A 115343-nucleotide genomic window follows, 5' to 3' on the forward strand; every position below is an offset into this window, starting at 1 on the left:
CGAAGAATTGATTAAGCGGATCAAAATTTTGCAGTACGCAAAAATTAAAACGTTAGTCGTCAAACCCAAAATTGAAAAACGTTGAAATAAAGACGCAATTTTTTCGCGAGCCGGCACTTCAATTGAAACCATTAGCGTTGACAATGCCCGCCAAATTATGGAAAAGTGAACTCCAGCCTTCCGAGCTGTTGCGATTGATGAAGCACAGTTTTTTGACGCTGAAATTGTTAAAGTAGTGGTTAAACTGGCTGACCAAGGCGTGCGAGTGGTAATTTCAGGGTTAGATAAAAACTACTTGGCGCAGCCTTTTGGCGTGATGCCCACCCTGTTAGCAATTAGCGATAAAGTTGATAAATTAATCGCAGTCTGCGTGATTTGCGGAGCCGCTGCAACGTTAACATTTCGTCTCAAAGGCGGCAAGGAATTAATCCAAATTGGCGACAAAGAATACGAAGCGCGTTGCCGACACTGTTACCGACTTGGGATGGAAGACAAAAACGAGAACTGCTAAATTAATTAAAAAAAATGGGGCGTACGACGGGAATTGAACCCGCGAATGTCGGAACCACAATCCGATGTGTTAACCACTTCACCACGTACGCCACTTAGAAACTTAACTCCCACATTTTAACTGATTTCGCGGGCGAAAAATTCGATCTGCTTGGTTAAATGCTGCTTCAAAACCAAGCTGGCGCTCGTGCTGACAAAGTTACATCACATGTGACTAAAAACCAAAATAGCAAACTGGTAAAGTTTTAAAAGTTTCTGATCTAGGCCGGCTAAGCGCACTAGTTTGGCCTGATCTACCTCGGGCAAAAGCGCCAGCGAAGCAAAATCAAAGTAGGCATCATCAAGTCTGGCCCACTCCCAATCTAGTAGAAGCATTTGACCGCGCGTGTTTACCAAAATGTTGTGTTTGTTTAAATCGTGGTGAGTCAAAACTAACTTTTGAAGAGCAGTAATTTTTCGCACCACATTTTGGTAAAGTTCAGTGATCGGGCCGGGCAAGTCGTTAACGTTTAGGTACGCCAACCAATTTTGTTTTAAAACCGGGAAATCAACTTTTGTCTGGTGAACTTTTTTGAGCACAACGAGCAACTTTTTTAAATTGCTTTCTGAGCCTAAATCGGGGTGTTTGCCGCTAATTCACGGTCTAATGACAATCCCATCGGTCGTGGAAAAATAAAGTCCTGCTCCGATGCCAAAAAGCTCATAAAGCTTTTTTTCCTGCTCAAAATCGTTTTGACGTCGGGGAATTCTCAAGATGTATTTTTGCCCGCTATTGAGTTTAAAAAGATAATTGTCGTTAGTGTAACCCGCGTGGATCAGTTTGTAATCTAAAATTTGCTCACTCTTAATTTGGCTTAGTCGGGTAAATAATTTTTTAATACGAAGCATAAATTTGTTTCCGGTTTTGGTTCAAATTATTTTTGTTAATTGTTCTAAGGCAAAGCGGCAAACTTGCACCGGAACTAATTAATAAGACGGCACTACGAAAACTGTTGGCTACTAGGGAATAAGTTCAAGCTGAGTAACCTTCCCAGGCGTACGACGCCCATAAAACTACCCCGGAAACAACGTGGGAGCAGTAAAGCCCGCCGACCATCAGAAAAGTCCAACCTAGGTTGAATCAGACGGACGTTTTTTTCCAAGTTCAGGAGCCGCTCAAAGCCAAAAATAGGTAGGGCAGCCAATAATCAAGTGTTAACACGCCCAGTCCGGCTCAGGCATTTTTAGCTCAAAAGATGCCGCTGATTAAAATTGCCGGAGCAGCCCAAACCAGCGCTCCATAAAAAATTAAACCTGTCAATAGCGTTTTTTTTCAGCCGAAGAAAAAGGAGAAGCCGACCGTTAAAAGTTCGGGCAAAACAAAAACTGACCCGAGTCCGCTCGGCAAGTCGGGCATCAACCATGCCAAAGTGTGAGCGAGCAATAAAAGCGTGAGCATCAAGGCGCAAAGTGTGATAGTACGAATTTTCTGGTGCATAGTTTTGGTAGCAAAGTAATTTTATGCTCTTTGACTTTTAACTTTGAAAACGAGAGTAAATTCGCCCTTGATTTTTTGGGGATCTAGAGCGGACTTAATTTGCATAGGATTGCCGCGTCAGTGAGTTTCAAATTGTTTAGTCAATTCTTTGCCCACGAAAACTTCAACTTGATTTTGAAAAACGCTCGCCAAATCTTCTAGAGTAGCAAGAAGTTGGTGGGGAGGAACATAAACGACAAAAGTTCCGCTCGGTAGTTTTTTGAGTTGGTTTTGACGCTTAATTTTACGGGCTGGTAAAAAACCTAAAAAAGTAAAAAACTGGTCCAAATTAGCTCAAACAACTGCCGTAGTTAAAGCGGAAACGCCGGGAATGATTTCTACCGCTAAGTTTTTTTCAAGCGCAGCACGCATAAGTAAAAAGCCTGGATCGGCAATGCCGGGCATCCCGGCATCGCTAACCAAGGCGACATCAAAACCTTGCTCAACTAACTTAATGATGCCCGGTGTGCTTTGGCGTTCGGTGTGAGCATGGTGAACAAGTAGTTTTTTACCTTTAATCGCATAAATTGCTAAAAGTTTGCGAATTCGGCGCGTGTCTTCACAAGCGATGTAAGCGACTTGCTCTAGTGTGCTCTTGGCGCGAAAAGTTAAATCTTGGCTGTTGCCAATTGGCGTAGCCACAAAGTAAAGTTTAGCCATAACACTTTTCTCAATTTAAAACTAAGGAGTTCCAATTGAGCGATTGGTTAACGTTGTGTTTGACCATCGTTAAGAAACTTTCGACAGCCGCAAAAGCTCGCTGGGTGTCAAAGTTTGCCGCGAGCGACCAATTAACGATGTCTTGGTGGTCGGGATTAATTAACTGGTAGCCGTGCTGAGCGCGAGCAATGTCTTCCACGATGACAAGTAAAATCAAAACTAAAAGCACTTGATTGCTAGAGTTAAACAATTTTTTGAGTCGAATGCTTTGAGCTGGTTCACGGCAAGTCTTAGTTAAAATTTGGCAAACGCTGGGGTAAAGTTCGCTAAATTGCAGGCGGTTAATTCAATCTTCAGCCCGCTCGGGACTGCGCGTTAAAAAAGCTAAGACGCGGGCGTACTGCTGCGACAAATTGTGTTTACGCAAAATCTCGATGGTCTTAACAAAAGAAATTGGACGGAGACGAATTTCTAGCGAACGCGATCTAATCGTAGTTAACACGCGGTGAACTTGGCTAGCGGTCATAATGATGTAAGTCGCCGGAGGCGGACTTTCCATGATTTTAAGCAGCATGTTTAGGGCGTACTTATTGCTGTTTTCAACTTTTTTAATTAGCAAAATTTTGACGCCTTTGTCGTCTAAAGCCGTTAGTTGTAATTTCTCTCTGACGGCGCTAATTTGCTCCTTAGTAATTAATTTACTTTGTCCGTCCACTACGAGCAAGTCCGGGTAAGTTTTAGTGAGACGACCTGGTTGACCGGCAAAAATGTCGTTATCACTAATTAGCGCTTGAATGAGTATTTCCGGCGCTTGTTCTAAATCGGTGTCAATCCCGCCGTTAAAAAGGTAGGTGTGAGCAACTTTTTTGTTGCGAAAAGAATTCCGAATGATGCGGTAGGCTGTCGGATTTGTTTCGCGAAATAGTTCAAGATTTGCCATAAATTAACCTAGTCTAATTTTAAAACTTTCTTTAAAGCGTCCTTAACTTCTTGCAAAACACTCGCCCGGTCACAGGAAGCATCAATTGTTTTAAACCGCTCGTGAAAATTTTGGATTACCTGGCGGTAGCCCTCGTAAATAAGATTTCGAAACTGGTGATCCTCCGATTCAAAGCGGTCCAACTTTGCGCGACTTTGCGTACGAATTTTAGCTTCCTTAGGTCGTAAATCAAAGAAAAAAGTTAAGTTAGGGATCGTATTTTGGGTAATGAATTTTTGCATTTCCCAAACTTTATCGATTCCTAACCCACCTGCGTAACCTTGGTAGACTAACGAAGAATCTAAGTAGCGGTCGCAAAGTACGACTTTGTTAGATTTAAGGGCGGGTCAAATGTGCCGCTCTAAATTTATTCTCCGGTCTAGCGAATAAAGAAGTAGCTGGCTCATAGCGCTAATCGGCGTCTTTTCGTCAAGCACCAAAGAACGGATTTGACTAGTGATCGGGTTGGATGAGCCCGGCTCACGAGTTATCACGTTAGCAATTTTTAAACTATCCAGTCATTTTTGAATTTCTTTGATAACGGTCGTTTTTCCCGATCCGTCTAATCCTTCAAAAGTAACTAAAAGTCCTTGTTTGTTTTTTTGAACCATAACGGCCCGAACTAAATTGCGCTACAAGGGCAAATTAGTGTTTTTGGGTTGAATCGCCTCCTCGGCTTGGTCAATCAATTCGTTAGCTTCGTTCACAGCTAGCATGAAAAGGTCCTCCACTATCTCTTTGTCGTCCGGATCAATTAGAGCCGGGTCAATGTCAACTTTATCTAGCCGCCGGTTACCCAACATGACAATCGAAAGTCCTTGTTTATTAACTTCAAATTTACGTTTGTGCAGTTCTTTCTCGGCTTTTTCTAGTTCGGCTTGCATTTTACGAGCCTGTTTCATCATCGCGTTAATGTTCATTCCGGTTCCTTTCTAGTCAAAACTGTTATTTTCCAAATAAATCGCCGAAGATGTCGCGACCAATTTCTTCGTGCGGATCAACTTTAACTTCTAATTGTGGTGGTGAAATCGCTTCGCCAGCTCGTAGTTGGCCCTCGGCCTTCATCACACTCCAAGATTTTTTGACTTCCTCAAATTGCTCTCTAGTGATCGCATAAATTCACCGAGCAGAGCCAAAAACCTCTTGGGTTAATTGGTGCACAATCGGGTTTTGTCGGTAAAGATTCAAAGTTTGCACTAACTGATCTTCTTCGCTTGAAACTAAAACAAAGTGTTCGCCCGCACTAATTACTTTGCTTTTCATCAGCAAAGCAGCAGGTTGGCCATACTTTTCTTGACCAGCGTAAGCAGTTAGGAGCGGCCATTTCCCTTTCACAAATTGCAACTGATCTCGCTTAGAAATGATTAGTAAGTTGATTAGTTCCTCGAGCGTGTAACTGTTTGGTTTATCAAGAGTTATTTTTTCGGTTTCGTTAGACTGGTCAAGTCCGAAAAGTTCGGTAATGTCAAGATCATCTTCAACAGTCTTATCTTTTTCGGCGCTGATTAACTTTTTGCCACCAATTTCGTCTTGACTGAGCGGAATCACCAAAGAATCTTCCCAATCAGGTCTGGACTTAACTGGACTAGCAGCGGGCAAGGTTGGCTGAGGGTCATCCGGAGCGGTCTCGCTAAAATTTTCAAAGTTTAAATCGTGGAGCTGAGAATCTGCGGCAACTGTTTGGGTGCTTAATTGGTCGCCAGTCGCTGATGTCTCTTCCTCGGCTGTCAACTTATTTTCTAACTGGACTGGAACTGGTTCAGGCACAGATACGCCCGCCGGTTCTGTTTTCAAAAGAGCAAGCATTTTTAACTCAAAAAGTTGGTTTGGTAACTGGGTAAACTTAATTTGGTTAGCTAACTCGATGAGCGTGTCAACCATCTGGTAAGCAAAACTCAAATCAACCACTAACTGGTTCACGTCTTCCAACGTTAAATACTCAATTAAGTTAAAATCGGATGTTTTCCGATAGACGATCAGATCGCGCAAAATTTCAATCAAGGAAAACGTTAGCCTTTCTAAATCGACTCCGTTTTCAATAAAACCGGTTAAAGCGAGGAGAAAGACTTTGCTCTCGCCGCGGTAAATTGAGTTAATCAGTTCAATTTGTTTACCGATTGATACCAAACCAAAAACTTGCGAAATAGCTTCAAAAGTAATTGAGTTGTTACCAAAGGCAGCCGCCTGATCAGAGATGGAAAGCGCGTCGCGCAAACCGCCGTTAGCTAACTTAGCGATAAATTTAAGCGCCTCGGGTTCGCAGTCAATTTTCTCTTGTTCAAAAACTTGGGAAAGTTGTTTTTCAATTACCGCCGGTTCAATCCGTTTGAAATTAAAACGCTGAGTTCGGGAAAGAATTGTGGCCGGAATTTTGTGGGGTTCGGTCGTGGCCAATATGAAAACAATGTGGCGCGGCGGTTCTTCCAAAGTTTTTAAAAGCGCGTTTCAAGCGCCTTTGCTGAGCATGTGGACTTCATCAATGATGTAAACTTTGTACTTGCCTTGCACGGGAGCAAAGCGAGCGTTTTCAATGATTGAACGCATTTCGGCGACTCCGTTGTTGGAAGCAGCGTCAATTTCAATGATGTCAAGCGTTAAATCTTGGTCAACTTGACGAGCGTTTTGGTTGATTGCTCGGGCAAAAATGTGAGCCACCGAAGTTTTACCTGTCCCCCGGGGACCCGCAAAAAGGTAAGCATGGGAAACTTTGCCTTGGCGCACCACGTTTTCTAAAGTAGTTACAATGTGATTTTGACCAACCACTTGGTTAAATTCTTCGGGTCGATAAGTGCGGTAAAGTGCTTTATAAGACATTTCTTAGTTAATTATACACGGCGGTTTGCTGGGCTAGCAAGCCGATTTGAAATAAGGCAAATTAACTCTTCAACTCTTAAAAAATAGGTCAGCATCCACCCCTGTTTGACGTAATTGGTTTTTTTATAAAAAAAACCAATTACGTCGCATTGGGATGGCCTTTTAGAGTTTGCAGTTAATTCGGGCTTTGTCAAAAAACCAAAATTTGACGTCCAATTAAAGGCAAACTGCTAACCCCTTTGTTGACAAACCAAGGTCTAACCTCGTTATCATCAAACTTACTTAAATCAAAGTCGCGACGGTACTCAAGCGGACTAGAATTGTTGGTGTAATCAGAGCCAAAAGTGGGCGATAAAATGCTTCACCATGAGTTTGATTCTTCGTCATAGTCGGCAAATACGCCGTTAACGCTGTTAACAAATAGTCCGTATTTAGCGTGGGGGTCGCGAAAACCAAACCGAGGTTGGTTGACAATTTTTTGTTCAACTTCAAACTCGTTAATTCAAAGCAGTAAATCGGAGAACATTTTTTGACCGCTCTGGATTTGGTAAATCTGGTCCATTTCTTGCTTTCCATCAAGCGTTTTTGAAACAATTCGAACCTCGTTTTCAACCCCAAAATAGGCAGTTTCTAACTTCTTAATCTTTTGTTTGAGCTCTTTGATTTGTTCCAAAAGATGGGTGTTGTTTTGCTCAAGCTCTTTGATTTTTTCCCGATAGCCTACCCGATCTTGCTGGGCATCGTCTATCTTTTTCTCTAACTGAACTAACCGCTCAACTAAAGCATCACGCTGGGTCTTAGTGTCTTCTTTGGAAAGTGTCTGCTTGGCACCGCAACTAACCGCCAAAGTGGTGATTAGTCCTAAACTTGGCAAAATTACCATTTTTTTTAACATTTTTGCTCCTTCTACCAAAAATCGTTACTGTCAACTCGAAAAACATTTTCAAAAAGAAATTTACTAGTTTCAAACAAAATGGTGGCCGCGATAAAATTGCTAATTGCTCCGAGCAAATTGGGAATAACCGCGGTGGCAAAGCGCGCAACCGCAAAGGAAGGACCAAACAAAAGCAAGTCGTAAGGGTAATATCAAAACATAATTGAAAACCCTCAAAAACCGCACCATAGTGCAAAGAAAAGTTGGTTTTTATTAAGAAGACGTTTAAACACGAAAGAGAAAAGTCCTTCCAAAGGAAATATGAAAAAATAAACTAGCCACCAAGTGCCAAAACCATAAATTATTCCCGTGATCATAACAAACGCAAAAATAATCGTTTGCGAAAGTCTAAACGGCAAAAATACGCTGTACAAAATACACAAAAAGGTAACGACTTCCACGCCGACAATAAATCCCAGCGCGTACTTTGCCGCTACGACTAGCGAAGTCAAAATTGCGCTCACCGTGATTTTGCGAGTGGTCATGTCTAAAACTCAATCCCTTGGCGAGCTTTTAGCCCGCGGTTGAAGTAGTGTTTCTGAGGTTCAAAATGCGTTATTAAGTCGGCTAAATCAAAAACATGTTTCAGTTTAACGTGGCCGGAAATAAGAACTTCGCGCTTTTTAATCCCAAGTTTTTTAAAAAAATTAGCCAGATATTGCTCGGAAACTAATTGGACGCTGGAAGCAACTAAATCTAAAATTTCATCAATAATAATCACGTCAAACTGGTCTTTGGTTTTTTTAATTTGCTCAAGTCCTTCGTAAACAATCTTCCGAGTTTTTTCTTTTTCGTTTTGATCCATTTCAATCACGAACTTGCCCGTGTAGTGAAAGTGAACCGGCGGAACGCCGACTAATTTTAAAATCTCATTTTCGCTGCTCGGTCGACCTTTGAGAAAGCGGTAGTAAGCCACCCGCATTCCAGCGCCTTTGGCACGGATCGCTGAACCGTTAAGCGCCGAAGTTTTACCTTTGCCAAATCCTCAGTAAATGTGCAACATAATTTAGTAGTTAAACTACCAGCATCTCCTTAATCGCAAAAATTCCGCTGAAAACACTTTTTCCTTCGCTGACATTATCGAGTTGGTAGAAAAACGAATCCCCAGAGGCAAACTTAGTTAGTTTAAAGTGTTTGCCATCAGGAATTAGTTGGTAAAGATCAACGACTCATTCGTTAGGTTTGGGACCTGGTGTTGGCGGCTTGATATGGTAACTTGATCCGTCTAGATCGTCCAAGCGAAAACCTTGAAACTTAGGGTTCTTGTCAAATTCTTTGCCCAGCCAAGTAACGTGTTTTCTTTGGCGATAAATGTAGGACTCACCAATTTTGTGAATTCGTTCGTTGCCGTGGAAAGCAGTTTTAACCGCGCGGAAATCGTAAGAACCGGGCAAAGCTTGCAAATACTCTTTGTGCCATTGGCTACCACCAACGATTGCTGAGTAAATTTTCGCATCTTGCGCGCTAATTTGGTGCTCTGAAGTGAGCGCGTTGTCGCGCGTCAAAATGAAACGAGCGTCGATGTATGGTTTATTAGGTGTTTTGTTAAAGGTAACTTTAACCGCGTTTTGATGGGTAATTTCGTAAGAAAAATAGTTCTCGTCGCCGACCAGCGGATACCAATTTTGGTGTGCTCCGGGATTGCCAGGATTTTTGTGATCAAAACGACCTGCCTCGTTGGGGCTCGTTTTAACATTTCAAAAATTAGAAGCGACTGCGATCGCGTCCCGGTTAGTTTCCTTAGCTAAAAACTCGGCAAAATATTTATCCCAATCTTTGTGAAGAATGCGTTTAGACTGCTCACAGTAGTAACGCGGTGTGCGGCCTTGCAATTGAGTGGTTTTATAAAATGGTATGCCGATTGAATAATCGTCTTGGTTACGAAAAATTTTAGCCGCGTTAAAATGACCCCGGTTAACTTTCAAAGAAGCTTCGTTAGTAATTAAATTGGTGTCATCTAAGTAAAAACTTTCTAGAAAGTGGGCGATTGAGTGACCATCATTATCGTCGTCGTTGTAAAGAACGTAAAAAGAATCGCCGTCAGCAAAAAGAGATAGTCCAGATCCAAAGGGCATGTCGGTGTGAAGTGGCACAACTTGAGCATCGACCTGGGTGCCGTGGGTTTTATCACCCCATCAAAAAACGCCTTGGTAATCTTTTTTGACTAAGTATAGTCCGTCGTTAATTACGTTGTAGGGCTGACCATCAACTTCAAAACGGGGTAATTTTTTAACTACTTCCATGTCAAGGCGTTTGTTTTCAGGAGGTATTTTTTCTTTTTCGTTAGGCTTATCGTCTTTGGCCGGCGGTTTTTCTTGGTCAGATGTTTGGGTACTGCAAGCCAAAACAGTTAGAGTCGGGCTAATTAAAGCCAAGGTGAAAAATGGGTAGAGAATTTTTTGCATTGTTTGTTTGTTCCTCGCATTAATAAGTTTGCTTAAACTAGTCAATCTGGTCAGTTTTTTTAACTACTAAACTGCTGGAGATGGCAAAACCAAAACCGCTAGACTAGTGAAAGTCGGTTTAACACTAAGTAACTACTCTTTTAACTATTTCAACAAGATTAAAATTTTGAACAGGCTGGTAAGTCTGGTCAACCTTGAGCATCAGCTGGTATTTTTTGCCATCGGTGCTAACTAATCGGTAGCGCTTTTCTTCGGGCCAAGAAACATGCAAATCGAAAACCACTTGGTAGTGCGAAGAAGGTAGTTCGGAGCGGTGAACTAAGTAATTTTTACCGTCTACTCCGTTAAGTCGAAAAGCGTTAAAGTGCAAATTGTTCGCCAATTTTTGACCCAACCAACTCGCATCCTTGGCATGGAAAGTTAAGTACTCGTCGCCCAGCTTGTGAAGGCGCGAATTACCAACGGGTCTTTCTTTAAGCGCGCGGTACTGATAAACTTGATTTTGATGATTTAAGTAATCGTTGTGGCGGTCTTTTCCGCCCACAATTACCGAGTAAATTTTGACATCCTGAGCACTGATTTCGCGGTTAGCAAAATCTAAAGAACCGTCTTTGGCAAGTCCAAATTGAGCGTCTATGTAAGGTTTGTTAGCAGTTTGGTTGAAAGTAATTTTCACGGCGTTTCGATGGGTGATCTGGTAAGAAAAATAATTTTCCTGGCCGGTAATCGGGAACCACAGTTTGCTAGCACCCGAAGCAGAAGGGTCTTGCGGATCAAAACTACCACTCTTGTTTGGGGTGGTTTTGACGTTTCAAAAGTTAGCTGCTAAATTAACCGCGGCTGAGCTAGTTTCTTTTTGCAAAAAATCTGCAAAACTTGCGTCCCAACTTTGGCCAGTAGGTAGTTTAGACTGCTCGCCGTAATAACGAGGTGTTTGACCAGTTAAATCGGTTTTTTGTACGAACGGGATGCCGGTGTAATGGCCTCAGCGGTGACCGAGTTTAACAGCTTGCGCAGACTCGCGATTGAGCTCAAAAGACTCTTGGTTGGTAATTAAGTTGGTGTCGTGTAAATAAAAACTGTCCAAAAAGTTGGCGATGGAATATCCGTCTTGGTCGTTATCGTTGTAAAGAACGTAAAAAGAGTCGCCTCCACTTAAAAGCGAAACTCCGACGTGGTAGGGCTTGGCAGCTTTTAGCGGCACTACTTTGGCATCGACCTGGGTTCCGTTTGTTTGGTCTCCCGATCAAAAAATACCTTGGTAAGCATCTTTGACTAGGTAAAGTCCGTCGTCCTTAACTGGATAATCTTGGCCGTCCACTTGAAAGGTCGGCAGTTTGGAAATGCGTTCTATGTTAAGTTTAGAGTTTGATTTAATGGCTGGATTTTTGTCTCCAACCCAGTCGTCAAGCGGTCTGTCTAATTGACTTAAGTTGGCCGAGCAAGCCAAGGCCGAAGCGGCAGGCAAAGCTAAACCAAACAAAGTAAAAATGATTTTTTTCATCTCAGTAAAACTCCTTTAATTGCTCATGTCTCATTTAGCAGTTTGAACAAATATAACGATCGTATCAGCTACAAGCGGTATGCCAGAAATGCCGAAGTTGGTAGTCCAGTTTTGACGAGACTGTTCACCAAAAGACTGGTAAGCAAAGTCGCGGGAATAGTCAAGCGGTGTTTCGCTGTTAGTGATTGGCTTGGACGCGGTAGGTGAGAGAATTTTCCACCAACTTTCCGACTCATCATTGTAGTCAGCAAAAACTCCGTTGACACGGTTAACAAATAAACCGTAAAGACTGTGGTGGTCGCGAAAACCAAAACGTTCCTGGTCGGTGATTTTTTGTTCTACTTCAAACTTGTTAATTCACAAGATCAAATCTTCGAGCGTTTTATGATCGCTTTTTGTCACGTAAATCTGGTCCATCTCTTGCTTTCCATCAAACGTTTTTGACATTAAACGAACTTCTTTACCACCGTAATGACTGCCTTTTTCTAAGTTAGCATCTAGTTGTTGGTACTTTTGAAAGTAAACGCTGAAAAGACTGGCAAAAACGATTAAGAGCAAAGAAACGATCGATAAGACTGCGTAAAATTGACTTTTCTTCATAACACAAATCGCAACCCAACTGGAGAGATGGGTTGCTCAAACAAACGAACATGATTAGTTTAAAGCGCCCGCTTTCATCCTTAGTGATCAGTGCTAAACAAAGACCCGACTATAACGGTTGCTAGGACAGTTTGGTATTTTCAACCAATTCCATGTTTTAACACTTGGCGTTAAATTGAGTTGCAACGCCATTATACTACCAAAGACGGAATTGCAAATTAATCCAAATTGCCTATAATTGGGGTTAATTAATCATGCAATTAGACAAAATCATTGATTTACAAAAAAAACTTGACCAAGCAATCGAAACTCAACACCAAGTTAAAAACGCCGATTTAACTAAGCACCGCGTCTTAGCATTAATTGTTGAAATCGCCGAACTTTCCAACGAAATCGCTTCTTTTAAATACTGAAAAAAACAGCGCCATTACCAGCGCGAAAAAATTCTGGAAGAGTATGCTGACGGACTTCATTTCTTTGCTTCGCTTTTGATAAGAGCTAAGTTTAAAAAGTACCGTTTTGAATCAAAATTAGTCAACCGTCACGACATTAACACTCAACTGCTCAGTCTTTTTCAAGCGGTAAGCAGTTTGGAAAACAAAATTAGTCGCAAAAAAATTGGGCGAGCTTTTCGCCTCTACTTAGGTCTGGGAGAACTGCTCAATCTTTCCCAAAGTGAAATTGAACACCACTACATTAAAAAGAACTTAATTAACCACGAGCGCATGCAGCAAAACTACTAGACTTCGCACTTTAACTGAACGCCGCAGTTAGCACAAGAGTTGCATCCGCCAAATTTTTCAATCGTACCTTCTTTGCAAACTGGGCAGAGATTGCCAATTTGAACTCCGATGTCTTTGCCGTACTTTAGCCCGGGAATGTCAGACACCTTTTCTTTGATGTGCTCAACTTGCTCGCGGGTAAATTCGGAAACCGAAATCGTTTGGGTGTCAAGTTGGTTGTCTTCTTTATCAATTGATAGAACTTGCGAATCTCGCGAACCATCCACGTAAACGGTTCCTCCCTTAGCGTTATTGTCGTAAAGTCGCATGTAAATTTTTTCTACTTGTTTAACAGTGTATCCGCGGGGCGCGTTAACTGTTTTTGAAATTGAAGAATCAATTCAGCGCTGAATTGTCACTTGCACGTCAGCGTGCTCTTCCGGGGTAAGATCCATCGCCGAAACAAAGAAAGATGGCAATTCATTGCCGTTAAACCAGTTGCGGTGTTTTTTTCAATCAGCGACAATTTTTTGATCAACCTCAATGAATTTACCAAGTCGACCAGAACGGAAATATTTAAAAGCGAAGTAGGGCTCTAGTCCAGTTGAAACGCCAACCATCGTCCCAGTTGTTCCCGTTGGAGCGATCGTCAAAAGATGAGAGTTTCTAAGTCCGCCGTTTGCCCGAATGGCTTGGTGAACTTGCGGCGGTAAAGTTTGAATAAAGCCGGTTGAGCAAAGTTTTTCAACCTCTCCTTTTAAAAATGGGAAAGGGCCTTTTTCACGAGCTAGTTCAGCCGAAGTTAAGTAAGCTGTGGTGGCAATTTTTTCAAAAACTTTGTCAATCAATTCCAGCGATTCTTTTGAACCATAACGCACACCTTTCCAAATGAGAAAGTCGTGCAGTCCCATCACGCCCATCCCCACTCTTCTTTCTCCCAACGCTTGTTGACGATTTTCGGTTAGGAAATAGGGGGTTTCATCAATGATGTTGTCTTGGAGACGAACGCAAACGCTAACGGTTTTAGCTAGTTTATCCCAAAGAATTTCTCCGCTCTGATGCTCAATCATGTTAGCTAAGTTAATCGCGCTTAAATTGCAAACTGAGTAAGGAGCTAGCGGTTGCTCTCCGCAAGGATTGGTGCAGACGACTTTTTGATCATAAGCTTGGGCGTTTGTCATCTGGTTAGCGCGGTCAATGAAGAAAACGCCTGGCTCGGCCGAGTAAGTTGCGCAAAAGTTAATCAAATCCCACAACTCGCGGGCTTTAATAGTTTTGTAAACTTTAACTGGATAACCCAGTTCTTCTCACCTGCGCACGTCGCCAATTTCATGCCAGTGTTCGTCGTAAAACTTTTTTTGTTCCGGGGTTAATTTTTCAATGTCGGGAAAACGCAACGACCAAAGCGCGTCTTTTTTAACCGCTTCCATGAACGGATCGGAAATACCAACCGAAATGTTAGTGCCAGTCAAAAACTCTGGCTCGACCACTTCGTAAGATCCTCCTTGCTCTAGTCTAGTAGTGGCGCTTTCCTTTAGTTCACGCGGAGCTTGACTGCTAATCACTTGCTCTAAAACTTTGCGCTCAAAATCTGATAAAGGTTTTAACTTTAATTTGTCATTTGCTTCACGAACAATGTCAGCGTCAGGAAAATGGTCAGCGATTCATTTCAAAATTGGCGCTTTTTGCATTTTTGAAATGATGAACTCAACAATGTCGGGGTGTCAGTCGGCCAAAATAATCATTTGGGCTCCCCGACGCGAACCGCCTTGCTGGACTAAGTGGGTTAGCATCGCGATGTCATTCAGTCACGATACTGCCCCCGAAGATTTACCTCCAACAGTCAGGGCAACCGTGTCTTTAGGTCGTAAAGTGGAGCCGTTAGTACCGACACCGCCGCCGCGAGACATGATTTCCATCACGTTTTTACGGTGCTCGGAAATTCCTTCCCGGGAATCGCGCGGCATGGGCATCACAAAGCAGTTAAAGTAAGTAACGTTGGTGCCAGAGCCAGCCCCATACAAAACCCGACCAGCCGGAACAATGTTGTTAGAAGCAATTTGCTGGTAAAACTCATCTTTTCAAGTTTGACTTTCGCTCGCTCCGAGCGCGTTAGCCACCCGACGAGCAATTTGTTCAAAATAAACTTCCAGCGGTTTACTTAGAGTAGATTTATGAACTTGAATCACCCCGTCTTCGGTTGGGTGATAGTTGGGATCAATTTGGTTAATGTACTCGTTTTCAACTTGAATCGTAACTAACTCGTCCTTAATCTCTAACACGTAGGCCGTTCCTAAGGTCGGAAATTTGACGTCATACTTAATTTTGGCCACGACCAAATCACCCTCTGACAAAGTTTTCAGTTTGAGATCTTTTTGAGAATAGCGGTCAAGCATCACTAGCCGACTAATTCCTTCGTAAGTTTTTTGCATTTCTGAACTAACGGGTGTTAGGTGAGGAAAATGCTCTAGGATCGCTTGGTTAAGTTGATCAATGTATTTTCGAGGGTAACTAACTGATGGCGTTTCAAGTGAAGTGGTACTAGCGGACATAGGCGTTGACCTCCTTAGAGTTAGAAAATTTTTTCAAACTGAATAGTGCATTGAACATTATCTACCAACATCTACAACAAATCAAAAATTTTTGTAAAACACACTCCGAACTGGTTTTTGGTCTAATCGGGCGGCGAACCAGTTCTGGATCTGCTCTGAGCGGCAATGGACATTTTATCAAGGTTAATTTTGCGTTCCTTAGGAAGCAGAAAATTAGCGCTTATTCCGGCAAAAATCGCGACTGAAGTGGGCGAAAATACGATCGCCACCTGGTTTAAATTCCAGCCTAAAATTGCCCGACCAAGACCAACAACTAACATAATTGAAACCACAAAAATGTTGCGTGCTTGGTGCAAATCAACTTTCTCATCTAAAAGCACTTTTAAACCGTTGGTGCCGATAAAACCAAAAAGAATTAGCTCTAAACCGCCTAAAACATGGGTTGGAATGAGGTGCAAAACAGTTGAAATCACCGAAACAAACGACATCCCAACCGCCATCACAGCTGCTAGAGCGGTCACGTAAACCGAAGCAACTCGCGAAAGACCAACCACGGTCGTGTTTTCGCCGTAAGATGTGTTAGCGGGGCCGCCCAGCGCGCCACCAACCATAGTTGCTAACCCGTCTCCTAACAAAGTTTTGTGTAGACCGGGCTGGTCGCCCAAATAATCGCGACCGGTAATTTTTCCTAGCACCGTGTGGTCGCCTATGTGCTCGGCAATCGTTGCCAGCGCCATCGGCATCATAATTAGAAGCGGCATCGGAGAATAACTTTGATTTTTACCGATCACTTGACCATTTAAAAGAGCGTTGGAAAAATCAGGTAACCCTACGTAAGTGCTAATGTTAGTTCAATTTACTTGGTAGTATTTGGTGAACTCAGGCGTTTTGTGTCACGTCGAGACGACTAAAGAAACAACTAAACCAATTAGCATTGCGCTTGCAATTGGCACGAGTTTCAGTTTGCCGCGGCAAAGTAAAACGATTAGCATCGCGCTGGCGATCGTAATCAAAGCGACGCCAACACCTCATCAATCTATGTTTCAGTTGCCGTTTTCAAAAATGTTACCTTGCTTTGAATCAAGCAAAAAAATGTGGTTAATTGCAATCGGAGCCAGACTAAGACCAATGACAATAATCATTGGTCCCACTACAACCGGAGGCAGCATTTTTTTAATTCACCCCGTGCCAAAAAGGTAAACCAAAATCGCCACCAAGCAGTAGACAAGCCCTATCCCGAGCAGACCGAGAAACATGCTGTTTCCGTAAAGCGGGTAGAGCGCGCCCATCGTCCCGATGTACGCGACTGACGAGCCAAGGTAAATCGGCACTTTAGCTCTAGTAATTGCAATGTAAACAAGAGTACCAACGCCCGAAGCAAAAAGGGCGACATCAACACCAATCACTTTAGTTTGTCCTGTCGGGTCAGCGGTTAAATTAATTAATAGGGGTGTTAAAACAGTCGCCCCGAACATAGCAAAAACGTGCTGGAAAGATAAAATGATCCAAAACTTTAACGACGGTCGCTCGCGCACATCCAATACCATTTTTCTTGGCGGCGCGCTGGGAATAGTGATTTTTAGCGTTTTGGTTTCGGGCAAGTTTTTTCTTCCTAATTTTTTTCATGGTATCTCAATTTTGGAGTCAAAATTGTTAGATTTTTTTAACCATCAAACTTTTTACGGTAGAGAAAAACCTCAAAACCGTCGCCACGGAAAAACAAATCTTTCCGGTGCTTAGATAAATCAATTTTTAAAAAGACGTCGCCTTGCGCTTTTGTGTCCACTTGGGAAACGTATATTTCCTGGGCGTAAGGGTAAAACTGCTCGTAAACCGATTTACCGCCACTAATGAAAATGTCTTTTTGATCCTGGTCAAACTTTTTAAAAAGTTTGACCACCTGATCGGTCGAGTTTAAAATGTGGTCAGCGTTTTTTAAGGGTCGATCACTCAACACATAGTGGGTTCGGTCAGTTAGCCGGCCGGGTAAATTGGCAAAAGTGTTTTGACCTCAAAGCAAACTTTGCCCCAAAGTCATCCGACGGAAAAAAGCTAGTTCAACCGGGTTTTTTCAAGCCAATTTGTTTCCCTTGCCAATTAGTCAGTTGGGGCCAACGGCTACGATCATTTTGACCATTAAACCGCCACTTTCGCCTTGATGCTCGGATGACTTTGGTAATTAGCCAAAACAATGTCTTCAAACTTAAAGTCAAAAATGGATTTAACGGCTGGGTTAAGAATTAACCGGGGAAGTTTTAATGGTTTACGCGCTAACTGTTCGCGCGATTGGTCAAGATGGTTTAAGTAAAGATGGGTGTCGCCGGTAGTGTGAATAAACTCGCCCGGCTTGAGTCCGCAAACTTGAGCCACCATCATCGTGAAAAGCGCGTAAGAAGCAATGTTAAAAGGCACGCCTAAAAAAAGATCGGCCGAGCGTTGGTAAAGGTGACAAGATAAGTGTCCGTCTAAAACGTAAAATTGGATCAAAAGGTGGCAAGGCGGCAAAATCATCGATTTTAACTCGGGGGGATTCCAAGCGCTTAAAATTAAACGTCTTGAGTCGGGGTTATTTTTGATTTGATCAATCAAATGACTGACTTGATCAACGCCGCCAAAATTACGCCATTGCCGACCGTAAACCGGTCCGAGGTTGCCTCATTTTTGCGCAAAGGCAGAGTCGGTTTTAATTTGGTTAATAAACCACTCTAAGTTGTGTTCGGGCTGATAAAACTGACTTTGCTGATAACGCTGGTAAGGTCACTCGTTTCAAATCCGCACATCGTTATCAACTAAGTATTTAATGTTGGTGTCTCCGCTGATAAACCAAAGAAGCTCGTGAACGATGCTGCGAAAATGCATTTTTTTAGTGGTTAAAAGCGGGAACCCGCTCTTTAAATCGTACCTTTGTTGCGTGCCAAACACGCTTAGAACATCCACGCCAGTCCGACTTTTTTTGCGTTGGCCCGTTTTTAAAACGTGCGAAAGTATCTCTAAATATTTAACCATGGCGAGTTTATTATCGCAAAGATAGCGGCTATAATGCCTAGATGATATTAAACTGAGACCAGTACTTTCTAGCTTTAGCACTTGTTTCCGGTTGGCGTTCGAAAGATCCGAACACCCAAGTCGGAGCGGTTTTAGTCAACGAGCATAACCGGGTAATTGGGCTAGGCTACAACGGGATGCCCAAAGGAATGGATGGGGCTTTCCCTTGGCAAAAAGACGGAGAAAATGCCCACACCAAATACCCCTACGTAGTTCACGCGGAAATGAATGCCATTTTAAACTCAATCAAAGACACGCGTAACACCCGACTTTTTACTTCGCTCTTCCCTTGTTCCAACTGCGCTAAGTTTGTCGCACAGGCTGGTATCAAAGAAATAGTTTACCTGGATGACAAATACGATGGAACCGAAGACAACTTAATCGCTAAGAAAATCTTCCGTCAAACCAAGGTGGCATTTCGAGCCGGACCCCGGCTTAATCTAAAAATTGAGACCGATGAGATATGCGATAATTTAGTTGTCAAAACAAATGAAAGTGAGACAAACGATTAATGTACCAATACCGTGCTCGATTAAAAAGTTCGCAAGAAATTATCGCCGAAAGTCACACGCTGGAAAACATTGAACACCAAATCACCGCTTTCCGACGTGCTCAACTCCAAGGCAAGCACACTAAAATGAATGAACCAGTCGAAGTAATTCACATTTTCCGCAACAAAAAGCAAGGGACTGGCAAAGAAGTGTTAGTCAAAATCGTTTAATTAACTACTTACCTAAGCAAAAAGAAGCAAACATTTTGTCAAGTAACTGATAGTGATCGGCTTGTCCGTTCACATTGGCTAAGTTTTGGTAAGCCTGGTGCAAGTCAACAATTACCACGTCAAAAGTTTGTCCTGCCTCCAAAGCAGTTAGTCCGTCGCTCAGTGCCTGACGAGCTTTAGCAACTAAACTTACCTGGTGGGCACTAGTTAAAATGTGTAAATCTGATAAATCGGTTTTTTGACATTTATCTTTAATTGCTTCCACCAGCGACTCGGTTTGCTTTAGTTGAGCGCTCACCAAGATTTTGTCTTTCTCATGACTTTGCTCAGTTAGTAAATCTGATTTATTAAAAACTTTTAAATAAATCTGATCCGCCAAAACGCGCTCTTCAATTAACTTATCAAAGTCGCTTTCACCAACCTTGGCATCAATCACATGCAAAACTAAGTCAGCTTGGCTTAGCGTTTGGTAACTTTTGCTAACGCCTGTTTTTTCCAACTCGTCGTCAGTCGCGCGAATGCCGGCTGTGTCGCTTAGTTTAATTAGTATGTCGCCCACCACTATTTGGCCCTCCACGACATCGCGGGTCGTGCCTGGTAAGTTTGAAACAATCGCTTTATCTTGGTCGATTAAAGCGTTTAGCAAAGAAGACTTGCCGCTGTTAGGAAGTCCAACGATGGCAACTTGAATCCCTTGGTAGATGCTTTGGGCTTGTCGAGACTCGTTTTCGATGCGAGTTAATTTTTCCAGCAACTGACTAACGATCGGAATTAATTTTTGGTCGCTAATTTGCTGAATATCATCGTGTTCGGGGTAGTCGATGTTAACTTCGCAAACCGCAATTAAGTCGCTGATTTCTTGAAGCATATTTTCAATTAGTTGACTAGTTTGACCAGTTAACTTCTGAGCAGAAATTTGGGCTTGTTTAAGCGTCTTGGCAAAAATCAAATCGTGAATTGCTTGAGCCTGAATTAAGTCAATTTTACCGTTTAAAAAAGCGCGGTGAGAAAACTCGCCGCGGTTAGCTAGGCGAGCGCCTTTTTTAATCGTTAACTCTAAAACTCTCTTGGCGTTGACCACACCGCCGTGAACATAAATTTCGGCCATGTCTTCCCCGGTAAAAGAGCTGGGAGCTTGAAAAAAGGCAACTAAAACTTGGTCAATAACCTCATCGCCATCGCTGATTAAGCCCGGTTTAATGCTTTGGTGAGCGCCGATCTTGCCGCGAAAAATCTGCCTGACGACGCTAAAGGTGTCAGGTCCAGATAAACGGATAATCGCGATCGGTTGGTTAACCGGCGCAGTACTTAAAGCGCTAATCGTGTCAAACATTTGGTAATTATAAACTCAAGGTTAACTAAGCACGACGGTACGGTCTTTTTTGCGTTTAGAGGATTTTTTGCGGTGGTTAACAATTTTGTGAGTTATGTAAACTTCAAATATCCGTCAAAGACCTCCGATGATTCAGTAAATTTGAATGCCGGCGCTGAAAATCACCGCTAAAAACACCATGATGAACATACTAATGTTTTGCATTTTGTTATTTTTCTTCATGGCAGCTTTTTGGTAAACGTTAATGCGCAATTTGTCGCGCCGACGCGTCAGTAAGCGCGGAAACAGTTGGGCAAAAAGTTGCGTACCGGCCGCGAGCATAATTAACGGTAAATATTGAAATTGCCCGGCCAAAAGTTCTCTTCACGAAGTGGCTGAAAAATTAATTCCGAGTCAAACCGTTGATTTAATTTGTTGAACGCCGCCAATAACTCTCCAAATCGCCAAGAAAATCGGCATCATCAAAAATAAGTTGGCAAAAGCGCCGAGAGGGTTAATGTTCATCTTACGGTAAAGCTCAGCTTGTTCTTGCTTTTTACGGCTTTCCATCTGTTTGTTACCTTCGTAAGGTGCATACTTAGCATCAATGATTGCCTTCTTAGCTTGCATATCTTGCATCTTAGTTTGTTGCATGGTTGATTTAAAAGACAAAGCAAAAATGACAATCCGAGAAATCACCACGATAGTGACGATTGCAATTAGTGTCTCCCAACCCGAGAGCAAAGGAATCGCCGAAACAGTCATGGCGAAAATTTTACCGATCGGAAAAACAAATAAGCCGTAAAAAGGGCCGAGCGACCAAGCTTGACCTCAACTAACAACTGGTCGGTAATCAGTTTTTTCGTAGCCAATCAAAGGCATGTAGTTGTGTTTGAGAATTAGTTTGTCTTGCTCGGGATCTAGATTGCCGCCTGATTTGTAACTTTGAAAATCACTGCTAACTCCGACATAACCCAGAATGTTGGCCAAAGCATTTTTTTGCAAAATGTAAAATCGTTCGATTTCGGAAGGCGCTTTTTCGTCGTCAATGTTTTTAACAATGGTGCGGGGGTCTTTGCTAATGAAGTCAAGGTAAAAAGGGTTTTGACCGAAAAAATGGTTTATAAAAGCGATGTTAAATTGATTGCGTGGCAAAAGGGCGTCTTCTGAACTATCGGTCGTAATGGCGTTTCAGTTATCACCCGTCTTTTGGTAAAGTCCAATCCCGACTTGCCGATAATCAGTTTTGGTTTTACCTTGAACCCAAAACTTAATTTTCTCAAGCGAACTAACGTTTGTCTGACCACCTAAGTTATAAACTTCGGCAAGCGAAGAAAGTAGAGCGTAATTATCGCTGTCAGAAAATTTGTGAATTTGACCGCTTGACTTTAATTCTTCAACGTTAGAGTTAACGACAAAAGATTCGTTAAGACCTTGTCAAGCGTCAGACAAGCGTAAGTCTTGCTGCTTGTTTTGCATTTGAATCGTTTGGTGAGCTTTTTCCAAGATTAATTCTCCGTCTTGGTCGCGCTGGTCTTCCCGGAAAAAAATGTTGCTGCTGGCATCGGCCTTAGCAAAATAGACCTCGCTAGTTTGATCGTCAATTTTGATTTCTCTTTTGTTGATGGAAAAGCTAGTTACGTGCGGAGAAATACTTTTTTCACTTGTATAAATTTCAAATCCGCGACTCACGTTATCGTCAACTTTAATGAAGAAAGATTGAACGCAGCCGTACATGGAAAAGAAAAAAAGGCAGAAGTAAATAAAAATTCGCAAAAACTTGCCAAACGTTTTAAATTTCTCGCCGGCTGTTTTTTTGTTTCCGTCGTTACTTTGTTTGAATCAATCGTAATTTTTTGATCTTTGGCCGTAACTCACACTATAACCTTTCAAAAATTTGTTTAACAGCTTGGGCTTTGCTTTGGAAATCTAACGGCATAAATGGTTTTCGAATAATTAAAACCACATCGTAATTTAAATTAAAAACTTCTGGCGTTTGGTCAAGGATTTGTCGCACTTGACGACGGTAGTAATTACGCCGAATCGCGTTAGCGACTTTTTTTGAAATAGATATGCCAACTTTAAGATTGGATTGGTTAGGTCGGTAGTAAAGAACTAAGTACTTACTGACAAACTGTTTTTTACTCGCAATCACATCTTTAAACTGTCAGTTTTTTCGAAGAACAAACTTTTTATCCATTACTCGCTTGAGACAGTTAACTTTTTGCGTTTCTTTGCTCTTCGGGCCGCCAACACTCTTTGGCCGTCGCTAGTTGACATACGCGCTCGAAAACCGTGGGTCTTAGCGCGTTTGCGTTTGTTTGGTTGATAAGTTCGTTCCATGCTTGACTCTGTTCCACGCGGTGAGCGTTAACTTAACGTAGTTATATAAATAATCACTATACCAAAAAGTTGTTGAAATGTCCAATAATAATTATAGAGATTAACTGGGATAGAGTAAATTGAAAACTGTTTTATCACCCAAAATTCTTTCAACAACTTAAAATGTGGAAAAACCCATTTAGTCCCGTTAATCTGAGTTAAATTATGTGGATAAGTTGGTTGAAAAGCCGTTTTTTCCCGGTGGTTAAGTTTAACTTTAAAGTCGGTGAATTTTTATGACTATATGATGATTTTAGATTTAAAATGACTTTTCTATGCAACGACTAGTTTACAAACCTGATCAAATTGATAATAAAACTAATTCAGCTTCGCTGGTTAACTATTTAGAAGGTGTGATTGGCGACGAAATAATTCTTAACTCTTTCATTCGAGACTTAAAAATAGTCACCACTACTCCAACCTACGTTTTAATTGAGGTAAATTCACGCCAAGCGATCGAATTGATTAATTCTGAGTACAAAGAAGTTTTTCAACACGCGATTGAAATTGTTTTCAATAAAGTTTTGGACTACAAATTAAGGTGGAAGGGTCAACAAATTTCTCCAGTTGAAAATGTTTCGCCGGCGGTTTCTAAAAATATCAATCCGCGGTTTAATTTTGCAAACTACGTTGTTTCAAAATTTAACCATGAAGTGGTGAAAATAGCTCAGAAAATAATTACTAACGTAGGTCGTTTTTCGCCCTTTTATGTCAGTTCAAAATCAGGTTTAGGTAAAACCCATTTACTCCACGCAATTGCTAACCAAGCAATTTTGAATGGAAACTCGGTAATTTACATCGAACCAAACAAATTTACCCGGGATGTGACACAAATCGTCCGTAAAAATCAAGATATCGTTAGTTTCACCGAGAATTTTTTAAAGTACGATTTTTTACTTTTTGATGATATTCAAAATTTGGGAGATCGCAACGTAACCTTAGGAATTCTTTTTAACATCATCAACCGACACATTGAGGAACAAAAACAAATCGTAATTTGTTCGGATAAATTACCTAATGAATTAAGTGGTTTTGAAGAGAGATTTATCACCCGTTTTTCCTCGGGAATTTCTTCAATTATCCAAGAACCGGAAATTGACGATTTAATTAAAGTTTTGGAATTTAAAATTAAGCAGGAAAACCTTAATCCTGAGCAATGGGAAAAAGATGCTATTCGGTTTATTGCTCAAAATAACGCTTACTCTATCCGCTCTCTAGAGGGCGCAGTTAAAAGAGTTTTGTTTTTTGCCGAAAGCAATTCTAAAATCAAGTACACCTACACAGTAATTAGTAATATCTTCAAAGATCTAGGTGGTGATTTAATCGAAATGACACCACTCAGAGTACTTAACGTCATTTGTGATTACTACAAAATTAACCGAAAAGATCTGGTTGGTAAATCACGCAAAAAAAACTTTGTCGCAGCTCGTCACATGGCAATTTGATTAATTCGAAAAATTAACAAACTCTCTTTTAACGAGATTGGCAAAATTTTCGGAGGAAGAGATCATTCAACAATTATTTTTTCAGTTAAAAACATCGATCACCTCATGTCTATTAACAAAACCATCAAAATAGCAGCTCGCAACATTGAAAATAGAATTAAAAATAACGTTTAGTTTTCAACAATTTTTCCCCAATTTTTTCCACACTAAAAACGCCCATTTTAAGGGTTTTAACTCTTTTATCCCCTAAACTAACAGTACTAATACTAATAATTAACTAATTAACATTAACTTAACTAACTAATTTTTCGGTTTGAGTTAATTTAACTAGTAAAATTAAGTTAATTTTTATGGTAATTAAATTAGATAAACGCAAATTTGAAAAGCACTTGAATAACGTTTTGAAGGCGTTAGACAGCAATGCTCATTTAATTGCGCTCAAAGGCATTTTAATTAAGGCTCTAGACAATCAGCTTGAACTTTTAGTTTCAAACGGTAACTTATCGATTAAAGAAACAATTCCAACTGATCAATCGTTTGAAGTAATTCAAACCGGCAAAATTTTAGTCCCAGGTAAGTTGTTTGTTCAACTAATTAAAAAACACAGTTCTCCACTTGAAATGAGTGTTGAAAAAGATCAACTTGTTTTAAAATCGCAAAACTTTTTTTCAAAAAATAATTTGTTAGACGTTTCCGAGTACCCGCAAATTAGTTTTGACGTTAGTGGTCAGGAAATTGATGTGGATGCTCAAGCGCTCCGTGAAACGATTAAAAACGTTGCCTTCGTAGCTTCTAACCGCGACTCTAACATAATTTTGAACGGCGTAAATTTATCTGCCAAAGATGATCAATTAATAGTTAGTGCTACCGACACCTACCGCATCGCTCGCGAAACTATTCCAGTTCAAACTAAGCAAGATTTTAACATTACAATTCTTTCGCGTCACGTCAGAGATTTTGTGCCAGAGCACGCCCAAGGTTTAATCAGACTTTGTTTAAAAGAAAATAAAGTTTTAACTTCTTACCAAAGTACCCAAGTTTTACTCAAATTAATTGACGGTATTTATCCTAACGTTGGCAAAGTTATTCCGAATCAATTTACTTACCGTCTAGAGATTGAGACTAGCGAACTAATTAATTTAGTTGAAAAAGCGCTAGTTGTTTACAAAGAGAGTTCTAGTTTAAATTCACTTTCGTTAGTTTTAAAACCACAAGAGTTAGAAATTTTAGGCCGCGAAAATGAAATTGGTCACACCGAAGTTAAAAGTAAAAACATTACTTGAAACGGGCCTGATTTTAAAATTACTTTCAACGGAAATTATCTTAAAGAAGCTGCAAGTCGTTTTAAAGGCAAGGTGGCGCTCCACTTTCTTGAAATTGAAAAACCTTTTGTTTTAAAAGGAGAATCTAACCCCAACTTAGTTCAATTGATTCTTCCTCAACGTCAGTAAGTTGGAAAGAGCCGCGTTTTGACAATTAAAAAACTTTTAGACCAAAAAAAACCACCCTCTAAATTAGTTTTACGAGGATGGGTAGTTTCCAACCGGGGAAACAATAAAATCCGATTCTTAATCGTTAACGATGGATCAACAGTTAAAAATCTTCAGGTGGTTGCCAAAAAACAAGTTTCTGAATTAGAAGATATTAAAGCCGGTCAAGCAATTGAGATAAGCGGAAAAATTAATTTAACTCCCGACAAACCTCAACCAATCGAATTAGAACTTGAAAAATTTCAAATTTTAACCGCGGTTGATGATGATTTTCCAATCCAAAAACAACACATTAACCGCGAAACTTTGCGAAAATTACCCCACTTACGTCATCGGACCAACTTGTTTCGCGTAGTTATGTTAATTCGTTCTAAACTAGCCCAGGAAATTCACCACTTTTTTGAAAAAAACGACTTTCTCTACTTACAAAGTCCAATTATCACCAGCAACGACGGAGAAGGAGCTGGGGAAACTTTCCTGGTGGAAAGTCCGGCTCACAAAAAATTTTTTAATCGCAAAGCTAACTTGTCAGTTACGGGTCAACTTCACGCCGAAGCTTACGCGGCTGGATTTCAAAAAGTTTATACCTTCGCTCCAACTTTTCGAGCCGAACTATCACACACAACCCGACACATCGCTGAATTTTGGATGGTTGAACCCGAAGCAGCCTTTTACGATTTGGAACAAATCATTAATTTAGGAACCCAAATGTTAAAACAAGTGGTTAGCAACACTAAGCAAGCACTAAAAGATGAATTTGATTGGCTAGGCCAAAACATTTCCGCTCAGCATGTTCAAAACTTAGACCAATTAATTACCAAAGAAATTCCCACGGTTGAATATCGCGAAGCGCTGGAAAAACTTAACCACTCAAGCGATAAGTTTGGTTTGAAAAAAATTTCCTTCGGCGAAGATTTGAGCATTGAACACGAAAAAGTTCTTTGTGAACAAATTTACCATTCACCAGTTACGGTCGTTAATTACCCTAGTCAAATCAAAGCTTTTTACATGCAACTAAACAAAGACCAAAAAACGGTGGCTAATTTTGATTTGCTTGTTCCAGGGGTTGGAGAACTAATTGGCGGATCGGTTCGGGAAGCAAATTACCAAAAATTACTTAAACGTATCAAAGAACTCAAAATCGACTCCCAAGAACTAGATTGATACCTTGATTTAAGACGTTTTGGCGGCGGCAGATCAGCTGGATTTGGGCTGGGATTCGAACGTTTAGTTATGTATGTTTGCGGTCTTGATAACATTCGTGATACGATTCCTTTTCCGCGAACTCCCGGAAATTTAAGAATGTAAAAGAGCCAAGTTTTTTATCTTATAATGTTGTGGCACTTGATTATTGGAGAAGTAGCTCAACTTGGTAGAGCACTTGGTTTGGGACCAAAAGGTTGCAGGTTCAAATCCTGTCTTCTTCACCATATGGGGGGTTAGCTCAATTGGCTAGAGCACCTGATTTGCACTCAGGAGGTTGTGGGTTCAAGTCCCATACCCTCCACCATGGCTCTGTAGCTCAATTGGTTAGAGCGCACGGTTCATACCCGTGAGGTTGTGAGTTCGATTCTCACCTGAGCCACCAAATGGTCACCATTTTTCGGACCTATAGCTCAATTGGTTAGAGCAACCGACTCATAATCGGTTGGTCACAGGTTCGAATCCTGTTGGGTCCACCAGGGCAGATGGCCGAGCGGTTGAAGGCGCCTGTCTTGAAAACAGATGTACAGAAATGTACCCAGGGTTCGAATCCCTGTCTGCCCGCCATACCACGACCAACGTGCCCGAAATAGCCTGTCTACCGCCGGGCATTTTTGCTTTTAAAATGAAAAAAGAAGCCATTCGTCAGCAAGTTTTTCAAAAAATTAAGCGACTTAATTCCGACGTTAAAATCGCTAACGAAAGAAAAATTTTTCAGCAAGTTATTGACCATCCTTGGGTTAAAAACGCCCGTGTGATCGGTCTTTATTTTCCGGTTGAATTTGAGGTTAACACTAAAGCGCTTATTTACAAACTTATGCAAACAGGCAAAGAAGTTTGTTTGCCGCGAGTTGATCGTAATTTGGGGATGTCAATGCGACTAATTAATTCGATTCACTTTCCGTTTGAAAAGTACCGTCAAACTCGCCAACCAAAGTCGGATTCGACGATTGTTTTGGCTAAAGATATTGACGTCATTATTTTGCCCGGACTGGCTTTTGACCGTTTTTTAACTCGGCTTGGTTTTGGGGGCGGACACTACGACCGCTACCTTAGTCAAAACCAGGACCTAAAAAAAATCATGCTTGCTTTTGAGGCGCAGCGATTTGACGCGCTTCCCTGCGAAAATCACGATGTTAAAGTTGACGTGGTAATTACCGAAAAACAAAGCTATTTGTCTCCGGTATAATCTCAACCATGAAAGGCGTTTTTTTCTCTGACATTGACAACACAATTTACGATTTTCGTCAGGAAATTCACCCCCAAACTGTTTGTGATGTGAATTGAGCTGCCAAGCAAGGTGTTATGTTGGTGTTAGCAACTGGCAACGGTTTAACTAACAACGTGAAGATTTTGGTCAAAAAGTTTAAAACACCCTACTCAATTTTGCTCAACGGATCTTTAATTTACGATTGGAAAAACAAGCGGACCATTTACAAAAAAACAATTCCTGATGAGATCGCTAGTTCGGTAATAAATTTGGCGGTCGCTCACCAAGTGAGCGTGCAGTGATGGGAAGAAAATTCGTTTTATTTTTCACAAGGATCCGACCCGCTCCGAGTTGCTAAAACACGTCGGTTTCTTCAAAATTCACCGATTAACTTCGCCAACCAGCCAAATGGCGCAGTTTTAAAAATTGAGTTAATTGCCGATCCAGCTAAGATAGACCAGGTTTACAAGTTGATTGCGGAGTGACCGGTTAAGTTAGTTAGAATGTTGCCGCGACGAGTGGAAATTGTTGCTCAAAACGTGACAAAAGCGAGCGCGATTAAGTGGTTTTGTCAAAATTTTAATGTTTCACTCGGTAAAATAGGTGTGATTGGCGATTCACCGAACGACTTAGAAATGCTGAGCCTAAGCCAAAAATCCTACGCCGTGGCTAATGCTCAGCCTGAAATCCAAAAAATCGCCAGTCTGATCGTAGCCGACTCTTTGAGTAACGGGGTCGGTCAAGCCTTAAGACATTTTGTTGAAAAAACTGTTTCTGCACCCGAGCCGTCTTAGCTCAATCGGTAGAGCACTTCCATGGTAAGGAAGGGGTAGCTGGTTCGATTCCAGTAGTCGGCACCATATCTTTAAAAAGATCAAACCACCTCCAAGGGGTGGTTAGTTTATAAACGATGTTATGATTTTGATATTAGTCGGATAGTTACTCAAGTGGTTAAGAGGCAGCATTGGAAATGCTGTAGGAGTTTAAAACTCGCGAGGGTTCGAATCCCTCACTATCCGCCATTTCGCACTGAGCGACTAACCGAGGTTTCATGCAAATAACTACTAAATCTCACAGTTCCATTAATGAGTTAGAGCAAGTTCGTCTAGACAAATGCGCTAAACTTAGGCAACTGGGAATTAACCCTTACCACAAAAGCTTACCCGTTAAAGACAACCACAAAAGTTTGCTTAAAAAATACCAACACTTAAGTCAAGAGGAGTTAAAAAGTCGTGCCATTTTAACGAGCGTGGCCGGACGTATTACCTCTATGCGTGGGCCTTTTTTTAACTTAAACGAAAAAAATCAGGCTGTCCAAATTTACTTAGCTAAAGATTTAGAGGGCGTTCAAAACGTGGCTAAACTGCTGGATTTGGGCGACATTATTTGGGTTAAGGGAACAGTTATGAAAACCGGGATTGGACAAATCGCCATTCGCGTGTTGGAAATAAAAGTTTTGACTAAAACGCTAAGACCGATGCCCGAAAAATGAAAAGGCTTAACTAACGTAGAAGAGCGTTACCGACACCGCTACTTAGACTTGATGAGTAACCAAGAAGTCAAAAACATTTTTTGAACCCGCAGCCGTCTGATTTCTTGGCTCAGAAACTACCTTGACAAACAAGACTATCTAGAAGTTGAAACACCAATTTTACAATCGGTTTTAGGTGGAGCTGCTGCGCGACCTTTTTCCACCTACCACAACACTCTTCACCAATCTTTTTACTTGCGGATCGCCACAGAGTTGCCACTTAAAAAACTTTTGGTCGGCGGTTTTGAAAGAGTTTACGAAATTGGGCGACTTTTCCGCAACGAAGGAATTGACACTAGCCATAACCCTGAATTTACTTCGGTTGAGTTTTACCAGGCTTACTCCGACTTAGAGGGGATGATGAGTCAAACCGAAAAGTTGTTCAAGTTTTTGGCGTCCCAACTTAAACGCGATAAATTCCGTTTCCGTGAGCACTTAATTGATTTGAACAAGCCGTTTAAGCGTTTAAAAATGGTTGACGCGGTTAGCAAGGCAACGGGCGTTAATTTTGACGGGATCAGTTTTGAAAAAGCACGTCAGGTCGCCCAAAACCACAAACTTAAAATTTTGCCTTACTTTAAAACGGGCCACATTATTAATGAGTTATTTGAACTTTTAGTTGAACCGACTTTGATTCAGCCGACCTTCGTGACTAATTACCCGGTTGAGATTTCGCCGCTCGCTGCTGATTGTAAGCAAGAGCCGGGTTTTGTGGAAAGAGCCGAACTTTTCATCGCCAGCAAAGAATTCGCTAACATGTTCACGGAATTAAACGATCCTACCGAGCAGTTAGCTCGGTTTGAAAAGCAGTTGGAAGAGCGTCAGGCGGGCAACGAAGAAGCTAATGAAATCGATTTTGATTTTATTAACGCACTTAAACACGGCATGCCTCCGGCGGGAGGTTGCGGAATTGGCATCGATCGCTTGGTAATGCTTTTCACCGAACAAGATTCGATTCGGCAAGTTTTACTATTTCCTCACCTGAGAATTAAGGGTCAGCAAGATGCGTAAATACTTTGTTTTTGACATTGACGGCACGCTTTTAAACAGTCAGCGTGAAATTAACGTTTCAACCGTTAAAGCGCTTGTCAAAGCCCGGGAAAAAGGCCACAAAATCGTTTTTTGTTCGGGTCGTCCTTACGCTAACTTAAGAAACCTTTTTTCTCAGCGAAAATTAGTTGATTATTTAGTTTGCAATAACGGTAGTTACATTTACGACGTTGATCAACAAAAGTTTTACTTCAAAAAAAGTTTACCTGCCCAAGTCGTCCGAGAGGCTTTGGAAATAGCTGGTCCGCGTTGTCCGCTCGTAACGTTGCACACTAACAAAGCGCCGTACCGCGGGATTGTTTGCGCACAGCCACTTAGACCCCCTTGGTTTGAACGAGTTTTCCAAGTTGAAAAGGCTGTTTTTCAAAGTAATTACGAACTTAACCAAAACGACCTTTTAACCAAAGCCGAGCAGGAAAAAGTCATGCAAGTCGCTTTTCGGCTAGACGAGCATAACGCCGAAAAATTAGCCAAAGAGTTAGGAGCCCATTTAAGTCAGCAAGCTAGCATTGCGATCGCTAACCAAACTTACGTTGATCTTAACCCTCCGGGCGTCAATAAAAAAACCGGTTTAGATGATTTGTGCGCTTTAGTTGGTTGTCAAGTGGAAAAAATGATCGCTTTTGGTGATTCAGATAACGACTTAGAAATGCTCCAAGCAGTTAATAATTCTTTTGCTATGTCAAACGGCACTACGCGCGCCAAAGCGATTGCTAAAACAATCATCGGTGACAACGATTCAGATGCAATTGCCACCAAAATCCTAGAAATTATTGGATAATAAGTTCTAAGAAAGGAAGTCAAATGACGCTGTTTGAAAAAATTATTCGTAAAGAAGTTAAGGCCAAAATAATTTATGAGGATAATCATGTGATGGCTTTTAAGGACATTCGACCAGCTCGTCCCGGACACTTTTTAGTTGTACCCAAAAAATTCTCAACCAACTTAATTGACATCGGCTCCAAAGATTACCAGTATTTAATGGATAAAGCTCGTCAACTGGCTCTTGAGACCATTAAAAGTATGCGGGTTTCAGGTTTTAATTTGATTGTTAATAACGGACAGCCAGCCGGACAAGAAATTATGTACACTCACGTGCACATAATTCCATCTTTAATTTAACTCACCCAACGCAACTAAGACATTTTAAAGTTTTGCTATCATTTTTTTGCCACCGGAATTTGTGGGCTCAGAACCTGGTCAGGACGGAAACGTAGCAGCCATAATGAGCAGCAAGTGTTCGGTGGTGTTTTATTAATCCTTGTCGTCTTGGATGTAACTCAGACCTCTATCAATTAGGCGTTTTCTTAAAAATTCGTTGTTAACGACAATTTTGATATTTCGACCGCCCTTTTCTTCCTTGTCAGAAAAGTATCGTAAAGCTTCGGTGTAGAGAGTGTCGTCTTGCGAATATAGCATTCAAGCGGCTTGGTCTTCTAGTCCTTGGAAAATCGATCCTTTGAGAGTAATTTTCTCTTCTCTTCAAATTGGCATGATGCCCAGCATCTGGGTTAGTTGGAAGGAAGTTTCCTTTTTAGACAAAAACTCAATGTCTTTCGTCACTAGGTCGCTCTCTTGCAAAAAACCGTACCAGTAATCGGAACTAGTTGCTTTCTTAAACCAACTCAAGCTACCAAACCGCAATTTTCCCCGTCCAGAATCTTGCTTAGAAATACCTTTGTAAGCGAAGAAGTTGTTCAGGTTAAGGTTAATTTTTTCCTTCGGAACTTCATCGTCTTCGGCTCGGTATTTAAGCAAACGAGCAGCAAAACTTTCCAAATCAGAACCGCTGTCATTCTCGTCTGGCTGGTCAACTGGATTGTCTTCTTCAGTTGGTTCCCTATCTTCAACAACAGGCTCTGGCTCTTTATCTTCAACGACAGGTTCTGGTTCTTTGTTTCCGTTATCACCTGGCTCTTGCTCGGGTTTTTCAACTTCAGCCACGAAACTCGTCAAGTTGAAAATTTGAGTTGGTAATTTTTTATTTCTTTCGCTTCAAGACATTAATTTTTGGAGAGCTTCGTCGCCTTCTGCACCCGGAATAAATTCTTTAACAGCGTCACTTAAATAGGGGTATTTATTTTCACCGAGTTTGTCCTGGATGTAAAAATTGGACTTTTCGGAGTCAAGTTTAATTTCCCATTTGAAAAACAGTTGTTTGTTTAGTAAGTTTTTAGTTAGGAGAAAGTTCACGCCCGGATCAATTTCTTTCTCAATTGCGCGGAATTTGTACTCTTTTTCGCTGGTGTCTTCATCGTCTTCGTGTTGCTTGCGGTAAAGAGTTTCAAACTCTTGACGTGTTAGTTTTTGGTATTCTGACACGATTAAATGTTTGTAAATTGTGTTAGCAAAACCAATTGCCAACTCTGACATCAAAATTTGACTAATTCTTTCAATTCGAGTTTGGTCAGAGCCTTCTAGGTAAGTTTGCTCAAAAAAGTCGTTTTCGTAACCATTCAAATACTGGCGTAAAAAACCGATCTTGGTCAAGTTATTGATGTTATCCTCGGTCGTGTTATAAACGGCTTGACCCTCTTGGTCAGTTATTTTGAGAAGTTGCGATCCTAACGAATTTAAGTAGTCGGCGTTATTTGTTAACTGCTGGGACAAATAGAACTTAATCAAACGTTTGATAGTGGCATTTTGTCAAGGCGATTCATGGTTAATTTGCAAACCTTGGATGTCGGTGACTTTTTGGAACCAAAGTTTTTCTAAGTAATTAAGACCCTCTTTGGAGGTGAATTTTCTGAGCAGCTCGGAATCCTCGTCGCTCAACTCAGCTGCGCAAGCTAGCAAAGAGCCAAGCGGCATTACCGGCACTATGCTGCCAAGCGCCAATTTTCAAAGTTTTCGGTTTTTAAGCATCATTTTCCTCTCGAGTCGGTAAGATAGTTTCTTTGATGAGAACATTATAAACTTCCTCAGGACGCAAGGTAGGGTCGATCGTTCTAAGTTCTTTGTCGATCGAATCGATGTAAAACTCTTTCACTTTTTTGCCTAGGGCGTTATTAGCTGATTCCCAAGAGTTTGCGTTTTTCATTGATCCGACTAGTCTAACGATGTCGTTTCAGTTAATTTCTTTGTCTTGCTCAAGCACAAAGTTTTTAAGAGCATCACCTTGGTTATACTCGCGGATGATAAAGTCAATCCGAAAATGCTGGGTGAAGTGATTGTTGAAAAGGTTAGACCAGTTTGTTTCCGCTTTGTTAACTTCTTGATCTTGAGCAACTTGGGTTAGATCACGTTCAATCTCAGCTTTTATTTTAGCCGGCTCGTCAAAACTAGTCACTTTAACAGCGTGAACACCGTTTTTAGAGATTACTACGTGGGAACCTTCACCAGCGGGGTAATAAAGTTCCAGTCCATCTTTTTCTGGGTCAAAAGTATCTCGAAAACTTTTCCCAAAAATTCGTTGGGTGTCGGCATCCCCTAAGTTGTTCAGCGCTTCAACCAAATCTTTTTGGTTAGTTGGCTGGTCATCTTTCCAAGCTTCTTGGGCACCTTTTTCGATGTTTTCAACTAAATCTTGGAGGTAGTTTTTGCCATTGCGCGGGTCATCACTTGGTAGTTCGGGCGAATTAAGAATCGCCAAAATTCCGAAAGAAAAACCAGGCACCATTTCTTTTACATAGTCGGTAACAGTTCTTATGCCCAGCGATCCGTACTTGGTTTTTCCTGAGTCGTCGTTTGAGAAAAAGTCAATAAAGATGGCGGTGTCTTTTTCAACTTCTTCCTGGTTAGATTCTTCTGACTCTCCAGAACCAGTTGCAAAAAGGTTCGGAACCAACTCTAGAACGCGACGTTCACCGCGGTCAAAAAATGAAAGCAAGTTTTTGACGACATTTTTATCTTTTTCAAAAGTCCAAGGTAGCGATGAACCAGAATTGTTTTGTTTGGCCGCGATAAGAGCGTGGTTAACTTTGATTAAATTTTGACTAAGAACTTCTCGGATAAGAGCGTCTTCTGACTGCTGCCCTTCGGATGAGAAGTTAATTGCTAAACGACTAGGGATACGTGAGTTTGTGCCGGTAAAGTAGACTTTTTCCTTTTTACGTGTGTCCTCAACTTCTTCCAAAGGAGGAGCCTCTGTCTCATCGTATTTTTTCTCAACGGCATCTTTGAGGAAACTGAAAATTGGTTGTCCGTCAACTTGGGCTCTTTTTTGTTCGTAAGTGTAATCGCTGTTGATTTTAAATTTGAATTGTGCGAAAGAGTTCTCGCTGATTTCTTTGTGAGTTAAATAGTCAACTGCTTCTTTGTCGGTGGCGGCGTTATTGTACAGCCTTCTTCTTTCATCTGGTCAAGCGTTAAGTCCCTCTTGGCGAGTTGAGAATTTGCTGACGTAATTTTCTTTGCTGTCGTTATAAACCGTCTCTCTTTTTTGACGAACTTTTTCCAGCGGTAGAAGTACTTTAGGATACTCGCTCGCAAAACGATCACGTTCGTAATCCAATCCTTCAGCAGCACCAATTTCTCTGTTTAAAGCACTTAGTTTGTCCTCAATTTTGCGAATGTCATCTTGGTAACCTCGGATCCGCTCTTCAATCACACTTTGCTTTTCCTCAACTTTTTCTTTTTCGGCCTCAATTTTAAGTTTTAGTTCGTAGATGTCCCAGTTAAAGTGTTGTTTTTGAAGTTCAAGCGAACCTTTTTGCTCAAAGTCGTAAAGGTAAAAAGCAACTTGGTAATCAAATTTATCCAGTTGAATTTTCTCTTGTTGACCTTGCTTGTTAAGCGTCTGCTCAACTGTCTCTCCCAGCACGTCATCGTAAAGTTTATCTTTTGATTGGTAATTAAACTCAGGCTGGCTATAAATTGAAACAAGCGGTACAGCAATTGACGCAACCACGCCGGCCACGATGATGGTGGACGAGCCGATGATGATAGCTTTTTTAGTCCTTTTTTTCATATGTTTAATCTTCCTTTACTGGTGGGCTATCTTAGGTTGCTTAATTATAACAAGGACCGCTCATAATCGTGAGTTGCTGCGGCCAACATTTTTAACCTAATTTACTGCCCAGACATTATAATTTTATCGTTTCAAATGCGCAAAACAACCCAAGCACAAATTGACTTGATCAAACATTTTGCTAATCTTTGTCAGAAGAACCAAGTTTGGTACGTTTTAGACGGCGCAAGTTTGCTCAGCGCCCATCGCCACGGCGGTTTTTCTCTCTTAAGCTCGCACTTAGAGGTTCTAATGAGCGTGGAAAGTTACCGCCAATTGGCAAAAATTGCTCCGCAGCAGGTGGTTGACTCCTTTATAGACCCGCGTTACAAACAGCTCGGAGCTAGTTATGTTTGGGATCGGAAAAATTGACTTAAGCAAAGTCAGCACATAAAAATTAGAATTTTGGTGCCCAGCACAACCGAAAAAGTTAAACGGTTTCGTTCTTGAAAAAACTTTTGACTGAAAAAAAGGTTTTCCTACGCCGATAACTTATGAAGTGCGATTGAAGAGTTACACGACCACCAACCCAGCGGTTTTTACTTGCTTGGCCAACGAGGAGAGTCAGTTAAGCGTTCGTGAATAGTGCACTTTGACCCGCAGACGGTTGAAGTCAGTTTTCACCAAATGAAACTTCCTTGCGCTAGAAATTATCCTTACTTACTTGAGCGCTTTTTTGGATCAGATTGGCAAACTAACCAGAAATTTAAAAACGGGTACCACTACCTAACGCCGCTCAAGAGGAAAAGAATTAAAGAAGATATATGAAACAAACAACCGAAACAGAAATTAGAGCCCACAGTATCGTAACCGGGAAAGTCACTAGTTTGTGGAAGACTTACCTAGAAGTGGAGTTAACCGACGGATGCCGGGGACTGCTGCACATTTCGCAAGTTTCTGACTACTACGTTTACCGCTTAGACAAGATGTTTAAGGTCGGTAATGAATACGATTTTTACGTTTTAGGAGTTGACCCCAAGAGTCAAAAACTGGCTTTGTCATGAAAAAAAATTGTGCCCGTCTTTTTGCGCAATCCATTTGAGTTCAAAATAGCTCCCACGCGCCACGGTTTTAGCAATTTAAAAAAGTTTGTCCGAGGTCTAATCAATGATTAAGTTAGATTTATCCCAGAGCGGCGTTTTAGACGCTTTGCCTAGTTACCACAAAAAAGTGGCTGTTTTAGCTCAGAGGATGGAGACCCACCAAGTTAAGGGCGACGAATTTTTGGGTTGGAAAGACTTGCCCAATAAGTTTAAAAAAACCGAGTTTCAAACGATTAAAAATATCGTCAAGAGTCTCAAGAATGAGGGCGTTAATGTTTTAGTGCTTGTCGGGATTGGCGGCTCTTTTGCCGGCGCCAAGGCCGGTTTAGAAATGATGCTGGGAACCATGTCGCTAACAGCCGATATGGAAGTTATTTTTATCGGCGAATCGCTCAGCTCTACCGATTTAGCCCAAAAGTTAGCTTATCTTGAAGATAAGAATTTTGCCATTAACGTCATTTCTAAGTCGGGTCAAACGCTTGAACCGGCTGTCGCATTTAAAATCGTGCGTAAATTGCTCGAAAGCAAAGTTGGCCACTTTAACGCCCACAAGTACATTATCGCCACCACTGATGCCAACCGCGGTCACTTAATTGAAATGGCGCGCGAAAACTCTTGGCAAACGCTAGTAATTCCCGACCAAATCGGAGGTCGATTCTCGGTTTTAACCGCGGTCGGACTTTTCCCGCTAGCTTGCGCGGGAATTGACATTGATCTAATCGCCAAAGGTGCTCGAAAAGGTTACAAACTTTACCGTTCAACTAGTCTGGAGCAAAACGATGCTTACAAATACGCCGTGGCGCGCCACATTTTGGCTAAGAAATACCCGGTTGAACTGATGGTTCAATACGAACCACAAATGCGAGCTTTTTCAGAGTGGTGAAAGCAGCTAGCTGGCGAATCAGAGGGCAAAAACGGTAAAGGCGTTTTCCCTGCTTCGGCAGTTTTCTCGACCGACTTACATTCGCTTGGTCAGTTTATCCAAAGCGGCTCACGAGTGTTATTTGAGACGATGCTAGTCGTGGAAAACCCTCTGCTTGATTTAAAAATGTTTAACGATCCGCGTAATGCCGACCGTCTTAATTACGTGGCTAATTTAACGCTCAACCAAATTAATCAAGTCGTTTACCGAGCCACTTCGGAAGCCCATTTTAACGTCGGTAAAGTGCCAATTATCACGATTAAAATTAAGTCTTTCCAGCCGGAAGTTTTTGGTCAGTTAGTTTACTTTTTTCAAAGAGCGATCGCTATGAGCGCTTATTTAAACGACGTTAATCCTTTTGACCAACCGGGCGTAGAAATTTACAAGCAAAACATTCGCAAACTGCTTCAGAAAATCGACCAATAGATTGTTTAAACTCATTTTGGTTATAATTACTTAACTTTATTGACCGTCTATAAAAGTTAACCTTCGCCGCTCAATTAAGTTCTAAGGAGTAAGCATCGATGGCTCATCACCAACCTGGTCAACCAACTTCGGGCAATCCCAAGAAATTTAACTGGTCGTCTTTCATCGTTTCGACGCTTTTGATTGTCGGACTAGTCGTTTTAGCTTGGTGGTTATTTTTTGGGTTTGGCAGTCGCAAAAACGCCAAAGACGTGACTACCTTTAGCCAGAGGGTGACCATAAACGCCGAGAATACTAGTGACAAAAATTACTTTGAGCGAGTAGAGTTTAATCGCTATAACCACCAAATTTACGTAATTGAAGTGGTTGATAACAAGAAGGAAGACTATGTTGTTTCGGCCGACCCGATTTTAATGAACGACTACCTTAAAGAAGGTATTCTTTCAGAATTGTTGGGAGACGCGGTCAAAGGGTCTCCTAACGAAGTCAAAATCATTAGTGCGGGTCCGCCAACCGAAAATAGATTTGTCAGCGCCCTATTTACCTTGCTGCCCGCTTTACTTCTGATCGGATTTTTTGTTTGAATGATGCGCAAAAGCGGAGGCATTACCGATTCAATTATGTCGCCCGGCAAAAGTCAAGCTAAAAAGATTATTAGTAAAAAGCGTTTTAGCGACGTAGCTGGTCAAGAGGAGGCCAAGGAAGAAATTGTTGAAGTGGTTGATTTTCTCAAGCATCCTCAGAAGTACCGCGCAGCAGGAGCGCGCGTCCCAAAAGGTATTCTTTTTGGAGGTCCGCCTGGAACCGGTAAAACCTTGCTAGCCAAAGCAACTGCCGGTGAAGCCGGCGTACCGTTTTTCTTCATTTCCGGTTCTAACTTCGTGGAAATGTTTGCTGGTCTAGGCGCTAAGCGCGTGCGTGAAATGTTCAAAGAGTCGCGCAAAGCTGCCCCAGCGATACTTTTCATTGACGAGTTAGATGCGATTGGTCGTAAGCGAGGCTCATCCCTAAGTGGTAACGACGAGCGCGAGCAAACACTGAACCAAATTTTGGTTGAGATGGACGGAATGGAAGAAAACGCTGGTCTTTTAATTATCGCCGCTACTAATCGTCCCGACGTGTTAGATCCGGCTCTTCTTCGACCTGGTCGGTTTGACCGCACAATTACCGTCAACAACCCAGATGTGAAAGAACGGGAAGCGATTTTAAGTCTCCACGCCAAAGGTAAACGAATCGCTAGCAACGTTAGTTTTAAAAGCATCGCCAAACGTACGCCAGGTTACTCGGGTGCTCAACTGGAAAACATCATTAACGAAGCGGCGTTACTATCGGTTCGCGAGAACACCAACATTATTACGCTTGAACAAATTGATGAGGCGATTGACAGGGTGGCAGCCGGGCCAGCCAAAAAGCACCGCGTGATTACTCCCAAAGAATTGCGCATGATTGCTTACCACGAAGCGGGTCACGCCGTGATTGGTTTGAAAGTTGCTTCGGCCGAAAAAGTTCAAAAGATTACCATTATTCCCCGTGGTCACGCCGGCGGTTACACTTTGATGACACCGCGGGAAGAAAAGTACAACTACTCTAAATCAGAACTTGAAGCTAAAATCATATCTTTCATGGGTGGTCGTGCCGCGGAACAAATCATGTATGGGATGGGCGAAGTTTCCACCGGCGCTTCTAACGACATTGAAAAGGCAACTGGCATCGCCCGTGCGATGGTTACCCAGTACGGTATGTCTGATTTGGGACCAATTGCTTACGAACGAGATTACGGTCCGCAGTACCTAGGGCAAGATTACCGCGCTCGCGAATATTCAGACGCTTTGGCTGAACGGATTGATGAAGCGGTTCGTAAATTAATTATGCTAGCCGAGCAGAAAGCTATCGCGACTTTAAAAGTTAACCGCGATTTACTAGACTTGATTGCTGAGGAACTTTTGGAAAAAGAAACGATTGTTTCGGAAGAAATTGAGTACATTCACAAGTTTAAGAAGCGACCACCCCACAAAATCAAGCCGGCTAAAATTTTAGAGTCGGACAAAAGCCTTGAGGAAATCATTAAGGAAATTGACGCGAAAGTCGCTAGCAAGAAAGAGCCAAAGACCACTAAGATCGCTAAAACCACCCAAAAGAAAAAAGAACCATCTTCTAAAAAAGACAAGCGTTTTGCCAAAAAATCCTCTAAAAAGTAAGAAAAATGATCCATAGATGAGCCATCCAATCACTTCCATTCATTTCAAACGACTAATTTCTTCCCAACCTTACTTAGTTTGAAACCCGCTTCCCCAGACAGAAGTTTTACCAAGCGAAGAATTTAATTTTGACGAAGACTCTTTCCTTGATAACGATTTAAGTTTTGGCGAAGCGGTTTTTGCTCGTGCACACCAAATTTTAATGAGCAAATTTTTGGCGCATTTAATCGAAAATTACCCTGGATTTCAAGTGGTAAGTGCTGGCGAAAGTCAAAAAAAAATTAACCAAACTAACAAATACTACCAAGATCCCGAGGTTGAGTTTATTTACAACCCGGTTTGAAGTTTTGACTACCAAAACTACCAAGTTTTGGCTAACCCAATTTTTTATGACAAAAAAACTGCCACCGTCGCTTTTATCAAATTGTCAACTTCAACCAAGCGCAGCGACTTGTACAAAATTTATTTTGATGTCCAAGTTATGCTCAAACTAAATATTCCGATCAAGGACGTTGTGCTTTACATCGTGGCCAGCAAAAACTACCGCCGTGGCGAAGTAGATTTTTTTAAAACAACCACAATCAACCTCAACAAAAGTTCGCCCAAAGCTAGCATCGCCTCGGAAACAGATTTTTTTAATTTACAGCGTGCTAAAGTTAGTCGCGCTAAGGGGCCAAACCCAACTTTGTACGAGTTTTTAATCGAAAACAGACCGGCGGAATTTGAATTTGCTAGTTTCAACTTTTATTTGGATCAAATTATAAGCGCCGCCGCGCAGAAAACTTTGTTGCCCTTCCGACCGTGTTACTTTGGCAAACAGCTTTGCTACTGCACGCACTGGAAAGAAGTGGTTCAGCTAACTGCTAACCCTGTTTTTCACAATTGAAACAACCGCATAATTGTCAAGAAGTTTTTTCATGAACACTTATCGCTCGGCGATATCGCTCACGAGAGTTTGGTTGTTCGCAAAATTCTTAAAGCTAACGGACCGCTATTTTTTGAGAACGTTTTAACAACTCAAATAGTTAACAAAATCCGCCTAGTCAAAGAGAGAAAAGTCGTTTGGTACGACTTTGAAGCTTACACTTTGCCCGTTGCCCCGCTTGATCACTACTTACCCTTCACCCAAGTGGTTTACCAGATTTCATTGATTAAAACCGATCAAGAAAGAGAGGTTGAGCGCCACAATCACGTTTTTGATCCGCGCTACCTTACAATTGAGGACTTTGTCAAAATCATCCAAGCTATTTACGATCCCTCGGCCGACGTTTACGTAGTTTATAACGCTTCCTACGAACACTCTCGTTTGAACGAAATGTTGCTGAGGTTAAAAATTAAAAACCACCCCAGTTACCACTCGGTTAGTCAGATGGTTAAACAAATTCAAGAAAAATGCCTTGATTTAGCTAAATTTTTCCAAGTTAACAGTTACCGGTATTTGCCGCCGATTTTAATTCCTGAACTAAGAGGCAAATCTTCAATCAAAACTTTAGAGCATTACATTCACGCTCACCACCCTGATCTTCCCTACCGAATTGTTAATTACCAAAGTTTAAACATTAAAAACGGAATGCAAGCTATGGACGTGGCTTGCCAGCGCGCACTCGGGATAATCGGTGACCGCGAGTGAGACCAAAAAGTTGAGGATCTTAAAAACTATTGCCAAAACGATGTTCAAGCCATGATTCTAGTTTATTACTTAATCAAAAAACTACTGCCCAAACGAATTTTAGAAAACCAAGCCCATGAGTTCCAAAAAATTTAAGAATAAATTTCCCCGCCGTTTTTGCCCAGTTCAGTTTTTAACTTGCCAAGGCTTAACTCGCGAAGGACTAGGGATTGTCAAGTGAAACGGCAAGATTTTTTGGATTGAGCAACTTTTGCCCGGCGAAAAAGCGCGGGTAGTCATTTTTTACCAGTTTAAAAAACACGGTTATGGGCGTGCGGTCAAACTTTTAAATTGCTCGCTTGACCGAGCTTTGCCACTTGATCATCCGAAGACTAAACTGGGTGTATACCACTTAGCGCATTTAAATTCGCAGGCTCAAGATCGTTTTAAACAAAGTCAACTTGAAAGCGTTTTCGGCACTAAGTTAGCACCCATTATCGTTGGCAAGAGAACTTACTACCGCAACAAAGTTGTTTTGTCGCACGGTGGTTTTAAAGCGCCCGGACGGTACCGTCGACAAATTTTTAAACCCGACCAAACCAGTTTTGATTTGATGGCGATTGATTTCGGTGCTTACCCAGAGCATTATCCAAAGTACATCATTAGAAGACTTGAAGAGGAAATTGCCGGTCCGCCTGGCACCAAACTCGCTACTTACGACGCTTTCTTAGGCAAAAAATTCCGGGTAACGCTTGATTCTTTTTACCAAGTAAACAAAGAGATGGCGACCAAGGCCTACGAGATGATGCAAAGTTTTGTTTCGGCTGAGGCGGTAGTTTTTGATCTTTACAGCGGACTAGCTACAATCGCGATTTGTTTGTCAGACCGCGTGCGATCGGTTTACGCGGTTGAAGTTAACAAAGTGTGTTGTCAAGACGCAAAAGCAAACTTAGCAATTAACCAAGTTAAAAACGTGACCTTAATTTGCCAGGATGTCACTCAGTGGATCACCCACACTAAAATAAAGCCCGATGTGATCGTAGTTGATCCGCCCCGGGCCGGACTAACTCCGGCGGTTTGCCGGGCTATCAACGCCAGCAAGGCGCGACGAATAATTTACTTATCTTGTCAAATTGAAACACAAAAAAGGGACATTGACCTTTTGACTAATTACCAAGTAGTTTTTAATCAAGCCTTTGATTTTTTTCCGCAAACTTACCACATTGAAAATTTGGTTGTTTTAGACATCTGTTAGGGGCCTAAACGCCGCATTTATAAATGGTAGAATTAAATTGGTAGGTGAAGCCTCTTTTTCCCATGCAATTATCAATTTTGGTCCCGGTCTACAAGCAAGCCAAAGTCCTGCGCAAATTCTTAAACGCTATGCAGCACCAAGATGCGCAGGACTTTGAAATCGTGATCGTTTTGGATTCCAACATTGAAAACAACTTGGCTGTATTAGACTCTTTTCGGCTTTTTTTCAAAAACAGAATCGCCTTGGTATACAACACCCGTCGAATCGGGCGAACTAAAGCTCTCCAAGAAGCGATTGAAAAAGCAAGTAGCGAATACGTTTTGATTACCTCTTCTTCCAATTTCTTTGCTCGCGACGCAGTTAGTCAATTGCTCAAATTAATCAAAAATAAACCGGCTGACATCATCGAGTTTCGCGCTCCAATGCGTAGTCCAATTAGTTTTAAAGGCAAGATTAGGCAAAACCAACCTCAACAAGTCAATCTTGTTGACCGGCCAGAAGTTGTAGCCTACTCTTACCCGTTTGATTTCAACAAAATTTACCGCCGCGAGATTTTGTCAAACTCAAGTTTAGAAGCCGAAATTCGTCAAACGGTTAATTCGCGGTTCGCGATTAATTTTTTCCTAAGCGCGTGGGGAAAGGCTCGGACATACGTCAATTCCGACCTTAAAATTGTTCGTCTTCGCAACGATTTGTTTAGCGAGGTAACTCCGCTTTCAATCGCTAAACAGTGAGTTGAGTGAAGGAAAGCATTTGAAAAAAACGGACCTGCTAAGTACGCCGCTGAGTTAGATTACCTCAGTTTTTACCACTTAAGTGTGATTTTGGCGGGCTTTGTTACGGCAACTGACAACGCTCGCTTAAAAGAGAAGTACCGCCAATTTTTACAAAACCAGTGAACCAACTACTACCAACCTCGTTTTAAAACCAATCCCTACTTTCGCCGGGAAAATTCGGAAACTCAAGCGTTTCGCAAGGCGATTAGTCGGGATGAATATTTTAAGTTGTATAGGACACTTTAAACTAAGCCATGCTAAACCAAAATAGAGAACTGAAAACAAGCCATTTTTGACGCCGATTAATCGCCTTGGCGTTTGACTATGGACTGCTTTTTCTTTTGTCGGGTGTTTGAACGTGAGTTTTTTTGCGCAAGGACAACGGAACTTGACGTTTTGCCGATCCTTACCTTTTTTACTTGTACGCCTTTCTAATCGTATTAAGCGTGCTGGTTTTGTTTTTGGTCTGTCCGATTATTTTAGGTGGCGCTACTTTAGGTAAGTATTTACTAAGAATCAAGGTGGTCGCCCAGAGCGGTCCGCTTTGAAAAGCGCTTTTACGTCACGAGTCGTTTTGGTCAATTAGTTGAATCTTCCTGCTTGTCTCAGGAACAATTTTGATTAACCACAGTTTAATCATTAAATTCGCCACCAATTCACAAAACAAAGCAGTTTTTGACAATTTTGAATCTTTTCGAATTGGCGTTTTGATGACCTTTAGCTCGGTCGTAATTTTTGGTCAAATGTTTTTGTTTATCTCATCGCTTTTCCACCCCGATCGGCTTGCTCTTCACGATCGCTGGGCCAAAGTGCGGGTAGTTTACATGCGTCGCTGAGTAATTAAAAGTCAGCCCCAACCAACCCAAGAAGATCCGCTTGCACCCAAAAAAGTGGCTGAGCCAGTCGTCAACTTTATCGAAAAGGAAAAAGAGTAATCATGAGCAAAAAACCTTACTTAACGCAGTTAAACACCCAGCAACAAGCGGCCGTTTTACACGTCCAAGGACCTTTGGCTGTCATCGCGGGAGCCGGCTCAGGTAAAACCCGCATGCTCACTTCCAAAATCGCTTACTTAATCGTTGACATTGGAATTAGTCCCGAGCGCGTTTTGGCCGTTACCTTTACTAACAAGGCGACTAACGAAATGCGCGAACGCGTGGTGGAAATGATTGGTAGTCAAGCCGAAAAAGCGCAAATTTCAACTTACCACTCGCTTTGCGCCAAAATTTTGCGCAGCGAAATTGGACACTTTGGCTATCCAACTCATTTCAACATTATTGATGGGGCTGACCAGAAACAAATTTTAGACACGATTTACAAGATGCACGGAGCTAGCGCCAAACAGTTTACCCACAGTTCCATGCTAGATTACATTTCGCGCAACAAAGTTTTAAACATTAGCCCAAGTCAAAAAATGTCTGAAGCGCGTAAAGATTACGAAAAACTTGAGGCGGCAGTTTACCGCGACTACCAACAAGAATTAGAGCGGGTTAAAGCTTTGGATTTTGACGATTTAATCATTTTTGTCCACAAACTTTTCAAAGAAAATCCTAACGCACGCGCCAGATGGTCGCAAAAATTTGACTACGTTTTAGTTGATGAATTTCAAGACACCTCTTATACGCAGTACGAAATTTTGGAAACGCTTGCCTCTCGGGGCAACATTACTATCGTGGGCGACCCAGACCAAACTATTTACACTTGGCGCTGAGCCGATGTTGATCTGATTAACAACTTTCAAAAGTATTTTAAAGGCGCAAAGATTATTAAGTTGGAGCAAAACTACCGCTCAACCCAACTGATTCTGAACCACGCTAACAAACTAATTAAGCACAACCGGATGAGAATTGATAAAAATCTTTACACTAACAACGACCAAGGCGAAGGGATTGAATTTTTTTCAGCTTTTTCTGACGAAGCCGAGGCACGTTGAATAGTTCAAAAAATTTACGAACTCAAAAAAAACAAGACCCAACTCAAAGACATCGCCATCATCTACCGGGCTAATTACATCTCCCAATCGATCGAAAGAGCGCTTATCCGCGGCAACGTTAACTACGTTGTTTTTGGCGGCACTCGTTTTTACCAGCGTAAAGAGATTAAAGACGCCATCTCCTACTTAAAAATCATTAGTAACGGCGACGAAGTTTCGGTTTTGCGGATGATTAACGTGCCGCCGCGTTCGCTCGGAGGCACCACCGTGGCCAAATTAGTTGAGTATGCTAAAAAGGTTGGTAAACCACTTTTGAGCGCTTTAACCGATCATTTTCAAGATTTACCACTTCAAATTAAACAGCGCAACGAACTGGCCACTTTTATAAATTTAATTAACAAGTACCGCGTTGCACTCAAGACTAACCCGATTGCCAAAGTTTTGCGCAGTTTTTTAATTGAAATTAACTACCTTGATCTTTGAAAAGCACCGGAAGACAAATCCCGCCTAGAAAACATTAACGAGTTAATTCGGTCAATTGACGTTTGACAAAAGGAACACCAGGACAAACAATTAGCCGATTACCTAGAGGAAATCGTGCTTTACATTGATTACGAAAACATTAGTCGAACTAACGACTTTGTGTCTTTGATGACAGCTCACGCGGCCAAAGGTTTAGAGTTTAAAAATGTTTTTATCGCTGGTTTTTCAGAGAGCGTCTTTCCTTCGGCACGAGCGATTGATGAGGGCGGAGAAGCAGCTTTAGAAGAAGAGAGGCGACTAGCTTACGTGGCATTGACGCGCGCAATGAAGAAAGTTTTCATTTCCAGTTCAAGAGGTTATTCTATTGACTACAAATCGCAAAAAAGACCTTCGCGATTCTTGAAGGAAATGGGCATTAACACTAGTCGCTTTACCAAAAGTTTTATCGCTGAAAACCTTGATTCAGAGGCAATTAACTTAGCCAACGAAAACATCGTTGCTGGTGACCGGGTTTCCCACATAATTTTCGGGGAAGGAACTGTCATTAACGTGAACAACGAATTAATTGACATTAACTTTCGCAAACCCTACGGAGTGAAAACGTTGATGAAAAACCATAAATCAATCGAGAGGATTGGATCTTAGTGGTCATTTTGTCTTACTTTTTAGTGGTTGGTTTTTTGTTAGGCGGCTTGCTTTTAGCTCTAATCGTTTTGATGTTAACTAATTTTTGGCAGAAAAACATCAACGTGCAAGAACACCGCGGCGTTTTTGTTTACAAACTAGATCCCATGACTAGAAAAGTCACCCCTTACCGAGTTGACCACTTATCTAGTGACAATTTTCAAACCCAAGAGTTTGCTTTAGACGAAACGATTAAGGAGAATAAATTGCGGCGCCAATTGAGTCGTCAGTTTGTGGTGCACGTGATTACTCAACACCCAGAAAACTCCAAACTTTACCGGGAAGCTCTCCAACAAATTGATAACGGCAAAACCGAAATTTCCTACGATTTTAAGTTTAATGGTGCGCGTCACTTTGGTAAACGCGTTCCGCTTTTGTTTAACGTGAGATTAAGCAAACTAGACAAAGTTTCTGACTACCTGATCGTTGTTAATTGAAAAATTGACCTTGAAGTTCCCGATGATGTGACTAATGCGCTAACTACTCCCGAAGAAGTAGCCAACCGAGACGCTAAATTTAAAGGGTTTTTGGTTTTCAACTTAAATAACCATCTAACTAACGTCAGAGAAAACTTCATTTGCGAGATTTTAAAATTGCCACTGCGCTTTAAGTACGACATTTATGAATGACGTGAATTGGTGCTGTTAACTTGTTACGCGGCAAATTATAAAAAAGTCAAGCGCAAAGTTAATCACCTAGTTGAACTAGTTAAATTTAAAGTTGATCACGCAGGTTGAGGCACTTTTATCCGGGGATCAGGTAGCGCTCGTTTTCAAGATGTTAATTACCGGAAAGTTTTTAACCGCGCATTGTCCACTCTTGACTTCATAGTCAACTTATCGATTCGTTGGAAACAAAACTTTCTTGACATTAAGCAAGTCCAGGAGTACCAGGGTGAATTTACCCACTACAGCGAACAAATCAAAATTTTTCGCGACGCGGTTAGATCGCACAAATTTGAAACCAAGTTAGTTCCGGTCAAAAGAATAAAAGACGATAAAACAGTTGTCAACTACTCCTTTCCTGCACTTCCAGCTCTTGACAAGCAGCAGTTAAGCAACATTTTAGTCAACGCCTACAATTTGAACGGCCTAATCGACGCTCACGCCGAAAAAATTACCAGTAAAAAGTTAAGCTCCCAAGTTTTGTTAGATGTTAACAGCGAATGATTAAAAAACAACTTATCTCGTTTGGAGCCAACTGGTATCGCTTACGTGATTAGATTTGACAATTACGAACAACTTAACCAAATTAAACCAACTTTAAAACTGCTGTTGGAAAAAGGTTTTGCCATTGGTTTCCGCTTCAGGCGCTTCTCGCAGTACACGGTCACGGTTTTGCAGCAAATTAAGCCTTCCTTCATTGTTTTTAACTACAACTTGGTGGTGCAAGATTCGCAACTCCAAATCGAAAACTACTTGTATTTAATATCGCTCAGAAAAATTTTCCAAGACTACAACACCACTATCATTTGGGAAAACTTTAGCGAAAAAAATAACCGCAATTTACCAATTTCAACCGAAAAAGACCTTTACTTCTTAAATTAAAAAAGTTGCATTTTGCCCCAGAAAAACCCCTAAAAAACATCTTTTAGTATAATGGTACGGTGAAACAACTAGTTAAAATCACGCCAATGGAAAAAGATTTTTCCCAGTGATACGTTGATGTAGTGATTAATGGCGGTCTGGCTTTATATGGCCCAAGCAAAGGCTTGCTGATTTTTAAACCGCTTGCTTACGGGATTTGGGACAACATTCGGCTTGGTTTTGAGCAAATTCTGAAAAAAATCGGCTCACAAAATGTTTACTTACCGCTGTTAATTCCGACTGATCTAATCGAGAAAGAGAAAGACCACGTCAAAGGTTTTGCGCCCGAACTTTACACAGTAACCCAAGTAGGCGAAAAAAAACTAGCTTATCCGCTCGCGATTCGTCCCACTTCGGAAGTGCTTTTTAGTCAACTTTTTGGCCACGAAATTCACTCTTACCACGACTTGCCGCTAATTTACAACCAGTGAGTCAATGTCTTGCGGGGTGAAAAGAAAACTAACCCCTTTTTAAGAACATCCGAGTTTTTGTGGCAAGAAGGGCACAGCGCTCACCAAAACGCCCAGGAAGCACGCAAATTAACTCGAAAAATGATTCGCAACTACGCTCGTTTTTTAGCTAAGTTTTTAGCAATTCCCACTTTAGTTGGCAAAAAGACACCGCGGGAAAAATTCGCCGGCGCGGTCACGACTTATTCGTTAGAAGCGATGATGAAAGACGGCAAAGCGCTTCAAAGCGCAACTTCTCATTATCTTGGTCAAAATTTTGCTAAAACTTACGCCATCAAGTTTAAAAACCAAAATCAGGAGTTTGTTCATCCCTACCAAACTTCCTGGGGAATGTCCACGCGCTTAATTGGCGCGGTGATTATGGCTCACGGGGATAACAGGGGAATTATTATGCCGCCCCAAGTGGCAACTTACCAAATCGATTTAATCACTCTTTTTGCCGATAAAGACCCCCAAGTTTTGCTAACTGCTCGGAAACTTTTACAAAAGTTATCTAAACGCTGACGAGTTCGGTTAGACGCGAGCCCTAAAAGTCCTGGGTTTAAAGCTGCCGAGTCGGAAATTCAAGGAGTGCCGCTCAGAATTGAAATTGGTCCGCGGGAAATTAGCGCTGGTCAAGTCGTGATAGTCAGGCGAGATACATTGGATAAAACAAATTGCTCCCTTGAAAACTTGCCCGCTACCATCAAAGATTTACTCGCTTTAATTCAACAAAACCTTTTTGAAAAAGCCGAGCAAAGACTGCGCCAAAACACGGTGCGAGTTGATACTTACGAGAGTCTTAAAAAGGGTGTTCAAGATAACCGTTTTGTTTTGGTGCCCTTTGCCGGAACAGACCAAGATGAGCAACTTATTCAAGATGAGACTGGCGCTACCGCGCGGTGCATACCTTTTGATTACAAACTAACCAAAAGTCTTAAGTGCATCATAACGGGTCGGTTAACGCGCCGCTTAGTTTTGTTCGCCAAGGCTTATTAAGTCTGGCGTATAATGATTTTCAAAGATTAGAAAGCAGGTTAAGGATGCCATTAGAAATTATTAACGGTCGAGAAATTCAAGCTAAGTTAACAAGCGGAACGACAATAGTCAACTTTTTTGCTGAATGATGTGGTCCTTGCCGAATGATGGCACCAGTTTTGGAACAACTTGCCGAGCAAAATCCGCAAATCACTGTTTTAAAAGTTAACCTTGATACTAACCGCGAAGTAGCGGCCGAAATGGGCGTGCAAAGCGTGCCAACTACTTTCATTTACCACAACCAAAAACTCAAAAGTACTCAGGCTGGTTTTATGCCGATGGAAGTGCTTAAGCAACAAATCGCTGCCTAAAGAATGGTTTTCTTTCAGAAAGTAAAAGATCTTGTCAAAGACCCGGTCAGATTTCAGGCGTTAGAGCGCTATGTCAAATTAATTCAGGAATTTGGTCAAAAGTTTAATTTAACGGCTTGAAGCGAAAGTCAAATTTGAGAGCAAGGGGTTTACCAGTCGTTAGTCACTTTTAAAGACTGGGTCAGTGCGATGGAGACTAAGTCCGTTTTGGACATAGGCGCGGGCGCCGGGTTTCCCAGTTTACCGCTTAAAATCGTTCACCGGAAAATTCAACTGACGATTTACGAGGCAAACTCTAAAAAAGTTAGTTTCCTAAACGTCGTTAAACGCGAGTTAAACTTAGATTTTAAAGTTTTGCACGTCAGAGCAGAAGAGAGTCAAGATCGGGACAGTTTTGCCTTTGTTTTAGCTCGAGCCGTGAGCGATTTAAAACATTTAATTCAAATGAGTTACCACCTTGGCGCGCCCGGATCACGATTTTTGTTCGTTAAAGGTCCTGCTTACCACCAGGAGATAAAAGCGTGTGGGCGCCTGATTAAAACTTTAAAGTTGGAAATTAAAGCTTACCAAGTGGAAGGTCAAGTTCCGACTTACCTAGTTAGCTTTAGCAAAGTTTGCCCCACACCGACCAATTTTCCGCCGCCTTGGTCCAAAATGGATCAGGCATAATTACCCCTTATTTTTAATCGCCCTTATAATTGTTTAGTCCCTTAACTACAGGAACAACCAATGCCCAAGACAACCAAAGCCAAAAAACTAAAAAAACTTAACCGTCATCCCAAAGGCAACAAAAATTTAAAAAACAGCGAAGGCAACATTATTGATGTTCGAAAACTGAACAAGTATTACGTCAGCGGGCATAACGCAGTTCGCATTTTAAAAGATGTCTCCTTATCAATTCCCAAGGGTAAATTGATCGTTATTTACGGACCTTCGGGAAGCGGCAAATCAACTTTTTTGAACGTAATTTCTGGCCTTGACCGCGCCACCACCGGAGACGTGATTGTGAACGACGTTAATTTATCGGCGCTAAAAGACCCGGAAATGACCCAGTTTCGTCGCGATAACGTGGGCTTTGTTTTTCAAAGTTACAACCTTTTGCCCGACTTAAACGCACGCGACAACGTTAAGATTGGTCAAGTATTACAAAAAGATCCGCAAAAAGCACTTAATGTGGAAGACCTGTTTAACGACCTTGGGATTAAAGACGTGCTTGACCAAGACATCCGTAATTTATCGGGCGGTCAGCAGCAACGAGTTTCGGTGGCTCGGGCTCTTTCTAAAAATCCGACGATCATTTTTGCAGATGAGCCGACGGGGTCGCTGGATCAAAAAACCACTTTGAAAGTTATTCGTCTTTTAGCCGGCATTAATAAAAAGTACGGCACGACCATTATCATTGTCACTCACGACCAGCAGTGAAAAGAAGTAGCCGACCAAGTGCTTTACGTGGACGACGGGAGAGTTAGCGACCATGAGACTGCTAGTTAAACAAGCTTTTAAATTAGTGTTTTCAAGACGCATTTTTTCACTAATCATGGTGGCGATTATTTTCGTTTCTTCGTTAACTTACACGCTTTTACAGTCTTCAGCTTTTGCATTCAAAAGGTCATACGATCAAATTAGCCAAAAGGGTAATTTACATGACAGCGTGGTTAAGCAACTTTTTAAAAACGAGGGCGATTTTAGTTTGCGCGTGGAAGATAGTCAGTTGGCCGGACAGAAAAAAATCGTCGTTGACCAGGCAAGTGGTGATTACCAAAGTTATTTTGCGGCGCATCCGTTTGAGTATCCAGTTCAAACGGGTGGTCTTGACGCCGAACAAGAAAAAATTCTTTTGGATCGGAAAATTTCCGAAGCAAAAGAATGGATTCAAGAAGTTGTTAATAACCAAAAACCGCAACGTTTCCAAAGAGCTATTAACCAGATTTACGAAGGTAAACTTGAAATGCGCCACACCGCGTCAATTGCCATTTTTGCCGAGGACAGAGCTTTTAAGTTAGTGCACGTTCCCGAGCAAGATGTCAATGTCAACAAACTCATCATTTATGACGGAACAAAAAATTTCACTAAAATGTTGACCGACGAGCAATTTCAAAACGAAATAGACTTTCGTGCTCAAAACAAATTTGGCAGCAAAACGCCCTACAGCGTCAACAGTTTAAAAGGTTACCGCTGAGTAGCTCAAAGCTCAATCGGTTCGACCGTTACCCTCACTGACCCTTCAGCTTACCAAGCGATTGTCTCGCCATCTTACGCTAATTTAAATGGCAAGTACTCTCTCCACCCTAGCGAAGTGCTCAACCTTTACAGCGAGTACGATTTGGAGCAACTTCACGAAAACGATTACTTAAAAAACCGTTACCGCAACAACATAGTTTGGGTTGATCAAATGCCCTACTTTATTACCGGCATTGGAGTGACTCCCGACTTTGCCTTTCCAATTATTGACCATTCGCGTCCGATTCCAACGCCCGAGCGCGAAGCGATTGTTTATACCAATTTGCGGGGTTATCAACGCGCCGTTGACAGCTTCCGTTCTAATCCCGAGGAAAATTATTTTTCAATTAAGTATGCCGATCAGACATTGCCCGAAGAACGTAGCAAAATTGACGACCAAGTTGATTTGATTGCGCGTTGGGGCAGCGCGATTTTACCTTCTCTTGGCATTTCTTACTCGGGGGATATCCCAACCATGGGTTGACCCAAAAATGTCGCCATTGTTACTAAGTACAACCAATCTAACGATCCGATTGTTTTAACCCAAGAAAGAGTCATTTTCTTAGAGCAACTTAAAAAAACCATTTCAACGCTGACGATTGTGACGACCACCTTTTTGGTTATTTTTGTAGCGACTTTGTTTTTACTAGTTTTTAAATCCCTGCTAACTTTGCAAAGGAAAAAATACGCCACTCTTTTAGCTTTGGGATACCGGAAAGGCAAAATAGCTTTCGCGCTCAGTTGCGTTACCTTTTTGCTCGTGACTTTGCCTTCAATTTTAGGTTACGTGGTCGGCTACATTCTTCAGTTTCCCTTTATCAATATATTTGCCAACTACTGAACAATTCCGACTTACGGCACGATGTTTAACTTAGTCTCGCTCATCGTGACTGTCATCGTGCCGGTCGTCACGATTTTTTTAATGGTTTGGATTTTATGCTACGTTGATCTACATGGAAACATGGTTGACATGATTGCTCAGCGCGACAAACACAAATTTTCGATTGCGAGAGTTTTTTTAAAACCTTTTAGATGGGTGAACGTCAAAGTTAAGTACATTATGTCTTTGACCTTATCTAATTTTGGTCGACTGATGCTTTCAACTTTGGCGGGAATAATTTCGGTGGCTACAATCATCATCGGACTTTCTTCGCTAGGCAAAGCTCAGTACGCCTATGATCAAACTGTCAGCACTAACAACTACAGTTTTCAAGTTAATTTTTACAGCCCAACGATTGAGGGCGGCAATTACCGGGCTATCCCTTACTCGGATGCTATTTTAGCTAAGTATGAACCGGCCCAGTCCACGGCGCGTCTTTATCCAAGCGATCCCAATTCACCAGAGTGACACATTCCGAGCGTGCGTGACGTGGATAACGGCGCTAACGTGGATTTGATTAACTTGGATGATGTCGAGCAAATGCGCCGAGTGCGCCGATTTTTAGAGAACAAACTCCAATTTAAGCCGCTTCTGGATGTCACGATTAGTAGTGTCAACTCCTGGGACATCGCTCGCAAACTAATGCCTGACAACCAACGTAACCGGGCCGAAGCTAACGAAAGCGATTTTTACCAACGAGCAACTCAAGTCGGAATTAACCAACGTTATCGCAGTAAGCCTTGGTGGCCGACCGCGGCTAACGATTGAAAAGTTTTGAGTGAAAACAAAATGATTGATCAAGAAAACATTGACCCCGATTTTGTTGATTTTGTTTTCAACGCTTTAAGAAGAATGTTTGACACCTCATCGTCTTTCCGGCCTTACGTGATTACTTACAACAATTTGTTGGTTGAAAGTTGGGACGAGCCTTACACTTATGTATCTTTCAATTACGAAAGTCGCGGCCAAGAAATCCCCTACACGATGATCGGGCTTGAACGCGAGAGTCACTTTTTTAAGCTTTCGCCTTCAAACTGACAAAAACTAACTAACTACCCAAAAAATGACGCTAGCCCAGTCATCATTAACCGCTTCATATCAGAAAAACTTGGTTTAGGTCCAGGCAGTCGTTTTAACGCTCCCATTAGCAACCACGTTAACCGTAACTCAGAAAATTTTGCCACCCCATCGACTACTTTTGAAGTTGTTGATGTAATTGAAACTTACGATGACAACCGCTTTTTGACGCTTAAATCATTTGCCAACAAGTTAATCGGTTGGGACGAGCAATCTAAAAACTTTAACGGCGTTTTAACTAACGAATCTGACCCAATTGTCCTAAGTACGTTAAGTTTGTACTCTCCGTCTTATTTTTACTTGGCGACGGACACAATCCATGGTCAGTGAGCCAATGTCGTAGAACGCATGTTAACTAACTCAGACTTAAGGTATCCAACCGACTTAGCCAAAACGCTCAGCGATTTTTACACTCTTTACTCACGCACTCCCTACGTTGCCATTAATAAGGACGTGGTTTGGCAAGACATTAGCAACACTTCATTCCGCAACATTTCTCGTCTTTCATCGGACATCATTTGAATCATTCAAATGATTTCGGTTACTTTGTCCATCTTGTTTGCTGCGATTGTTTCTGGGCTCTTAATTAGCGCCAACCGCCAAAGAATTGCCGCGCTTTGAACGCTCGGTTATAAACGAGGCGAAATAATGCGAATGTTCGCGCTAATTTACGCTTTGCCAGTTTTTGCCTCAATTGTGGTTGGCGTTCCAGTTGCGTTTGGAATTTTGACCTCTCTCAAGATTTTCGTAATTAATTTTGGCTCGATTTTAATTCCTTTTAGCATTTCCTGGTGAGCCGTCTTAATCGCTTTTGCTGCGATTGGCGTGATATTTGTTTTCTCGACGGTCGTCAGCATCATGACGATGAAACAGCAACAAGCCCGTGAGGCAATCGGAGTGTAAATGAAAAAACTATCGCTTTTTTGACCTTTGATATTCTCCGCTTTGTTGCCAATTCTTAGCGTTGGATGTTCAACCACTTGGTCTAAATGAAAACCTTTAGACGGTGATAACGAAACTACGTATGAATTTAAACACGATGTTGCTTTGCCAAGTCAATACCAAGTTCGACCGTGAACACAACTTTCCCAAGCTTACGACCCCAAGAGTGACACGATTGATTTAGCGCTAGTTAACAACCATTATGAACTGATTGATATTCTCGGTACGATTAGCGCTTTGCGCACTACCAGAGCGTTTGATGCCGCTTGAGCAACTGCCGATTGAGGCTACTACGCTAATGTCAGCGATCAAGGCGGTTATTTTTACGCTCTGAGCGAAGTTACGAACGTGAAATTACGTTTTGAAAACACAACTACCCGCCTTTTTGAGTTAACAATTGGATCAGAAATTGAGCAAATAATTAGTGGTTTTGCCAATTATTCGGGTCCCCAAGACAAAAAGTATGATGTTGAAAAAAATGGTTTGAGTGACAACGGCACTCCCAAAGATTTTATTCAAGTTGCTCAAGCGGGTCAATCACTGACAACCATTAATTTAGTGTCCTCGCTGTTGGCCTATAAACCTGGTTTTGCGCTTCAACTTTCTAAGTTAGTTAATTTGCCAGCCAACAGTTTTGAGAATTTTGCTCAAATGATTGGAAAAATAGACATTTGAATTGAAACGATGTTTTTTCAATCAGTTTTTAAAAATTGATTAACTAAGCAAAATGTTGATTTAACCGTGGAAGAAAACGGATCTTACTACTTAGATGCCGGGGTTAGTCTTCAGTCACTTTGAAAAGGTAAGTTCCTTTATTACCTACTTTCGGGCCTAGCTGATTAAGGTGATTAAGCGATTTAAAACCGACCATTTAGTACTCTATTTTTATCATGACACAAAAATGAAAAAAAGTGTATAATAATTTCTGTTCACAATTATCAAAAGCAGTTTAATTGCTGACAAAGGAGCTTTAATGCGAAAAATTTTCATCTACTCTCTCGCGCCAACTCTTCTCACGAGTTTGCCGGTTTTATCGGCAGTCGCTTGTGCGAACAAACTTGACGAAAAAGATAAACGCGATGACTGGGAAATCATCCACCAGCAAGCAACCGAAATTAATTTGAATAGGCTTAACGGTATAGAAGATTTTTTTAAGAGTTTTAACTCTGTTTACCAAATTTTTATGCCTGAGTTAGCAACTAAACTACTGGCTAAGCCAACTCCGGCCACACTTGTCAAAAACCTTGAGAAACAGAAGGGTATTGCCCGAGATTCTTACGAAAAATTTATTAAATGGGCCCACAACATCAAGACTCAAGCCGTGGATTTAAAAATTTCCTACACCGACGGAGACCAAACTTGAGAGCAAAATTTTGATATGAGCGAATTCCGTGCGTCTGTTTTAGCGTTTAAGAAAGACTTGAAAAGCGAAAATTACCACCTTGTCACCGATTTAAAAACTGGCCTACAAGACATTGTGAAAACTTTTTGGAATGGCGACGAGCGCATACCTGCTCCTAACATGATAGCGATTGCTGCTCAAGCACTTGGAATAAGTTTTGCTATTAATTTTAGTGGTTTCACCACTTTACCAGGCGAAACTAGACACCATTTTTTTCGAATTCTAGATTCTTTGCACGCATTTTCCAAACAAGTTACCGATTCAACCGTTTGAAAAAAATGATCCGCCGGAAAAAAATACCAATTAATTCTATCCAAAAACACATTTTCTAATCAGTTTGCTGATTTTCACGAAGCGATTGGAAAAAAACTAAAAACCAATCCCGAAGATTTAAACGCCTTTTTAACTAAGCAAGCGCTGTCGCCAGGCGAGAAACCAGAGCAGTGGGCAGACAAAATTCACCAAGCTATCAACGAATTTTTAAAACCAGAAGTTGAGCGATTTGGAAAAACCGGCTTAAAAGCTGATTTTCAAGTTCAAGTTAAATGGTACGCTTCAGAGTTGTCAAAAGTTGATAAAAATCAAGAAGAGCGAAAGCATAAATTTAATGTTTGAGTTAAGACTACTGACCCTTACAAAGAAGAAAGATTGCCAAAAATTGCTTACAAACAGATGCTGACACTAGACCAGAATTTTAAGTTACTGGAAGTTGATCCATTGCCTTCTGACCAAGATCAAAGTTACACGTCTAAGGTTGACCAATTCAAAGGACTCAGTCTTTATGAGGTAGTCGGCGACGGCGCTTATGGTCAAGACCAAAAAACTTTAGAATTGATGTTTGAGAAAGCCTTGGCCGTTCCCAAAGACTTAACAGGTCTTAATAATTTTGAAGCACAACTAATGTTTAACATCGTCAACATTTACTCAGAAGCCGATTAGGTTGCTAGCCCTTTGGAACTAGGTGTATAATTTTTGGTATACACCCAAACAAAGGACTTATTTATGAAAAAAACCCGCTCTTTTAGACTGTTTTGACCGACCTTAATTGTGACTTCCCTCCCCGCTTTTTCGCTTTTAGCATGCGGAGGGAAAAAAGTTGAAAACGGAAAAGATCCAATCGAGCAAAACGCGGTGCTAATTGATTTAAATTCTGCTAGTTCTGTCCAAGCGGTGTTTGGTCAAATGGACCAAAGTTTCAAAATTTTCATGCCCAAAAGAGGCGATCAAATGATGACGCCGGTAACTGACGGCAAAGACGATCAAAAGTATGTGAGCGAGGCAGATTTTGAGGTTCTCAAAGGTTACATTAATAAAATTGACTTTAGCAAACCAAAATTAGTTTTAAAAAGTTCGGGTCAGCAGCAAGAATTTGACTTGAGCAAAATTTCTGGCGCGCTTGCCAAAGTTAAGCAAGAACTTGCTTTAGGTTACCAAGCAGTTAAGACGACAAAAGAAGTTAATGACATCGTTGCTGATACGATAAACAAACCCGCCAACAACTTAACGGCGATTACAAATCATGCGATTGGAACGCTTTTAGCGACTAAGTTAGTTTCCTTTGCGGCCATCCCTGGCAATGGATTTACTTACTATAACGACATGTTGCAGGAGTACCATGTTTTGTCTTACGCAGTTTCTCAATCAAATGTTTGAAAAAATTGGATGACTGGTAAGAAGTACGCTTTAGTTAAAGCGCCCCAGGATATGAGCGCAGAACCAGAAGCTATTAGTGTTTCGCCGGGCGATTTGTACGATCAAGGCGACAAAATAGAGTTTTCCTTGCCCAAACCAACTAACCAGAACGAAATGAATAACTGGGAGGCCCAGTTAGTGCTTAGCATTATTAAGTTTGTTGCCTAAGTTAGCACTTTAATAGAATTAGGACCATAACATCAAACGCCATTTTTACAACGGACAAGAGTATCAGCTCGATGAAGTTAACAAACGAGTTGAAATTTTGCCAACTTTTTTGGACAAACTCCGCCAGAAGAAGTTGTGGGGCAAGTTCGGTTTTAAAAAAATTGGCGGCTCTTTAATTGGCAATGTTTTAAACCTAAGTCGCTTTGGTTCGCCCTTTGCGGCTTTTTGCCGCATATTTTGGATTGACCATCCGCCCTTAGATCGTAAATACTTAAACGCTGGTCAAAAAATTGAGCCGATCGTGATTGATTTCTTGCGGGAAAAAATTGCTCACCCGATCGAAACTTTTGACGCTGTTAAGTATAACTACGACTACTTTGCCGACCGTCACCCGGTCGTGGGCGGACTGCCCGATGCTTACGTCAAGGAAACTAACATGATCATTGAAGTCAAAACTACCGCCGAAAAAAATTGGGATTTTTGACTTATGAATAAACCACCTAGTCATTACATTCGCCAAGCTCAAATTTACGCCCACTTAATCGGCGCCGATCGTTTTACGATTGTAGCCACTTTCTTAAAGGAAAATGATTACGAAGATCCGGCCAATTACGACATTAAAGATCGTAAAGTCAAGAATTGGAATTTTAAAGTCAACCTTCCCCAAGTCAAAGATGACTTAGAAAAGGCGGAAAATTGGTATCGGCAAGTTACGGTCTCAGGCAAGTCACCAACTTATAATTTGGACATTGATGCCGACTTAGTCGCTTGACTGAGGTGCCGTAATTTAGACGAGTGGCTTGACTTAAAAAAGAATTGAATCGAAAGCGGTAAACTGATTTTGCCAACTCAAGAGAGCAATTCTTAAGCATGAAAAATTTAGTCGCGAACATCAAGGTTTTTTTTCTGGATTTAGATGGAACGCTAGTTGATGAGAAAAACGACCAAATATCACAAGCTAACGCGCTAGCAATTAGTAAGTTACCGGCGGGAGTTCAGGCCATTATTTCAACCGGTCGGCAAGGACCCAAGGCGACTAAGTTTATTGACCAGTTAAACGTTAAATTCGCTGTTTGCGCCAACGGGGCTTTAATTGTTAACCGAAGCGGAGCGATAGTTTTTGCTCGCACCATGAATTCGCGTCAAATATCAACCGTTCTTGGTTTTATTCGCCGCAACAAACTTTCCTTTAAATGCGATGACCAAATGATCGCTTACGGCGTTCGGGGTCTTATTAGTCGCTTTTTCGTGCGCAAACTTGGTTACCGCGTGACCCGCAGTTACGCGGTTAGTCCCAAAAATTACTACAAAATAATGGTTTGAGGAAAACGAAGGGGCAAAATCAAACGTTTAACCGAGCAGTTGAGAATGCTTGTACCTTCGGCTTCGGTGGTTAATTCAACCCGCGGATGAACAATTGAAGTCACCGATCAAAAGGCAACCAAAGGTTTGGCCAACCGTTACGTTTGGGAAAAATTGCTTCGCATCAAAAAAATTGAGCAAACCGCCCACGTTGGTGATTCGCTCAACGATTCAACTGTCGTGGGGCACGTAGGTCATTTAATCGCGCTTAAAAACGCCGATCCAGCGCTTAAAAAAATGGCTTCCATCCTAGGTCCGGACTTCCGTAATGGAGGTGTTGCCAAAGTCTTAGCTGGCAAAAACTTAAAAGCGGTTAAACTTCGATAGTTTTGTACATTCAGTTTCGCAACTTAATTAAGCCGATCAGAATTAACGGCACAAAAGTCACGCTTCTTAAGTACGTGAAGTTGTTTTCTAATCCCACTAAAGACAAGGTCGGGTAAATGAGTGGATTAAAGGCGGTAGCAAAAATTAAACTGACTAGCACTACTCCAGTTCGCCAGTGGATAATTTTGGTTCGCAAAATCGATCAGAAAATTAAAACCGTCACTAACGCTAAGATCGCTAAAGCATAAATAACGGCTTGGACAATTTTTAAAATTCCTACCGCCTCTTGACTAACTACAAAAGTTTGGTAATCAAAAACAAGGTGCTCTTCCCAGGCTATGTCGGTAATACTGCGCTGAGAAAAAGCGAGTACTAGGGTGGCAATTAGCAAAATTGTGACCAAAAATACGACCGGTATAACCCGGTTATTTCTTTGCAGAAAGTAGTTAATTTTGGCGATTAAATCGGTGGTTTTGCTAACGGTAATGATAATGTAAACGACTGCCAACACCACTAGCAGAAGGTAAACGATTCAAAAGTTTAACCAACTGACTACAATCACTAAAATTGGAATCATCAGTTGCGAGAAAAAAAGCGATGGCATCGGTTTTTTAAGAAAAATGTAAATTAAAGAAACAGATATGGATAAGGCGCTTAAAGTGATAAAAAGTCGGTGTTCAATAATTCAAGCCACCAAAAAACCAATTACGAATACAAAACTGTACCTTTTGCGGGAAAATTGAATTATGTTGAGTGCTATTAATAGCAAAAAAGGCACTAAATAAACGCCCAGCAAACTTTCAATTTGTCCGTTAAAGTTGAAAAATATCACCATTAAAAAGGCTAAAACCCAACTAATTAGGTAGTCTCAGAAATTTCTTTGCCGGGAAAAGCGCATCACAAGTGCACTGACTGCGCTAACTACCACACTTAAAGCCAAAAATCCGACGATTCATTGTTTAACAAAATCCAGATTCAAAGCGCTAACGCTGCTTAAAACGTTTTGAGTTCACTGCCAAAGGTAACTAAAAAAATTAAAGCGGTTACTTTCTGATTCCGGGACGATTTCTCTTTGGACGACAAAGTTGTAAAAAAGCAAAATTGTTAAAGCAGCTAACAAAATAAAAAGCACCGTTTGGTAGTCAACGCTAGCTAGACGTAGGCGGACTTTCCCGACGAAAATGTACGAGAAAATTAAAAAATCCTTAGCAACAAAAATTATGATCAAATAAACGATGTTGGGCGTGATTCAAGCGAAGGGCAAAAAAGCTAAGAAGGTGCAACCTAGGTACGTTGCAACTCCCAAAGACCAAACCGCGCTTTCATTGTTAATAAATAAGTTGTTGGTCAATGAAATTTTTTTGCCTAAAACATAAACCTCAAAAGCGATAAAAAGAGCAATGATTACAGCAATCGAAATTTGGTGCACCATGGTAGTATCATTATATAGACAGACCATGTATAATTTAGGTCTGACAGGGCACCATAGCCAAATGGCCAAGGCTGAGGTTTGCAAAACCTTGAATGCCGGTTCGAGTCCGGTTGGTGCCTCCAAACTGCGCCCGTAGCTCAATTGGATAGAGTGCTTGGTTACGGCCCAAGAGGTTGAGGGTTCAAGTCCTTCTGGGCGCGCCATATGTCTTCTGACGCCCAAAAATTTAGGAAGTAAATGCACAAAATAGCAAATTGTTTAGTTGTCGGTGGCCCAATCGCCGTTGGCAAAACTGCTTTGCTTGAGGCCTTACCTTTTCAAGTTGTGCCAGAGTTAGTCAAAAACGACGAGTTGCAAGAAATTTTGTTAGCCGGACTTTACCGCGGAGACAAATTGGCTGCCGAGGTTTTTCAGTTTGACATGCTTTTTAAACGTTTTGAAAAATACCAAGAACTGGCTAACCAAACAAGCACCCACGCTTTTGACCGATCTATTCTAGAAGATTTGTTGTTTGCCAAAACTTTGTTAAAATCGCCGTCTGATCTTCAGTATTACCAAGCTTTGTGAACTAATTGTTGAGACGTCATAGCGATGAAAGTCGGATTGCCCAAACTTTATATTTTGCTGACTTGTTCCTGACGGACTTTTAAGAAGCGTCTTTTCGCTCGCGATCGCTACGTGGAAGTAAGCAACTACCGCTCTAACCGCCGGTACTTTAAAAAATTGCACAAAAATTACCGTTCCCACATGTTAAGCAGTTTTGCTGATTACGGCATTAGTTACGTGGAGATTAAAACCGATCGATTAAGCGTCAAGCAGATATCCGATTTGGTGCTGGAAGAGCTCACTAAACGAGGGATAAAATGAAACTAGCTAATTTCATCGTGATCGGTGGTCCGATCGCAGCGGGCAAAACCACACTGACTGAATCATTGCCGTTTGATTTTGTCAGCGAAATTGACGAAGATGATCCAATTCTTAAAATTTTGCTAGAGGCTAGTTATTCCAAAAAAAATGTCCATCCCGAGGTCATCGAATTTTACTTTTTAAAGCTGCGCAAAATGAAGTATGAAAACCACGCTCGTTCCCGCAAAATGCACGTTTTAGATCGCTCAATTTTGGAAGCTCCTATTTTCGCTCGCAACACTTTGCCCAAGGCTAGTTTTGCTTACTGGTACGATTTGTGATGCGCCGAAGTTCAGGAGCTAGTTCGCAAGTTCGGGGTTCCAAAACTTTACATTTTGTTAACTTTAAATTTCCGCACTTTTGAAAAGCGAGTTTTAAGTAGAGGTCGCTCGGCAGAGTTAAAACATTTCCAGAGCAACCAAGGTTTTTTCCGGAAGGTCTTAGATCAGTACGACGAATTTATGCAGGACATTTTTTTGAAGTTAAAAATTAATTACCACCGAATTAACACTAACCAGAAGAGCTTGGAAGAGGTTCGAAAAGAAGCACTAGAACTAGTGGAAAAGTGGACCTAAATTTTTGACTAAACCATTCCTAACTATATAATGGGTAAGCCCTATGGATTTGCGTCAACAAAAACGTCGAGCCACCTTCATCCTGATAACTTTCTGGGTGATAGTCGGATTGACTTCGGCTTTGCTTTACGACTTAGAGTGGTTTATTCAAAAAGTCATTTTGTTTAACGGTCGACTCGTTCAAGATTTAGCCAGCGAGAAAATTAGTTTCACGTCTTTAGACGGTCAAGAGATAACGATAGCATTTAAGGATTACGGAGTCACTTCAACCAAGACCTTTTACGAGCAACTTGACACTTTAATTAGTTCTGATCAAGGCAGCAATTTAATCAAGTATTATGACGCCCGGATTAACTGAGCGTTTAAATTGGAAGGACTAATTTTTTCCGGCGGCGGTCTTTTTGCGGCCTTTGTTTCAGGCCCGCTCGTCATTTTAGCTGTTAACAAACGAAAAAATTACCGCTTAATCGTCTTGCCGCTAATCATTGTTTTTGCGATTGCTTTAGCTACGCTTGCGCCATTAGTTTCGTCGCTTTTACTTTTAATCGTTGTTTTCACGCCGATTTTTGCTTTTGGTTACGGCTACCGCACGGCTCTTGACCCTTGGGCAACTTCGGTGGCTCGGAAAAGTAACGTTAAAATATCGTTTGTGCGCGGTTTTTACGAAGTAGGAGCCGGGGTCGGCTCACTTTTCATTACGCAAATTTATTTTCACTTTAATTTTCACGCCAAAAACATATCTTATGCGAGCGGAACTCCTTACTACATTGTGGGCATGGCGCTAGTTATTTTGGCGCTCTTCTTAGCTTTTTTAATGCCTAACAACGTTTTCAGCGAATCGCACGTTAGCCACCAACTGAGCGAGCGCAAAATTAAAGAAGTTGAAAAGTCAAACTTAATTAACAAAACGTTAGTGTGGAAAGACATCGTTTTCAAAAAATCTTTTTTGATTGGTTTAGTCGCTTTTACCTTGATGATCGGCACTATTCAAGCTTTCAACTCGATTTGAGTTAACACGGTTGAAAACTTAACTAAGACCGCTCAAGCAGTCAAGAACGTTCAACACATTGGTTACCAAAAGATTTTTTCAACTTTACCACGGGTTTTGTTCGCTTTTATAATGCTAAAAGTGATCGGTCGTTTTCCACTCAAAAAAATGCTGATTTTAATCGCGGCTTTTTCTTCGCTAAGTTGGTTGATGATCGGCACAATCGTTTACTTAGTCAAAGGACTAGATCCGCTTTTGATTGATCTTTTGGGCGGAGTGGCCGAAGCTTGCGTAGCAACCATGACGATACTTTTAGGTTATGAATTTGTTTCGCGACTTTCAACGCTTAACACTCGACCGACGGTTTTTGTGATTTTTAACTCGGTCACTTACGGAATTGGCGGAATAATTTTTGTCCAAATTAACGCTTTTTTATCTAAGACGGTAGTTTTTGGTGCCGAAGGATTTTTAGTTTGGTTAGTGATGTCAATTGCCGTAGCCGTTTCTCTAGTGATTGTGGCTATCTTCTTCAGGGAGCAAGACTACTTAACCCGCGAAACTGACGAACACCTTTTTGATAAGCAAACCATTAAGCAGAGGAGAGGGTAGCTATGATCACTCTTTACGTATGAATTCGCGTCCGATGCTTGGCCTACCGAAAAGTTACGCATCGCTCGGTTTTAAACTGGGAAAAAACTAAGTTAATTGAGCGCGGTTTAAAGCTACCAAATCTTGCCAGTTTTGAAAGCCCTTTTCGAACAATTAAAACTCGCTTTGGTAACCTAAAACTTTACCGGCACGGAAAAAGTTCCCAAGTGGTAGTTTTTGTCAACGGACTAGTTAGTAACCACTGCAGCGCTTTACGATTAGTTGACTACTGGAATTCGCGTCAGTACAGCGTGATTGCTTACGACAACTATGGATGGAGCGATTCGCGACAATTTGGCAAAACAACGCTGGGTAAAAAAGAAGCGCTTTTACTCAAAGATGTTTTAGATTTTGTCAAGGAACATCTTCGCCCTTCTAAACTAATCGTTTACGGCGAATCAATGGGCGGAGCCACGCTTTACCGTTTCATTGATAAGTTTGGTGCGCGCCAAGCCGATAAGTTTATCGTGGATGCTGGTTATTTCTCATTTTTTAAAAATGTGATTTGACTCGGCTACCGTCAAATTTGAATTTTTATTTGGTTAGCTTATTTTCCTCTCTTATTAGTTTTTTACTTACAAGGTTGACCAATTAAATCTTTTATTAGTTCGGAAAAATTGTCGACCCTGAAAAACGTTTACCACCTTCAATCCAAGGGAGATTCTTTGGTCGCTTACCGACACACTAAAAAATGGTTGCCTTACGTCAAGCACCACGTTTACACAAACGAAAATGTTCGGCATGTTCTAGGGTGGTACGACGCTTTAGCTGAGCATTACGAAACTCTGGACGAGTGGATTGGTTACCGAGCAAATTAATGACCTATTTAATCGCTCACCGCGGATTTCGCTCCGGAGACAAAGAAAATCGGGCCGTTGATTTTCAAAATGCGTTGCAATTTACCCGCGCGGTTGAGTTTGATGTGCGCCTCACCCGGGACAAACAAGTTTTGATTTTTCACGACGAGGATTTTTATCGCATCGCTCGTGATTCGCGTCGAGTCAAAAGTTTGGATTTTGCCCAAATTAAGCAGATCAATTTTTTCCTTAACAAGCCCGATTTTACACCGCTTTTGTTTGATGATTTTATGGAAAAGTTTGGCGATGATTACCAGTTAATCAACGTGGAAATTAAACCTGACCATTACACCTTAGAGGAAGAGAAAATTATTTTCAATAAAATTCAAAGTTGAAAACATTTAAAAGCCCAAATCATCGTTTCCAGTTTTGATTTTGATTTACAAAAAAAGATTATCAAGTTACCCTCTCGTTTTAAGAAAGGTTTTCTTTTCAACCGTTTCAGCGATTTAAACAAAATGTCTTGGAGTGATTTTGACTACTTACACGTGCCATTTAAATTGCTCAACTCTCCGCGCTACATCAAAACATTTAAAGAAATTAACCGACCTTTAATCGGTTGAACCTACCAAAACCAAAGCCAAGCTAACCGATCTAAACAAATTTATCAGCAGCAAATGTACGGCTACATTAGCGACAACCCCGAACTTAAACTTTAGTTTTTTTAGTAAAGTCTTCGTAAATTTGAGCAAGCTTACTTTCGTACAAGTTAGAGCGGTCAATTTGGAAAAACTCTTTGTTCACTAATTCTCGGGGTAGGTAGTTTTGTGCGATGAAATGACGAGGGAAATTATGCGGGTATAAATAACCTTTGCCGTGCCCCAGTTTACCAGCCGACTTGTAACTTGCATCTCTGAGATGAGTTGGCACCGAATGAGCCTGACCATCCTTAGTTACGAACTCGTAAGTTTTTTTGATCGCTAAGTAGCCGCTGTTTGATTTTTCGCTCAGAGCCATCTCAATTGTCACTAGGCCAAGCGGAATCATCCCCTCGGGCAAACCAATTTGGCGAAAACAGTCCACAGCGGTTTTAACTTTAACAGCGATAATCGGGTTGGCCAGCCCAACATCTTCGTAAGCTGTCACCAACATTCTCCGCATCAAAGCTTGGTGGTCGCCGTTCGCTAAAAGACGGGATAAATAGTACAAACTGGCGTTTACGTCGCTGCCCCGAACAGATTTTTGGTAAGCCGACAAAAGATCGTAGTGTTGGTCGCCGTAATGCGCTCCGGTCAGATGGGTGGAATTGAAAATTCCCGCGATTTTTTGTGCATCAATCAAACGTTTTTCGGGGAAAAGACGGGCGGCCAATTCAATGGTTTTCAGAGCATAACGCAAGTCGCCGTTACTAGAGTTAGCGATCAGTTCAAGCGCCTCGCTAGCAAAATTAGTTTTTTGAGCAACTAAAATTTTTTGAGCAACTGTTTTTAAAATATTCAAAATTTGTTCCGAGCTAAGCGGATGAACTTCAATGATTTGGACGCGACTTCTTAAAGCGGGATTAACGACGAAAAAAGGGTTTTCAGTCGTGGTAGCAAAGAGCAGCAATTTTTCTTGGTCAAGCGCTTGAAGAATGATGTCTTGGCGGTCGCGGTTAATGCGGTGAATTTCTTCAACAATCAAAATTGACATTGACTTTTCGCGCGAACTTTGGATAATCCTCTCTAATTCATTTTTTTTGTCAAGAGCCGAGTTGAAAACGTGAAACGTGAGTTTTAACTCGCGCGCCAAAGTTAATGCCAAGGTGGTTTTACCCGAACCTGGCGGTCCATAAAATAATAGCGAAGGCGTAAATTTCTTTTTAACTATTTGCTTAATGAGCAAATAACGCGAACCAAGCATACTTTCTAAACTTCCCATTTCCAAGAGTGATTTGGGAGTTAATAAATTGCTCAAATTAATTTTGCTTTTAGCCATATCCCAATCATACTACGCGCTTTGAGAGATATTTTTAACCCGTTAGTCAAAATTAGTTCGGCTACCATCACTCGGTATAATGAGTTTATGCTCTGCTTAAAAATGATTACCCAAAACTTTGATTTAGTCAAAAATAAACTAGCTAGTCGAGGTTTTGACACCAAAGTTTTGACTCAAATCGTTGATTTATCGCGCGAGCGTTCCAAGATGTTAACTAGTCTCCAAAAAAAAGAGGCTGATCGGAATGTTTTAAGTAAACGTTTTGGGTCGCTCAGCCAAGATGATAAAAGTCAAAAAAACCAAATTATTACCAAAGTCAGTCAGCTCAAAAAGACGATTGAAACGGCCAAAGAAAAAGTTGCTCAAGTTGAACTCGCTCTTAACAATTTGCTTGCAACTGTCCCTAATTTACCCGAGGATGATGTGCCAGTTGGGTTGGACGAATCAAGCAACAAAGTAATCAAAAGTTGAGCTCCCGAGCAGTTTGATTTCTCTCGTTCAGTCGTTGCCCACTACGAACTAGGGGCTGAGAAAAAACTTTTTGACTTTGTTAGTTCGGCTCAAATGGTTGGGGCTCGTTTTTGAACTTACTTAGATTGGGGCGCACGACTAGTTAGGGCGTGCAGCAATTTAATGCTTGATTTTCACTTGTCAAGCGGATTTCGCGAGTTAAATTTACCTTTGATTGTTAACGAAAAAACTATGTATGGAAGTGGTCAATTACCCAAGTTTGCCAACGATCTTTTCCGAATTTCTGGTCGCAACTGGTACCTGATTCCTACGAGCGAAGTTTCGCTGGTTGGTTTTTACAGCCAGCAAATTTTAGATTTATCAAGACCAATTAAGTTAACTGCTTATTCGCCGTGTTTTCGCGCTGAAGCTGGTTCTGGCGGGCGCGATACGCGCGGACTAATTCGCGGTCACCAGTTTCATAAAGTAGAGTTAGTGACAATTAGTTCTCCTGCCGATGGACCATCGCTTTTTGAGTCGGTGGTTAACCAAGTGGCTCAACTCTTAGAAAAATTGCACTTACCTTACCGGCAAGTGCTGCTTTGCACGGGCGATTTAGGTTTTGCCGCTAGCAAGACGATTGACTTTGAAGTTTGATTACCTTCTGAAAACACTTACCGCGAAATTTCTTCGGTCTCGCTGTGCCGTGATTTTCAAGCTCGTCGAAGTTTAATCCGAGGCAAAAATGCTGACGGGGAAAAATACTACGCCTGAACAATTAACGGTTCAGGCTTAGCGCTTGACCGCACCGTGGCAGCTTTAATTGAAAACCACCAATCGGAGGGCAAAATCAAATTACCTGCGGCTCTTAGCGCTTACCTAGGCGCTAAGGAAATTAAACTTTCTTCAAAAACTTAATCGCGTCTTTGAGCGGTTTGACTTGGTTAGTTTTTTCCCAACTTAAGTCTAAATCAAGTCGTCCAAAGTGACCGTAAGTGGCCAATTGTTGGTAAATCGGTTTTCTTAGGTTGAGTTTTTCAATTATTCCCGACGGCGAAAGATCAAAAACTTTTTTAACAGCTTTTAAAATCACTTCGGGATCTTCTTTGTGGGTTCCAAATGTTTCTAAACTGATTGAAATTGGTTTGTTAACACCGATGGCATAGGAAATTTGGGTTTCTACCTCGTCAGCCAGACCAGCCGCGACAATATTTTTGGCGATTCAACGGGCCGCGTAAGCGCCCGAACGATCCATTTTAGTGTAGTCCTTGCCAGAAAACGATCCGCCGCCATGACGTCCTTTACCGCCGTAAGTGTCCACGATAATTTTGCGGCCAGTTAAACCGGTATCGGCAAAAGTCCCGCCGATGGTAAATTTTCCGGCTGGATTAATCAAAATTTTGCAGTCGGTGTTGAGCCCGTATTTTTTGGCAACTGGCTCAATAATTTTTTTCTTAATAAAACTTTGGAACTTTTTTAAATCGCAATCGTGTTCGTGCTGAATTGAGATAACTACCGTATCCAGTCTGAAAGGTTTTTGACCGTAATCAATGCTTACTTGCGATTTCATGTCTGATTTAGCGTGGGGAAATTTCTTTTTGCGGCGTAGTTTTTCGGCTAACTTGAGCAACTCGTGAGCTAAAACGATTGATAAAGGCATCATTTCCGGAGTTTCGCGCGTGGCATAGCCAAACTTAATGCCTTGGTCGCCCGCTCCAATCTCACCGTTTTTTTTATCAACGCTCGCTTGGATGTCGACTGATTGACGGTTAATGCTGACGATAATGGTGAAATCGTCTTGGTTGTAGCCAAGCGGCTGAATAACTTGCTCAACTATTTGGCGGAAGTTAAGCACGGCGTTAGTTTTTGCTTCTCCGCAAACGAAAATAGTTCGTTTAAAAGCAACGACCTCAATCGCAGTTCGACAGTTAGGGTCTTTTGCAAGGTAGGCGTCTAAAATTGCGTCAGCAATTTGGTCGCACATTTTATCAGGGTGACCGGCTCCGACCGATTCGGAAGTAAATAAACACTGGTAAATTTTTTGCTTTGCCACGTTTTGCTCCTGATCTTAAATTTAAAAAACATCCGTCTGCCAATTACTCGAAAGTTAAAACAGCCAGGATGTTTTAATTCAAAAGAAATCTTACAACAATTTTAAAAGTTTTTGGATTTCCCTACCGACACCGCTGTGGTTATTGTCATAGTTGCTGACGCTGGTCGCGTAGGAAACTACTTCCGGAGTAGAACCGAGCATGGCATAACTTAAATCAGCTTTTTTAAAGAGCGGAATGTCGTTCCGTCCGTTTCCAAAAACCACCGTGTAAGTGATTTGATCCCATTTTTTAACTTTCATAAAAGCGGTATATTTGCTAACTTGGCTGGGAACCACGTGAATAATTGTTTTTTCAGGTCAAATCTCCCAAGGGTGAAAGTCTAAATCAGTTTTGTATTGTCTTGATAACGTTTGGGTAATTTTGGAAACGGTTAATTTGGCTTGTTTTTTCACGGTAAAGTAACAACCAATCGCTTGAAAGGGAGTGTTTCAGGCGATTTTTTTAACTGGTATTTTTTGACCAAAGAGCGGACCAATTACCGGTGAATTAGGGTTAGTTGCCAAAATTTGTTGCGCGGTTTGGACCATAAAATCATCAACGTTTTGATTTAAAATCGGCTCGTTAAAAAGTTTTTTAAGTGCTAAGAAAGAAATCGTTTTTTGCCAAACAATTTCATTTTTACGACTAATCACTTGACCGGCCGAAGTAATAAACCACGAATCAAGACCGAGCTTTTTGTAAAACTGGTAGGAGTGTTGGAAAGACTTGCCTGTCACTAAGTAAACTTGCCAACCGGCTTGACGAGCCTGGTTAATCATTTTTTGGTTAAACACACTAATCTTATTTTGGTCATCAAGCAAAGTTCCGTCTAAGTCAATTAGCAGCGCGCGCTTCATTACTCCACCACGTTCAAATAGCGACTCATCGACAAAAGCGCATCCTCAACTCCTTGCACGCCGACGCCCGAATCTTTGATGCCCAAGAAAGGAAATTGATCCGGACCGCGCGAAGAAGCTCCGTTAATGTTGACGGTTCCCGATTCAATTTGATTAGCCACGGATCGGGCTCACTTGTAGTCGCTTGTGTACAGCGAGTTTTGCAGCCCATAGTGGGTGTCGTTAATTAACTTTAGCGCTTTTTCATCGCTGTCGCAAACCACCACTGGCAACAGCGGACCAAAAGCTTCCTCTTGTCAACTCAAACTGCTCGGACTAGTTTGCACAATCGTGTTTTCAAACTGGTTGCCGCGTCTTTTTCCGCCGAGCAAAATTTTGTTCACCGGTTCTTGGAGCATTTTTGAAACCCAGTCTGCCGCAGCTGTGTTGACTAGGGGCAAGGTCGGCAAATGCCGAGCTTCTTTAATTAAAAGCGGCAAAAAAGCGTCCTTGATATCGGCGTGTAAAATTAGCCTTTTAATCGCGGTGCAGCGCTGCCCGGCATAACCAAAAGCACCTTTAGCAATCGATTGCGCCGCTTTTTTTAAGTCGGCATCGCTCCGCACGTAAGCCGCGTCGTTACCACCCAGTTCAAGCACAATTGGCACAAGCGGTCGCAATTTGGCTATCCGCTGCCCGACTTTGATTCCGCCCGTGAAACTGATCATACTTACGGCCGGATGCTTAGTTAATAGGTCTCCGATTTGACTGCCAGAGCCTGTCAAAAAGTTAAAAACTCCCGGTGGCAGTTTTAGGGCATCAAACAAAGTCGCTAAGAGGTAACCCACTAACGAACCGTTTGTGGCAGGCTTGAAAACAACCGAGTTACCAGCCAGCAGAGCTGGCACAATTTTACTGAGCGATAAATTGACTGGGTAATTAAAAGGGGAAATAGCTAGTACAACGCCGAGCGGCACGCGGTAAATGGTGGCGGTTTTTCCCGCCGCAGTTATTTTTTTGCGCATTACTTTTTGGTAAGTCGCAATTGTTAAATTGATGTACTCGATTGATCTTAGAACTTCTTGCTGACCTTGAGCAAGCGGTTTAGCAATTTCTTGTTCCATCATTTTAGCCAGCTTGTTGACATTGTTTTTCAGTTCTTGCGTTAACTTTTTTAAAAAACTAGCTCTTGTTTGTCACTTAGTCAACGACCAAGGACCCTGAGCAGATTGAGCCGCTTTGAAAGCAGCGTTAATTTGCTGGGCATTTAATTGGGGAACTGAGCCGACCGGTTTTTGTTTTAAAGCGCCGATAATGGTGAGTTTTTTTTCAGACTCAACAAATGCCCCGTTAATGTAAGCCGCGCCTTTTAACATCAACCTTATTTTAATACAAGCTTTGTGGACTGCCGAGTCAACAAATGCAACTTTCTTTTTGACGTTAAAGTTTGTTTTAAGAGGTTTAAAATTATCTTTAAACTTATTTGTTTAAGTCTGGAGGCGAAAAAATGGCAATGCTACAGTTGAGTGACGGAAATAAAATGCCAAAAATTGGCTACGGAACTTGGCTCATTGAACCGCAGGTAGCGCGTGAAAGAGTTTTGACGGCTTACAAAGTTGGCTACCGCCACTTTGATACGGCGCAAGTCTACAATAACGAGTACGAAATTGGACAAGCGATTGAGAAATTAGATCGTCACAAACTTTTCATCACTACCAAGGTTTGACTACCCAACTATAACAGTGAGGAAATTTTCCTCAAGTCGGTCCGACAATCTTTGGAACGTCTTAAAGTTAGACACGTTGATCTTTTGCTTTTACACTGGCCAGTTAAAGGTAAAAACGTCAAAGCTTACCAGTACTTAGAAAAGGCTAAAGACCTTGGACTTACTAAAAGTATCGGCGTTTCCAACTTCATGGTTAATCACCTGGAAGAGATTTTGGAAATTGCTCGCCACAAACCAGTGGTTAACCAGATTGAGTTCCAGCCGCTTGTCCAACAAAAGCAGTTGGTTAAATTCTGTCAAGATCACGACATCGCTGTCACGGGTTATTCCAATTTAAAGTCTTACCTAGATGGCCGACTGACGGCCCGCGAAAACGCCATTTTAACTGCCATAGCCCAAGATATTAAACGGAGCGTACCCCAGGTAATTTTGCGCTGAGTTTACCAGAGCGGCATCATTTTAATTCCCAAAAGTTCTTCCGAATCACGGATGGCCGAGAACTTAGCGGTGGTTAACTTTAGTTTAACCGACGAGCAAATGGAAAAAATAAATTCCCTTGACCACGATAATTATGACAAGGCAGAGCAAATTTATTTAGGCCACTCTTGGGCTGGCGCTGAGTTAAAAAAACCAGACTTTCTCTTCGAAAAGCATTTCAAATAAGTCAATTTAACTGGTCTATTTTACCAACTTAACGTACTGAATTTTAAGCGGTTAAGTATAATTAACTCGCCATGAAATTAGGGATTATCGTTGATTCGTCTTGTGCTTTAAGTCAAAAAGAGGCTGAGGCGAGAGGTTGGGGTTTTTTGCCAATCATCGCCACAATTGACGGTAAAGATTATTTAGACGGAATTGATTTAACCGCTGAGCAGTATTACAGCATGATCCGCTTAGAGATGCAAGTAAAGACTGCCACTACCCCGCTTGGTTTAGTCGAAAAGACGATCAAACAAATTGCCGCTAAGTACGACTACGTTCTGATTTATCCTCTTTCCAAACATTTATCTGCTCAAACCCAAAATTTAATTAATAACACCGCCGGAATGGATAACGTTTTTGTCGTGCCTTCGGAAGCAGTCGGTTACTCAATCGTGACTGATTGCGAAATTCTTTTGGACTTAGCTAAAAAGGGCGTCTCGTGGGAAAAAATTAAAGAGGCTGCCAATCAACTAACGAGTCAACAATTCGGACTAGCTATTCCTAAAACCTTAACTTGGTTAGTGCGCGGAGGACGTGTTTCGCCCGCTTTAGCTTCGATGGCTAAACTCTTAAAAATTGTGCCTATTATTGCTTTGGAACACGGCAAATTGGAAAAGTTTGGTAAAAGTCGCGTTTTTGACAAAACGTTTGAAAAAATTTCTCGCATCATTACCAAAGAATACAAAAACCGCTCTTCTTTCCAATTTTCGATTTACCACGGCAACCACCCTGAAATTGATCGTCTGAAACAAATTGCGCAAAAATATCTCACGATTTCGCACGTGAAACTTTTTCCTCCTGTGATTGCTAACCACATTGGACCTGGCGTAGCAGGCGTTTTGGCTCACCGCAAAGACATCAAAGATTAACCGAATTCGAGCAATTTTCGGTAAGTATTTTCGACTAAGACTAAACCGAGCGGAGCAGTAACTAAAATTGAAAAAATCGCGTAAGAAAGAATGGTTGTGGCGTAAACGATCAAAATTGAGTTGCCCGAGTTGGTTACTAACGAGAGCGGAACCGCCCCTAGAGCTGCTTGAACAGTGGCTTTGGGTAAATAAGCAAAAACGCAAAAAAGCCTTTCTTTTGCATTCAATGGCGATTTAATTAAACAAAGTCAGACGCCCAAACTGCGAACCAAAAGACCAACTAGAAGAATCGGTAAAATTCAGGCAATTTGTCGCATGTCAGCTTGGTGAATATCCATTTTAGCTGCAATCAAAACAAAGAGCAACATCTTAGCAATTTCCCAAATCCGGTCGAGCGGTTTTTCGCTGCGCTCTGCAAATGATGGGCTCACGTTTTTGATCGCAAAACCAGTTGCTACAGCGGTAATTGTCCCAGCGATTAATAAGACCCCCGCTCAAAAATTGAGAGTAAAAAGCATCGCTAGCAGCAGACTTAAGCAAAACGCAACACTAAATTTTTGGTGGACATTTTTGAAAAAATACTTGGCTAAAATAAGGCCGACTAGGAGTCCAATCAGTAGGCCTAGTCCAAAGCGAATCACTTCCTCGGCTCCGCTCAGTCAAGTCGGCAAAAAACTCGCTAAACCGCCCGTTGCATGACCAGAAAGCTGGTGGACTTTGGTTCAAACTCCGATCGTCGCCCCAAAGACGCTAATGCTAATAATGTCATCTAAACTAGCCCCGGTTAAAACTATTTGACTAACGTGATTACGGGTGCCATAACCTTCTTTTTCAATTCTTAGCATGGAAGGCACGACCACGGCAGGAGATACGGCCGAAATAATAAAACCTAACATGCACGATTCGAGTCAAGGTAATTTAATTAAAAAATGACTAAGCATCATGACCGCAAGCGCTTCGCAAAGGTTGGGGACAAAACTGAGCAAAAAACTGTCGCGCCAAGTTTTTTTGAGCACTTGCACGCTAATGCCTAAACCTGCTTTTAGCAGCACTACAACTAGAGCAAAACTAATTAAGTAGGAACTCAAGTTTAATTTAGCAAAAAATTCCAACTGTGGATTTTGAGCTAAACTGCTTATTTCTTTCATCCCAACTAGCGGATAACTGAGTAAATTTAGCACGCTCTTGCCTAAAATAAAACCGATTGCTAAGTAGCCCACAATTTCAAGTCGTCATTTTTTTAAAAGATGGTAGGTAATTAAACCGCTCGTGAGCAGCAATAAAAAGTCAATCGTTAAACAAATTAGCAATACTCCAACCGGCGCATTTGCCAATGACTTACTAAATCATTCAAACGTGTTAACCATTGGTTTTTATAATCCGTTAAAAAAATGGCAGGGGTAGCAGGACTCGAACCCACAACACACGGGTTTGAAGCCCGTTGTTCTACCAATTGAACTATACCCCTACTTGGTGCGATTTATTTGTTGCCAAGAGCGACTTTTTTAGTCGCCAAAAGCAGTTTGTTAATTTTTTGAACTATTTTTTGCGGACTTTCTTCCAGTGACGCTTTGCCTCCAGCTGCGCGGGCGTGACCTCCTCCTTCAAATTGATTAGCCAGGGAAATTAAATTAATACTGTTGGAGCGGAAATTTATTTTTCAATACTTTTGACCGGTTTCCGGGTCAAGATATCACACGAATAGCATTCAAATTGGGTAATCTTTTACGTTAGCGATCATTGACAGAAAACGTTGAGGTGGCAGTTTCGGGTATTTTTCAATAAATTTTTGGTCAATTACTCCGTAAACTACCTTACCTTGTAATTGAGCACTTTGTAAAAATTCCACTTGCGCTTGGAGAAACTCCTTAGATTTGGAGTAGAAGTTTTTAAAGAAAAAGTCAAGCGTTTTGTCGTGGACATTTTTGAGTAATTCTGAATAATAAAGCGGCGCTTTGGGATCAGCTAAACTGTAAGCAAAATTACCCGTGTCGGTCAAAATACCGATCAGCAAGTAAAAACTGCTTTGTTCGTCAAGTTTAATTTTTAGTCGATCAATTATTTCAAAAGCTTGTAAAGCTGATGCTGCGTAATTAGGGTCATGAATGTAAACGTTGACGGGAAAATCAATCTTGTTTTGATGGTGGTCAAAACAAACTTTTTGGCCCGCTTTTTGGTACTGCTCAAACTGAGCGACGCGACTTTTAACGGCCACATCACCAACTATCGCTAGCCAACTCTCATCAATGTTTTCTACAAAACGATCTTTAGTTAGTTTTAAAAACGGGAACAGCTCGCTCAACGCTTTGTAATCTCCCACTAGGCGGATATCTTTCTCGGGAAAACGAATTTTGAGCGCTAAACATAAACCATAAGAGCAAGCAAAAGTGTCTCCATCGGGAAAAACGTGGTGAAACAAAGCCACCTTGTCAAATTTCTTAATTAAGGCGATCGCTTGCTTGATTAACTTTTCTTTTTTTCGCTCAACAAATTGTTTTGATACCATGACTATTTACGAGAAGGAAGTTTCTTTTCAATCGTTGTGATGATATCTTCAATTGTTTTAATGCTCTCTAGTTCTTGGTCTGAGATGGCAATTTTAAGTTGTTCCTCAACGTCAGTAATTAGTTCTACCAAATCTAGCGAATCTATTCCGATCGCTAGCACTTCGGAATTAGTGTCAAACTTTTGGTTTGTCAGCGTTTTCAATTTTTCAAAGACCATTTTTTTAACATTCATAGACTTAATTATACCAGTCTGCCCAAGCAGGTTTATTCAACCCGGAGACGGTAAGTTTGGCTGGTCCGCTTTTTTTCGCGCTCTAATTCAAAACCAACCACAACTTCTTGCGGGCTAATTTGATTGACTCCGTACCAGAGACGATCTTTTTGGCCGATTTCAATTTGACTCACTACGTAAGCGACCACTTCGCTAACCATTGATTCGCTAATAATTGCTTGCAAAGAAGAAATTCTTAGGTGACGATAAAAATCTTGACTATTTAACTTGGGGAAAACTTCTTCGTTGGAACTCGGCAGTACGCCCGGTTTAAAAGTTATCAGTTTTTCCTTTGGATCTTGGTTAGAGTCGGACTTTTTGGTTGAGTAAACTAAAACCAAAATTAACGAAAGCGATCCGACGCAAACGCTCAGAGGAACTAACGCTCCCAGTATTTTGAGCAACTTATTTTTCACTGAGACGCCTAAGTATTTCTAAATTTAAAAGTCGACCTTTTTTCTTCAAATACTCTATAAGTGTTTTTTGTCCTCGCTGATTGAAATAACGAGTCTTCTTAATTTCATCTTTGGGCGCGAGGTTTTCCGCGATTAAAAGTCGAATTAGTCCGTAGTAAGCATCTAAAATCGGTTTTTCAATCCAGTTAACACTAGCGATTGTAAATTGATCATAAACGCCGTTGAGTGAAGTTTTAAGCTCCCGTTCGTAAAGACCTTGAAAGTTTCAGGGTACTTGGTCACCCACTTGAGCGCTAGGATCGCGGCCGATTTTAACTTCACCAGCTTGGTAGTCGTAAAACGTGGTTTGAAAAGTTAGAATACGACCGACCAAGAAAGTTGATAAGTCACCTTGCTGAGTTGATAAATTAGTTTGCACTGGTTGGCTTATACCTTCAAAGTAGGTGATTAGTTTTTGGTTACTTTTCAGAGCCGAGGTTTTTAGTGAACCAACTTGGACAAAATGGTCAAATGTGGGCAAACTCCCATCGTCGTTGTGCACGTAAATCTGGGCTAAAACTTCGGCGTTTTTCCAAGGATTAATTTTTTCAGGCACGACTACCATGTGGTTGTACTGAACTTGGCTGACGGGAACAATGCGCCGCAATTTATCGGTTTGAAAATTAAACCGTTTGCTGCCGTGACCATCTTCCCAAGGGATGGTAAAGGCAATTTTTTTAGGTAGTTTTAAGTGTAATGCTTGGTTAGGGTAGAGCGTTTTTTGGTTAACTGGGTAGTAAAAGTGAGGAGTTAGTATGTAAGTAATGTAATCAATTGGGATTGATTGACTTACGTAAGTGCGCCTGAGTCCGAAAGCGATCATTTTAGACGATCTTAGTTTTTGGTTTTTAAATTGACTACGGTGGTAAGTGTGTCTTGACACGGGTCTGGGAAATGTGGTTTTAAAACCTTGACTAATTTGAAAAGCGTTGTTAACGTTGAGAAAAGATGATCCCTCGCCGTGTTTTACCATCGGAATGTCGTGTAGATAAATGTCGACATCAAAAGTGTCATCAACCAAATTTCGTTTGATTCATGAGGCTTCGCTCATTTGGTTTAGGTAAGGTCAAGATAAACCGCCCTTCAAAAAAACATACGGTTTTAATTGAAATTTTTCTTCAATTGTGACTAAATCGAGCGGATTTTTAAGCATAAAGCATAAAAAGAAATTGGTCAATCGCTTCGTGCTTTAGTTTGTAATAAGTCGTTTTAGATCAGTGTTGCAAATACCAGTGCGGATTAGGGTCGACTTCAATGAAATCTTTTTCTAAAATTTGAACGTAATCTCGTCGCAGCAAAGACAAAATCGTTTCAAAAATTGACATCGTTTTAATGTTGAGCAAGTTTTGTTTTCTCATCGAGTCTGATAAGTTGTTGGAGTGTTTAAATTTTGTTTCGTAAATGTTGTGGGCATTTTTTATTTTCTTAAACATCAAGCAAACTTTAGTGATCAGAAGTTTTTTGTCACGGTACGGAATTTTGTTAATACTTTCGATACTCATTTAGAGCGTTTTACCTCCAACTAAATATTGGTAAAACGACAAATTTTGTTAAAAAAAACACCCCCTGCGTTTCAAGGAGTGAGGGAAGTGATATGGTGGCTCCGCCAGGAATCGAACCAGGGACACACGGAGCTTCAATCCGTTGCTCTACCGACTGAGCTACAGAGCCGTGGCGGTCTAGACGGGAATCGAACCCGCGATTTCCTCCGTGACAGGGAGGTGTATTAACCACTTTACCACTAGACCATGGGAGCGGGGGACAGGATTCGAACCTGCGACCTTTGGATTATGAGCCCAACGAGCTAACCACTGCTCCACCCCGCCATTTAAGGCAGAGTTATTATACGATAAGATTCTGGCAAAAAGACGAGTATTCTACTTAGTTTATCGCAAAAGCAAACGGTTACTAACTTGGTCAGGCCGGGATAATTATTGACCTACAATTAACTTTATTGTATATAATGGCGGAAAGAACAACACTTCTTCTTTTGCTAGAATTGAGCACTAATAATTTAATTCTCAATCAAAAGGAACTCAATCAAAATGGCTGACATCAACATATTTGCGCTCGGTGGACAAGACGAAAACGGAAAAAATTGTTACGTTCTAGAAGTTAATCGTGACATTTACGTGATTAACGCTGGTATTAAAGTGCCCATTAATAACCGTTACGGAATTGACGGGATTATTCCAAGTTTTGACTACTTAGTCAAACGTCGTAAATCAATTAAAGGTATTTTCATTACCCACGCTCATGACGATGTTTTTGCCGCGCTTCCTTGGTTGATTATGGATTTAAAGGGCGTGAAAATCTACGCCTCTAACTTCACTAGCAAAGTTATCAAAGACCGCATCTCAAAGTACAAAATTAACCACCAAGACTACGAGATTAAAGTCATCAACAAGCGGATGAATTTTGGTTCTGTAGAAGTTGAGCCTTTTGAAGTAGCTAATTCAATCGTTGGCTCTTACTGCTATAAGTTTTTGACGCCCGACGGCGACATTGTTTTTATGTCTAACTTTATCATTGACGACCTTGGTCAATTTGGTAAAACTAGTTTAAACCGCATCGCTCAACCCAATCGAAAAATTTTAGCGCTCATGTTAGATGCTCGTCGCTCTAATTTTCACGGCCGCTCTTCGGAGCACAAAAGCGTTGTACCAATTATTGAACCCCAGTTTAGCAGCGCATCTCCGACCGAAAGAATTATCGTCGGTGCTTATGACGAAGAAATGTACGTGCTGCAAGAAGTTCTTGAACTGTGCGTCAAATATAACCGCCCGGTTGTTTTGTACGGAAGAACTTACCAAACTCTTTACAACTTTTTAAAAATGGAAAACCCGAGTTTATCAGAACCCCGCATTTTAGATTACCGCACTATTAGTAAACACGATAACGCAGTTGTTCTCATCACTGGCACTTGGTCAAGACTTTACCAGCGTTTTGTTCGAATTGCCGAGCGCGCCGATGTTTATCTTAAACTCAAAAGCACCGATCGCATCGTTATGATCGCGCCGCCGATTAATGGTTTAGAAGTTGAGTACACCCAAATGCTTGACAAAGTTACTATGACAACGGCCAATATCACCGAGGTAACTTACAGCGATTATTACTCGCTGCGTCCGGCTGACTTAGACATTCGCGAAACAGTTCAGGTCTTAAAACCGCAGTATTTTATTCCCATTTCAGCTTTGTACCGTTACTTAGTAGTCGCTAAAAACTTAGCCGCTCAAGAAGGCGTGACGCTTGACCGTTCAATTGTTCTCCAAAACGGCAAAGTGGTTTGAATTCAAAACGGCCGACTTGTGTCGCAAAAAGGTCGGATTAAAGAGCAAGACGAAGTCATAATTGACGGTTTTGGCATCGGGGACATTTCTTACGAAGTAATTAAGGAGCGCGAAGTTTTATCGGCTAATGGACTAGTTAGCATCGCGATTCAAATTAACCCTAAGAGCAAAAAAATTGTTCGAGAAAACAGTTCCATCCAATTCGTTGGTGTGGCAGGTAAATCTAAGATTGAAGAGCTAAACCTCTTAACTTGGCAAGTTCTAGAACAAAAAGTAGAACAAGCCGAAAAGTGGGATGTGAAAGAGGTTCAAAACAGTGTGCGAAAAAGACTCAAAAAACTGCTAGTCCGGTTAATTGAAAAAACTCCGATTGTTTTAGTAACTTTTTACGAAGTGTAAGCGTTTTAGTTAATCTATAATTGTGGAATAACCCATGCCAAAACAAAAAACAGAAACTTCTTATTTGTGGTGAAAAGATCAAAAAATCTTTGGCACTTGCCTGCTCATAGTAGCGGTTAGTTTTCAAATTTTTGCTTTTTTAGACATTCCCGTCATGACCACTATTCACGGTTACACCGTCGGCCTAATGCTTGGATTTTACAACCCGCTTTTTTACGCCTTAGTTATTTACGTCGCTCTGCGCTACTTAACCAGCGGACGATTAGTGCTGCCTAGGTGAATCAAAATTAAAACTAGCACTTACTGCGTTTTGGTGGTTTCAATTTTGTTTGTTTCGGCTTCTTCGGGCTACTACCAAACTGAAACGGGATGATTCGCAGTTGGTCCGAAAACTTGGACCGCCTTTGAAAGGTGGTTTCTCGACTTTACTAGAAATTGGAACGCTTGGTTTCCGGCTAACACAAACGGAGGCGTAATTGGCGTTTTTCTCTACTCTTTCTTTGCCATGATACTTTCTGGAGTTGGCGCTTTCGTGGTGGCAATCTTATGGGTGGTGGTACCTTTTTCCATTCTTTTCACAGGCTCTGTTTGAGGTCTTTATTACCGACTGCTAAGTAACCGGGTGGTTTTAAAAGTTAAGCCAATTAAGCGCAAAAAAGTTGCCAAATCTTCCGTGGCAACCATTGCCGCAACCCAAGGCGACTCAGTCAGCTCTGAGCAAGTTGTTAAAGGCGAAAAAGTCGCTCTGGATTTAGTCGTTGATAAGCCTAATTTACCGACTAGCGACTTAACTCAGGAAGAAACGACCTTTGATGACCCTTTTTAAATTTTGTTATAATCTTTCTTAAATTAGCAAGGAATCAAAATGCCCAACCGAAGAAAAAAATCTTTCCAAGATCACCGCAAACGTTTAATTGAGCGCGGAGTGATTACCAAACTAGATAAATTGGAAAAAATCAAATTTAAGCGCAGCTAACCAGAAAATAGAGACTGGGCACGTTTCTTCTATAATATTTTTGCATTTCAATGAAAAGAATAACGTTTAACCGCGACAAGTATGGAACGCTTGATTTTTTAATGGCTTTGTTTGTTTTACTAGTTCATTGCCTAGCTTTTGCTTTTTACTTAGCGCTTGTCCTTTCGCTTTACTTTCTTTTTTACGGTGATTTTAACTTATCACCAGCCAAATGAATAACTCTCTTGGCCTATCCGCTTAGTTTGGGCGTATTTTTTAACGCCACTCTTCAAATTATTTACAGCGAAATAGGCGGTCTTTGAATTAGGATGTCAATGTGACTTCACACTTTTATTTTGGCAGGTTTAATCGCGGTGATTGTTTTTGTGGTGAATTAATGAGAAAAATAACTTGAAGCGAATGTCAAAAAGAAATTAAAACGGGAACTCACCTCGTGGTCTTTACGACCGAGTGGTGCGGTGATTGCAAAATGGCCAAGCCCATCTTGAGGGATCTTCAGAAAGAGTTTGCTAATGACCCGATTTCTTTTGTTGAAGTTGACGCTCAAGAAGCCGCCCTTTTTGGCCGGGAAAATTCCGGTTCTTGAAAAGTGCTCAAAGTTCCCGCTTTTTACTTAGTCAAAGACGGCCACGCTCATTTGCTCGGGTATGAATACTTGCCGTTTGAAAAGTTAAAACAAGCGATTAGTCTCGTGGTTCCTAGAGGTAAGACATAAGATGGACCAAAGCCGACTAGATCACATTCCGGCTAAACCAGGCATTTACTTGTGGAAAGATCAAATCGGCGAAATTTTATACGTTGGCAAAGCTAAGAATCTTCGCAATCGCATGCGGCAGTATTTTCGAGGCATGCTTAACTCTTATAAAACCGCTGCCTTAGTTAGGCAAATATCTGATTTTGACTACATCATCACACCCAACGAAAGAGATGCGCTAATTTTAGAAAAAAACTTCATTGAAAAGCATCTTCCGAAGTTCAACGTCAAACTTTTAGACGATAAACACTATCCCTACATTGAAGTCAGACGCACTCAAGGTTTAACCATCAAAACCCTTTACCGAATTCGATCACAGAAGGCCGCTAAAAACGCTTTTTACTACGGGCCTTTTCCGACCGGGTTTGGTGTTCGTAAAATCGTTAATCTTTTAAACAGAATGTACGTTTATGAAAAAGGTCTGCCGATTGTCAATTTTGATTCGGTCACCTTAGATATTAAGTTTCGAGAAATTAAAAAGCTTCTATCTAGTCAAACAAGTCACCTAGTTAAATTTTTGAAAGAAAAGATGCAAATTGCGGCTGAAAAACATAACTATGAAATGGCCCATGAAATCAAGCAAACTATTCAAGCGCTTGAAACATTGGAAAACCACCAAACGGCTCGGATTAATAACTTGAAAAACATCGACGTAGTCGTTTTTTTAGAACAAGAGGGCTACTTGGCCGTTTCGATGCTTTTTTACCGCCAAGGCAACTTGCTATCGCGCTACGAAAAAATCGTCGAAAAAATCGCTCCCACGCCCGACACCATTCGCCAGTTTGTCAGTCAATACTACCAATCCAACCTCAAACCGGATATGCTACTTTCCAACTGAAACTTTGAAAGTACCGATTTTCAAGTTATCGTTCCGCGCCAAGGTAACAACAAAAAAATTGTTGACTTAGCGATTGAAAACGCCCGGGATAATTTAGCGGAAAAATTAAAACAGTTTAAGTTGGTTCAGTCAAGCAAACAGAAAGTTTTGCAAGATCTTCAAACGATTCTAGGGCTTGAAAGTCTTAGTCAAATTGACATAGTTGACACTTCTCACACCAACAACACTTTACCAATCGGCGTGGTAGTAGTTTACCAAGAGGGCGTGAAAGTGCCGCGTAAATTTAGAAAATACAGTTTAACTTCTGGCGCTAGAAAGGCCGACGTTGAGTACATGCAGCAACTTTTATTCAAACACTATGAGGAGCGTAAAAACGCTTGACCCAGTTTACTAATTGTAGACGGAGGTCGTGCTCAACAAAACATAGCCCAAAACATTTTGCCGAGCGTTCCGGTCGTGGCACTGGGTAAAAATCGCGAACACAAGACCGATTATTTACTTAATCCGATCGGACAAAAAATTAAGCTCAAAAAATCTGATTTGTATAATTTTTTAAGTGGGATGCAAATTGAAGTTGATCGTTATGCCAAAGTAATTCACCGCCGCAAAAGACAAACTACTTTGGAGGGGATTTTAACTAGCATTAAAGGCATTGGTCTTGCTACTGAAAAAAAACTCCTCGAACATTTTGGTGATTACGCCAGCATTTACAACGCTTCAGTTGACCAGCTAACCAAGGTGGTACCAATGCGGTTAGCTCGGGCTATTAAAGAGAGATTAGGGGAAAAATAACATGTTCACAATTTTAGTCATTTCCGACAACCACGGCGATAAGGCTGTGATGGAAAAAGTTTTGGAAAAAGAGAGTTACGATTACAGCGTTCACCTAGGTGACTCTCAAATGAGCGAGGCCGAAATTAAAAGCATGTTTAACTTTTACGTGGGAGGGAATAACGACCAAGACTTTAGCGTTGAAGAGGAAGTGATTGAATTCGACCACCTAAGAATTGCGATTTGTCACGGTCACACCGTTTTTGACCGCTCGGGAGGTAGGCAATTGGCGCTAGCCCAGTTTGCTCAAAAATATCGCGCTTCAGTTGTCTTTTTTGGTCACACGCACATTCCCGCTTGGGAAAACTACCAGGGTTTAACTTTGATTAATCCCGGTTCAATTACTTTCCCGCGTTCGTTTGAAGGTAAGACTTACTGCCTAGTTGAAATCGATGATTACAAAATTGCTAACGTGATTTTTAAAAACCCTTAATCTAATCAAACTCTAAGGTGTTAAAATAAAAGTTATCACTTAATCGGTCGTGTAGCTCAGTAGGATAGAGCACGTGCCTTCTAAGCATGTGGTCGCAGGTTCGACTCCTGCCACGATCGCCATTTTTTTATTGACCTAATTGATTATGTCGCCGAACTACTACCAAAACAAGTTAAACCAAATTGAAAAATTAGCCAGCGAAAAACGGTTTGAAGAGGCTTACAAGTTAGTTCGTGAGGAACTTGACCTTCCTTATGTGCCTTGGAAATACGAGCAATTTTTTCGGCGTTGGAACGACTTTTTAGTTCGGGAGTTAAAACAACTTTCTCCCGACCAAAAGGCAACCATAATGAGCCAGGAAGAGTTTTGCCAATCTCTAGCCAGTCAAGACGCCCAAAAAATTGCTTTAGCTTTGCAAAGTGCCCGCCACATTAATCTCCACCCCATTCAAGACCAGGTCAAAAATTGAATTAGCCAAGCAGACCCTGCCAACCGCTTGGCCAAAATCATTTTGATGGATGAGTTAGCTCGACAAAAAATTGGCGGTCAAGTTGTTTTTGAAAACCAAAAGGTTGACTTAGCCAAGTTTGACCAGTATTTTGACGCTAGTTTCTACACCGAAGTTTTAGAAGAGTTTGACAAACTCAGCACCCAAAATCCTTCTCTGCAAAAATTAGCGGTTCAAAACTTCAAAAATTATTTGTTGGCCAATTTTCCTCAGTCTGTTCAGCGTCCCAACCTAGCTAAAGCAATTGTGCGAGTAACGCAAAAAATGCTCGGTGCAAAAGTTGATCTTACCACCGAAGAAAAACTGATTCTCAAGCAAATTAAAGAATTTTAAGCGTTAAGTTCAATTAAACGGTTGATAACCTTATCGTTAATAATTGGCACTTGGGCGTAATTTTTACCGATCATTTTTTTAATCTCTTCAATCGGCTTGTTGTACATTTTGGCAAATTTTTGGTACTGCTGCTCAAAATCTTCCTCGGTTGGACGAATTTTTTCAGCCCGAGCTATTTCGGCAAAAATGAATGAGTCAACTAATCTTTTCACAGCTTGCTCGCGAAAGTGATCGTTAAGTTTGCGCTCATCTAAACCGAGCGAAGAAGCGTAGTCTTTCAAAGTGTAATTTTGGCGTTTAAGATTTTCGCTAAATTGCTCCTTGATAGCTTGAACCTCTTTATCAATTAATACATCCGGCACAACCACTTTTGTGTTGGATTTGAGTTTTTCAAAAACAGCTTGAATAAATTTATGGCGACTTTGCATGGCGTTTTGTTCAACAAACATTTCGCGAATGTGTTGACGAAGTTCTTTTAAATTGCTAACGTTTTTTAGTCCGACTTCTTGGGCTAATTTATCGTCTAACTCAGGCAGTTCTTTGACTTTAATTTCGTGTATTTTTATTTTAAAGACCGCCGCTTTACCTTTTAAAGATGCTACGTTGTAATCGTCGGGAAAGTTAACTTTTATTTCGCTTTCCTGTCCTTTAGCAAGACCGATCATTTGCTCTTCAAAACCAGGAATGAATTTCTGAGACCCAATTTCTAAAACGTAATCTTTTGCCCGACCGTTTTCAAATGGCTTGCCTTCTATGAAGCCTTCAAAGTCAAATTTGACTAAGTGCCCTTTGGCGATTTTGCCTTCGTAAGGAACGAGTAAGGCGTGTTTTTCGCGGAGATTTTCGAGTTCTTTTTCGATTTGACTTTCCTCAATTTTGACGCTCTCGTATTTGATTCCCAAGTTTTTGTAGTTGGCTAAATTAATTTTGGGGTAGACAGCGTAACGTAGTTCAATCGCCAATTCTTTGTCGCTAATTTTGTTAATTTTAGGGACTGGTTGGTCAAGAATTTTATCCTCGGGCGAAATTAATTCCCGGGCTTTTTTAACTAAGTCATCAAGTATTTTATCAATCGCTTTGGCTTGAATTTCGTGCTTACTAATGTGCTGTTTAGCAATCGCTTCTGGCACTTGGCCTTTGCGAAAACCTTTAACTAAGAGCGAATTACGAAGTTGTGCGAAACTATTTTTTTGGGCAGCAACTCACTGAGCACTTTCGACTTCGTTCACTATAACTAACTCTGACTTTTGGGCGTCAAAAACTTTTTTCATCCTTACATCCTTTGGTTGGTATGGGCTTATGCACACTGATTATACATTATCCAAATTAGTAAAAAATTAATCGGGTAAAATACACTTACTATGTCTAAGCCTCGCCTTGTAACCGGCATTACCGCGACTGGAAAAATAACTTTGGGAAATTACATCGGCGCGATCAAGCAGTTGATAGCTTTGCAAGATCGTTACGAATTGTTTGTTTTTGTGGCTGATTTACACGCTTTGACGATTGAAATAGACGCTAAAACTTTGGTTTCTAACCGTCAGCAAATCGCAGCGCTGTATTTGGCTTGCGGTTTAGATCCTAAAAAAGTAACTTTGTTTTACCAATCTGATGTCCCAGCCCACACTCAACTAGCTTGAATCATGCAAAACATTGTCACGGTGGGCGAACTATCGCGAATGACCCAGTTCAAGGATAAAGGTCAAAAACAAGCTAACCAGACCACCCAAATTCGGGGCGGACTTTTAACTTATCCAACTTTAATGGCGGCCGACATCCTGCTTTACAGTCCCAAATTGGTGCCCGTCGGATCTGATCAAGTCCAACACCTGGAATTGACAGCTCACTTAGCTCAGCGTTTTAACAATAAGTACGGACACACTTTTGAAATACCCGAGCCGCTTTTGCCGACTGTGGGAGCTAAAATTATGTCACTGACAGACCCGACTAAAAAAATGTCGAAATCCGACCCTAACCCTAAAAGTTTCATCGCTTTACTTGACGATCCCGAGCAAGCAGTTGAGAAAATTTTGCGTTCCAAAACCGATTCGGAAAATAAAATTTACGTAGATGAGCAAAAACCAGGTATCAAAAACTTGCTCACCATTTACGCCGCTTTAACTAACGGTTCGCTGAAGATAGCCAGTCAAATTTTTGCCAAGGAAAACAGTTATTTACCACTTAAGCAAGCCGTGGCGCACGAAGTTAAACAGTGCTTAACAGCGATTCAAAGTCGCTACGAGCATTTTTTTGACAAAACCGAAGAGGTCCTAAAAAAGGGCGCTCAAAAAGCCAATCAAATAGCTAATAAGCAATACCAACTGGTTGCCCAAAAATTGGGACTTCTTTAGTTTTGGTCAACGCTGTCGGTGTTAAATCGACCGTAGTTAAATTTGATTTTAGTCGCGATAATTCAAAGATCTTTGTCAATCGCGTAGAGTTTGCGAATAATGTCGCCCAGTTCTAAGAGCAAAATGGTAGTCGTGATGACTTTTTTATCTTGACCAGTGTAACCAGATTTGAGCGGAATAATTGACCACGCGTGGTGGAAATTACTGTTTTTTAAGTAAGCAGAAACTTTTTCGGGTTGGTTGGAGTAAATATCTAACTTCACTTTTGAGTACTTAGGGTAAATTAGGTCAATAATCACCACGGTCACAAAAAGGTAAGTCAAAGTCCCGATCAAAATTATGAACCACAAATCATGACTGTAAGTTGGACGGTTAAGCGCGACAGAAATGGTAAACGAAATAGCCACCATGAACAAAGAAACAAACGTGTTAATTAAACCGACTGATTTTTTATAACGGTGGGAAAAGTAGTACACGATAATATCAGTGCCGCCCGTTCCGCCGCCGGTTTTTCAAGCTACTCCAATTCCGACGGCTACAATCGCTGCTCCGATCGCGGCCAGCAAAATGACAGTTCAACGCTCTTCGCGAATGGCGTCAATTTCCCGACCGGTTCAAAAACTTTTAATTCAAAATTCGCCAACTTGGGGAATTAGAAAAAATAGTCCGAAAAGCGCTTGTAGGACTAAGAAATAAAGCGATTTATAAATGTAGCGACGGCTGATTTTTTTCCAAAAAATCGCTATGAGCGGAATGTTAAGCGCAAAATAAATTAACGAAGCAAAAGGAGTAGCGTCCGGCGCTAAATAAATCGTCAAGTTTGCAAAAGCCATCAGCCCGGTCGGAAAGATGCCGGCTGCGTTGACAAAAGCGTTAATACCAAAAGCGTATAAAAAAGCTGCTCCAACTAACCAAACCCAGGAAAAGCGTTTCCTCTGCATAAAAAAAGATATTGTTTGCTGCTTCATTTTCTATTTTGTAACCAAAAACCAGACTTTGTACTTATACATTAGAAAAACATTTTAGACTATTTAAATCTCTTCTCACCTTAATCTTACCGAGAATTTAGTGCCGAGAACTTTTTTATTTTGGATAACGCGGAAATAAACTTTGTTTTTGTAAATGTAATTCAATTTAAGGTGAATTTTGCGGTTGATCCTTTTTTGAACTCACTGCTTAACGGTTAAATCTTGCACGCTTTCAAATTCCACGTTTTTGATTAGTTCGGCCAAAACCCGCATTTTTAAATCACCACTCACTTCCCAGCGGTTAGGAGCAATTTGATTAATCAAGTGGGAATTGTCGTGTTCGTCATAAATTTCGCCAAAAATTTCCTCAATGATATCTTCAACCGTCACTAACCCAATCACCGCGTTTCCTTGCGTTTTACGAGTTGTGACAAACGCCATGTGCGTCTTGTTAATGCGCAGTTTTTCCAAAACTTTGCCAACCAATAAATTTTTGTCTACGTTAGGAATTTTTTGGATGTAATCGTAGGCTGTGCCCAAATTTTTATGAAGAATGTCTTTGAGCATCACCGCTCCTACAAAACGGTGACCGCGCACAACTGGTAAACGAGAGTGACCAGTTCGGCGAAAAACTTCCAAAAGATACTCAAGCGTGTCGTCGACTTTGACGTAAACGAAATTTTTGCGCAAAGTCATAATGTCCTTGGCTTTCAGCGAGTTAAGACCAATCGCCCGCGAAACAACTAGAGCCCCCTCTTGTTTAATCAATTTTTGCCGGGTTGCAATTGACAAAATTTCCCGAATTTCTTTTTCGGTGATGCTTGTTTTGGAAGAAAGAGCAATTCGCGAAAACGGGAAAGTGAACGGAAAGAGCAAAACATTAAAAAATTCCATCAAGTAGACAATTTTGGAAAGGTAGCCGTAAGAGTAGCGCTTGGCTAAAAGCTTGGGAATTATTTCGCCAAATAGGACCACGATTGGAGTTACAATCGCCGTAACAATGATTGGCACAAACGAAGAATTGACCATGTCTGACCCAGTTACCATGTTAGTGATTAAAGTGGTGGAAATAGACGAAAAGGCGATGTTCACCAAGTTATTGCCAAGTAAAATGGTCGCTAGCGTTCACCCAAAAGATTTATAGTGCTTTTTAATTAGGCGGGCTGAACGGCGATTTTTCCGTAAGTTCTTTTCAATCGTGTACTTAGAAACGGATGAATAAGCTGTCTCGGCCGCCGAGAAAAACATCGAAAAGAAAAGCAGCAAAATTAACACGATTGCAAACGCTAATTGGATAGTTCAAGGCATTTCTAGTCCTTCTTGTCTGTGAAAAGACTGTAACTGGGGTTAAAAGAAAGAATTAAGTTGCCAGTCGCGCCGTTCCGGTGTTTAGACACAATAATTTCGGTTTGGTCTATTTCAGACTTAGGATCTTTATCGCGCTTGTAATACGCTTCGCGGTAAAGAAAAACGATTAAATCGGCATCTTGCTCAATCGCGCCCGATTCACGTAAGTCTGACATCATCGGAATTTTGTTTTCGCGCTGTTCTACCCGACGCGAAAGTTGCGAGAGTGCCACAATTGGAATGTTGAGTTCACGCGCTAGTTTTTTGAGAGTGCTAGAAATGATGCTTACTTCCATTTGACGATTTTCTGATAGGCGATTGCTAATTGAAATTAGCTGTAGGTAGTCAATCACGAGTAAATCGATTTGGGCAACTTTGGCCAGTCGTCGGGCTTTTCAAACCAAATCGGCTAATTTTAGTCCGGGGGAATCATCAACCCATAAGTTTAACTTTTTAATCGCCCGCGTAGCGACGTACATTTTGCGGGTTTCGTTCGGTGTTAAGTTTTTGGGATGGCGAATTTTATTGCCGTGGATAAAACTAAACGAAGCTAAGACGCGGTTAAAAAGTTGGACCGAAGACATTTCTAAGGAAAATATTCCGACTCTTTTGTTTTTAGCAACGTTAGTTGCGATGTTTAAGGCAAAGGCCGTTTTTCCCATTGAAGGCCGGGCGGCAACGATAATTAAGTCCCCGTTTTGAAACCCGAGAGTTAACTCATCAAAAGAAGGAAAGTCGGTTGGTAAACCAGAAACAGTTTGACCCGAAGCTTTTTGCTCAATTTCATATATGGTTCTTTCGATGATTTTTTCAGCTCCGACAAAATCGCGGTACTCAAAACTGCGACTTTGGGAAATTTCTCGCTGGAATTCTTGGATTAAATCATCCGGGTCTTGTCTTTCGTCGGTAATTTTTTGACCAACCCGTTTTAGCATTGACTTAATTTTTTGGCGCTGGGAACGTTTAGCAATTTCGCGGATGTATTTATCTAAATTGGTGCGAATGCCGGCTAGGTCAATCAACTTGGACAAATAAGATTGGGCCGATTCTTTCTGGAAAGTTTGGTGGGATTTAATCGTTCCAAGCAATTCTTGCAAAACTAGCGACTGCTCAATTTCAACGTTATCTTGGAGCAGTTGTAAAATTGCCTGGTAAATAACCCGGTGTTTTTCGTTTTCAAAGTCCTCAACTTGCAAATAACCCCGCACTTTGTCAATTAAGGATGGTTCAATAAACAAAAGACCTAAAAGTTCGGCTTCAATTTGTAAACTAGTAACTTTAGTTTCCATCGCTTTTCACCTCAATTGGCAACCAAGCCGTGATGTTTTTTGACAGTTTAATCGGTACTTTGGTTTTGCCTAAAACACTTATTTTGAGATTTTCAATTCAAAGAGGGTTAACTTCAATTTGGTGTAAGCGCAATTCTTTACAAATTTGCTTACGCGTGATTGATCCGTGGATCCGTTGGTTGACCACCTTGAGATTAAAAGAAAAACTGAGACTCTCAATCGCGTTTTTAAGTTGCGTAAGTTCAAAATTGCGAGTTTCCGTTTTTTGACTTAGATCGGTAATTTTTTTATCCAGCAAATGCTTGGTCTTTAGGTTGTAAGGAACGGCCACACCGCGTTTAATTAGGTAGTTTTTAGCGTATCCATCTTTGACTTCGACCACCTGGTTGGCCTTGCCTAGTTCGCTGTCCTCAAGGAGAATTATCCGCATTATTTATCGCCTTTCCGTGAGACGATGGCTTGGATGACGTTATCAAGAAAAACGTTGAGAGGTTCGGTGGACTGAGCCGCACTCGCTCCAAAGTGTCCTCCGCCACCAACTTGTTCGGCAATCGTTTGCACGTTAGTGTTAATGCCGCGCGCCGAAAGTTTTCAAACTTTTTTACCCGGAGTTTTGGCAATTACAAAGGCGGCTTTCCGACCTTGGGTACGTAAAATTTCGTCGGCCGCCAGTGAAACAATGTCGTCGGGCACTTCCCCGTCGTAAGCGGCTAGAAAATACCCCTCTTTAACTTCCCTTAGTTCGCTCAAAATGGCGTTAACAAGCATTGAGTATTTGCTCGGAATTTTCAAAATTTCGGAGGCTATTTGCGATTGAGCACCGTGTTTTTCTAGTCAAGAAGCGGCGTCAAATGTCTTAGAGGAAATTGATTTTTGGAATTGCTTGGTATCAAGGTAAATCCCGTTGAGCATCAGTTGAACCGAATTTTTGGATGGCTTAATAGCGTAACGCGAAAAGATTAGCATTTCGGTAACGATTTCCGAAGCCGAAGAAGCAAATGTGTCAATGTAAATGTTTTCGATCGGAATTTCGTTTGGCAACTGGCTTGCCCGGTGGTGATCAATGACATAGACGTTGCTTAAGTTGGCTTTATCAAAGACACGCGGGTTTTCAATTCGACTGATTTCGGCCGTATCAACGATAAAGATAACTGTCCCTCGGGACGTAAGTTTTTGAGCGCGGGCTGGGGTAATGAAAATTTCTAACTCGTCGCGCTCAAAAAAGTCGTTCAGCACTTTTTCGACGGTCTTGTCAAAAATTTTGTTTTGAATGTAAATCGGCTTGCCGATGTTTTTAAGCAGTTCGTAAATGCCAAAAGCAGCTCCAATCGCGTCTAAATCAGCGTCAATGTGACCGTAAATAATCACGTTTCGAACTGACGATTGACGAACTTTTTCCTCAATCATGGACGTGATCTGCTTAATTTTTACTCGCGAACTAGGAGCGGCAATTTCGGTTTTAGCTCCGAAGTAGCGCGGTTTTAAATTACTGTATTCAACCGCCACTTGGTCGCCACCCCGTGATTGAGCTTGCAGCAGCCCGTCTTTAGCAAGTTCAAGTAATTCTTTTTGCTGAGTTGATCCAGCTCCAAAGCCAATTGAAATCGTTAAACGTACGCCGTTCATGACGTTTTCGTTACGCACTTCGTCAAGAAAACTAAACTCTTGGCGTTTGAATTCCTCAAGCACACTTTCGTTGCAAACGAGAATGTATTTTCCGTGGACATACTGGCGGTAAATAATGTTGTAGCGATTAACAAGTTGGTCTAGCATTTTTAAAACGATCGTTTGCACGCGGTAAAGTTCATCCTCGGGCAAAACGCCTTGGAGCTGCTGGTAGTTATCAATTTCTAGTTCACCAAAGACGATTTTTTCGTCGCGGTAAGCTTTGAGTAAATTTTGTTCGGTTGTTACGTCTTTAACTACGATGGTACGGTTATGGGCGTTAACTTGTGCTTCGTAAACTAGGGAGTTAGTTTCAAAACGAAACTTGTCTTTTCCCGATTGCAACTTTTCGGCAAAGTCTTCTCCCAAGACATTTAAATCTTGACCGATCAAAGTTTTTTCAAAACGCTGGTCCACAAACTGAGAAACCCAAATAATTTCGCCGTCTTTACTAAAAATGATGACTCCGACACCCGTGGTGTTAATTAAGTCATCAACGTAAAATTCGTAGGAATTACCGATGTTTTCCCGCCGTCTTTTGATGAGCCAGTAGTTATTGATGCCTAGCACCATCAACATAACGATCGTAGCGGCTAAAAGACCGACTAAAACCATCCGGTAAGTAAAACTAATCCGGAAGTAAAATCCGAGCAGAACAATGATTGTGACGTAAGTTGCAAACAGCAAAACGCTAAAAACGACTACGGCTAAACTGGAGCGTTTAATTTTCATCTTCACCAAAGATTATATAGTTATTTGCTTTCTCAATCATTCCTAGACCTGGTAGCAACCATCTTTTGACCTTTAACTCGTTTTGAGCCCGTTTGACGCGACTCAAAAAAATGTTTTTAGCGCTTAATTCTTTCGTTGCTGTAGGGCAACAAAGCCATGTAACGAGCTCTTTTAATGGCGTTAGAAATCGCTCTTTGCTGAAGCGCTGTCACGCCCGTTACTCGGGCTGGTAAAATGCGGCCGTGAATGTTAATAAACTTGCTTAAAAGTTCCACGTTTTTGTAATCAACGTATTTAACTTCGCGTCCAATGTATTGATTTTTGCGGCGACGTTTTCCGCCCTTTGCTTTTGAACGAGGTTTAGTTTTTCGAATTGTCATAAACTTTCCTTTGCTTTTGATAAATTAGAGGTCAAGATCCCAAGGTACATCGTTTTCGCCCAGACTTTCTTTCTTTTGATCTGCAGCAAGGTTTTCTTTGATTGCGGGCTTCTCGTACTCATCAGCGTTAATTTGGAGCTCTTGAGTCCGGGAGATGTTTTGGTTTTGGTTGCGGGCCTCAGCCACAGATTTAGTTTCCAAGGCACTGACGTGGTCACCGGTAATTTCGTAGCGAACTACCACTTGGTTATTGCTGTTTTGGTAAACCGAGGAGGTAAACCAACCTTCAACTGCGATTAACGCACCCTTTTTAAGGTATTTTTCCACGAATTCAGCTTGCTGACGCCAAACTACGATCGGGACAAAATCGGCTTGGTTACGCGCTACTGGTCGGTTTACAGCGATTCTAAAACGTGCGTACTTAACTCCTAAACTGGTTTGGAACACATTCGGATCTTTGACTATTCGACCTACGAGCATAACTTTGTTCATTTTACTTTTCCTTTTCTTTTTCGGTTACTTCTTTGACCGTCTGATCTTCAGATGATGTTTTTGGAATTGGGTTTTCTGATTCAGGCGATGAAGCCGTTTTCTTCGATCAGTCTCGACTAGGGCGTTCATAGTTTCAACGCGGTTTTTCACCAGTTTGTGTTCGTTGGAGAGTCCGTGCACCAGGTCGCGGTTTACGGTCAGTTTTTTCTTGGTCAAGATTAACAACCAAATAACGCCAAACATTTTTGTTAAGGTTGGCTCGGCGGGTAAACTCAGCAATGTTGCTGCCGTCGGTTTCAATGTTAATTAGAATGTATTTAGCGGTTAAAGAGTTGTTAATCGGGTATGCAAGCTGATTTTTTTCGAAGGGACTAATTTGGTAAGAACCGGTTTTAAAAACTTCTTGGGCCAGATTTTCGGTTTGCTTACTGTCGGCCTTGGGATCTACTATCAGCAAAATTTCATACTTAGGCATTAAAATGCCTCCTTTGGACGTTTGACCCTAATGAGGGTAGGAGCATTTGCTCAAGCGCATTATAAACGATTTGGCTCGGCAAGGTGCTCACGAATTGCTCGTTCTAACGTTTGCACAAGCCACTTCTTGCGGGCGGATACGTGAAAAAATCGCTTGTTTTGCTGCTCGGCTGATTTAGATAGCGCGCTTTTTTGGCTCTGGTTAACTAAGTCCCACTTGGTAAAGACTAGTCAGACTTGGTAATCGTTTCTTTGGGAGAGCAAATCAAGTCATTTTTGATCAATCGGCAAAATGTTGCGTCGACTGTCGATCAAAAGTAAAACGATTTTTAATTTTGGACGCTCTAAAAGGTACTGGCTAACCATTTTTTTGAGAGCGCTCGTTTGGAGTTGGCTAAGTTTAGCGTAACCATAACCAGGCAAATCGACCAAATCGTACTCGCCTTGGTTTGAAAACAAGTTAATTAAACGGGTCCGACCGGGCGTTTTGGAAAAATAAGCCAATCTTTTGGAATTAGTTAAGGCGTTAATTAAACTTGATTTACCAACATTGGAGCGACCAATTAAAACCACTTCATTTTGGTTTGAAGTCGGCAGTTGTTTAACCGACTCGGCCGAAAGAGTAATTTTCCACATGGTCTTTACAAGTTGACCAGGTGTTTAAGACTTCTGACATACTGGGCTACGTAAGAACTTTCGTTGTCATACCAAGCGACCAGTTTGTGCATTCTTTTGCCGTCCACATCAATTGTTTGGGTTAGTTTAGCATCTAAAATTGACCCAAACAAGGAGCCGATCACGTCGCTTGAAACAATCGGCTCTTCCGTGTAACCAAACGATTCTGAAGATGCCGCTTGGAGCGCTTGATTAATTTGGTCGCTGTCAACATTTTTTCCCAGTTCGACCACTAAGTCCACTACCGATCCTGTGATGATTGGAACGCGCATGGCAATTCCGTCAAGGCGCCCTTTCAGTTCGGGGATCACTAATCCGATCGCCGAAGCTGCTCCGGTTGAAGTCGGCACAATGTTAACCGCAGCAGCCCGGGCTCTTCTTAAATCCGAGTGGGGAGCATCAACTAATCTTTGGTCAGCTGTGTAGGCGTGAACAGTTGTCATAAAACCGCGCGTAATTTTGAATTTTTCGTGAAGAACTTGTACAACCGGTGCTAGGCAGTTGGTCGTGCAAGAAGCAGCCGAAACGATTTGATCCTTGCTGGTAAGATTTTGGTGGTTAACGCCGTAAACAATCGTTTTCATATCGCCTTGACCCGGTGCTGAGATCAGGACTTTTTGGGCTCCCGCTTTTAAGTGTTTACCAGCCGCTTCTTTGCTTCTAAAAAACCCCGTTGATTCAACCACGGCATCCACACCCATTTTTTTCCACGGCAATTTTTCGGGGTCACGCTCGGAAAAAACCGCAATTTTTTGACCGCCAACAATTAGTAGGTTTTCACCCACTTCAACGGGTAAATTAAATTTACCTTGGGCTGAATCGTATTTTAGTAGGTGAGCCAAAACGTTTGGGGCCGTTAAATCGTTAATAGCAACAACTTGAAAATTTTTGTCCTTAATAATTTGACGAAAGACGAGTCTCCCGATTCTACCAAAGCCATTGATGGCGATTTTTTTCATATTATCTCCCGAACTGTCAAGTTCTTTTTCACATTATACGGCAATTTAAACGTCATTATTTTTGAGCTCGAGCGGCTCAGAAAGTTGGATAATTTTGCTAATCAAAGCTTGGGCTTTGTGAAGTTCGGGTAGTCGCTGGTTTTGGGTTTTAGCTTGGATTTGTAAAAGTTTTTCAACTGAGTAAGGTGAACTAAAAAAAGTTGGTTTTTGTTTTTCTAAGCGGTAGGCAAAAATTTGGTATAAAAATTCGTCGCGAAACCAGGGCGCGATAATTTCGTTACCAATGTCATCACAAAAGAGAAAGTCAACATTTTTGAGCAAATTTTTTAAATTATCGTACTCTTCGTTTTGTTGAAAAGCCCGGCGAACGTAATTAACTAGGTCGGGCACAAAAACGTAGCCGACTTCGTAGTTTGTTTTGGCTAACTTTTTCACAATTCTTTTAAGGATAAAAGTTTTTCCCGATCCGTGTTTGCCCCAGAGGTAAAGCCCTTTTTTGCTTTGGTCAGGGTTAGCAAAAAAACCACGGATCCAATTTCCAACTTGAGCCCGACTTGGTTTAACTCAAAAATCCTTGTGATTTTCAAAGTCAATCGCTTGGATGTGATTAGTGACGATTCTCTTTAGGTAGAGATCTTTTTGCCCTTGGGGCGAAAGCACTTCCATCCGACGCACTTGTCCGCTGTCAGTTAAGTAAAAAGAAGTCCAGTAAGGTTGATCGGGACTTTCGGTCTGCTCGCTCATGTCAATCATGATCGGAATTGCTTCGATCATTTGCTGGTCGGTTAAATTAAGTTCCTGCACCCGCTTAGCAATTCGCTCGTTTTGGAGCAGTTCGGCCAAAATTTCTTGAACATTGAAATCGTTCATTAGAATTCTCCCAAGTCTTCAAACAGTTTTTTCAAGTTAATTTTTTGTTGTCCCTTTGGCGTTGAATCGCAAGTTTCTATCAAAGTATCGGTGGAGTTAAAAATTAGTTTGGATTCGCGTGCTCGAGTTAGTTCGCTTTGCACTTCTTGAAGATGGTTAATTTGCTTGTGTTTTAAATCTTGAGCAATTTTGAGAACGTGATTAGCAATTACTTTGCCGTCGTTAACTTCAAAAGAGTAGTGAATGATCGTGTTGACGATCGGACTTAAATAGCCGAGTTTATTAATTTGCTCTAAAACCGCGAGCAGACTAGGCGAAGGTCGGCGGTTAGTAAGGTAGTGAAAGTACTGGGCACTCGGTAAAGAATTGATTGCTTCTTGGGGATTTTTAAACCGAGCGATATCAATTTCCAAGGTGTTGTCGTTAGCTTCCAAATTAAGCGCCTGAGTTCCAAACACATCCGGGAATTTAGCGGTGTTCTCAACCATTTTTTGTTTGGCAAATTGGCTTTGATCGAGACTCAAAGTTAAGTACTGGAAAAATTCGGGACTCACCTTTTTTTGGAGTAAGTTAATTAGAAGACGGTTTTCCAAAAACTTTTTTCTTTCCAGCGGACGGTTAATAACGATTAAAGTTTGCGTTTGGTCTTGGCTTACGTAAGTGCGTAGTAGACCAACTCCACCCAAAACTTGCAAGGCCGCCTCAATTTGCTTTTCGCCTATGTTTAACGCTTCACCAATGAATTGGAAAGGTAAGTAATTTTGACTTTGCCGAGCGATTTTTGCGTATCCAAGTAATTGTCGGTACAAACTGGTTGGTTCAAGACCGATAATTGGTTGGTAAAAGGTTTCTAAACAAAGCAGTTGATCTTTGTTGAGAAAGACATTTTTTTCAACGAGGAAAAATTTGGGCATCAGTAGTTTAAGTCCAATCTAGCGGATTTGAGAATTAGGAACAAATTAACTATAACATTGCCCTAATTAGTCCCACTTATTTCCTCAAAAATGACTTAATTTTTCCTAGGTTATCCACACCCAGAGGGTCTTAAAAGGCCGGTAAAACCGATGTTTAATGGTCAAAATTGACTTATTAACACCCGTATTTTGTGAAAAAATGACCCTCTAAATTTAAACCGGGTCAATTTCGGCTTTCAACTTGTTAACCAGCGAGAATAATTCGTATTTTTGAAAGAATTTAATCCCAAAAAAGACGTTTTTTGATTCGTATTTAAGTTCGTCAAGTTCAAAAGGCACTTGGAGTTGGTTTTCCAACTTTACCAATTGGCGCGTCAAAAAAGCTTGCTTTTGGTCTTTGACCAGTTTTTTTGCTACTCCAGGCGGTAAATCCGGTAGGTGGTCGTAGATTTTTTCTAACGATTGGTATTCTTGTAGCAACTTAAGCGCCGTTTTTGGGCCGATGCCGGTGATGCCTGGTAAATTATCGGAACTATCACCGACCAGACTTTTGTAATCCACGATTTGCTCGGGCACTAATCCAGTGTGTTGCCTAAAGTTTTCAAGATCTAGAACGATCGGTTTTTTGCGTCCGCTTTGGGGCGCGATTAGACTTACGCCGGGCGATACGAGTTGTCAAAGGTCGCGGTCTCCAGAAAAAACTGTCATTGTCAGTTTGTTTTGGTACTTATTTACGATGCTAGCGATCAAGTCATCGGCTTCGTAACCTTCCAAAGCATAATGTTTGATTTTCAAACTGTCAAGCATTTCGTACATGATTGGAAATTGGAGTTGGAGCGCCTCAGGCGCCTTGGTTCGGTTAGATTTGTACCGCTCGCACATTTGGTGCCGCTTGGTTTTCTTGCCGGTGTCAAAAGCGACAAACAGGTAATCGGGCTGATGGGTAAAAACTAAGTTAATCATCATGCGTCCAAAAGTTAAAAGTGCGTTAACTGGTAAATCAGAGGAGTTAGTCAAAATTTCTCTGCCCGGCGTCATGGTTCCGTAGTAGGCTCGAAAAAATAAGGAGTTGCCGTCTACGAGCACCATTTTTTTATTGTTTATCAATTGACACTTCCTTTCACCCATCTTCCAAAGTTCAAACTAAAGTTCCTTGTCGCTGTGATCGTTTAATTTTACCTTGGTAAAGCCGCCCCGCGTTAGTGGTTTTGGCGATCTTTTTTCAGTAGGACGGAAAAACTAACACATCGGTTCCAAAGGAAGAGTCCACTAAGTAAAGCACGCCCATCCTTTGCCGGTCTTTAGTAAAGGTAGTTAACCTCTTTTCTAGTCAAACGACAATTTCGGTCGCTTTTTCAAGCGGTAGATTGATTAACTTGATTGGGCCTTCGTACGGAGAGGTAAAATAGTTACTAACTTGGAGACTAGTCGTTTCAACTTCCCACTTTGCTTGTTGGTAGTTATTGGGTGGTATTTTTTCAATCTCGGGCACCTCAGCCAAGTTTTCCTGGACTTTTCCGTCCACTAGAACCATTGACGCGTAACGGAGCAACTTACTTAAGTTATGCATTAAAGTGGTTGAATTAAGAAAAGTTCGGAAAGCATCGGCTTTAACTAGCGACTGGGTCACGCTGTCGCTCAGTTTGACAATTTTAAGCGCTTCTATAATCGTGAGCAAACTTTTAAAAGGTTTGAGTTGGCGAGCTTGAATGATTTTACTGTAAGCGGCCTGGCCAACCCCTTTAACAATCGTGAGCGGCAAAATTAAATTTTTGTTTTGGTTAATAGTTGTGTTAAGAGAGTTAACTATGTCGGGTCCCAAAGTTAAAATGCTTTTGCTTTTTGCTTCGTTAATGTAGTTGCGAATCATGGTTGGCGAGTCTAGCGATGAGTTAATAATTGCGGTGTAAAATTCGACGGGGAAACGTGCTTTTAAATAAGCGAGGCGGTAAGCCAGCATGGCGTAAGCCACGGCATGAGACTTGTTAAAACCGTAATCGGCAAATTTTTCAATGTACTGGTAAACGCGCTCAGCCAGCTCTTGGGAGTGGCCTTTTTGCTGAGCACCTAAAAAAAATTCCTTTTTCACCGAATCAAGTAGTTGGAAACTTTTTTTACTAATTGCTCAGCGCAAAACATCAGCCCGAGCGGGCGACATACCGGCAAAAAACTGGGCGATTTGAATAATTTGTTCTTGGTAAACAATGATGCCGTAAGTTGAGGCTAAAATCGGGTCAATGCTTGGATCCAGTTTGGCGATTGGCTGGCCCATTTTGCCCGCTACGTAAAGGTCAATGTTATCCATTGGTCCGGGTCGGTAGAGCGAAATAATCGCGATCACATCGTTAAGCGAAGATACTTGCACTTTTTGGAGCGTTTTTTTCATTCCGAACGATGATTCAAGTTGAAAAATGCCGCTCGTGTCACCGGCGGTTAAAAGTTTGTTAGTAGCCGGATCGTCAAAGGGAATTTTGCGGAGGTTAATTTTTTTCTGGTAGTTTTCTTGGACTTCCTTTTGAATCGCTTGTAAAACTGTTAAGTTACGTAGCCCAAGAATATCAATCTTGAGCAGACCCTGGTCGTCTAAGTAATCCATGGAAAATTGAATTTGGGTTAAGTTTTGGTAACCACTTAAAGTCGGCGCTCGACTAGTGATCGGTTTTCTGTTTAAGACTACCCCAGCCGCGTGAGTTCCCAACTGACGGGGCAAGCCTTCGATTAAAGCGGCTTTAGCAACGAGCGACTGAAGTGTTTTGTTTTGGTCAACGATTATTTTGTAGGCTTTGACGTGGCGGTAAGTTTGATCCAGAGTGAAGTTATGCGGCACAAGGCGAGTTAACTGCTCGACCAAGGCGATGTTAAGACCTAAAAATCTCCCAACATCCCGGAGGGCCATTTTGGCACCCAATCTTTGGAAAGTGGTAATTAGGGCCACGTTTTCAAAACCGTATTTTTTAAACAGGTATTCGATGATTTCAAGCCGTCGGTTATCTTGAAAATCAATGTCAATGTCGGGCAAAGTGCTTCTCTCTAAGTTCAGAAAACGTTCAAAAACTAAGTCAAATTGGATTGGATCAACTTCGGTGATCATCAGAAGGTAAACTACCAGCGAACCAGCCGCGGAACCTCGACCTGGACCGACTAAAATATTTTGGCTTTTGGCTCAAGCCACCAAATCGTGAATGATTAAAAAGTAGTTAGCAAACCCGAGTTTATTGATTACCGCGATTTCTTTTTCGGCTCGCTTGACGTAAACGGATTTAGTTTTAGAATCCAGTCCCATCTCGTCAATTTTTTGCCGAACTAACTGATCCAGAAATTTTTCCGGACTTTCTGAGGCGCCTATTTCAAAAGGAGGTAAATCTATTTTTAATTCGGGTAAGTTGAGGTTAACTTGACTAACTAAATCAATCGCCCTTTGAACGGCCGGGTGTTTTTCAGACACGTTAACTGGGTAAGGTTTAAATTTGAGCGGAGCTTTCCCGAAGCGATTGTCAATGCTTCGGAGAATTTCTAAAACGTCGTTTTCTTTTTCTGAGTTAAGAATCCGTGTTTCGGGCACATAAACCGCTCCGCTTATTTCGCTAGCCGGATCATCAACTCCCACCCAGTAATTATCCAAAGCAAGTTTTTCTCGAAAACGAGCGTAGTAGCCTAGTCGGGGGTGATCAATCACGAACAAGTTTTTGGCATCAATGTCAGTTAAGGCGATAGTTTGGTTGTGCATTTTTCGCGACGAAAGACGCACTAACTCTAAGTAACCGGCGTAATTTTGGGCGATTAAAATGAGCTGGTAATCTTCTAAGTCTAGGTCAAGACCAACGACTGGTTTGATTTGGTTTTGCCGACACTTGTGAATAAATTCGCTCACGCCGTGCAAAACATTGTGGTCCGTGATGGCCAATGCTTTGAGTTTTTTATCTTGGGCAAAGTTAATTAAGTTGTCAATTTTAATCGTTGATTCAAGCAAAGAATACTCGGTTGCGGTGTGAAGAGATGTAAAACTGACCATAGTGTAATTATAGTGAGAATAATTTGAGCAATTAGCAGGTTAACCGATCCAAGAAAAATTAAAATTCTTGGCGGGTAAAATCGTAAATTTGCGAGTGCTTTGTTAGGGCATCTTTTTCGAGTTGATCCAAGAGAGGCGCCATTTTTTGTTCCAATTTTTGGGCGACCACATCTTTGGGTTGGGTGATTGGATTAGTCGGCGCAAAAAGTTCACAAGTTTCCTGAGCGGGCAAAATTGAAAACTCGTAAGTCCCATATTTTTTAGCTTTGGCAATTATTTCTATTTTGTCAAAAGTTAAAAGAGGCCGATAAATTGGCATTCTAGTTTGGGAAGAGATAGTTGCAATTGACTCCAAAGTTTGCGAAGCCACCTGGCCAAGACTTTCTCCGTTGGAAATACCAAGGTATTTTTCTCTTTGGCAAATTTGATCAGCGATGCGGTAAAAAGATCTTCGCATTAAATTAATTCGGTAATTTGATTTTTCGGTCAGCAAAATCAAATTTAACAACTTAGAGAAATCGACTTGGAAAAGCCGCGCTGAATTTTGGTAGCGAGTGCAAAACTGAATAATTTCGTGAACTTTAGCGGCACTTTTTTGGTCGGTGCTTGGTGGCGTGATAAAGTTGAGAAAATCCACGTGAACTCCTCTTTTCATCATTTCTAAAGCTGCCACGGGCGAATCTATTCCGCCCGAAATCAAGTGCAAAGTTTTGCCGTTTATCCCGGTGGGCAAGCCGCCTAATCCGACTCATCTTTCCCAAAATAAGTAGGCTTGCTGTTTACGAATTTCTACTTCCAAGTTTAAGTCAGGATTTTTAAGGTCAACTCGTCACTCGGGTTTTCTCAGGCTAACAATTGTGCCGAGCTGCTTTTCAAGCGCGCTCGTACGATGGGGGTAATCTTTTCAATGACGGTTGACGCTAACTCGAAAAGTGCTCACTTCGGATGGCAAATTAACTTTTTGAGTCGTTGACTTTAATTTTTCTAACTGGTGGCTGACGCTTTGGACGGGAGAATAAGAACTAATTCCAAAAACGTAGCGCAGTTTCTCTAAGTTAGATTGACTGTAAGGAACAAAGATGCGGTCAAATTCGCTGCTAACTTTGGTGCCCAAACTGATCCGAATGTTTTTCACCAGTTGAGCCATAAATTCACGGCGATTTTTACCTTTTAAAGTTAACTCACCTAGGCGAACTAAAATTAGGTCGTACTTAAGCATACTTAACTTCTCCTAGGTAAGCAATAATTCCGTTCAAGGCATCGCTGTATTGGCCGGCCATAAAATCTTTTTCGGCTTTTGACAACACATAAGCTAAACGTTTGTTTAAACCGCGTTGAATTGATAGTTCCTTAATCATGTTTTTAGCCATGCGAGCGATTTGCAAATCCAAGTTAACTGCTTGGTAAAGTTTAGCGATTTGCTTGGTCAGTTGGTCAATTTTTTCGCTAGTTTCCCGGTCAATTTCGTTTTCAAGACTGAGCGGATTAATTTGGGAGACTTGCGCCAGTAAGTTGGTAAGACTTTTTTTTCTTTCCGCGTTAAGAGCAATTTTATGAGTGCGCATTTCAAAAACAAGTTCTTCTAAAGCCGACTTTAGTTGTCGGAATTTGTTTTGGTATTTGATTGATTTAACACTTAGGTCTCAAATTAATTTTTCGCAGTGCTTGGCCAAAGTCACCATTTTCCCGATTTGTAAAACGATTGCTTTCATTTGTTCAATTTTGCGAAGAGGCGAAAAATTTTCCTGAGTGAGCGATTTTTTTCACTCTTGGTAGTTGGCTAGTGTGACCTTATTTTGTCGATCCAACGCATCAAAGTTATCAAGCAACTCATGTCCGATCTGTTTGCCTTGTTCCACGGCAGACCGGTACATTTGCCGTAGTTTCTGGATGTGATCTTGGAGTTTTTTAAACTCGCTCGCTAAACTTGGGTAGTGTTTTTTGAAAAGTTTTTGCGACTCAACTTCAACGTAAAATTCTTTTTCAAACTTACTAATCATTTGGTGGCATCCGATCACAGAAAGTTTGCATTTTTCTAAGTTAAGATTTTCAAAGTAAAGCCGGGCTTGTTGGTGGACTTTGACAATTTTCTTAATCTTATTTTCAACGCCGGCAGTCCGATTCGAATTTTTTCCGAAGCGGTTTTGGTAACTTTTAACTAGTTTTGACACGCGCTCGGGCACGCGGGAATAAAGGTGGTTACGGATAACCGGCGCCTGGTCAATTGTGATAGCTAAATCTAAGATGGCTTGTTCGTACTTGTTTAACCATTTTAAAGACGCGCGGTTTTTGCCTAGGTCAAGCGTTTGTTCAAACTCTTTTTCGTAATCGTTAAGAGTTTGGAGTGTTTTGTCAATTTTGTGGGCGACTGGGTTAAGCAGCACGCGGTGGTCGCGGTACTGTTTGATAATTGTTCTCAAATTGTTTTTAAGGTAAATCATTTCGGCTCGAATGAATTGGTTTTTGCGCGTGAACTGGTTAGCGATTTTTTCAAATTTATCGCCGCTTTTTTCAAAAATTTCCACTTGGGAACGTAAGTGAGTCATGCCGACTTTGAATTCTTTTCGCGACAGGCGGTAGGCTTGTTTTTGAAAAGCTTTAAAAGCAACTCGGGCGTTTTTGTGATTATTTTCAATTTCGTCGTAAGAATTGATTAACTCTTCGAGCAAAGGCTGGTACTCGCTATTTGACTGCGCAATCCGTTTAATTTGGACAATCACCCGGTCGGCTTTGAGCAAAATTCCCGCGTTTAGACGAGTTTCAATTTTGTGTAGTCAGTTATTTCTGAGTTTGCGCTGACCGTTAAAACTAAAGTAGAACAGCAAAACAAAAAGCAGCAGACTTAAGAAAAAAGCGATCATGATTAACGAAATACGTAATTGCGGAGACATGGAGACATTATATGGTCTCGGAGAACTTTTTTAGACTTGGTTAAACCGCCATTCTTTGCGTTATTATTTTTTTACTGATTAAATGAGGATGGAGTACCAAAGAAAATGAAAATTTTTAGTTTTTTGAACCGGTTCAAAAATTTAAAAACGGGAGCCAAGGTTTACGTAATTTTGTGGTTTTTGACCGGTCTTTTTTTAGTATCTTTAGTGGTAGTTTTTGTGACTTTAGCGTCCGCTAGCCAAGCTCGGCGAGAAGAGGGTCGTTGAAAAATTGGCTACACCGATCAAATGAACGCTTACTTAGCTGATCCAAACACAACAGCTGAGGCGGCAGCGGGCATCATTGCACCCGAAAAAATTAACGTAACCAGAAGCGTACGTGAAGGTTATGAGCCGATTGAAGGTGTTGTGACTTTAGCCGATCTTTTAACCGAAAAATCAGCTAACTTACATTACGACTTAACGGGCGAAAACGCTCCGCTTGGAAACACGGTTTTTTTAGCCGACCAAAGTGGCGAATGACACAAAGTATCCGTTTGGCGTTTAACAGAGTGGCCAACTAGTCCCACCATGATGGCTCAAATAGCGCAAAACATTCAAGCCGGCGTGGCGCTTGTTTTCGTCTTGTTTTTAACTGCGGCGATTTTTACCACCGTGGGAGTTTCTGTTTACCAAAAAAAATCTGCCAAGGCGGTAACTCATGGGTCTTAAAACTATTTCGGCAAAGTTTAGTTTGGGGCGCTCAGTTGCCTTTTTAGGTCGGATTGGCAAGGCACTAATGTTTCCGATTGCTGTGCTACCAATCGCGGCTTTACTTTTGAGGATTGGCGCGCAAGTACCCCAAGACACGACTTTTAGCGCTTTTGTTCACCAAATAATTTTCGGAGCCGGCAACATCGTGTTTGCTAATTTACCGATTATTTTTGCGATTGGAGTTGGTTTTGGACTAACCAAAGATAACCGCGGCGAAGCGGCTTTGAGTGCTTTTCTCGGCATGGCTCTTTTAGCGGTTTTGATGCGAAGTGATGGGGTTGATTTGCCTGATAAAATCTACGGGTCAATTAACTTTTCTTTGGCACCGGGCACCGATGCTTCGGCGAGCGGTTTTCACCGAATTTTCGGTTCTAAGTACAACGCCATTTTAGCCGAAAACGTGCTTAATGGAATTGTGGCAGGCTCTTTAGTGGCCTGACTTTACAACCGGTTTAACGGAGCGGTTTTACCTAAGGTGCTGGGATTTTTCTCAGGACGTCGTTTAATCCCGGTTTTGTCAATTATGAGCGTTTTAATTTTAGGGGTTGCTTACGCAGTGATTTACCCTTGGGTGGGGTACTTGATTTACCGCTTCTCCCTTTCGCTATCTAGCGCGACTGGTCAGCGTTATGCTAACGCGGGCATAATGGGGATTTACGTCTTAATTAACCGTTTACTGATTCCTTTCGGACTTCACCACATACCTAACACAATGTTTTGGTTTCAACTTGGTGAGCACACTGATCACTTTGGTAACCTAGTGCAAGGCGACATTAACATTTTCATTTCCGGAGTCGCCAAAGGTAACACAGCTGGCACTTTTCAATCCGGTTTTTTCCCGATGATGATGTTTGGTTTGCCAGCTTTAGTGATGGCGATTTATAAAAGAGCTCAAGACCGCGGACAAAAACAACAAGTGTTGGCGATGCTGGGCGGATCCGCTTTTGTTTCCATGCTGACTGGCATTACTGAGCCGATTGAATTCGCTTTCTTGTTTGCGGCTACGCCTCTTTTCATCGCTCACGCTTTGCTGGGCGGTCTTTTTGCTTTCATCACCGGTCTTTTCGGAATTCAGTTAGGCTTTGGTTTTAGCGCGGGTCTAATTGATTACCTTTTGTCCATCCCTAAATCGATTGAAATTATTAACGCCAACTTAAGCGGTATAAACGCCGTGTTAGCCAACCCAGGTTGAATTTTCGCGATTGGATTAGTTTGTGCTTTGTTTTACTACTTTGGCGGTCTTTGAGCCATCGGCAAGTTTAACTTTGCTACACCGGGTCGGAGCACCAACTTAATTTTCGTTGCTCAGCAAGCTCAGCCGATTAGACCTGCCACTAGCGATCAGCCGGCTTTTGTCAAAGAGCAAGCTAGTATCGCTGAGCCAGCAAAAAATACCGCGCCAACTGTCTCAGAGCCAACCGCTAACGCTGAGTCAGCAAAAAAGACTGGGTCAGTTGCTGCTGATGATCAAGCAACTAATGTTGAGCAAATTTCCAGCTCAGAGCAAACAAGCAGCATTAAACCAGAGTCAACTGATAGTCAGTCAACAATTAGTGCTCGCACAGCCCAAATCGTGCTTGCACTAGGCGGATACGACAACATCACTAATTTCCAAAACTGCGCTACTCGTCTTCGCTACGATGTTAAAGACGCTGACAAAGTTGACAGATATAAACTAATTAGTTTAGGTATTCTCGGTGTGATGAAAGTGAGCAAAACTCACGTTCAACTAGTGGTTGGTCCGCAAGTTGAAGCGCTCAACGACGAAATTATCCGTTTTAAAGATGTTGATTTAAGTCAAGTTTAAATTTGGTTAACGAGGTATTTTTTGGTAAAATCGTTCTAGCATATTTAAGCAACTTAACACTTAAGACCGCGTTATTTGCCTACGTTAGGATTGTTAGTAACTGAGCTTAAGCAGCGAACACATTTGAGGCAAATCGTCCTTGGGGAGTTAAGTTATCTTTGTATGCCTAATTCACACTAATAAGGAGACACTATGTCACGCTACACTGGTCCAGTTTTTCGTAAATCGCGCCGTTATAAGTTTTCTATTTTGGAAACTGGTAAAGAATTTGCTAAGGGCAAACAAAGAGAGTACGCGCCTGGGCAACACGGACAATCGCGTAAGAAAATGTCCGATTACGGACTTCACCTTTACGAAAAACAAAAACTAAAGTACCTTTACGGAATGAACGAGCGTCAGTTTCGTAATACTTTCAAAAAAGTTTCTAAGTTAAAAGGGATTACAGGAACAAACTTTTTAATCGCACTTGAATCAAGACTTGACAACTTGGTTTACCGTCTGGGTTTTGCTCGCAGTCGTCGCCAAGCTCGACAGTTAGTTAACCACAATCACTTTTTGTTAGATGGAAAAAAAGCCAACATACCTTCTATGTTGGTAAAAGTTGGTCAAAGCGTGGAAGTTAAACCAACTAGTCAAAAAATGGCCATTATTGAGGAAGCAACTGAAGCTCGCCAACCAGCTAGTTGACTGAGTCGTCACAAACTGGTCGGGAAATACGATCGTTTACCAGAGCGCTCAGAAATTAGCCGTGACATTAACGAGAGTTTAGTCGTTGAGTATTACTCTAAGTAATTTAGTTTTTTAGTGTTCCAGCAAATAGAAGTTGCGTTTACCCTTTTTGATGATGCTAACTTTTTTGTTAAAAAGGGACGGTTTAATTGAGTGATTAGAATCACTCACCACTTTGCCGTTAACTTCAATCGCTTTTTCAACGATTAGTTCGCGTGCTTGGCGCTTAGAAATGGCCGCTCCTGTGCTAATTAGCGCGTCAACCAAAAGACCTTTAGAAAATTTAACCGTCGGCAAACTATTGCGCAAACTCAAAAGATCGGCGGTTTTTAAAGTTTCAATTTTTTCTTCGCCAAAAAGTACGCTCGAAATTTTTTGAGCTTGCTCGGCTTCTTTTTTAGAGTGGATATCTTTGGTTACTTCGTAAGCTAGCAGTTTTTGGGCGATTCTTTTGTGCCTGTTAGAAGCGTGCCGGGTAATTGTTCGCTTAATAGTTTTGACATCCAAAAAAGTTAACCAAAGCAGCAACTTTTCAACTGCTTGGTCTTCGCTGTTAAAGAGGTACTGGTAGAGCTGGTAGGGCGAAGTTAAGTTTTTATCTAACCAAATTGCGTTACCTTCGCTTTTACCGAATTTTTCGCCCGCTTCGTTGGTGATCAGTTCGGTCATGATACCAATCGCCTGGTGGTCTTCATCAACCAGTTTGCGAATAAACTCCAGTCCGGTGGTAATGTTGCCTCACTGGTCAGAAGCGCCCAGTTGAATTCGAACATTAAATCTTTCATACATTACTTTGTAATCTCAGCCTTGAATTAGTTGGTAAGCAAATTCGGCAAACGAGAGCCCAGTTTTAACTCGTTTTTTGATAAATTCTTTGCTGAGCAAATAACTAACATTCACGCTTTTACCAACATTTCTTAAAAATTGTAAAACGCTCATGCCCTGGTAAAACTGGTAATTATCAACCACTTTAAAACCAAATTGTTTTAACTGATGGGTAATTTTTTGTTTGTTAAGTGCAATTTGCTTTTCGTTGAGCAGCGTTCTCTCGAAAGCCTTACCCGAGGGATCGCCGATCATGCCAGTGGCCCCTCCAACTAGGGCGTAGGCGCCAAAACCCTTATTTTGAAAACGTTTAAGCAAAGCAATTTGCAAATAGTTTCCTAGGTGAAGCGAACTGGCGCTCGGGTCAAAACCAACGTAAACGCCGCTTTTGTTGGTTAGTTTTTTCAGTTTCTTCCGGTTAGCGATGTCTTTAATCAACTGCCGGTTTTCTAAATCCGTGATGATTGAGTTCATAAATCTTAGGTTTGACCAGTTTTGAAGTGTTCAGAACGATGAGGTTTGCCTTTTTCAACTTCGTTAAAAGCTTGGCGAATTTTTTTAGTCGCAACGCGAATGCTTTCCTTAATGGTATCAATCGTTTTTTCTAAGTCAATTTCTGAGAGAGTAAGTTTAGCTTGCTTAACTAACTTGTCCACGTTAGCACGAACTTGACTGGAGTTTACTTCTTGTGAGCCTTGCAAAATTTCGTTCGCTTGGCGAAGCAAATCATCAACAATCGGTTTAAACGCGGATTTCTTTTTTTCTAGCACCCGCCGAACTTGTTTACCTTCTTCAGAAGTGACGTAGATGCCGCCAATTACGGCTGCCGCTATTCAAAATAGAGTTGAAATTTTCACTTACTTCTCTCCTTTTTTGCGCTTGTCTTTTTGTTCGCCCAGCGCCAACTTACGCACGCGGTCTAAAACTTTGTAAATGTCTTCTTTGTTGCGAGCCATCAGTTTAGCGAGCGATTGGATGTTTTTCCGAGCCACTACTTCAAAAACGTCCAAGTAGTTAGCCATTTTAGCAGCTGTTTCAACCGATGAGTTTAGCATTTCCGATTTGTAAGTTACATCTTCAATTAGATAATCCAGTTTTTTAATCATAATCGTTCTTCTACGCAAAGCCGCAATTCCGTAAAGAATTGCTACGATAGCCAAAATTGTGCCAATTAGGCCAATTATTAGGAGAGCAATAATGAGTTGGTTCATGGAATCGGGGCCGATTTTTTCACTGGAATTATACTTTGTAATCAGTTTTTTAAAGAATTTTAAACCTTTTTACTAAAAGTCTTTTCAACTATAATTTGGGCTAGAATGTTAGATTTTTTAGGAAAACGCCTCCAAAAGTCTTTAGCGAAAATTAAAGCTAAAACTACAATCAACGAGGCCGATATTTTAGAGGTCACCCGCGCGATCAAACTCTCTTTGCTTGAAGCAGACGTTAACCTCCAAGTTGTCCGTGACTTTGTCAAAACTGTCAAAGAAAAAGCGGTTGGATCTAATTTAATTGGCCAACTTAACGCCTCCCAGCAAATGGTTAAAATAGTCCGGGATGAATTAGTTGAGGTTTTGGGTCAAAAAAGCAAAGACGTTCCGCTTCACAGGCCAATCAATGTCGTGATGCTAACTGGTTTGCAAGGTTCTGGTAAAACTACCACAGCGGCCAAACTGGTCAGTTACTACCGTAAAAATCATCAAATCAAAAAACCGCTGTTAGTCGCCGCTGATGTTTATCGTCCGGCGGCGATTGATCAGTTAGTGACACTCGGTGAACAAAACAAAATCGCGGTTTTTTCCGAAGGTCAAGGTGATCCGCGGCAAATTGTGACTAACGCGCTTAAAAAAGCTCGCCAGGAAGAGTTTGATTTAGTCGTGATTGACACGGCTGGTCGTTTGGCAATTAACCAAGAGTTAATGCGCGAGTTAAGCGATCTTAAGAAAATCGCTCGTCCCCACCAAATTTACTTAGTAGTTGATGCTCTGGTTGGTCAAGACATAATTAACGTGGCCAAGACTTTTAACGAACAACTTGATTTAACCGGTTTTATTTTAACCAAACTTGATTCTGATGCCCGAGGAGGTGCCGCTCTTTCGCTAACTTACCTTTTGAAAATTCCGATCGTTTTAATCGGAACGGGCGAAAAAGTCGGCCAAATTGAACTTTTTCACCCCGACCGCATGGCACAAAGAGTTTTGGGCATGGGGGATGTTTTAAGTTTAATTGAGCAAGCCCAAGACGTAGTGGATGAAAAACAGTCCCAGCGCCTAATGCATCGTCTAGCTAGTGGCCGTTTTAACTTAAACGATTTGATTGACCAACTTAAGCAAATTAAAAAGATGGGTAAGATGAGCAAAATTCTCAAAATGATTCCCGGAATGAGTCAAAAAATTTCTGAGGAAAAAATCGCCAGTGCCGAGCGCAAATTAGTTACTTTTGAAATTCTCATTCAATCAATGACGAACCAAGAGCGCCTGGAGCCAAAACTACTTAAACAAGCTGCTCGCAAACAGCGAATTATGAAAGGTTCCGGTCGTTCTGCCCAAGACTACAACCTTTTAATTAACGAGTTTGACCGCATGTCTAAACAAATGAAAGATTTATCTAAATCGCTCCAAGACGGCAGTTTTAATCCGCGAAAGTTTGGGTTGACTTAAAATGGTTTGCACGTTGTGGTTAGCTACCCTAGTTGTCAGCTCTCCTACGTTAGCAAACGGAGGCGAGTGGAAAAGTTTTCATTCTGCGCAGGAGCAGCCCGAAACAAGCCCGGTTTACCTTGCCTGGTTAATCCCGCTCAGTTTAATTCCTTCGCTTACGCTCGGTCTAGTTTACTTCTTTGCTCACCGCAAAGAAAAGGAAATTGAGGAAATTAAAAAAGCCCAGTCTTTACGGCAAGATCAGCCCGAGTGGGTTGATCAAACGATTAATCTTAAAATTGACGCTAAAAATCCGCGCCAAAAGTAAGTTTTAAATGTTATTAGACTAGTTAGTCTTGACCAGACTTTTCCATATAATCAATTTACTATGTCAAATTCGGCTGTTTCGCGTTTTTCGCTCTGGAAAGAATACCGTGCCCAAATAGAGGAAAACATTAAGCTGCAAAAAGCAGTCCAAAACTCAAGCGAAAAATTTCAAATCCTTAACCGCAGACTGGTCGAGGCTTTTCCTGATTACCACCAAAAGTACCAACTTGACCAAAAGTCTTTTGCGAGCAAGCTAGCCCAGATTGATTCTCCGCCCGAGTTCACTTGTCCTAATTTGCCCGTTATTTTGGCTGAAATTGAGCGCATAGAACAAAGTTTTACGCAAGCCAAAGTTGACTTTAGCGACTTAAACTTTTCCCTAGGACGACTAACCGATTTAATTAGTGACTTGCGGAGCGGGAAAAACAAACAGAAGTTTACTCAGCACTTCGCCTCTGATGCAGACGTAACCTCTTCCCAAAGTTTTACTGCCCCGACCGCTCGACCTAGTTTTAGCGTGGCAATTGACGGACCAAGCGGAGCTGGAAAGTCGTCAGTCGCGCACCGTCTTAGTCAAATCTGAGGTCTTTTCTATCTCAACACTGGACTGCTTTACCGAGCCGTTGCTTTCAAAGTTAACGCCACCCAAACTTCGCTCGACGATCACCAAAGCATTCGCGCGCTGCTTGACCCTCAGATGATAAAACTGCGTCGTCACGAGAGAGTTTGAATGGAGGGAAAAGATGTTACTCATCAGCTTCGTTCAGACCAAATTTCTCAACTCGCCTCCCAAGTTTCAGCGCTGGACTTTGTGCGCGATTACGTCAACACCGTTCTTAAAAATTACACTTCGCAAAAAGGTTTAATTGCCGAAGGACGAGACACTACTTTCCGTGTTTTGCCCCGAGCCGAAATTAAGATTTACCTTGACACAAAGCCGGAAATTCGTGCCGAGCGCAGAGCCCAACAAAACAAAACGCTTGGCTATGAAACTGATTACCAACAAATTTTGGATCAGATTCAAACTAGAGACCACCGCGACCAAAATCGCCAATTTGATCCGCTGCAAAAAGTGCCCGACGCAACCGTAATTGACGCGTCTAATTTAAGCGTTGATCAAACGGTGCAAAAAATTAACGAAATTATTAAAAACAAACTTGGACTTAGGCCACCCCATGAATAACTTAGTGGCAATCGTTGGTCGGCCCAACGTAGGCAAGTCGACACTCTTTAACCGGTTAACCAAAACGCGTCAAGCGATCACTAGTTCTTCGCCTGGCACAACACGCGACCGTAACTTTGCCCGCGTCACCAAAGACGGAATTAGCCTCACCTTAGTTGACACCGGCGGTTTAGAAGTCAGTTCCAAGAGCGACAAAATCGCCGAGCAGACAGAGTTTGCGATTGCTCAGGCTAACGTAATTCTTTTTGTTGTTGATGGACGCAGCATTTTAGTGCCTGATGATTTACGGGTGGCAAAAATGCTTCGTAAAACTAACCGACCAGTTTTGGTGCTGGCTAACAAAATGGAGCAAAAAAATCCGCTTGATAAATCACTGTGGTCGCTCGGCTACCCAATCGTTGAAATCGCTGCTTTGCACGCAATAGGCATCCAAGATTTGTGAGATTGACTTTTACCGCGACTAGAAAAGGGTTTACTTAGTGAATCAAGTCAGGAACCCAAATTAGTCATTTTAGGTCAAACTAACGTGGGTAAGTCCTCCTTGCTAAACGCTTTGAGCGGTCAAAAGAGAGCGATAGTTTCAAGTCAAAAGCACACCACACGCGACGCGGTTAGCGAGAAAATTAATTTAGCCGGACAAGAATTTGAAATTATTGACACGGCCGGCTTAAGACGCAAGTCACGCTTAGAAGAAGACGTTGACTACTTTGCTTACCTAAGGACTCAGCGCGCGCTTGAAAGCGCCACGATTGTAGTGCTGGTTTTAGATGCGACCCAAAAGCCCAGTCATTTTGACGCTCGCATAATCGGTTACGTAGAGGAAGAGAAAAAACCGTTTTTGATTGTCGTGAACAAGTGGGATTTAGTTGGCTCTCAAATTAGTTGTCCTAAGTTCCAAAGTGAGTTGGTTAGCAAATGGCCTTTTTTAAAGTGGGTGCCAGTAGTTTGTGTTTCGGCTTTGCGAAAAGAAAAAATTGACCAGATCGGTCAAGCGCTTAGCAAAGTGCTGAGCGGTTTAAAAACTAAAATTACCACCCGTAATTTCAACGATCTACTTAACGATGTTCAAACAGTTAAACCAGCGCCGAGTTACCGCGGCAGTCGATTGGAAATATTTTTTGGTCAACAAGTTCAAGCTCGAATTCCCACTTTTA

109 protein-coding genes, 15 tRNA genes, 1 other RNA gene and 1 riboswitch (2 of these 126 cut by a window edge) are annotated in these 115343 nt (G+C 41.4%); of the genes, 66 read left to right on the forward strand and 59 right to left on the reverse strand.

The genetic code is table 4. From position 1 onward, the window contains the following. Positions 1–511, forward strand: the 3' portion of a protein-coding gene (locus tag CSE00_RS01300; RefSeq protein ID WP_236631437.1) for a thymidine kinase. Its footprint begins 68 nt before the window's first position; only the last 511 of its 579 coding nucleotides appear in the window; its start codon lies off the left edge, out of view; the stop codon is at positions 509–511. A gap of 15 nt (positions 512–526) precedes the next feature. Here the strand turns inward: CSE00_RS01300 and CSE00_RS01305 are convergent. The 14 genes from CSE00_RS01305 to CSE00_RS01370 all read right to left on the reverse strand — a co-directional run bounded on the left by CSE00_RS01305 (position 527) and on the right by CSE00_RS01370 (position 11922). Next, positions 527–602: transfer RNA gene (locus CSE00_RS01305), tRNA-His, on the reverse strand. Positions 603–627: 25 nt separating this feature from the next. Then, positions 628–1398 carry a phosphotransferase gene (locus CSE00_RS01310; protein ID WP_127942791.1) on the reverse strand — a complete coding sequence of 257 codons (771 nt, stop codon included), beginning with the start codon at positions 1396–1398 and terminating at the stop codon, positions 628–630. Beyond that, a complete protein-coding gene (locus tag CSE00_RS01315) occupies positions 1385–1948 on the reverse strand; it encodes an energy-coupled thiamine transporter ThiT (RefSeq protein WP_161565533.1) in 564 nt (187 codons plus the stop codon). The genes CSE00_RS01310 and CSE00_RS01315 overlap by 14 nt, the downstream gene beginning before the upstream one ends. Before the next feature lie 60 nt (positions 1949–2008). Then, positions 2009–2686 (reverse strand): 16S rRNA (cytidine(1402)-2'-O)-methyltransferase, encoded by a 678-nt coding sequence (rsmI, locus tag CSE00_RS01320; RefSeq protein ID WP_127942793.1) that lies wholly within the window; start codon positions 2684–2686, stop codon positions 2009–2011. After that, on the reverse strand, positions 2679–3626 hold the full coding sequence (locus CSE00_RS01325) for a hypothetical protein (RefSeq protein WP_127942794.1): 948 nt from the start codon (positions 3624–3626) through the stop codon (positions 2679–2681). Before CSE00_RS01325 ends, rsmI begins: the two co-directional genes overlap by 8 nt. Before the next feature lie 8 nt (positions 3627–3634). Continuing rightward, on the reverse strand, positions 3635–4276 hold the full coding sequence (gene tmk, locus CSE00_RS01330; protein WP_127942795.1) for a dTMP kinase: 642 nt from the start codon (positions 4274–4276) through the stop codon (positions 3635–3637). Between the two features lie 21 nt (positions 4277–4297). Then, a complete protein-coding gene (locus CSE00_RS01335; protein WP_127942796.1) occupies positions 4298–4585 on the reverse strand; it encodes a YbaB/EbfC family nucleoid-associated protein in 288 nt (95 codons plus the stop codon). Between the two features lie 25 nt (positions 4586–4610). Next, the gene (dnaX, locus tag CSE00_RS01340) at positions 4611–6479 is read right to left on the reverse strand and encodes a DNA polymerase III subunit gamma/tau (protein ID WP_127942797.1); all 1869 of its coding nucleotides are present in this window, start codon (positions 6477–6479) and stop codon (positions 4611–4613) included. A gap of 175 nt (positions 6480–6654) precedes the next feature. Further along, on the reverse strand, positions 6655–7374 hold the full coding sequence (locus CSE00_RS01345; RefSeq protein WP_127942798.1) for a hypothetical protein: 720 nt from the start codon (positions 7372–7374) through the stop codon (positions 6655–6657). An 11-nt stretch (positions 7375–7385) separates the two neighbouring features. After that, on the reverse strand, positions 7386–7898 hold the full coding sequence (locus CSE00_RS01350) for a hypothetical protein (RefSeq protein WP_127942799.1): 513 nt from the start codon (positions 7896–7898) through the stop codon (positions 7386–7388). A gap of 2 nt (positions 7899–7900) precedes the next feature. Continuing rightward, complete coding sequence (locus tag CSE00_RS01355) at positions 7901–8416, reverse strand: cob(I)yrinic acid a,c-diamide adenosyltransferase (RefSeq protein WP_127942800.1); 516 nt, start codon at positions 8414–8416, stop codon at positions 7901–7903. A gap of 10 nt (positions 8417–8426) precedes the next feature. Further along, on the reverse strand, positions 8427–9818 hold the full coding sequence (locus CSE00_RS01360; RefSeq protein ID WP_127942801.1) for a hypothetical protein: 1392 nt from the start codon (positions 9816–9818) through the stop codon (positions 8427–8429). 124 nt (positions 9819–9942) lie between these two features. Continuing rightward, the gene (locus tag CSE00_RS01365; protein ID WP_127942802.1) at positions 9943–11322 is read right to left on the reverse strand and encodes a hypothetical protein; all 1380 of its coding nucleotides are present in this window, start codon (positions 11320–11322) and stop codon (positions 9943–9945) included. Between the two features lie 15 nt (positions 11323–11337). Further along, a complete protein-coding gene (locus CSE00_RS01370) occupies positions 11338–11922 on the reverse strand; it encodes a hypothetical protein (protein ID WP_127942803.1) in 585 nt (194 codons plus the stop codon). 44 nt (positions 11923–11966) lie between these two features. Next, positions 11967–12086, reverse strand: a riboswitch (adenosylcobalamin-variant (AdoCbl-variant) riboswitch). A gap of 90 nt (positions 12087–12176) precedes the next feature. Here CSE00_RS01370 and CSE00_RS01375 point away from each other — a divergent pair. Beyond that, a complete protein-coding gene (locus CSE00_RS01375; RefSeq protein ID WP_127942804.1) occupies positions 12177–12665 on the forward strand; it encodes a dUTP diphosphatase in 489 nt (162 codons plus the stop codon). On the opposite strand, the gene CSE00_RS01380 is transcribed toward CSE00_RS01375, so the two are convergent. From CSE00_RS01380 to thyA, 4 genes are all read right to left on the reverse strand, one after another. Beyond that, a complete protein-coding gene (locus tag CSE00_RS01380; RefSeq protein ID WP_127942805.1) occupies positions 12662–15196 on the reverse strand; it encodes a vitamin B12-dependent ribonucleotide reductase in 2535 nt (844 codons plus the stop codon). The genes CSE00_RS01375 and CSE00_RS01380 overlap by 4 nt on opposite strands. 122 nt (positions 15197–15318) lie before the next feature. After that, positions 15319–16797, reverse strand: coding sequence for a solute carrier family 23 protein (locus CSE00_RS01385; RefSeq protein WP_127942806.1), 1479 nt, complete (start codon positions 16795–16797; stop codon positions 15319–15321). Positions 16798–16859: 62 nt separating this feature from the next. Next, positions 16860–17333 (reverse strand): dihydrofolate reductase, encoded by a 474-nt coding sequence (locus CSE00_RS01390; protein WP_127942807.1) that lies wholly within the window; start codon positions 17331–17333, stop codon positions 16860–16862. Beyond that, positions 17333–18202, reverse strand: a complete 870-nt coding sequence (gene thyA, locus CSE00_RS01395; protein ID WP_127942808.1) for a thymidylate synthase — start codon at positions 18200–18202, stop codon at positions 17333–17335. The genes CSE00_RS01390 and thyA overlap by 1 nt, the downstream gene beginning before the upstream one ends. A gap of 41 nt (positions 18203–18243) precedes the next feature. Here thyA and CSE00_RS01400 point away from each other — a divergent pair, with 41 nt between their 5' ends. Together CSE00_RS01400 and CSE00_RS01405 are read left to right on the forward strand one after the other, a co-directional pair. Beyond that, the gene (locus tag CSE00_RS01400) at positions 18244–18753 is read left to right on the forward strand and encodes a cytidine/deoxycytidylate deaminase family protein (protein WP_127942809.1); all 510 of its coding nucleotides are present in this window, start codon (positions 18244–18246) and stop codon (positions 18751–18753) included. Next, entirely contained in the window at positions 18753–18962 is a 210-nt protein-coding gene (locus tag CSE00_RS01405; protein ID WP_127942810.1) for an MAG6790 family protein, read from the forward strand. The genes CSE00_RS01400 and CSE00_RS01405 overlap by 1 nt, the downstream gene beginning before the upstream one ends. A gap of 4 nt (positions 18963–18966) precedes the next feature. Here CSE00_RS01405 and mnmE read toward each other — a convergent pair whose 3' ends face one another. Genes mnmE through rpmH form a run of 4 tightly spaced genes read right to left on the reverse strand, consistent with a single transcriptional unit; the run spans position 18967 to position 22617 of the window. Further along, on the reverse strand, positions 18967–20295 hold the full coding sequence (gene mnmE / locus CSE00_RS01410) for a tRNA uridine-5-carboxymethylaminomethyl(34) synthesis GTPase MnmE (protein WP_127942811.1): 1329 nt from the start codon (positions 20293–20295) through the stop codon (positions 18967–18969). Between the two features lie 21 nt (positions 20296–20316). Next, positions 20317–22152, reverse strand: coding sequence for a membrane protein insertase YidC (yidC, locus tag CSE00_RS01415; protein WP_127942812.1), 1836 nt, complete (start codon positions 22150–22152; stop codon positions 20317–20319). Between the two features lies 1 nt (position 22153). Further along, positions 22154–22474, reverse strand: coding sequence for a ribonuclease P protein component (rnpA, locus tag CSE00_RS01420; RefSeq protein WP_127942813.1), 321 nt, complete (start codon positions 22472–22474; stop codon positions 22154–22156). Then, positions 22474–22617 carry a 50S ribosomal protein L34 gene (gene rpmH / locus CSE00_RS01425; RefSeq protein WP_127942814.1) on the reverse strand — a complete coding sequence of 48 codons (144 nt, stop codon included), beginning with the start codon at positions 22615–22617 and terminating at the stop codon, positions 22474–22476. The genes rnpA and rpmH overlap by 1 nt, the downstream gene beginning before the upstream one ends. A gap of 314 nt (positions 22618–22931) precedes the next feature. Between rpmH and CSE00_RS01430 the strand changes: the two genes are divergently transcribed. The 16 genes from CSE00_RS01430 to ffs all read left to right on the forward strand — a co-directional run bounded on the left by CSE00_RS01430 (position 22932) and on the right by ffs (position 31840). Continuing rightward, complete coding sequence (locus CSE00_RS01430; RefSeq protein ID WP_127942815.1) at positions 22932–24275, forward strand: DnaA ATPase domain-containing protein; 1344 nt, start codon at positions 22932–22934, stop codon at positions 24273–24275. A 176-nt stretch (positions 24276–24451) separates the two neighbouring features. Then, a complete protein-coding gene (gene dnaN / locus CSE00_RS01435; RefSeq protein ID WP_127942816.1) occupies positions 24452–25552 on the forward strand; it encodes a DNA polymerase III subunit beta in 1101 nt (366 codons plus the stop codon). 18 nt (positions 25553–25570) lie between these two features. Next, a complete protein-coding gene (gene asnS, locus CSE00_RS01440; protein WP_127942817.1) occupies positions 25571–26899 on the forward strand; it encodes an asparagine--tRNA ligase in 1329 nt (442 codons plus the stop codon). Positions 26900–26944: 45 nt separating this feature from the next. Continuing rightward, positions 26945–27021: transfer RNA gene (locus tag CSE00_RS01445), tRNA-Pro, on the forward strand. 3 nt (positions 27022–27024) lie between these two features. Continuing rightward, positions 27025–27101: transfer RNA gene (locus tag CSE00_RS01450), tRNA-Ala, on the forward strand. 1 nt (position 27102) lies between these two features. Continuing rightward, a tRNA-Met gene (locus tag CSE00_RS01455) sits at positions 27103–27179 on the forward strand. Between the two features lie 17 nt (positions 27180–27196). Continuing rightward, positions 27197–27273: transfer RNA gene (locus CSE00_RS01460), tRNA-Ile, on the forward strand. After that, positions 27274–27361, forward strand: a tRNA-Ser gene (locus CSE00_RS01465). It abuts the tRNA gene before it with no gap. Beyond that, positions 27327–27983, forward strand: coding sequence for a 5-formyltetrahydrofolate cyclo-ligase (locus CSE00_RS01470; RefSeq protein ID WP_127942818.1), 657 nt, complete (start codon positions 27327–27329; stop codon positions 27981–27983). Before CSE00_RS01465 ends, CSE00_RS01470 begins: the two co-directional genes overlap by 35 nt. Before the next feature lie 8 nt (positions 27984–27991). Beyond that, positions 27992–28798, forward strand: a complete 807-nt coding sequence (locus CSE00_RS01475; RefSeq protein ID WP_127942819.1) for a Cof-type HAD-IIB family hydrolase — start codon at positions 27992–27994, stop codon at positions 28796–28798. Then, positions 28789–28864, forward strand: a tRNA-Thr gene (locus tag CSE00_RS01480). Before CSE00_RS01475 ends, CSE00_RS01480 begins: the two co-directional genes overlap by 10 nt. Before the next feature lie 73 nt (positions 28865–28937). Then, positions 28938–29026: transfer RNA gene (locus CSE00_RS01485), tRNA-Ser, on the forward strand. A gap of 29 nt (positions 29027–29055) precedes the next feature. After that, positions 29056–30546 (forward strand): lysine--tRNA ligase, encoded by a 1491-nt coding sequence (gene lysS, locus CSE00_RS01490; protein WP_127942820.1) that lies wholly within the window; start codon positions 29056–29058, stop codon positions 30544–30546. Continuing rightward, complete coding sequence (locus CSE00_RS01495) at positions 30539–31366, forward strand: HAD family hydrolase (RefSeq protein WP_127942821.1); 828 nt, start codon at positions 30539–30541, stop codon at positions 31364–31366. Before lysS ends, CSE00_RS01495 begins: the two co-directional genes overlap by 8 nt. 23 nt (positions 31367–31389) lie before the next feature. After that, positions 31390–31707, forward strand: a complete 318-nt coding sequence (gene hinT / locus CSE00_RS01500) for a histidine triad protein HinT (protein ID WP_127942822.1) — start codon at positions 31390–31392, stop codon at positions 31705–31707. 44 nt (positions 31708–31751) lie between these two features. Then, an RNA gene (ffs, locus tag CSE00_RS01505) (signal recognition particle sRNA small type) lies at positions 31752–31840 on the forward strand. On the opposite strand, the gene CSE00_RS01510 is transcribed toward ffs, so the two are convergent. Continuing rightward, complete coding sequence (locus CSE00_RS01510; RefSeq protein WP_127942823.1) at positions 31840–33450, reverse strand: hypothetical protein; 1611 nt, start codon at positions 33448–33450, stop codon at positions 31840–31842. The genes ffs and CSE00_RS01510 overlap by 1 nt on opposite strands. Further along, a complete protein-coding gene (locus tag CSE00_RS01515; protein ID WP_127942824.1) occupies positions 33443–35494 on the reverse strand; it encodes a hypothetical protein in 2052 nt (683 codons plus the stop codon). Before CSE00_RS01515 ends, CSE00_RS01510 begins: the two co-directional genes overlap by 8 nt. Before the next feature lie 135 nt (positions 35495–35629). On the opposite strand from CSE00_RS01515, the gene CSE00_RS01520 reads away from it, so the two are divergent. From CSE00_RS01520 to CSE00_RS01615, 20 genes are all read left to right on the forward strand, one after another. Next, a complete protein-coding gene (locus CSE00_RS01520; RefSeq protein ID WP_127942825.1) occupies positions 35630–36343 on the forward strand; it encodes a hypothetical protein in 714 nt (237 codons plus the stop codon). Continuing rightward, on the forward strand, positions 36298–36648 hold the full coding sequence (locus CSE00_RS01525) for a S1 RNA-binding domain-containing protein (RefSeq protein ID WP_127942826.1): 351 nt from the start codon (positions 36298–36300) through the stop codon (positions 36646–36648). The genes CSE00_RS01520 and CSE00_RS01525 overlap by 46 nt, the downstream gene beginning before the upstream one ends. Beyond that, positions 36641–37924: a glucose-6-phosphate isomerase gene (locus CSE00_RS01530; RefSeq protein ID WP_127942827.1), complete on the forward strand. Its 1284-nt coding sequence runs from the start codon at positions 36641–36643 to the stop codon at positions 37922–37924. Before CSE00_RS01525 ends, CSE00_RS01530 begins: the two co-directional genes overlap by 8 nt. A gap of 98 nt (positions 37925–38022) precedes the next feature. Further along, positions 38023–40122: an ATP-dependent zinc metalloprotease FtsH gene (ftsH, locus tag CSE00_RS01535; RefSeq protein ID WP_127942828.1), complete on the forward strand. Its 2100-nt coding sequence runs from the start codon at positions 38023–38025 to the stop codon at positions 40120–40122. Positions 40123–40138: 16 nt separating this feature from the next. Beyond that, positions 40139–41887 carry a DUF2779 domain-containing protein gene (locus CSE00_RS01540; protein ID WP_127942829.1) on the forward strand — a complete coding sequence of 583 codons (1749 nt, stop codon included), beginning with the start codon at positions 40139–40141 and terminating at the stop codon, positions 41885–41887. Further along, positions 41868–42986: an RsmD family RNA methyltransferase gene (locus CSE00_RS01545; RefSeq protein ID WP_127942830.1), complete on the forward strand. Its 1119-nt coding sequence runs from the start codon at positions 41868–41870 to the stop codon at positions 42984–42986. Before CSE00_RS01540 ends, CSE00_RS01545 begins: the two co-directional genes overlap by 20 nt. A 62-nt stretch (positions 42987–43048) precedes the next feature. Further along, entirely contained in the window at positions 43049–44008 is a 960-nt protein-coding gene (locus tag CSE00_RS01550; protein ID WP_127942831.1) for a glycosyltransferase family 2 protein, read from the forward strand. Between the two features lie 8 nt (positions 44009–44016). Then, positions 44017–44697 carry an RDD family protein gene (locus CSE00_RS01555; RefSeq protein ID WP_127942832.1) on the forward strand — a complete coding sequence of 227 codons (681 nt, stop codon included), beginning with the start codon at positions 44017–44019 and terminating at the stop codon, positions 44695–44697. 2 nt (positions 44698–44699) lie between these two features. Beyond that, on the forward strand, positions 44700–46823 hold the full coding sequence (locus CSE00_RS01560; RefSeq protein WP_127942833.1) for a UvrD-helicase domain-containing protein: 2124 nt from the start codon (positions 44700–44702) through the stop codon (positions 46821–46823). Then, positions 46823–48409 (forward strand): hypothetical protein, encoded by a 1587-nt coding sequence (locus CSE00_RS01565; protein WP_127942834.1) that lies wholly within the window; start codon positions 46823–46825, stop codon positions 48407–48409. The genes CSE00_RS01560 and CSE00_RS01565 overlap by 1 nt, the downstream gene beginning before the upstream one ends. Before the next feature lie 59 nt (positions 48410–48468). Beyond that, complete coding sequence (gene proS / locus CSE00_RS01570) at positions 48469–49896, forward strand: proline--tRNA ligase (protein ID WP_127942835.1); 1428 nt, start codon at positions 48469–48471, stop codon at positions 49894–49896. Between the two features lie 44 nt (positions 49897–49940). Continuing rightward, the gene (locus tag CSE00_RS01575) at positions 49941–50246 is read left to right on the forward strand and encodes a thioredoxin family protein (RefSeq protein ID WP_127942836.1); all 306 of its coding nucleotides are present in this window, start codon (positions 49941–49943) and stop codon (positions 50244–50246) included. A gap of 3 nt (positions 50247–50249) precedes the next feature. Then, on the forward strand, positions 50250–50915 hold the full coding sequence (gene rsmG, locus CSE00_RS01580) for a 16S rRNA (guanine(527)-N(7))-methyltransferase RsmG (RefSeq protein WP_127942837.1): 666 nt from the start codon (positions 50250–50252) through the stop codon (positions 50913–50915). A 60-nt stretch (positions 50916–50975) separates the two neighbouring features. Beyond that, positions 50976–51737 carry an ABC transporter ATP-binding protein gene (locus tag CSE00_RS01585; RefSeq protein ID WP_127942838.1) on the forward strand — a complete coding sequence of 254 codons (762 nt, stop codon included), beginning with the start codon at positions 50976–50978 and terminating at the stop codon, positions 51735–51737. Further along, on the forward strand, positions 51721–55326 hold the full coding sequence (locus tag CSE00_RS01590) for an ABC transporter permease (protein ID WP_127942839.1): 3606 nt from the start codon (positions 51721–51723) through the stop codon (positions 55324–55326). Before CSE00_RS01585 ends, CSE00_RS01590 begins: the two co-directional genes overlap by 17 nt. Continuing rightward, the gene (locus tag CSE00_RS01595; RefSeq protein WP_127942840.1) at positions 55327–56208 is read left to right on the forward strand and encodes a hypothetical protein; all 882 of its coding nucleotides are present in this window, start codon (positions 55327–55329) and stop codon (positions 56206–56208) included. Positions 56209–56338: 130 nt separating this feature from the next. Then, a complete protein-coding gene (locus CSE00_RS01600) occupies positions 56339–57706 on the forward strand; it encodes a hypothetical protein (protein ID WP_127942841.1) in 1368 nt (455 codons plus the stop codon). A 63-nt stretch (positions 57707–57769) separates the two neighbouring features. Then, the gene (locus tag CSE00_RS01605; protein WP_127942842.1) at positions 57770–58627 is read left to right on the forward strand and encodes a hypothetical protein; all 858 of its coding nucleotides are present in this window, start codon (positions 57770–57772) and stop codon (positions 58625–58627) included. Positions 58628–58658: 31 nt separating this feature from the next. After that, positions 58659–59495 carry an MAGa7180 family putative nuclease gene (locus tag CSE00_RS01610; RefSeq protein ID WP_127942843.1) on the forward strand — a complete coding sequence of 279 codons (837 nt, stop codon included), beginning with the start codon at positions 58659–58661 and terminating at the stop codon, positions 59493–59495. A gap of 2 nt (positions 59496–59497) precedes the next feature. Continuing rightward, the gene (locus CSE00_RS01615; protein ID WP_127942844.1) at positions 59498–60316 is read left to right on the forward strand and encodes an HAD family hydrolase; all 819 of its coding nucleotides are present in this window, start codon (positions 59498–59500) and stop codon (positions 60314–60316) included. Here CSE00_RS01615 and CSE00_RS01620 read toward each other — a convergent pair. Beyond that, positions 60303–61748, reverse strand: coding sequence for a hypothetical protein (locus CSE00_RS01620; RefSeq protein ID WP_127942845.1), 1446 nt, complete (start codon positions 61746–61748; stop codon positions 60303–60305). The two genes, CSE00_RS01615 and CSE00_RS01620, sit on opposite strands and share 14 nt — an antisense overlap. 47 nt (positions 61749–61795) lie before the next feature. Here CSE00_RS01620 and CSE00_RS01625 point away from each other — a divergent pair. The 7 genes from CSE00_RS01625 (at position 61796) to CSE00_RS01655 (ending at position 66381) form a co-directional block, all read left to right on the forward strand. Next, positions 61796–61870 (forward strand) — tRNA-Cys (locus tag CSE00_RS01625). 4 nt (positions 61871–61874) lie between these two features. Then, a tRNA-Arg gene (locus CSE00_RS01630) sits at positions 61875–61951 on the forward strand. Positions 61952–61985: 34 nt separating this feature from the next. After that, positions 61986–62621 (forward strand): deoxynucleoside kinase, encoded by a 636-nt coding sequence (locus CSE00_RS01635; protein WP_127942846.1) that lies wholly within the window; start codon positions 61986–61988, stop codon positions 62619–62621. Next, positions 62612–63229, forward strand: coding sequence for a deoxynucleoside kinase (locus CSE00_RS01640; RefSeq protein WP_127942847.1), 618 nt, complete (start codon positions 62612–62614; stop codon positions 63227–63229). The genes CSE00_RS01635 and CSE00_RS01640 overlap by 10 nt, the downstream gene beginning before the upstream one ends. A gap of 43 nt (positions 63230–63272) precedes the next feature. After that, positions 63273–64826, forward strand: a complete 1554-nt coding sequence (locus CSE00_RS01645) for a hypothetical protein (RefSeq protein ID WP_127942848.1) — start codon at positions 63273–63275, stop codon at positions 64824–64826. Between the two features lie 2 nt (positions 64827–64828). Next, positions 64829–65683 carry an alpha/beta fold hydrolase gene (locus CSE00_RS01650; RefSeq protein ID WP_127942849.1) on the forward strand — a complete coding sequence of 285 codons (855 nt, stop codon included), beginning with the start codon at positions 64829–64831 and terminating at the stop codon, positions 65681–65683. Then, positions 65683–66381: a glycerophosphodiester phosphodiesterase family protein gene (locus CSE00_RS01655; protein WP_161565534.1), complete on the forward strand. Its 699-nt coding sequence runs from the start codon at positions 65683–65685 to the stop codon at positions 66379–66381. The genes CSE00_RS01650 and CSE00_RS01655 overlap by 1 nt, the downstream gene beginning before the upstream one ends. Here the strand turns inward: CSE00_RS01655 and CSE00_RS01660 are convergent. Further along, positions 66371–67639, reverse strand: a complete 1269-nt coding sequence (locus CSE00_RS01660; RefSeq protein WP_127942851.1) for an AAA family ATPase — start codon at positions 67637–67639, stop codon at positions 66371–66373. The genes CSE00_RS01655 and CSE00_RS01660 overlap by 11 nt on opposite strands. Positions 67640–67726: 87 nt before the next feature. On the opposite strand from CSE00_RS01660, the gene serS reads away from it, so the two are divergent. After that, positions 67727–69007 carry a serine--tRNA ligase gene (gene serS / locus CSE00_RS01665; RefSeq protein ID WP_127942852.1) on the forward strand — a complete coding sequence of 427 codons (1281 nt, stop codon included), beginning with the start codon at positions 67727–67729 and terminating at the stop codon, positions 69005–69007. Here the strand turns inward: serS and metK are convergent. The 3 genes from metK to CSE00_RS01680 all read right to left on the reverse strand — a co-directional run bounded on the left by metK (position 68985) and on the right by CSE00_RS01680 (position 72394). Then, on the reverse strand, positions 68985–70142 hold the full coding sequence (gene metK / locus CSE00_RS01670; RefSeq protein WP_345775208.1) for a methionine adenosyltransferase: 1158 nt from the start codon (positions 70140–70142) through the stop codon (positions 68985–68987). The two genes, serS and metK, sit on opposite strands and share 23 nt — an antisense overlap. A gap of 90 nt (positions 70143–70232) precedes the next feature. Then, on the reverse strand, positions 70233–71039 hold the full coding sequence (locus CSE00_RS01675; RefSeq protein WP_127942853.1) for an HAD family hydrolase: 807 nt from the start codon (positions 71037–71039) through the stop codon (positions 70233–70235). Beyond that, positions 71039–72394 (reverse strand): aldehyde dehydrogenase family protein, encoded by a 1356-nt coding sequence (locus CSE00_RS01680; protein WP_127942854.1) that lies wholly within the window; start codon positions 72392–72394, stop codon positions 71039–71041. The genes CSE00_RS01675 and CSE00_RS01680 overlap by 1 nt, the downstream gene beginning before the upstream one ends. Before the next feature lie 131 nt (positions 72395–72525). Here CSE00_RS01680 and CSE00_RS01685 point away from each other — a divergent pair, with 131 nt between their 5' ends. Both CSE00_RS01685 and CSE00_RS01690 read left to right on the forward strand, forming a co-directional pair. Further along, positions 72526–73407, forward strand: coding sequence for an aldo/keto reductase (locus CSE00_RS01685; protein WP_127942855.1), 882 nt, complete (start codon positions 72526–72528; stop codon positions 73405–73407). Between the two features lie 71 nt (positions 73408–73478). Next, positions 73479–74315, forward strand: a complete 837-nt coding sequence (locus CSE00_RS01690) for a DegV family protein (RefSeq protein WP_127942856.1) — start codon at positions 73479–73481, stop codon at positions 74313–74315. Here the strand turns inward: CSE00_RS01690 and CSE00_RS01695 are convergent. From CSE00_RS01695 to CSE00_RS01740, 10 genes are all read right to left on the reverse strand, one after another. Beyond that, a complete protein-coding gene (locus tag CSE00_RS01695) occupies positions 74312–75625 on the reverse strand; it encodes a cation:proton antiporter (protein WP_161565535.1) in 1314 nt (437 codons plus the stop codon). The genes CSE00_RS01690 and CSE00_RS01695 overlap by 4 nt on opposite strands. A gap of 82 nt (positions 75626–75707) precedes the next feature. Further along, a tRNA-Trp gene (locus tag CSE00_RS01700) sits at positions 75708–75783 on the reverse strand. Between the two features lie 12 nt (positions 75784–75795). After that, positions 75796–76821, reverse strand: coding sequence for a DHH family phosphoesterase (locus CSE00_RS01705; RefSeq protein WP_127942858.1), 1026 nt, complete (start codon positions 76819–76821; stop codon positions 75796–75798). Between the two features lie 2 nt (positions 76822–76823). Further along, positions 76824–77054, reverse strand: a complete 231-nt coding sequence (locus CSE00_RS01710) for an acyl carrier protein (RefSeq protein ID WP_127942859.1) — start codon at positions 77052–77054, stop codon at positions 76824–76826. Between the two features lie 32 nt (positions 77055–77086). Further along, positions 77087–77509 (reverse strand): MHO_1590 family protein, encoded by a 423-nt coding sequence (locus CSE00_RS01715; protein ID WP_127942860.1) that lies wholly within the window; start codon positions 77507–77509, stop codon positions 77087–77089. Then, complete coding sequence (locus CSE00_RS01720; RefSeq protein ID WP_127942861.1) at positions 77499–78701, reverse strand: MHO_1580 family protein; 1203 nt, start codon at positions 78699–78701, stop codon at positions 77499–77501. Before CSE00_RS01720 ends, CSE00_RS01715 begins: the two co-directional genes overlap by 11 nt. Next, entirely contained in the window at positions 78694–79050 is a 357-nt protein-coding gene (locus CSE00_RS01725) for an MG284/MPN403 family protein (RefSeq protein ID WP_127942862.1), read from the reverse strand. Before CSE00_RS01725 ends, CSE00_RS01720 begins: the two co-directional genes overlap by 8 nt. Positions 79051–79143: 93 nt before the next feature. Beyond that, positions 79144–79219: transfer RNA gene (locus tag CSE00_RS01730), tRNA-Phe, on the reverse strand. Between the two features lies 1 nt (position 79220). Next, positions 79221–79296 (reverse strand) — tRNA-Asp (locus tag CSE00_RS01735). 1 nt (position 79297) lies between these two features. Next, positions 79298–79374 (reverse strand) — tRNA-Met (locus tag CSE00_RS01740). A 219-nt stretch (positions 79375–79593) separates the two neighbouring features. On the opposite strand from CSE00_RS01740, the gene CSE00_RS01745 reads away from it, so the two are divergent. The 8 genes from CSE00_RS01745 (at position 79594) to CSE00_RS01780 (ending at position 85910) form a co-directional block, all read left to right on the forward strand. Beyond that, a complete protein-coding gene (locus CSE00_RS01745; RefSeq protein ID WP_127942863.1) occupies positions 79594–81237 on the forward strand; it encodes a ribonuclease J in 1644 nt (547 codons plus the stop codon). Between the two features lie 34 nt (positions 81238–81271). Beyond that, a complete protein-coding gene (locus CSE00_RS01750) occupies positions 81272–82063 on the forward strand; it encodes a hypothetical protein (protein WP_127942864.1) in 792 nt (263 codons plus the stop codon). 200 nt (positions 82064–82263) lie between these two features. Further along, positions 82264–82590 carry a hypothetical protein gene (locus CSE00_RS01755; RefSeq protein ID WP_127942865.1) on the forward strand — a complete coding sequence of 109 codons (327 nt, stop codon included), beginning with the start codon at positions 82264–82266 and terminating at the stop codon, positions 82588–82590. Beyond that, complete coding sequence (locus CSE00_RS01760) at positions 82590–82928, forward strand: thioredoxin family protein (protein ID WP_127942866.1); 339 nt, start codon at positions 82590–82592, stop codon at positions 82926–82928. Before CSE00_RS01755 ends, CSE00_RS01760 begins: the two co-directional genes overlap by 1 nt. A gap of 1 nt (position 82929) precedes the next feature. After that, positions 82930–84597, forward strand: coding sequence for a GIY-YIG nuclease family protein (locus CSE00_RS01765; protein WP_127942867.1), 1668 nt, complete (start codon positions 82930–82932; stop codon positions 84595–84597). A gap of 1 nt (position 84598) precedes the next feature. Continuing rightward, positions 84599–85069 (forward strand): YfcE family phosphodiesterase, encoded by a 471-nt coding sequence (locus CSE00_RS01770; RefSeq protein WP_127942868.1) that lies wholly within the window; start codon positions 84599–84601, stop codon positions 85067–85069. A 45-nt stretch (positions 85070–85114) separates the two neighbouring features. After that, positions 85115–85191, forward strand: a tRNA-Arg gene (locus CSE00_RS01775). Between the two features lie 23 nt (positions 85192–85214). Then, positions 85215–85910: a DUF3196 family protein gene (locus CSE00_RS01780; protein ID WP_127942869.1), complete on the forward strand. Its 696-nt coding sequence runs from the start codon at positions 85215–85217 to the stop codon at positions 85908–85910. Here the strand turns inward: CSE00_RS01780 and tig are convergent. After that, positions 85907–87181, reverse strand: a complete 1275-nt coding sequence (gene tig / locus CSE00_RS01785) for a trigger factor (RefSeq protein WP_127942870.1) — start codon at positions 87179–87181, stop codon at positions 85907–85909. The genes CSE00_RS01780 and tig overlap by 4 nt on opposite strands. 90 nt (positions 87182–87271) lie before the next feature. On the opposite strand from tig, the gene trpS reads away from it, so the two are divergent. Next, positions 87272–88261 carry a tryptophan--tRNA ligase gene (gene trpS, locus CSE00_RS01790; protein WP_127942871.1) on the forward strand — a complete coding sequence of 330 codons (990 nt, stop codon included), beginning with the start codon at positions 87272–87274 and terminating at the stop codon, positions 88259–88261. On the opposite strand, the gene CSE00_RS01795 is transcribed toward trpS, so the two are convergent. The 16 genes from CSE00_RS01795 to CSE00_RS01870 all read right to left on the reverse strand — a co-directional run bounded on the left by CSE00_RS01795 (position 88258) and on the right by CSE00_RS01870 (position 105929). Continuing rightward, positions 88258–89229 carry a YitT family protein gene (locus CSE00_RS01795; protein WP_127942872.1) on the reverse strand — a complete coding sequence of 324 codons (972 nt, stop codon included), beginning with the start codon at positions 89227–89229 and terminating at the stop codon, positions 88258–88260. The two genes, trpS and CSE00_RS01795, sit on opposite strands and share 4 nt — an antisense overlap. A 63-nt stretch (positions 89230–89292) precedes the next feature. Then, the gene (locus CSE00_RS01800) at positions 89293–90537 is read right to left on the reverse strand and encodes a hemolysin family protein (RefSeq protein ID WP_127942873.1); all 1245 of its coding nucleotides are present in this window, start codon (positions 90535–90537) and stop codon (positions 89293–89295) included. A 2-nt stretch (positions 90538–90539) separates the two neighbouring features. Next, on the reverse strand, positions 90540–91865 hold the full coding sequence (dnaB, locus tag CSE00_RS01805) for a replicative DNA helicase (protein ID WP_127942874.1): 1326 nt from the start codon (positions 91863–91865) through the stop codon (positions 90540–90542). After that, positions 91855–92295 (reverse strand): 50S ribosomal protein L9, encoded by a 441-nt coding sequence (rplI, locus tag CSE00_RS01810; protein ID WP_127942875.1) that lies wholly within the window; start codon positions 92293–92295, stop codon positions 91855–91857. Before rplI ends, dnaB begins: the two co-directional genes overlap by 11 nt. Then, the gene (locus CSE00_RS01815; protein ID WP_127942876.1) at positions 92295–94262 is read right to left on the reverse strand and encodes a DHH family phosphoesterase; all 1968 of its coding nucleotides are present in this window, start codon (positions 94260–94262) and stop codon (positions 92295–92297) included. The genes rplI and CSE00_RS01815 overlap by 1 nt, the downstream gene beginning before the upstream one ends. A gap of 116 nt (positions 94263–94378) precedes the next feature. Further along, positions 94379–94642: a 30S ribosomal protein S18 gene (gene rpsR / locus CSE00_RS01820; protein WP_127942877.1), complete on the reverse strand. Its 264-nt coding sequence runs from the start codon at positions 94640–94642 to the stop codon at positions 94379–94381. 24 nt (positions 94643–94666) lie between these two features. Then, complete coding sequence (locus tag CSE00_RS01825) at positions 94667–95134, reverse strand: single-stranded DNA-binding protein (protein ID WP_127942878.1); 468 nt, start codon at positions 95132–95134, stop codon at positions 94667–94669. Position 95135: 1 nt separating this feature from the next. Next, complete coding sequence (rpsF, locus tag CSE00_RS01830) at positions 95136–95609, reverse strand: 30S ribosomal protein S6 (RefSeq protein WP_127942879.1); 474 nt, start codon at positions 95607–95609, stop codon at positions 95136–95138. Positions 95610–95668: 59 nt separating this feature from the next. Continuing rightward, complete coding sequence (gene yihA, locus CSE00_RS01835; RefSeq protein WP_127942880.1) at positions 95669–96244, reverse strand: ribosome biogenesis GTP-binding protein YihA/YsxC; 576 nt, start codon at positions 96242–96244, stop codon at positions 95669–95671. 5 nt (positions 96245–96249) lie between these two features. Beyond that, positions 96250–97242 carry a type I glyceraldehyde-3-phosphate dehydrogenase gene (gene gap, locus CSE00_RS01840; protein ID WP_127942881.1) on the reverse strand — a complete coding sequence of 331 codons (993 nt, stop codon included), beginning with the start codon at positions 97240–97242 and terminating at the stop codon, positions 96250–96252. A 45-nt stretch (positions 97243–97287) separates the two neighbouring features. Next, the gene (locus CSE00_RS01845) at positions 97288–98112 is read right to left on the reverse strand and encodes a DnaA ATPase domain-containing protein (protein ID WP_127942882.1); all 825 of its coding nucleotides are present in this window, start codon (positions 98110–98112) and stop codon (positions 97288–97290) included. Further along, complete coding sequence (locus CSE00_RS01850; RefSeq protein WP_127942883.1) at positions 98112–99026, reverse strand: hypothetical protein; 915 nt, start codon at positions 99024–99026, stop codon at positions 98112–98114. Before CSE00_RS01850 ends, CSE00_RS01845 begins: the two co-directional genes overlap by 1 nt. A 213-nt stretch (positions 99027–99239) precedes the next feature. Further along, on the reverse strand, positions 99240–100133 hold the full coding sequence (locus tag CSE00_RS01855) for a 5'-3' exonuclease H3TH domain-containing protein (protein WP_161565536.1): 894 nt from the start codon (positions 100131–100133) through the stop codon (positions 99240–99242). Beyond that, positions 100120–103038, reverse strand: coding sequence for a DNA polymerase III subunit alpha (dnaE, locus tag CSE00_RS01860; RefSeq protein WP_127942885.1), 2919 nt, complete (start codon positions 103036–103038; stop codon positions 100120–100122). The genes CSE00_RS01855 and dnaE overlap by 14 nt, the downstream gene beginning before the upstream one ends. 58 nt (positions 103039–103096) lie before the next feature. After that, on the reverse strand, positions 103097–104257 hold the full coding sequence (thiI, locus tag CSE00_RS01865; RefSeq protein ID WP_127942886.1) for a tRNA uracil 4-sulfurtransferase ThiI: 1161 nt from the start codon (positions 104255–104257) through the stop codon (positions 103097–103099). After that, on the reverse strand, positions 104250–105929 hold the full coding sequence (locus tag CSE00_RS01870; protein WP_127942887.1) for a septation ring formation regulator EzrA: 1680 nt from the start codon (positions 105927–105929) through the stop codon (positions 104250–104252). Before CSE00_RS01870 ends, thiI begins: the two co-directional genes overlap by 8 nt. Positions 105930–106034: 105 nt before the next feature. Here CSE00_RS01870 and CSE00_RS01875 point away from each other — a divergent pair, with 105 nt between their 5' ends. The 3 genes from CSE00_RS01875 (at position 106035) to rpsD (ending at position 109281) form a co-directional block, all read left to right on the forward strand. Further along, the gene (locus tag CSE00_RS01875) at positions 106035–106640 is read left to right on the forward strand and encodes a hypothetical protein (RefSeq protein ID WP_127942888.1); all 606 of its coding nucleotides are present in this window, start codon (positions 106035–106037) and stop codon (positions 106638–106640) included. After that, complete coding sequence (locus tag CSE00_RS01880) at positions 106630–108489, forward strand: PTS transporter subunit EIIC (protein ID WP_161565537.1); 1860 nt, start codon at positions 106630–106632, stop codon at positions 108487–108489. Before CSE00_RS01875 ends, CSE00_RS01880 begins: the two co-directional genes overlap by 11 nt. Before the next feature lie 192 nt (positions 108490–108681). Beyond that, a complete protein-coding gene (gene rpsD / locus CSE00_RS01885; RefSeq protein WP_127942889.1) occupies positions 108682–109281 on the forward strand; it encodes a 30S ribosomal protein S4 in 600 nt (199 codons plus the stop codon). Between the two features lie 9 nt (positions 109282–109290). On the opposite strand, the gene tyrS is transcribed toward rpsD, so the two are convergent. Genes tyrS through CSE00_RS01900 form a run of 3 tightly spaced genes read right to left on the reverse strand, consistent with a single transcriptional unit; the run spans position 109291 to position 111254 of the window. Next, positions 109291–110517 (reverse strand): tyrosine--tRNA ligase, encoded by a 1227-nt coding sequence (tyrS, locus tag CSE00_RS01890; protein WP_127942890.1) that lies wholly within the window; start codon positions 110515–110517, stop codon positions 109291–109293. 5 nt (positions 110518–110522) lie between these two features. After that, positions 110523–110900 (reverse strand): hypothetical protein, encoded by a 378-nt coding sequence (locus CSE00_RS01895; protein ID WP_127942891.1) that lies wholly within the window; start codon positions 110898–110900, stop codon positions 110523–110525. Beyond that, entirely contained in the window at positions 110901–111254 is a 354-nt protein-coding gene (locus CSE00_RS01900; protein WP_127942892.1) for a hypothetical protein, read from the reverse strand. It lies immediately after the preceding gene. A gap of 105 nt (positions 111255–111359) precedes the next feature. Here CSE00_RS01900 and ffh point away from each other — a divergent pair, with 105 nt between their 5' ends. The 4 genes in view from ffh to der are tightly spaced (at most 60 nt apart) and all read left to right on the forward strand, a layout consistent with a single transcriptional unit that may run on beyond the window. Next, positions 111360–112700, forward strand: coding sequence for a signal recognition particle protein (gene ffh / locus CSE00_RS01905; protein ID WP_127942893.1), 1341 nt, complete (start codon positions 111360–111362; stop codon positions 112698–112700). 13 nt (positions 112701–112713) lie between these two features. Continuing rightward, entirely contained in the window at positions 112714–113007 is a 294-nt protein-coding gene (locus tag CSE00_RS01910) for a hypothetical protein (RefSeq protein WP_127942894.1), read from the forward strand. Between the two features lie 60 nt (positions 113008–113067). Then, the gene (gene cmk, locus CSE00_RS01915; RefSeq protein ID WP_127942895.1) at positions 113068–114189 is read left to right on the forward strand and encodes a (d)CMP kinase; all 1122 of its coding nucleotides are present in this window, start codon (positions 113068–113070) and stop codon (positions 114187–114189) included. Beyond that, positions 114182–115343, forward strand: the 5' portion of a protein-coding gene (gene der / locus CSE00_RS01920) for a ribosome biogenesis GTPase Der (RefSeq protein WP_127942896.1). The gene runs 137 nt beyond the window's last position; only the first 1162 of its 1299 coding nucleotides appear in the window; it begins with the start codon at positions 114182–114184; its stop codon lies off the right edge, out of view. Before cmk ends, der begins: the two co-directional genes overlap by 8 nt.

Origin of the sequence: Mycoplasma sp. ATU-Cv-703, from assembly GCA_004011965.1 — a bacterium.
Taxonomy (GTDB): domain Bacteria; phylum Bacillota_I; class Bacilli_A; order Mycoplasmatales; family Metamycoplasmataceae; genus RYZV01.